This window comes from Halochromatium glycolicum (genome assembly GCF_016584085.1).
GTDB classification, from domain to species: Bacteria; Pseudomonadota; Gammaproteobacteria; order Chromatiales; family Chromatiaceae; genus Lamprobacter; species Lamprobacter glycolicus.
The window spans coordinates 1-81,871 of the sequence record NZ_NRSJ01000017.1; the positions used below are offsets into that span (position 1 = coordinate 1).

Annotated in this window: 76 protein-coding genes and 2 pseudogenes; 41 read left to right on the forward strand and 37 right to left on the reverse strand. The window is 61.4% G+C overall.

Translation table 11 applies throughout. From position 1 onward, the window contains the following. Positions 1 to 339: 339 nt before the first annotated feature. Positions 340 to 1,530 (forward strand): annotated as a pseudogene (locus tag CKO40_RS25340) (diguanylate cyclase domain-containing protein); the annotation flags it as partial. Positions 1,531 to 2,818: 1,288 nt separating this feature from the next. Here CKO40_RS25340 and CKO40_RS10595 read toward each other — a convergent pair. Both CKO40_RS10595 and CKO40_RS10600 read right to left on the reverse strand, forming a co-directional pair. Further along, the gene (locus tag CKO40_RS10595; RefSeq protein ID WP_200346181.1) at positions 2,819 to 4,168 is read right to left on the reverse strand and encodes a KGGVGR-motif variant AAA ATPase; all 1,350 of its coding nucleotides are present in this window, start codon (positions 4,166 to 4,168) and stop codon (positions 2,819 to 2,821) included. A gap of 2 nt (positions 4,169 to 4,170) precedes the next feature. Further along, positions 4,171 to 4,491: a hypothetical protein gene (locus CKO40_RS10600; protein ID WP_200346182.1), complete on the reverse strand. Its 321-nt coding sequence runs from the start codon at positions 4,489 to 4,491 to the stop codon at positions 4,171 to 4,173. A gap of 574 nt (positions 4,492 to 5,065) precedes the next feature. Between CKO40_RS10600 and CKO40_RS10605 the strand changes: the two genes are divergently transcribed. Continuing rightward, positions 5,066 to 8,035, forward strand: coding sequence for an AMP-binding protein (locus CKO40_RS10605; RefSeq protein ID WP_200346183.1), 2,970 nt, complete (start codon positions 5,066 to 5,068; stop codon positions 8,033 to 8,035). A gap of 221 nt (positions 8,036 to 8,256) precedes the next feature. On the opposite strand, the gene CKO40_RS10610 is transcribed toward CKO40_RS10605, so the two are convergent. Next, positions 8,257 to 8,919, reverse strand: a complete 663-nt coding sequence (locus CKO40_RS10610) for a phosphoribosyltransferase (RefSeq protein ID WP_242476963.1) — start codon at positions 8,917 to 8,919, stop codon at positions 8,257 to 8,259. Between the two features lie 424 nt (positions 8,920 to 9,343). Then, positions 9,344 to 9,424, reverse strand: a pseudogene (locus CKO40_RS25345) (hypothetical protein); the annotation flags it as partial. A 562-nt stretch (positions 9,425 to 9,986) separates the two neighbouring features. Between CKO40_RS25345 and CKO40_RS10615 the strand changes: the two are divergent. The 8 genes from CKO40_RS10615 to dinB all read left to right on the forward strand — a co-directional run bounded on the left by CKO40_RS10615 (position 9,987) and on the right by dinB (position 16,633). Further along, entirely contained in the window at positions 9,987 to 10,475 is a 489-nt protein-coding gene (locus CKO40_RS10615) for a BON domain-containing protein (RefSeq protein WP_200346185.1), read from the forward strand. A gap of 61 nt (positions 10,476 to 10,536) precedes the next feature. Continuing rightward, on the forward strand, positions 10,537 to 11,274 hold the full coding sequence (locus tag CKO40_RS10620) for a DUF72 domain-containing protein (protein WP_200346186.1): 738 nt from the start codon (positions 10,537 to 10,539) through the stop codon (positions 11,272 to 11,274). Positions 11,275 to 11,457: 183 nt separating this feature from the next. Further along, positions 11,458 to 11,853, forward strand: coding sequence for a hypothetical protein (locus CKO40_RS10625; RefSeq protein WP_200346187.1), 396 nt, complete (start codon positions 11,458 to 11,460; stop codon positions 11,851 to 11,853). Positions 11,854 to 11,876: 23 nt separating this feature from the next. Further along, positions 11,877 to 13,040 carry an endonuclease gene (locus CKO40_RS10630; RefSeq protein WP_242476964.1) on the forward strand — a complete coding sequence of 388 codons (1,164 nt, stop codon included), beginning with the start codon at positions 11,877 to 11,879 and terminating at the stop codon, positions 13,038 to 13,040. A 251-nt stretch (positions 13,041 to 13,291) separates the two neighbouring features. Beyond that, positions 13,292 to 13,639, forward strand: coding sequence for a hypothetical protein (locus CKO40_RS10635; protein ID WP_200346188.1), 348 nt, complete (start codon positions 13,292 to 13,294; stop codon positions 13,637 to 13,639). A 400-nt stretch (positions 13,640 to 14,039) separates the two neighbouring features. Continuing rightward, complete coding sequence (locus CKO40_RS10640) at positions 14,040 to 14,948, forward strand: alpha/beta hydrolase (protein WP_200346189.1); 909 nt, start codon at positions 14,040 to 14,042, stop codon at positions 14,946 to 14,948. Beyond that, positions 14,941 to 15,324 carry a hypothetical protein gene (locus tag CKO40_RS10645; RefSeq protein ID WP_200346190.1) on the forward strand — a complete coding sequence of 128 codons (384 nt, stop codon included), beginning with the start codon at positions 14,941 to 14,943 and terminating at the stop codon, positions 15,322 to 15,324. Before CKO40_RS10640 ends, CKO40_RS10645 begins: the two co-directional genes overlap by 8 nt. A gap of 43 nt (positions 15,325 to 15,367) precedes the next feature. Then, positions 15,368 to 16,633 carry a DNA polymerase IV gene (dinB, locus tag CKO40_RS10650; RefSeq protein ID WP_200346191.1) on the forward strand — a complete coding sequence of 422 codons (1,266 nt, stop codon included), beginning with the start codon at positions 15,368 to 15,370 and terminating at the stop codon, positions 16,631 to 16,633. 48 nt (positions 16,634 to 16,681) lie between these two features. On the opposite strand, the gene CKO40_RS10655 is transcribed toward dinB, so the two are convergent. From CKO40_RS10655 to CKO40_RS10705, 11 genes are all read right to left on the reverse strand, one after another. Then, complete coding sequence (locus tag CKO40_RS10655) at positions 16,682 to 17,686, reverse strand: aldo/keto reductase (protein WP_200346192.1); 1,005 nt, start codon at positions 17,684 to 17,686, stop codon at positions 16,682 to 16,684. A 313-nt stretch (positions 17,687 to 17,999) separates the two neighbouring features. Beyond that, a complete protein-coding gene (locus CKO40_RS10660; protein ID WP_200346193.1) occupies positions 18,000 to 18,290 on the reverse strand; it encodes a hypothetical protein in 291 nt (96 codons plus the stop codon). A 192-nt stretch (positions 18,291 to 18,482) separates the two neighbouring features. Then, on the reverse strand, positions 18,483 to 19,487 hold the full coding sequence (locus CKO40_RS10665) for a TIGR00266 family protein (protein WP_200346194.1): 1,005 nt from the start codon (positions 19,485 to 19,487) through the stop codon (positions 18,483 to 18,485). Positions 19,488 to 19,674: 187 nt separating this feature from the next. After that, the gene (locus CKO40_RS10670; protein ID WP_200346195.1) at positions 19,675 to 19,902 is read right to left on the reverse strand and encodes an RND transporter; all 228 of its coding nucleotides are present in this window, start codon (positions 19,900 to 19,902) and stop codon (positions 19,675 to 19,677) included. Positions 19,903 to 20,180: 278 nt separating this feature from the next. After that, positions 20,181 to 21,176, reverse strand: coding sequence for a GTP 3',8-cyclase MoaA (gene moaA / locus CKO40_RS10675; RefSeq protein ID WP_200346250.1), 996 nt, complete (start codon positions 21,174 to 21,176; stop codon positions 20,181 to 20,183). Between the two features lie 248 nt (positions 21,177 to 21,424). Next, positions 21,425 to 22,357 carry a sensor histidine kinase gene (locus CKO40_RS10680; RefSeq protein WP_200346196.1) on the reverse strand — a complete coding sequence of 311 codons (933 nt, stop codon included), beginning with the start codon at positions 22,355 to 22,357 and terminating at the stop codon, positions 21,425 to 21,427. Beyond that, the gene (locus tag CKO40_RS10685) at positions 22,329 to 23,750 is read right to left on the reverse strand and encodes a sigma-54-dependent transcriptional regulator (protein ID WP_200346197.1); all 1,422 of its coding nucleotides are present in this window, start codon (positions 23,748 to 23,750) and stop codon (positions 22,329 to 22,331) included. The genes CKO40_RS10680 and CKO40_RS10685 overlap by 29 nt, the downstream gene beginning before the upstream one ends. 565 nt (positions 23,751 to 24,315) lie before the next feature. Next, positions 24,316 to 25,176: an iron-sulfur cluster assembly protein gene (locus tag CKO40_RS10690; protein WP_200346198.1), complete on the reverse strand. Its 861-nt coding sequence runs from the start codon at positions 25,174 to 25,176 to the stop codon at positions 24,316 to 24,318. Positions 25,177 to 25,371: 195 nt separating this feature from the next. Further along, a complete protein-coding gene (locus CKO40_RS10695; RefSeq protein WP_200346199.1) occupies positions 25,372 to 26,091 on the reverse strand; it encodes a phosphoadenylyl-sulfate reductase in 720 nt (239 codons plus the stop codon). Next, positions 26,078 to 27,769, reverse strand: a complete 1,692-nt coding sequence (gene cysI / locus CKO40_RS10700; RefSeq protein WP_200346200.1) for an assimilatory sulfite reductase (NADPH) hemoprotein subunit — start codon at positions 27,767 to 27,769, stop codon at positions 26,078 to 26,080. The genes CKO40_RS10695 and cysI overlap by 14 nt, the downstream gene beginning before the upstream one ends. Then, positions 27,769 to 29,550 (reverse strand): assimilatory sulfite reductase (NADPH) flavoprotein subunit, encoded by a 1,782-nt coding sequence (locus CKO40_RS10705; RefSeq protein WP_200346201.1) that lies wholly within the window; start codon positions 29,548 to 29,550, stop codon positions 27,769 to 27,771. The genes cysI and CKO40_RS10705 overlap by 1 nt, the downstream gene beginning before the upstream one ends. Positions 29,551 to 29,689: 139 nt before the next feature. On the opposite strand from CKO40_RS10705, the gene CKO40_RS10710 reads away from it, so the two are divergent. The 5 genes from CKO40_RS10710 to CKO40_RS10730 all read left to right on the forward strand — a co-directional run bounded on the left by CKO40_RS10710 (position 29,690) and on the right by CKO40_RS10730 (position 34,392). After that, the gene (locus CKO40_RS10710) at positions 29,690 to 30,625 is read left to right on the forward strand and encodes a LysR substrate-binding domain-containing protein (protein ID WP_200346202.1); all 936 of its coding nucleotides are present in this window, start codon (positions 29,690 to 29,692) and stop codon (positions 30,623 to 30,625) included. Positions 30,626 to 31,243: 618 nt separating this feature from the next. Then, positions 31,244 to 31,684 carry a hypothetical protein gene (locus CKO40_RS10715; protein ID WP_200346203.1) on the forward strand — a complete coding sequence of 147 codons (441 nt, stop codon included), beginning with the start codon at positions 31,244 to 31,246 and terminating at the stop codon, positions 31,682 to 31,684. Positions 31,685 to 31,769: 85 nt separating this feature from the next. After that, the gene (locus tag CKO40_RS10720) at positions 31,770 to 33,137 is read left to right on the forward strand and encodes an MFS transporter (RefSeq protein ID WP_200346204.1); all 1,368 of its coding nucleotides are present in this window, start codon (positions 31,770 to 31,772) and stop codon (positions 33,135 to 33,137) included. 56 nt (positions 33,138 to 33,193) lie between these two features. Then, positions 33,194 to 33,682 carry a universal stress protein gene (locus tag CKO40_RS10725; RefSeq protein WP_200346205.1) on the forward strand — a complete coding sequence of 163 codons (489 nt, stop codon included), beginning with the start codon at positions 33,194 to 33,196 and terminating at the stop codon, positions 33,680 to 33,682. An 80-nt stretch (positions 33,683 to 33,762) separates the two neighbouring features. Next, entirely contained in the window at positions 33,763 to 34,392 is a 630-nt protein-coding gene (locus CKO40_RS10730) for a CBS domain-containing protein (RefSeq protein ID WP_242476965.1), read from the forward strand. Positions 34,393 to 34,427: 35 nt separating this feature from the next. On the opposite strand, the gene CKO40_RS10735 is transcribed toward CKO40_RS10730, so the two are convergent. The 11 genes from CKO40_RS10735 to CKO40_RS10785 form a co-directional block, all read right to left on the reverse strand. Next, positions 34,428 to 34,844: a DUF59 domain-containing protein gene (locus CKO40_RS10735; protein WP_200346206.1), complete on the reverse strand. Its 417-nt coding sequence runs from the start codon at positions 34,842 to 34,844 to the stop codon at positions 34,428 to 34,430. 272 nt (positions 34,845 to 35,116) lie between these two features. Then, a complete protein-coding gene (locus tag CKO40_RS10740) occupies positions 35,117 to 35,338 on the reverse strand; it encodes a hypothetical protein (protein WP_200346207.1) in 222 nt (73 codons plus the stop codon). 75 nt (positions 35,339 to 35,413) lie between these two features. After that, a complete protein-coding gene (moaD, locus tag CKO40_RS10745) occupies positions 35,414 to 35,668 on the reverse strand; it encodes a molybdopterin converting factor subunit 1 (RefSeq protein WP_200346252.1) in 255 nt (84 codons plus the stop codon). 111 nt (positions 35,669 to 35,779) lie between these two features. Then, on the reverse strand, positions 35,780 to 36,400 hold the full coding sequence (locus tag CKO40_RS10750) for a hypothetical protein (protein WP_242476966.1): 621 nt from the start codon (positions 36,398 to 36,400) through the stop codon (positions 35,780 to 35,782). Further along, entirely contained in the window at positions 36,388 to 38,763 is a 2,376-nt protein-coding gene (locus CKO40_RS10755) for a molybdopterin-containing oxidoreductase family protein (RefSeq protein ID WP_200346208.1), read from the reverse strand. The genes CKO40_RS10750 and CKO40_RS10755 overlap by 13 nt, the downstream gene beginning before the upstream one ends. Before the next feature lie 78 nt (positions 38,764 to 38,841). Beyond that, the gene (locus CKO40_RS10760) at positions 38,842 to 39,951 is read right to left on the reverse strand and encodes a tellurite resistance/C4-dicarboxylate transporter family protein (RefSeq protein ID WP_207173566.1); all 1,110 of its coding nucleotides are present in this window, start codon (positions 39,949 to 39,951) and stop codon (positions 38,842 to 38,844) included. A 226-nt stretch (positions 39,952 to 40,177) separates the two neighbouring features. Beyond that, a complete protein-coding gene (locus CKO40_RS10765; RefSeq protein ID WP_200346210.1) occupies positions 40,178 to 41,722 on the reverse strand; it encodes a respiratory nitrate reductase subunit gamma in 1,545 nt (514 codons plus the stop codon). Next, the gene (locus CKO40_RS10770) at positions 41,719 to 42,441 is read right to left on the reverse strand and encodes a nitrate reductase molybdenum cofactor assembly chaperone (protein ID WP_200346211.1); all 723 of its coding nucleotides are present in this window, start codon (positions 42,439 to 42,441) and stop codon (positions 41,719 to 41,721) included. Before CKO40_RS10770 ends, CKO40_RS10765 begins: the two co-directional genes overlap by 4 nt. A 2-nt stretch (positions 42,442 to 42,443) precedes the next feature. Then, complete coding sequence (gene narH / locus CKO40_RS10775) at positions 42,444 to 43,994, reverse strand: nitrate reductase subunit beta (protein WP_200346212.1); 1,551 nt, start codon at positions 43,992 to 43,994, stop codon at positions 42,444 to 42,446. Positions 43,995 to 43,997: 3 nt separating this feature from the next. After that, positions 43,998 to 47,789, reverse strand: a complete 3,792-nt coding sequence (locus CKO40_RS10780; protein WP_200346213.1) for a nitrate reductase subunit alpha — start codon at positions 47,787 to 47,789, stop codon at positions 43,998 to 44,000. Next, positions 47,789 to 48,628, reverse strand: a complete 840-nt coding sequence (locus CKO40_RS10785; RefSeq protein ID WP_200346214.1) for a hypothetical protein — start codon at positions 48,626 to 48,628, stop codon at positions 47,789 to 47,791. Before CKO40_RS10785 ends, CKO40_RS10780 begins: the two co-directional genes overlap by 1 nt. Positions 48,629 to 49,202: 574 nt before the next feature. On the opposite strand from CKO40_RS10785, the gene CKO40_RS10790 reads away from it, so the two are divergent. Then, entirely contained in the window at positions 49,203 to 49,739 is a 537-nt protein-coding gene (locus CKO40_RS10790; RefSeq protein WP_242476969.1) for an FKBP-type peptidyl-prolyl cis-trans isomerase, read from the forward strand. A 311-nt stretch (positions 49,740 to 50,050) separates the two neighbouring features. On the opposite strand, the gene CKO40_RS10795 is transcribed toward CKO40_RS10790, so the two are convergent. Next, entirely contained in the window at positions 50,051 to 50,458 is a 408-nt protein-coding gene (locus CKO40_RS10795) for a hypothetical protein (RefSeq protein WP_200346216.1), read from the reverse strand. Between the two features lie 366 nt (positions 50,459 to 50,824). Between CKO40_RS10795 and CKO40_RS10800 the strand changes: the two genes are divergently transcribed. Both CKO40_RS10800 and CKO40_RS10810 read left to right on the forward strand, forming a co-directional pair. Next, positions 50,825 to 51,466 (forward strand): TusE/DsrC/DsvC family sulfur relay protein, encoded by a 642-nt coding sequence (locus CKO40_RS10800; RefSeq protein WP_200346217.1) that lies wholly within the window; start codon positions 50,825 to 50,827, stop codon positions 51,464 to 51,466. Positions 51,467 to 51,807: 341 nt separating this feature from the next. Then, positions 51,808 to 52,215, forward strand: a complete 408-nt coding sequence (locus tag CKO40_RS10810; protein ID WP_207173568.1) for a CBS domain-containing protein — start codon at positions 51,808 to 51,810, stop codon at positions 52,213 to 52,215. A gap of 317 nt (positions 52,216 to 52,532) precedes the next feature. On the opposite strand, the gene CKO40_RS10815 is transcribed toward CKO40_RS10810, so the two are convergent. The 3 genes from CKO40_RS10815 to CKO40_RS10825 all read right to left on the reverse strand — a co-directional run bounded on the left by CKO40_RS10815 (position 52,533) and on the right by CKO40_RS10825 (position 55,346). Beyond that, positions 52,533 to 53,141 (reverse strand): SCO family protein, encoded by a 609-nt coding sequence (locus tag CKO40_RS10815; RefSeq protein ID WP_200346219.1) that lies wholly within the window; start codon positions 53,139 to 53,141, stop codon positions 52,533 to 52,535. Between the two features lie 165 nt (positions 53,142 to 53,306). Beyond that, positions 53,307 to 54,014, reverse strand: a complete 708-nt coding sequence (locus CKO40_RS10820) for an MOSC domain-containing protein (RefSeq protein WP_200346220.1) — start codon at positions 54,012 to 54,014, stop codon at positions 53,307 to 53,309. A gap of 156 nt (positions 54,015 to 54,170) precedes the next feature. After that, entirely contained in the window at positions 54,171 to 55,346 is a 1,176-nt protein-coding gene (locus tag CKO40_RS10825; protein ID WP_200346221.1) for an NnrS family protein, read from the reverse strand. Positions 55,347 to 55,742: 396 nt separating this feature from the next. Here CKO40_RS10825 and CKO40_RS10830 point away from each other — a divergent pair, with 396 nt between their 5' ends. From CKO40_RS10830 to ccmI, 14 genes are all read left to right on the forward strand, one after another. Then, complete coding sequence (locus CKO40_RS10830) at positions 55,743 to 56,264, forward strand: cupredoxin domain-containing protein (protein WP_200346222.1); 522 nt, start codon at positions 55,743 to 55,745, stop codon at positions 56,262 to 56,264. Between the two features lies 1 nt (position 56,265). Next, the gene (locus CKO40_RS10835; protein ID WP_200346223.1) at positions 56,266 to 57,723 is read left to right on the forward strand and encodes a cbb3-type cytochrome c oxidase subunit I; all 1,458 of its coding nucleotides are present in this window, start codon (positions 56,266 to 56,268) and stop codon (positions 57,721 to 57,723) included. Further along, on the forward strand, positions 57,720 to 58,319 hold the full coding sequence (locus tag CKO40_RS10840; RefSeq protein WP_200346224.1) for an SCO family protein: 600 nt from the start codon (positions 57,720 to 57,722) through the stop codon (positions 58,317 to 58,319). Before CKO40_RS10835 ends, CKO40_RS10840 begins: the two co-directional genes overlap by 4 nt. Then, positions 58,309 to 58,902: a hypothetical protein gene (locus CKO40_RS10845; RefSeq protein WP_200346225.1), complete on the forward strand. Its 594-nt coding sequence runs from the start codon at positions 58,309 to 58,311 to the stop codon at positions 58,900 to 58,902. The genes CKO40_RS10840 and CKO40_RS10845 overlap by 11 nt, the downstream gene beginning before the upstream one ends. 6 nt (positions 58,903 to 58,908) lie before the next feature. Continuing rightward, positions 58,909 to 59,319: an Rrf2 family transcriptional regulator gene (locus tag CKO40_RS10850; protein ID WP_200346226.1), complete on the forward strand. Its 411-nt coding sequence runs from the start codon at positions 58,909 to 58,911 to the stop codon at positions 59,317 to 59,319. A gap of 280 nt (positions 59,320 to 59,599) precedes the next feature. Continuing rightward, the gene (locus tag CKO40_RS10855) at positions 59,600 to 60,316 is read left to right on the forward strand and encodes an MIP/aquaporin family protein (RefSeq protein ID WP_200346227.1); all 717 of its coding nucleotides are present in this window, start codon (positions 59,600 to 59,602) and stop codon (positions 60,314 to 60,316) included. Between the two features lie 1,009 nt (positions 60,317 to 61,325). Then, positions 61,326 to 62,369 carry a diiron oxygenase gene (locus tag CKO40_RS10860; protein ID WP_200346228.1) on the forward strand — a complete coding sequence of 348 codons (1,044 nt, stop codon included), beginning with the start codon at positions 61,326 to 61,328 and terminating at the stop codon, positions 62,367 to 62,369. Between the two features lie 185 nt (positions 62,370 to 62,554). Continuing rightward, positions 62,555 to 63,280, forward strand: coding sequence for a glutamine amidotransferase (locus CKO40_RS10865; protein ID WP_200346229.1), 726 nt, complete (start codon positions 62,555 to 62,557; stop codon positions 63,278 to 63,280). Between the two features lie 193 nt (positions 63,281 to 63,473). Continuing rightward, the gene (locus CKO40_RS10870; protein WP_200346230.1) at positions 63,474 to 64,865 is read left to right on the forward strand and encodes an FAD-dependent oxidoreductase; all 1,392 of its coding nucleotides are present in this window, start codon (positions 63,474 to 63,476) and stop codon (positions 64,863 to 64,865) included. Positions 64,866 to 64,946: 81 nt separating this feature from the next. Beyond that, on the forward strand, positions 64,947 to 66,518 hold the full coding sequence (locus tag CKO40_RS10875) for a multiheme c-type cytochrome (protein ID WP_207173569.1): 1,572 nt from the start codon (positions 64,947 to 64,949) through the stop codon (positions 66,516 to 66,518). 128 nt (positions 66,519 to 66,646) lie between these two features. Further along, positions 66,647 to 67,618: a hypothetical protein gene (locus CKO40_RS10880; RefSeq protein ID WP_200346232.1), complete on the forward strand. Its 972-nt coding sequence runs from the start codon at positions 66,647 to 66,649 to the stop codon at positions 67,616 to 67,618. A gap of 34 nt (positions 67,619 to 67,652) precedes the next feature. After that, on the forward strand, positions 67,653 to 69,617 hold the full coding sequence (locus CKO40_RS10885) for a heme lyase CcmF/NrfE family subunit (RefSeq protein ID WP_200346233.1): 1,965 nt from the start codon (positions 67,653 to 67,655) through the stop codon (positions 69,615 to 69,617). Then, positions 69,614 to 70,105, forward strand: coding sequence for a cytochrome c-type biogenesis protein (locus CKO40_RS10890; protein ID WP_200346234.1), 492 nt, complete (start codon positions 69,614 to 69,616; stop codon positions 70,103 to 70,105). Before CKO40_RS10885 ends, CKO40_RS10890 begins: the two co-directional genes overlap by 4 nt. Then, on the forward strand, positions 70,102 to 71,403 hold the full coding sequence (gene ccmI, locus CKO40_RS10895; protein WP_200346235.1) for a c-type cytochrome biogenesis protein CcmI: 1,302 nt from the start codon (positions 70,102 to 70,104) through the stop codon (positions 71,401 to 71,403). Before CKO40_RS10890 ends, ccmI begins: the two co-directional genes overlap by 4 nt. A gap of 205 nt (positions 71,404 to 71,608) precedes the next feature. Here ccmI and CKO40_RS10900 read toward each other — a convergent pair whose 3' ends face one another. Next, the gene (locus CKO40_RS10900; RefSeq protein ID WP_276570806.1) at positions 71,609 to 72,295 is read right to left on the reverse strand and encodes a winged helix-turn-helix transcriptional regulator; all 687 of its coding nucleotides are present in this window, start codon (positions 72,293 to 72,295) and stop codon (positions 71,609 to 71,611) included. 198 nt (positions 72,296 to 72,493) lie between these two features. On the opposite strand from CKO40_RS10900, the gene CKO40_RS10905 reads away from it, so the two are divergent. From CKO40_RS10905 to CKO40_RS10915, 4 genes are all read left to right on the forward strand, one after another. Further along, positions 72,494 to 72,718, forward strand: coding sequence for a tautomerase family protein (locus CKO40_RS10905; protein ID WP_200346237.1), 225 nt, complete (start codon positions 72,494 to 72,496; stop codon positions 72,716 to 72,718). A 222-nt stretch (positions 72,719 to 72,940) separates the two neighbouring features. Further along, positions 72,941 to 74,023, forward strand: coding sequence for a methyl-accepting chemotaxis protein (locus CKO40_RS10910; RefSeq protein ID WP_338074162.1), 1,083 nt, complete (start codon positions 72,941 to 72,943; stop codon positions 74,021 to 74,023). Positions 74,024 to 74,377: 354 nt separating this feature from the next. Then, positions 74,378 to 74,611 (forward strand): FitA-like ribbon-helix-helix domain-containing protein, encoded by a 234-nt coding sequence (locus CKO40_RS25350; protein ID WP_420827376.1) that lies wholly within the window; start codon positions 74,378 to 74,380, stop codon positions 74,609 to 74,611. Continuing rightward, complete coding sequence (locus CKO40_RS10915) at positions 74,524 to 74,745, forward strand: PIN domain-containing protein (RefSeq protein WP_200346239.1); 222 nt, start codon at positions 74,524 to 74,526, stop codon at positions 74,743 to 74,745. The genes CKO40_RS25350 and CKO40_RS10915 overlap by 88 nt, the downstream gene beginning before the upstream one ends. Positions 74,746 to 74,750: 5 nt before the next feature. Here CKO40_RS10915 and CKO40_RS10920 read toward each other — a convergent pair whose 3' ends face one another. The 6 genes from CKO40_RS10920 to phnD form a co-directional block, all read right to left on the reverse strand. Beyond that, positions 74,751 to 75,539 (reverse strand): class I SAM-dependent methyltransferase, encoded by a 789-nt coding sequence (locus CKO40_RS10920; RefSeq protein WP_207173570.1) that lies wholly within the window; start codon positions 75,537 to 75,539, stop codon positions 74,751 to 74,753. Positions 75,540 to 75,715: 176 nt separating this feature from the next. Beyond that, a complete protein-coding gene (locus CKO40_RS10925; protein ID WP_200346241.1) occupies positions 75,716 to 75,931 on the reverse strand; it encodes an antitoxin in 216 nt (71 codons plus the stop codon). Beyond that, positions 75,928 to 76,785: a phosphonate ABC transporter, permease protein PhnE gene (gene phnE, locus CKO40_RS10930; protein WP_200346254.1), complete on the reverse strand. Its 858-nt coding sequence runs from the start codon at positions 76,783 to 76,785 to the stop codon at positions 75,928 to 75,930. The genes CKO40_RS10925 and phnE (CKO40_RS10930) overlap by 4 nt, the downstream gene beginning before the upstream one ends. Positions 76,786 to 76,820: 35 nt before the next feature. Beyond that, positions 76,821 to 77,678, reverse strand: coding sequence for a phosphonate ABC transporter, permease protein PhnE (gene phnE, locus CKO40_RS10935; RefSeq protein WP_242476972.1), 858 nt, complete (start codon positions 77,676 to 77,678; stop codon positions 76,821 to 76,823). Further along, entirely contained in the window at positions 77,678 to 78,646 is a 969-nt protein-coding gene (locus CKO40_RS10940; RefSeq protein ID WP_338074163.1) for a phosphonate ABC transporter ATP-binding protein, read from the reverse strand. Before CKO40_RS10940 ends, phnE (CKO40_RS10935) begins: the two co-directional genes overlap by 1 nt. A gap of 10 nt (positions 78,647 to 78,656) precedes the next feature. Beyond that, positions 78,657 to 79,679 (reverse strand): phosphate/phosphite/phosphonate ABC transporter substrate-binding protein, encoded by a 1,023-nt coding sequence (gene phnD / locus CKO40_RS10945; protein WP_200346243.1) that lies wholly within the window; start codon positions 79,677 to 79,679, stop codon positions 78,657 to 78,659. A gap of 436 nt (positions 79,680 to 80,115) precedes the next feature. Here phnD and CKO40_RS10950 point away from each other — a divergent pair, with 436 nt between their 5' ends. From CKO40_RS10950 to CKO40_RS10970, 5 genes are all read left to right on the forward strand, one after another. Further along, positions 80,116 to 80,499 (forward strand): PH domain-containing protein, encoded by a 384-nt coding sequence (locus tag CKO40_RS10950; protein ID WP_200346244.1) that lies wholly within the window; start codon positions 80,116 to 80,118, stop codon positions 80,497 to 80,499. A 19-nt stretch (positions 80,500 to 80,518) separates the two neighbouring features. After that, positions 80,519 to 80,710: a hypothetical protein gene (locus CKO40_RS10955; protein WP_200346245.1), complete on the forward strand. Its 192-nt coding sequence runs from the start codon at positions 80,519 to 80,521 to the stop codon at positions 80,708 to 80,710. A gap of 208 nt (positions 80,711 to 80,918) precedes the next feature. Beyond that, the gene (locus CKO40_RS10960) at positions 80,919 to 81,185 is read left to right on the forward strand and encodes a type II toxin-antitoxin system Phd/YefM family antitoxin (RefSeq protein ID WP_200346246.1); all 267 of its coding nucleotides are present in this window, start codon (positions 80,919 to 80,921) and stop codon (positions 81,183 to 81,185) included. Continuing rightward, positions 81,182 to 81,616, forward strand: coding sequence for a type II toxin-antitoxin system VapC family toxin (locus CKO40_RS10965; RefSeq protein ID WP_200346247.1), 435 nt, complete (start codon positions 81,182 to 81,184; stop codon positions 81,614 to 81,616). The genes CKO40_RS10960 and CKO40_RS10965 overlap by 4 nt, the downstream gene beginning before the upstream one ends. 15 nt (positions 81,617 to 81,631) lie before the next feature. Then, positions 81,632 to 81,775 carry a hypothetical protein gene (locus CKO40_RS10970; protein ID WP_200346248.1) on the forward strand — a complete coding sequence of 48 codons (144 nt, stop codon included), beginning with the start codon at positions 81,632 to 81,634 and terminating at the stop codon, positions 81,773 to 81,775. Positions 81,776 to 81,871: the final 96 nt, after the last annotated feature.

The following is an 81,871-nucleotide window of genomic DNA, read 5'->3' on the forward strand; positions in this document are numbered from 1 at the left end:
CTCGGTTCCGGTGGATGGCCAGTCCTTTCCGGTTCGGGACTTTCACCCGGCGGGTCACAATAAGAGGTTTCCGATCACTCAAATCATTTCGCGATCATCCCCCTCTTCCAGGCTTTGCCTGGCGCAAGGAAAAGCTCGTACCGAATGGCGCAGGATGTTCGTTTGCCTTCGAGGAGCATCGCCGGGAGCATAGCCGGGCTATGTGACCGGCGGCGCGACGAAGAAGGCGAGCGAAAAGACCAGCAAGGCGGTATGAGCTTTGACAGAAATCGCTTAAGGCTGAGGCACTGCGCGCACTCGCCGAGTACCAGGATCTGTTCGACGTGCAGAACCTGGCCGGTGAGCCGCAGCCACCCGAGACCTGGCCGCTCGCACGCGCCTACCGAGGCGAGGTCTTTGTCCAGCACGAGCTGAAGGTCCACCGGCGCGATACCGGCCAGAGCTTCATCGGCAGCTACAGTGGCGCGGCGGTTCGCGATGCCGACGGTCGCTTGCGGCTCGGCATCATCACGATCCGGGACATTACCGAGCAAAAGCGCGCCGAGGACCAGATCCGTCAGCTCGCCTTCTACGATCCCCTCACCGGCCTGGCCAATCGGCGCCTGCTCGAGGAGCGCCTGGCGGTGGCCTTGGCTCAGGCCAAGCGCCAAGGCTCCCGCCTCGCGGTGCTTGTGCTCGACCTCGATCACTTCAAGGAGATCAACGACGCGCTCGGCCATGCCGTCGGCGACGCCCTGCTGGTCGAGGTAGCGCGGCGGATGCGCAGCACTGTGCGCCTCCGACACCGTCGCCCGTCCTGGCGGCGATGAGTTCATGCTGGTGCTGCCCGGCGTGGAGGCCGACGGTGCGGCCCATTTGGCGGAGAAGCTGGTTGCGCGTCTGGTTGAACCAATGCGACTCGCGGCGCAGACGCTGAGTATCAGCTGCAGCCTCGGCATCAGCCTCTTTCCCGCAGACGGTGACGGCGCCAGCGAGCTGATCGCACACGCCGACACCGCGATGTATCAGGCCAAGCAGGACGGGCGCAATCGCTATCAGTTCTTCACCGAGGCAATGCAGCGCGAAGCGCTGCGGACGATGACCCTGGAACATCAGCTACGACAGGCGCTGGCGGGCGGTGAGCTTTGTCTGCGCTATCAGCCGCAGATCGAACTCGCCAGCGGTCGACCGCTCGGGCTCGAGGCCCTGCTGCGCTGGTCTCATCCCAGTCGCGGTCTGCTCGACGCGGGGGCATTCGTGCCGTTGGCCGAAAACAGCGGCCTGATCCAGGATCTCGGCGTCTGGGTGCTGCGAGCGCTGACCATTTCCCTACGGGATAGGCCGCACGCCACCGCGACGGCCAATGGCCGCCGGCACCCGAAACAGGTCGGGAATATCAATCCTCTCGTCATCGATACGACGGATCACGCCGATGCGCTGCAGTTCCTGAATGAGCGTCTTCTCGGGAACCTCCGACGATGCAAACGCCAACGCGTGCGGCGGCAGATAGAAGCGCTCGTCATCAATTTCCCCATTTCCTTGAGCGTCCGGTGACAAGGTCGTGAGCCGGTCACGCTCGATCGCCTGGAGCGTACCGGCCTCCTGCCAGCGCTGCTCGATCTCTTCGCTCCGGCAGGGCACGGTCTGCCCATTCAACGGGGCCAGTACTGTGCCAATCCAGGGATAGTCCTCGCGAAGCTCCTGAACGCGTACCGCTGAGGCGCTCTGCACGCCGCGCTTGATGCCTTCCCAATGCAGCACTTCCGCATGCCCCTCCGCCCGGGTCTCACGCTGCGCATCGCGCACTGCGATCAGGAAGCTCCTCGGGCTGACCTGCCCCTTGGCGTCGGCCAGGTGGTTCGGCACCCAGGTATAGGTCCGCCCTCGCCGCCGGTTGGTGCCCATGTAGCGGGTCGCCATATCGTGCAGCAGTGCCTGCTGCAGGTCTTCGTCCTGGCGAAGCTTCGTTGGAATCGGATAGACCTGCTCTCCATCCGCTTCGGTTGGCTTGAAAGACAACCGATGCTTTGCGTGGAGCCAATCACGATAGCGCTTAGCTTCCTCGCCGTGATTGCATAGCCAATGCCACAGCAAGCCAAAAAGATCGGTACGGCGCCATTCCAGAACCACCCGGCCGTGGTGCAGCTTCGATGAATCCGGAAACTGCCAGATGGCCCGATCTTCCCACAGGTCCGGGCGCAGGAAGACCTTCGCCTGGATACCCGGCTGCCCCTTCAGGTCCAGGCACAGCTGAAGGAGCCCTCGGGCCAGCTTACGGATGGTCTTCCAGTCCGACCCCGTGCGGTCAATCGCATCGAAGACTACGAGATGGCGTTTCCCTTCGGCTGCCAGACGGCTCGAGATCCGGTTCAGGAGTTGTTCTTCCTGCTCCGGGTTATCCGCGACCAAGGCCACAGCATCGTCCCAGGTCTCGACAGGTAGCTCCTCTGCGTACCGGGCCGCCAGCTGGCGCAGCACCACCGCACGCCAGATATCCTCGGGAGCAAACCGAGCCTGCAAACGTTGCAGGACGCGGCGGGATGGATGATCCTCGTTGCGCGTGGACACCGAGAAGCCCCAGCTCGTCTGCACCCGATCCAGATGCAGCCTTGGCAACTGGGCGTGGATCAACGCCCGAGAGACGGGGCTATTGAGCGCCGCGCTCCAGAAGCTCTTGCCGGTTCCGCGGTCGCCGACGACGAGCGAGCTGTCCGGATCAAGCGCGCGTTCATGACCGAGCACGACATAGAGCTCGCTCGGATTCGGTTCCGCCGTGCTGACCGCCATGGTCTCCGGCAGCTCATCAAGGGATTGCCGGACCTGAGCCGTTGGAAAACCGTCAGCCGCCATCCAATGCTCCTGGTGCATCATCACCCAGTACACGCTCACCCAGCGCGGCCATGAATGGGCCGAAAGTGCTTGAGATCGCGGCTTCGGCGGCCTCGTTCAGATCCTCCAACGGATTGAACTGCTCGAAGACCGGATTCTGTAGAATCACCAGCGGGTCATGCGGCGCCGCATCGTCCGTTTCGGCAAAGTTGAACACATCAGGACCGTCTTCCGGCCGCTGCTCGTCATAGAGCTGTTCCAGCCACAACGAATAGGCCTTGGATCGGAAGCTCTCTAGCGCTACCTTTGTCTTCGCTGCCTTGGCATAGACCATCTTCAGCCGTAACCGCCAATCATCGTCGCCACTGGCTGGAACGATATGGGCCATCTGCGCCAGTTGCGCCAACAGGTAGCGATAGCCCTCCCAGACCGTCGGCTGATCCGTTGCAAACAACAGCACATCCGCATCCAGGTGCAGAATCGCCGCCGCGGCGGTTTCGTGCAGCCCGGCGCGACTATCGATCAGCACGACGTCCGGCTCCAGCGCCTGCTCGAGCCGCTGCAGCAACCGTCGCACCCGCGCGGCAAAACCCTCGCCCTCACCGCGATCGGATTCGAGATAGGCGCGGGCAAGCTTCGCAATGAACCCACCAGGCTGTTGCATTGACCGCGTGCCGGTTGCCGGGGTCACGTAGAGATAGCCGTCCTCGACCAATGGCGAGCGTGCGACCAGCTCGGGCTCGACGAGCATCGCTTCGGCCACCGGACTGGCGACCAGATCCTCCGCGAGCCAGTCCACGACGCCGAACGCAGGCCGGTCGCCGGGCGGCAGCAACTGTGCCCCGAGGCCCGGCGCCTCGAGGTCCAGGTCCAGCAGCAGGACTCGCTTGCCCTCTGCCGCGAGCTCGCGGCCCCAAAGGAGCAAGGCGGTGCTGCGCCCAACACCGCCTTTCAGACTGAAGAACGAGACCCGCGGCGGGTGTGTGGTCGATCGCGGCCCATCCACCCCTGGAGCCTGCGTCCAGTCTTTGCCGACCACGCGCCGCTCAATCAGCTTCACCAGCGTACCGTCGATGGCCTCGACCACGAAAGGCTCCTCGAGGAGCGCTGATCCGGAAAGCGTCTCCGAGAAGCGCATCAGCCCAACATCCAAGCCCGGACTGTAAGCACCAAGGGCATCCGCCAAGGCCGCACGTGCGTCAAGGATCGCGGATTGATCGGTCGCATCCGGCAGCACGACATGGACCCGGCCGTTCATGTCGCGAATGAATCGCAGATCGGCGAAGCCAGCATCCGGAAAGGCCCGCCTGAGTTGCGCAACCGCGCGCGGCAATGCATCATCGAAGGAGCAAGGTGGCATGATCAGACCCCGAGGTTGGCCGCGATCAAGGTGCGTCGGCAATGGTCCCAATGCAGCCTGCAGCGGTCTTCTGAGAATGCAGCGTCCGGCCAATAGCGGCTTTCGATCTTCCAGCCGTCCATGTAGTCGGTCTTGTTCAGTAATTGCTGAATGCCGACATCTTGCCTGCGGCATAAGGTTTTCCGCGCGTGATCGCGCAGCTCGGGCAGATGCGCCTGGCGGACCTCCACCACGCCTGTATGGTCCTGGAGCAGCACCTTCAGCGCGCACTCGGCACCCAGACCGAAAAGATGCGTGGCGTTGGCGAAACGAGCAGCCCGCAACAGCAGCTGACCATCCGAGAAGCAGCGCTTTGCCGCGGCTACGTAATCATCTCTCAGCACTGTCAAGCCTGCGTGCTCTCTGTCATTCGCTCTGCCAAACTGCTTGCCGGTCGCAGCTGTGCCGTCTGCTCCGGGCAGCTTCCCATCAGGCGCTCGCGCGGTGGATCGGGGTCAAGTGTGCCACAGCGACTCCTATGCGTCAGAGAAAGGGCCAACTTCGCTCAACGGTGTCCCCAGCGTTAGCGCTGGTCGCGATGTCCGGGGTGCAGCTGCAGGCGGGGCTCCAGGTGGTTTGCACCGGGTGGATTTGCACCGGGTGGATTTGCACCGGGTGGATTTGCACCGGGCGCTCGGGGAAAGCCCCCGTCTCCTAGTTGCGCTCCGCCGCCTTGTCTTCGGCGGCGGAGCCCGTCCCCAGACATGGCGGACCGGGAAGCCGCTCCTGCGGGCGCCTTGCCGGCCTCACGACCATGCTGGTGGCGCTGTTCTTGCTTATCGCACTCGCTATCCATTCGTGCTCTAGGCGCACGCTCGCCAAGGGCAACCTGTCGCGAACAGGCGGAGGCTGGTCGACGTGAGGCGTAAGATTCAAACCCTCGAAGAGCTTGTCCCGTCACTGCGGGCGCGCGCCGACAGGGTTGCGCTGATCGCGCTCGAGCACAAGCAGCGCCAGGACTGGCGCGCCGCGCCCCTGGCCGAGCAGGCGCTGCGCCTGGCCGCCGCGCTGCGTGGCGAGGGGCTCGCGCCCGGCGCGCGGGTGCTGCTGTACGCCCCGAACTCGCCGCACTGGATCATCGCCTGCCTGGCGATCATCGGCGCACGCGGCGTCCCGGTCCCGGTCGACAACCAAATCGGCGAGCGCGATCTTGCCCATATCGCCGAGAACAGCGGTGCGCGCTGGGCCTTCACCACCAAGCGGCTGGCCAAGACCCTGCAGCAGTCCGCCGCGACGCCGCCGCAGATCCTCGTGCTCGATGGCGATGCGGATGATGACAGGGATGGCGCTGATAGCGGCGATAACGACGCGGCTGCCGCCGCGGCCGACGGCGAGACCACCAGCGCCCAGTCGCTCACCAGACTGCTGCAGCAAGCGCCCGCCGCACCGCCCGAGCAGGACGCGCCGCCGGACCCTGAAGCCGAGGCCGTGCTCTTCTATACCTCGGGCACCTCGGGCGCGCCCAAGGGTGTCCCCTTAAGCCACCGCAATCTGTTGTCCAACCTCGAGGCGATCCTGAGCCAGGGCATCGTGGACGACAACGACCGGCTGCTGCTGCCGCTGCCGCTGCATCACGTCTATCCGTTCTCGCTCGGCCTGCTCGCCCCCCTCGTCCTCGGGATTCCGATCGTTCTTCCCTACTCGCTGACGGGACCGCAGCTGACGCGGGCGCTCAAGGAGGGCGAGGCGACCGTGATCCTGGGGATTCCGCGGCTGTACTCGGCACTCCTTGGGGCAATCCGTCGACGCGTCGCCGCGGGCGGGAGGCTTGTGACAGCGGTGTTCGACGGCCTGCTGAACGCCTCGGTCGCGCTGCGTCGCCACACCGGCCATGGCCTCGGCGGTCGACTGTTTGCCCCGCTGCGCCGCCAGGCCGCGCCGCAGCTGCGCTTGCTCGTCTCCGGCGGGGCCGCGCTGGAGGCCGACATCGCCTGGCGGCTCGACGCGCTCGGCTGGCAGATCGCAACCGGCTATGGGCTCACCGAGACCTCACCGATCCTGACCTTCCTCGCCCCGCCCGAGCGGCGTTTCGACAGCGCCGGCCGGGCGCTGCCCGGGGTCGAGCTGCGTATCCGGCCACAGCAATCCAGCGGTGACGCGGATAGAGGCGGCCCTGCCACCGGCGGCGTCGCAACGCCGAGCCCCAGCCCGGCATTGAGCCAGTCGTCGGGTCAGGCATCGAGTCAGGCATCGGATCACGCATCGAGTCAGGCATCGAGCCAAAGACAGACAAGCGACCAGGCACCGAGCGACACGCCCGATCAGCCAGCCGATCAGGCGTCCGATCAGTCACCGGGCCAAGGCGAGATCCAGGCCAAGGGACCGAATCTCTTCGGCGGTTACCTCGGTCTCCCGGAGAAGAACGCCGAGGTCTTCACCGACGATGGCTGGCTGCGCACCGGCGATCTCGGCCAGCTCGATGCGCAGGGCTGGCTGCAGATCAGTGGGCGCGCCTCGGCGCGGATTGTGCTTGCCGGCGGCGAGAACATCGACCCGGAGCGCATCGAGGCCCGCCTCGAGCGCAGCCCCTCGGTCCGCGAGGCAGGCGTGCTCGGCCATGAAGGCCGGCTGGCGGCGGTGGTGGTGCCGGAGGCCGAGGCCGCTCGCGATCGGGAGCAAGCGCAGCTGCGGCAGCAGATTGGCGACGAGATCGCCGCCGTGTCGCGCGCGCTGGCGAGCACGCAGCAGATCGACAGCCTCCGGCTCGACGCCTCGCCGCTGCCGCGCACCCGTCTCGGCAAGCTGCGCCGGCAGCGTCTCGCGGAGCGGTTCGAGGCCCTGTCCGAAGGTGCCGAGTCGGCCCCCGAGCCTGGGCTGGCGCCGATCGACGACCTCGCCCCAGAGGATCGTCAGCTCCTCGAGGACGCCACCGCCAACCGGGTCTGGAGCTGGCTCGGCGCGCGCTTCCCGGACCGCCGCATCACGCCGGAGAGCGACCTGAACCTGGACCTTGGCGTCGATTCATTGGAATGGGTGGACCTGACCCTGGATCTGCAGCAGCAAGTCGGCCTCGCGCTCGAAGAGGAGGCCATCGGTCGGATCGAGCGCGTGCGCGATCTGCTGCAGGAGGCGGTCGAGGCCGAGCAGACCGCCACCACCGGTGCGAATCTGATCGAACGGCTCCAGGACCCAACAGCGCAGCTTGACGAGGCCGAGCTGCAGCGCCTGTCCCCGCCGCCGGCGCCCTTGCGTGGGTTTGCCGCTCTGCTGCATGCCGTGGTGGGCTGGACCCTGCGCGGGCCGTTGCGGTTGCAGGCCGAGGGCGTCGAGCAGATCCCGACCTCGGGCCCCTGCCTGCTCACGCCCAACCACCTCAGTGCGGTCGATCCGGGCGCGCTCCTTGCCGTACTCGCTGGCCCAAGGCGCCGCACGACCTGCTGGGGCGGCGCCAGCGCGCTCCTCTTCAAACGGCCGTGGATGCGTCTGCTGAGCCGCAGCTTGCGCGTGCTGCCGGTCGATCCCAGCGCAAACCCGCTGACCAGTCTCGTGCTCGGCGCCGCCGCGCTCGAGCGGGACTGCATGCTGATCTGGTTCCCCGAGGGCCGGCGCTCACCGGATGGTCAGCTGCAGCCATTCCGCTCCGGCATCGGTTCATTGGCGCTCGCGCAGGATGTGCCGATCCTCCCGGTGCACATCCAGGGGACCCGGGAGGCGCTGCCGCCCGGCTCCTTGCGATTGCGGCTCCGGCCGGTCGCGCTGCGCGTCGGGGCGCCGGTCCGCGCCGAGACGCTCATGGAGGAAGGCCAGGGGGATAATGATGCGGAGCGGATCGCCAATGCGCTGCAGGCACGAGTCCGCGCGCTCGGCGCCAACTTCGGCGACGCCTAGCGAACGGTCATTAGAGCGATCGATACCAATCGGCTGCCGCTCCGCAGCCGCGAGCAGCTCGGCCAAGGCCTGCGGCGCTTGCGCGCCACCGCCGATCAGCTCGGCACCGCGCCGCCGGAAGCGACGCTCCAGAGCGCTGACGGCGCCGTCTCCGGCCCGACTGCGCTATGAGAGGGATGAGCAGGCATTTCATCGCGGATGCGATGCGGGGGTAGCGTTGCTCAGCCCGCGCTCGGGTTGCGCTGCCATGCCTCTTGGAGCAGCGCTCGCACCTCGTCGTCGGTGGTCTGGGTGAAGACCTCGTACCAGGCCCCGACCCCCATGAACGGCTCCGGCGTTGCGAGCTCGACCACGCGGTCGGCCTGCTCGGCGACCAGACCGACGGCCTCGGTCGAGGCCACCGGCACGGCGACCACGAGCTCGGCCGGTCCCTGGGCCGCTGCCGCGCGCGCGGCGACCCGCATTGTCGCCCCGGTCGCCAAACCGTCATCGACCAGGATCACGCAGCGTCCGGCCAGCTCCGGTGGCTTACGCGTGCCGCGGTAGGTGGTCTCGCGGCGCTCGAGCTCGTGCTGCTCGGATTCGGCCACGCGGTCGATGGTCTCCTGCGAGATCGACAAGGCGCGCACGACATCGGCGTTGAGCACCTGGGCACCGCCGCTGGCGATGGCGCCCATCGCCAGCTCCGGCTGGGTCGGGACACCGAGCTTGCGCACCAGCATCAGGTCGAGCGGCGCCTCCAAGGCGCGCGCCACCTCGGCGGCGACAGGCACGCCGCCGCGCGGCAGCGCCAGCACGAGGAGATCCATGCGTCCACGATAATCCATGAGGGCCTCGCCCAGTAGGCGTCCGGCCTCGGTACGGTTGGCAAAGGGAAGCGGCATCGCGGTCATCATCCGATTGTCTATTGGTTGATTCCAATGGCAATGCAAACCGCGCACCAAGACGGGCTTGGCCGATCCTCGCGTTGGGAGCGGAGCGGGCGCATCGGCGCGCGTCACGGAACCGCTCAGCTTCCAGCGTGACCGTGAAACAACGGCTGCGAGTGTTACATTCGCCGCGGTGGCGCGCCGCCATGATCGTGAGGGACCAGCGTCAGGGTCCAGCGATGGCCGCCTCGATCTCCGGTACCGCGACCGGCTTGACGAGATGGCGGTCGATACCGGCGAGGCGCGGTGAGCTTGCGCCAAGCGATCCGGGAGACATCGGACAGATCGTCGAGCAGACGCTTGATCTGCGCCGACTGCGTCGAGATGGCCTGCAGGCAGCGCCCGGCATGGGGGCTTGCAGATCCAGCGAATGCAGGACCTCGCTGCAGGTCATGATGGCCGCGAGCGGATTGCGCAGCTCGTGACCCAAGGTGACCAGGAACTCATCGCGTTGGGCGATGTGCTCGGCGCGCTCCTTAGGATCAGTGGCTCATTGCTCAAATCACCGCGACCCCCGATGAGTCTGGCGGAAAATACCAGTCCATCCAATTGAAGTCAGCAGGAATACGCGGACGGGCGGCTATTAGACAGCTCGGTTGGTCGATTTGAGCCACTTGCGGTGTTTTTGCGCCGGTTGGCCGTTGTCGCTGCGGCCTTTGTGCGTTGCTCGCGCGACTGTGGACCAAGCGAGCGCGCCGAATCCAGGAAGGCCGCCGGGACGCAACGGCGCGAGCGCTGTGCTCGCGGCGTCGGATAAGGAGCCCATCCGGTGCGAGAACCAGCGGCCGCATCGGCGCGATTGGTCCTCGGTTTGCTTTTCGGTCGGGCAGCCCATCGCCGCCTGAAGCGTCGGCACCGTCCCTCGAGTTCGGAACGAGCGGCGATCACAGCAGTGAGTCCCGGCGTCGCTTCGCACGAACGATCATGGCGGCGCGCCACCCCGGCGCCACCCCGGCGCCACCCCGGCGAATGAAACGCTCACAGCTGTTGTTTGACGGTAACAGCCTTTGCAAGAGGTCAGCATGCCTTGGATGCACCAGAACAGCTTTCACTGGATCATCGGTCCCGCTCCGAAGGCGCTATTGGCGTTCCGACTATTGGCGGTCCTGTTGGTGTGCTCGCTCGCTCCAACGGTTCAAGCGCAGTCGCCCGACGACGAGTCCATTGCGACCGGCGTGCGTCAGGCACTCGCAAACCACCCTGCGCTGAATGACGAGCAGATCACAGTGGTCGTACGCGACGGCATCGTCGAGCTCTCCGGTTATGTCGACAGTCGTTATGAACGCGCTGTCGCAGATACCGTCACGGTCGCCGTCGAGGGGGTGCGCGCGGTCGACAATCTGCTCGAGCAGCGCGAGATGCCGGAGCCTGTCGGCGTCGATGCAGAGGCCGAGCCCGAGCCCGAGCCCGAGGCCGGTGAGGTGAATCAGAATCCGATCGCAGTGCCGGAACCAGGGGCCGGTTATGCCCCCGCCGGCGACCGTCCCAGGCCCCAGCCGAGCCTGCGCTGAGCCAATCAGCCTGCTCCGCCAAGTGCACGGATAACAAGGGTCCAGCGCGAAAGAGCAGTTGATGGCAACGCACCGCATCGGCACCTCAGGCTGGTCTTATGACCACTGGAGCGGACCCGTCTACGCGCCGGATCGGCCGAGCTCAGACCGGCTGCTCGAGTACGCCCGCCTCTTCAACGGCACCGAGATCAACAACAGCTTCTATCATCTGCCAAGCGTGGACACGCTGACCGCCTGGCGCGACAAGGTACCGGACGACTTCTGCTTTGCGGTCAAGGCGAGCCGCTATATCACCCACATGAAGAAGCTCAAGGACCCGCCGCAAGGTCTCGATGAGCTGCTCGAGCGGGTCAGCGTGCTGGGACCCAAGCGCGGTCCCCTGCTCTTTCAGCTCCCACCGAGGTGGCGATTCAATAGGGGCCGGCTCGAGCACTTTCTTGCCGCGCTTGAAGATGCCGGGCGCTGTGCCTTCGAGTTTCGCGATCACAGCTGGATCAACGATGAGGCCCTCGAGCTCCTCGAGCGCTTCAACACCGCCTTCTGCATCTATGACCTCGATGGGTATCAGACCCCGGAACACCTGACGGCCGACTTCATCTATCTACGGCTGCACGGCCCCGATGGTCCCTACCGCGGCCGGTACGACGATCAGGCGCTCGAGCACTGGGCCGAGCGCCTGCGCGACTGGGACGCACGCGGCCTGGATACCTACTGCTGGTTCGACAATGACGAAGCAGGCTATGCCGTCGACAACGCCAAGACGTTGGCGGGGATGACCGGGCTCGGCTGTCAGCTCTAAGAAATCCACCAGCCCCATAGGCTGGACTGGCTTGAACGGCTCATAGATCGTTATGCTTCAACCCTCTTGCTCCCAAGAGGTCGCGTAGCTGATCAACATCGACCGCTGCACCGTCCTTCCATCAACCGGCTCGCTCCCGCAGTCTCCTTGTCAACGCCCTTATCAACCCCCCTTGATCAACATATGAACAGCCAGGCAGTGATCGCGATCGCAACAGTCCTTCTACTCGGCTGGCAGCCAAGCCAGGCCGCCGATCAACAGGGACGATTCAACGTGCTTGGGCTCGGCACGCACAGCTGTGGCGAGTTCGTAGAGGCCGCGAACCCGGATGAGGATGCATCACGGCCTTGGACCGATTACAACCTCTACACCGCTTATACGAGCGGGTACCTGACCGGTTACAACGAGTTCGTCGAAGGCACCCTCGACATCCGCGGTCAGAAGAAGATGCTCGAGATCATGGCGAAGATCCAAACGTTCTGTGCCGAGCATCCAGACCAGGATTTTCACGCCGGGCTCATTGAGGTTGTCGCCGAGTTGGAGCCCTATCGCAAACGTGGTCTCGATGGTGGCCTGTAGCGCGATCTCGTTATGCCTTGCTGATGACCCGCCGTACTGCTGGCCGCTCAGGCCGCGCCAAGACTCGTCGCCGTTCCTCTGCCTCGTCACCGCGTCGCCTCACCCGGCTGCTGCGCCGCAGCGCCGCCATGCTGCGCGGCCTGATCTTCACATTGGCGGCCATCACGCTGATCTCATTGGTGCCGGCCTCGACCACCGCTGAGTGGCCGGACAGTGCGCAGCAGGGCGTCGCGATCGCGCGCGAGGTGCAGACACGGATGACCGATCTCACGCACGCGGCCCTTAGGGCGGGCAGTGCGTGGCTGGCCGACACCGGGAACGACCTGCTCGCCGAGGCTGGAAGACAGGCCGCGGCCTGGATGGACCGGATTGCCGGAGTCGATCTGAGCGCCCTGGTCCCCGATCTCGGGCGGCTGCTGCCGGACCTCGATCTGCTGCTGGACGACCTGCTGGGCGACCTGCTGGGGGACTGGTGGCCACAGCCCAGCCTGCCCGCCGGCGGTGGCGATCTGCCCCGAGTCGCCGGCCGCTTCGACGTGGCCAAGGATCTCCTCTATGACCGCGTCTATCGCGGGCATCGGGTCACGGCCTACTGCGGCTGCCGCTACGACGGCCGCGGCCGCGTGGACCTGGGCGGCTGCGGTCTCGAACGCTACCGCAGCACAGAGCGGGCGCGGCGGGTCGAGGCCGAGCATGTCCTGCCAGCCGCCCAGCTCGGCCAATCCCTGCGCTGCTGGCGCCGGCCGGAGGCCGACCCTGCCTGCCGTGAAGATGATGGCGACCTGCTCTCCGGGCGCGATTGCTGCCTGCGCGTGGACGAGACCTTCGTCGTCGCCCACAACGATCTGCATAACCTGATCCCGGCCGTCGGGCTGATCAACGGCGATCGGCGCGACTATCGCTGGGGGCTCGCCCCGTTCGGGGAGCGCTATGGCCGCTGCCGCATCCGCATCGATTCGGGCCAGCGCACCGTGCAGCCGCCCGATGAGCTGCGGGGCGACATTGCCCGGATCATGCTCTATATGCGCGACACCTACGGCCTCCGGCTAGGCTACTTGGACGAACAGCTCTTCCGGAGCTGGAACAATCTCGATCCCCCGGACGCTTGGGAGATGAAGCGGCAGGAGCGCATCGCGCGGCTGCAGGGGATGGAGAACGGATACGTGGTCGAGTATCGGCAGCGATAGGCTGGGGCGGTGCCGGATCGCCTCGACCTGGCGCGGATCGATCATCCTCGATCGCCTCGTACAGCAGCTTGCCGTTGAAGCCGACGCGCGGGCAAGCAGGCCCGAGCCGAGGTTGGTGATCAGCAGCAAGGCCCGGAATCGCTCCGGTCGATTGTTGACCCTCTTGCTGCGCTGTACCATCGCGATGCTGCACAATCGATCGCCCATGCACTGGCTGGCCGCGACCCCCCGCCTGACGCCTCCGCAATCACATGAACAGAACCAAGCCGCCCTTCCTCCTGACCTTGCCGCTGCTGCTGGCAGGCTGTGTGACCACTGGCCAGCACGTGACCGACTGGGGTGAGATCACCCTCGCTCCTGGCGATACCGGCGTCTGCCATTCCAACCCCTGTCGCGTCTTCTTCGAGATGCCACCTGGGGAGGGAAACCAAGAGGGACGCTTCGCGCTACGCGGGACAGGCTTCCCAATCGGCGAGTACCCGGCCGGCAAGACGGCGATGATCGGCAGCTTCTTCGAGAGCAGCGTGATCGAGGTCGTCGGGGCCGATGTGCCGAAGACCTACCTCTACGTGCCGAATACCTCAGGTGAGGTGGAATGAGATCGAGCGCTCGCCCTTTTGCATCGATTGGCTGGCGCCGCTGGAATGGCGACTAACCGCTGTCTTCGCGCTAGGCATTGCCCTTCGCCTACTGGCCCTGCCGGCTGACGCGGAAGTGATCTCGAACAAGGACGTTCAGCCCATCGAGTCAACCCGCGCCCGATTCTAGCTGTTGCAGCAACTCGGGCGTTGGCCAGGCGTCGGCCGGAAGCCCATGCGCTGCTGCGCGCGACGCACGGCTGCCCGCGTCTTCTCGCCCAGGATGCCGCCGATGGCGCCGACAGCTTGACCAGGCGTTGTTGGAACAGAACAAACGCTCGCAGCCGATGGCTCAGGATACCGCCGGTCTCGCGTCAGCGAGTGCGGTTGCAGAAACCAGCTCGATCGCCGCCTTCAGCCTATGCTCATCAAGACCGCCCTGTTCATCGTCCAGGCCCTTCTCGGTCTCCTTATCATCGGACTGCTCCTCTGGTGGCTGCAGCCGCGGATGATCTTCTTTCCGCTCGCGCCGCTGCACGCGACGCCGGCCGATTGGGGTCTGGACTACGAGGATGTTCGGTTCGTCACCGAGGAGGGTGTCGGATTGCACGGCTGGCTGATCCGGGCACCGACCCGGGCACCGGCCAAGCGTTCGAGTCGGCCCAACACCGTTCAGCCCAACACTGTTCAGCCCAGCACCGTTCGACCCAGCACCGTGCTGTTGCTGCATGGTAACGCAGGAAACATCTCCCACCGTCGCGACTCGGTCACGATCTTGACCGACCTCGGGCTCGACGTGTTCATCATCGATTACCGAGGCTATGGGCAAAGCGAGGGGTCGCCTTCGGAACAGGGGTTGTACGCGGATGCAGCGGCAGCCTGGCGCTGGCTGACCGAAACACGCAATATCGAGCCGCAGCAGATCGTCGTCTTCGGGCGCTCGCTCGGGGGTGCAGTTGCCGTACAGCTCGCGGCCCAAACAGGGCCGGCCGCGCTGATCGTCGAATCCAGCTTCGATCGGCTCCAGAGCTTGGCCGATGTCCATTACCCACTGCTTGCGCGCGTGATCCCGCTGCGCTATCGCTTCCCGGCGGTCGAGCAGATCGCAGCTGTGCGCTGTCCGGTCCTGGTGCTGCACAGCCCGGACGACCGGATCGTGCCCTATGCCCTGGGACAGCGCCTGTACGAGGCCGCGCCAGAGCCTAAGCTGTTCGTCGAGCTCCGTGGCGGCCATAATGAGGGCTTCCTGCAATCGCAGCCCGCCTATCAGCAGTCCTTGGACGCCTTTCTGGATGGGCTTCCCGCAGCGCGCAGGCCACAGGATGATTGACACCGCCGTCAGCCTTCAACGATCGGTCTCGGCCTGGCATGGACCGTCGAACAGCCCAGCGTTTCGCGAAACCCTGATCGACGAACTGGAGATGCTGGGCCCCGATCACCCCGCGCTGCAGCCATTGCTGCAAGCCGGTTTGACCCAGACCAGCGCGGTTGCTGAGTCGCCCTTGACCTTCCACCTATTGAGCCATCGCGAGCAGGATGACCGCATCCTGGCGCATCTCGGGGTCTTCTATGCTGGGATCATCGCCGGCTGCAGCTGCGCTGATGATCCCTCGCCCGTCGACAGCCTCACCGAGCATTGCGAGCTCCGGCTCGAGATCAACGTCGCCACTGGCGAGGCGCGCCTGACCCTATTGGATTCGCCATGATCAAGCGGCTTGCCAACCGGCACTGGCCAGCAAGGAGCAGGTCGTGACCCGCCTGATCCTGCACCTCGATCTGGACGCCTTCTTTGCGGCGCTCGAGCAGCGTGATCATCCCGAGTGGCGCGGCCTGCCGCTGGTGGTCGGCGCAGCGCCGGGCGGGCGCGGGGTGGTCGCGACCTGTTCCTATGAGGCGCGCCGTTATGGCGTCCATTCCGCGATGCCGATCGGCGAGGCCGTCCGACGGCTGCCGCCGGAGACCGTCTATGTGCGCCCGCAGATGGCGCGCTATGCCGAGGCCTCGCGGCAGGTGATGACGGCGCTGGAGCGCCTATCCCCGGTGATCGAGCCCGTCTCGGTCGATGAGGCGTTTCTCGATGTCACCGGGCTCGAGCGTCTGATCGGACCGCCGGAGGCAATCGGCCGCCAGGCGAAGATGCTGGTCCAGGAGACCGTCGGGCTCACGGCCTCGGTGGGCATCGGACCGAACCGGCTGATCGCGAAGCTGGCCTCGGAGCGGGACAAGCCGGATGGGCTGACAGTGGTGCCTTCCGAGACGGTGCAGGCGTTCTTGGACCCGTTGCCGTTGACCGTGCTGCGCGGGCTGGGACGGCGTACGGCACCCAAGCTGCGGGCACTGGGGCTGGAAACGGTCGCCGATGTGCGCGCACTGTCGTTGGAGCACCTGCGTCGGCTGCTGGGCGCCCACCAGGGCACGCGAATCTATCAGCAGGCACGCGGCCTGGCCGAGGATCGGGTCGAGGTCGGCCGGTCGCGCCAATCGATCTCCAAAGAGACCACCTTTCCCGAGGATGTGACCGATCCAGCCCTGCTCCGTGAGACCCTGCGCTGGGCCGCGCAGGAGGTCGCCTATCTGGCCCGCCACGGCGGCTACCAAGGCACCGTGGTCACGCTTAAGATCCGGTTTCGCGGCTTCGAGACCCATACGCGCACCCAGACGCTGCGCATGCCGACGGCTGATGACCGGACCCTGTTCCGGACGGCCTGGGCGCTGCTCGAGGCTGGCCGCTGGGGTGCGCGGCCGGTGCGGCTGATCGGGCTCGGGCTGAGCGCCTGGGCGCAGGGCCTGGACGCCGCTGTTCAGCCCGACCTGTTCTCGGGGGCGAACCGGTCGGGCGCGGATTGGTCGGGCGCGAACTGTTCGGACGTGAACCGATCGGGCGCGACCTGTTCGGACGCGAACAGGGCGCCGGTCACCCCAACCGAAACGCGTCTGAACGAGACATTGGATGCGATCCGCGCGCGCTTTGGTCCGGGCGTGATCCAGCGCGGCGGACAACGACGTCGGCCCTAGCCTGCGCGCCCCTGCGCTGCACCCTCGCTAGCCAGCCCCTCTCACCGACTATCCGTCGTCTTTCCGAACCGGAGGCGCCATGAACTCGGGCCCCACCGGATCGTTGACCTGCTCGGCGATGATGGCGTCGATCGCGCTCATCGCGTCGGCGTCCAGCCCCCAGCCGTCGATGCTGTTCACCGGGTCGAGCTGATCGGGTCGCCGGGCGCCCCAAAGCGCAATGGTGTGACCCGGCTGGTCGAGCAACCAGCGCAGCGCCAACGCCATGACATCCTTGCCGTACCGGTCCCGGGCGAAGCGATCGAGTGCCTCCACGGCGGCGAGGTACTGGTCGAAGCGCGGGGGCTGAAACTTCGGGTCCGCCTGTCGCAGGTCGTCGCCTTCGAACTGACGGTCGCGGGACATCCTGCCGCTCAGCAGGCCCCGGCACAGCGCGCCATAGGTCAGGGTCGCGATGCCATGCTCCGCACAGTACGGCAGGACCTCATCGCCGAGGCCGCGCTCGAACAGGTTGTACGGCGGCTGATTCGCGTGCAGCGGCGCGGCTTCCCGGAACTGGTCCATCTGCTCGGCATTGAAATTGGAGACCCCGATCGCTCGGATCTTGCCGGCCTGGTAGAGATCATCCATCGCACGGGCGGTCTCGTCCATGGGCGTCTTCGGGTCCGGCCAGTGCACCTGGTAGAGATCGATCCGGTCCGTGTGCAGCCGCCGCAGCGAGTCCTCGACCTCGCGTTCGATGCGCGCGCGGGTCGCATCCCGCCATAGCCGTTCATGGTCATCGGACCAAGCAATCCCGCACTTGGTCGCCAGGACCACCTGATCGCGAAGCCCGTGCCGGGTCAGGGCCTCGCCGACGATCGTCTCGGACCGGCCCATGCCGTAGACGGCGGCGGTATCGATGAAGGTGATGCCGCGCTCGACGGCGCTGCGGATCGTCTCGATGGATGCTGCTTCATCGGTGCCGCCCCACATCCAGCCCCCGATGGCCCAGGTACCAAGCCCGATGCGGGAAACGGTGAGATCGGTGTCGGCAAGCGTCGCGTATTCCATTCTGTCCCCTACTCGGTTGAATCACTGATCGCGGCGCGGTTGCTGTGCAGCCGTGCCGGCTGAAATCCCGTGGTGGGAAGCAAGGCCGATGCCAACGCCTGCCATGCCATGCCGGGCCATGCCACGGCGGACAAGTGCTCCACGACGGCCAGTTCGGCATAACGCAGAAGCGGCGTTCTCCCCCAAGCCCCGGTTGTTTCGAACCAAGCAAGGGCGAAGGCCCGGTCTATGGCGGCACCGATGCGGGTCTAGCGGCCCATGCAGAACAGCGCTTCGGGACCGCACAACCCCTCGGGGGTGAAGACGAATAAGGCTAGTCCCCAACCCCCGGATCGGGCTCGAAGTAACAGACCAGCGTGACGGCCTGCTGAGTCAGCGCCTCGTACTCTTCCGCGAGTGACCGAGCGCTGTCGAAGAATTCCCGTTGAAACACTCTGATGGAGATGTCTTCCCAATCACCTTGAAAGAGACTCTCCGTCGCGGACTCGATCTGGAGCGCCTGCGTCCTTTTCCCGCCGACGAGGCCGAGCAATCCGCCGGCGGCAGTATCGACCGTCAGGTATTCACCGTTGAACCGACCGGCCGTGGCAAGGTGCCTCCGCATCAGCGAGCGGAATCGCTCTAGCCGGACGTATCGGGACCCGGGTGCTTCAGCCATCCCCTCGTGCACCGCCTGTCGTCACGCTCGGTCCTGTTCTGTACCGTTCCTGCAGCGGGTCTGCTGCAGCCTGGTGCGAGGTGGCCGCATCAAGCCCCAAGCGCACTGGTCTTCGAGATGCGACCCAGCGCCGCCTCATCAGAATCGGTTGTTGTCGCCGTTGAGCAGGTTGCCAAGGCCGCCGAGCACTGAACCTTCGCCCTGACTCCCACCACGCTGCGGTGCGGCGGCGAGCATGCGCCCGGCCATGCGCGAGAACGGCAAAGACTGCAGCCAGACGCGGCCGGGACCGGTCAGGACGGCGAAGAACACGCCTTCGCCACCGAATAGCGACGATTTGATGCCGCCGACCTGCTCCAGTTCGAAGCCGACCTGCTGCTCGAAGCCGACCACGCAGCCGGTATCGACGTGCAGTACCTCGCCAGGCTCGAGCACCTTCTCAGTCACGCAGCCGCCGGCATGGATGAAGACCAGGCCGTCGCCGTCCAGCCGCTGCATGATGAAGCCCTCCCCGCCGAACAGGCCGGTCAGGATCTTGCGCTGGAAGAAGATCCCCATCGCCACACCCTTGGCGCCGCACAGGAAGCTGTCCTTCTGGCAGATCAGGGTGCCACCGACATCGGTGAGCCTCACCGGGACGATGCTGCCGGGATAAGGCGCCCCGAACGCGACCCTCGCCTTGCCTTGTCCGGTGTGGGTAAAGACCGTCGTGAACAGGCTCTCGCCGGTCACCAGCCGCTTGCCGGCGCCGACGAGCTTGTCCAGCAGGCCGCCACCTTGACCGCTGTGGGAACCGTCGCCGAACACCGTTTCCAACTGGATGGCCGGATGCTTATACATCATCGCCCCGGCCTCGGCGACCGCGCTCTCACCCGGGTCCAGCTCGACCTCGACATACTGCATCTCATGGCCGAAGATCTCGTAGTCGACCTCGTCCGAGCGCGGTCCGCGGCCCGGCGGCGGTGGCGCGCTGGCGGGCATCGACGCTGATGGACCGGTCAGCTCGCTGACCTGGGGAAGCGGCACCCACTCCGCGAACCCTTCTCGCCAAGCGTAACCATTCGGGTCAGCGCTAGCGCGGGCGCGGGCCTGCTGCGGATCGAGCGGCCCGATCTGCTCACCGTTGTAGCTGAGGTACCACATGCGGCTCTCTCCTAGTCGGGTAACGTCAAACCAATGAGCCGACCGGGGCAGCTGTGCCGCCGGTGGCCAGGGTGAAGGCGGCATGGCGCGCAACGGACTCGCACGAGCACGCCAGGGGCTCATCCCTCGAAAAGGCCGTATCGTATCCTATCGGCTACGAGGTCAGCAGAGGCTAGCGTCGGGCCGCTCAGCGCACCTGTATCCAGGCCATGCGCCCGAGCTTAGCGAACAGCAGCAGCCAAGGAATCCCATGCAGTAGCAGATCGAAGATGTCGATCGGCCGCACCAGCGTGCCAGCCGCCAGCATCTTGAGCTTCTCCCAGACGTGGGGCTCAGGGACGAAGGGGGCGAGCCCAAGGGTCAACGCGATAATCAGAAGCAGGCCGAGCGGCAATCGGTCGAGCCAATCAAGCATGGCCGGGTCTCCTCAGGTCTCGGTGTCGTCGCCATGATAGCGTGCTGCGAGTCGCGCGTGCCGTCGGCTGTGTTGTGCAAGCCGTCGCGCACAACAATGAGCTCGCCGCGCTTGAGGATCGCCTATTCACGCTCAGTTTCCCTCCATAGAAAAAAGGCCCGATTCGATGAACGAATCAGGCCATAAACCTCCACCAAGGGGAGCGAGGACACCAAGAGGCGCAACGCACTGCGCAAGAGCCGCACATTGCGCCCGTCAATCAGGTTGAAGCCTGTCCATCAACCACCAGTCGCGTTCATGTGTCGGAAGATCACTGGCTTCGCTTCAAGATCGAAATCATGGCCGGCCGGTTTAAGATCCATTGCTGCCAAAATCACCTGTTTCACACGGTCATCATCCGTCGGGTTCGCGTGCAGTGCTCTGCGCAGGTCGACCGAGTGCTCTTGACCAAGACAAAGCAGAAGCCGTCCTTGTGGCGTCACCCGAACACGATTACAGTCTGAACAGAAATTATGACTATGCGGGGAAATGAAACCCACTCGTGTCGGTGTGCCCGCCACCCGCATATACCTCGATGGACCACCCGTTTTCTCGAGTGTTGGCAGTAGATCGAAATGGTTCTCCAGGTCAGCTCTTATCTCATCACTCGAGTAAAAGGCCTCCGCACGATCATGCTCACTGATGACGCCGAGCGGCATCTCTTCGATAAAGCTGATATCGATCCCTCGGTCGACCGCGAAGTGAACGAGATCGACAACCTCATCGTGGTTGCGATTCTTTAGGATCACGCTATTGAGTTTAATACCGTTGAAACCCGCTGTCTGGGCCGCGTCTAACCCATCAAGCGTGCGCTCGATTCGGCCAACCCGGGTGATCGCCCGAAAACGTTCAGGTCTGAGCGAGTCGAGACTAATATTGATACGCGTCACGCCAGCCTCTCGGAGGGCAGTCGCGTAGCGAGGGAGCTGGGTCGCGTTCGTCGTCAACGTCAGATCTTGTATGCCCGGAAGCGCACCGAGTCGCTCGAACAACGAGACAACGTTCGGTCGCACGAGCGGCTCACCACCTGTGACGCGGAGCTTGGTGACACCGAGCTCGCTAAACAGGCGCCCGACCCGGGCCACCTCTTCTAGGGTCAATAGCTGAGCCCGCGGAAGAAAGGTCATGTTCTCCGACATGCAATACACGCACCGGAGATCACAACGATCCGTAACCGATAGTCGGACATAGGTGATTCGACGACCAAAGCGGTCAGTGAGGCCGCCGCTCCCCACTGTGGCGCCGCCACCTCGGTTGCCGTTGCTAGGTAAATCATTGTGCTGCCGGCTCAAGAGCGACTCCCAGACTAAGAGGTTGCGCGATAAAAAACCTTAGAGCAATCTACATACCAAGCTAACTCGCCCTCCCAACCAATAGCCAATGTCCTGTCATTGTTGATCGCGCAGGTCCGATCGCGGGTTTTCAAGGCCCAGCAATCGGACAATAGAGCCCAGCCTGCGCCTCAGTGTTGGTGCAATTTGTCTCAATCTCGGTCGACCCCGCGCCCAGGCTGATCAGCGCCGTTGTGAGGCACCTCCCCGGACTCGGGCTCAGAATTAGAGAAGAGCATCTGCGAGAGCCAGCTCGATTGCTCGTTGAGCACAGGCTCAGCAAGCACCCAAATCTGAAACTCGGCTCCGCGCCGCGAGCTCGATCGAGGAGCCAGCGTCAGCGCACCTCCATACCGTCTGATCAGCGCTGTGCTAACAGACAGACCGAGCCCCGTACCGGTCCCAAGCTCCTTGGTGGTAAAGAACGGCTCGAAGATCTTGTTTGCCAGGTCGTCACCAATACCAGGACCATTGTCCGCAATAGAAATGATCAAGCCGCGTCCTGGCCAATCTCTAGAACGGATTTCGATACGGCCGTCCGAGGGGTCGACCGCATGCGAGGCATTGGCCACCAGATTCGCAATGATCTGCTGGAGATCCTGGCGGCCGATACGCACTTGCTGAACCGCGCGTAGGTCAAGTGCGATTTCAACTGCCCCTTCCTTCGACTGGTGGAGGACGCCAGCGATGGTGTCGCGGATGAGGCCATTCATCGCCGCTGCGTCTAATACACCCATGTCTCTAACCGGCCCGGCAATACGAAGCAGGTTATTGACAACCTTCTGGATGCGAACGATCTGCTGAACGATCGAGGCGACTTCCGATCGCACAGCCCAGGCGTCGGGGCCAAGCTCTTGGAGCGTCAGCTCGACGTAGCCGAGCATGATCGTCAACGGATTGTTGATCTCATGCGCGACACTCGCGATCAGCTCGCCGGCGGCGGCCAGTTTCTCTTCCTGTACCAGCTGTTTCTGGCGCATCTCGCGCAACAGCTCGAGCAGCTCCTGTGGCGAATGCTCGTCGGCCAGCTGATCGAGCCATTGGGCTGTTTGGTCGTCAGCCTGAGGCATCTGCTTCTTGGCCAAGTGACCACTCCTTGACCTTACGCTCGATCGTCTTTCGAGAAACGCCGAGGATGCGTGCGGCTTCAGATTTATTCCCTTGCGTTTCGCGCAGTGTCTGAAGGATGTGCGCCCGCTGCAGGGCCTCGAGTGTCGAGTCAGCGTGACCGGGAACCGTGCGGTCGGCTGCCTCATCACCCTGCGGTAGAAAATCCGCAACCGACTGACCGAATAACAGCGAGCGCTCGATCACATTACGAAGCTCGCGACAGTTTCCGGGCCAGTCATACGCTAAGAGGCAACGCCGGTCGCGCTCGGTCAGCACCGGCTTGGTCTGAGCGAGGTTACTTGAGAGCATCTCCAAGAAGTAGTCCGCCAAGAGCAAGATATCATGAGGCCTTTCACGCAAAGGCGGCACTCGGATATCAACGACATTCAGTCGGTAGAACAAATCCTTCCGAAAGCGCCCGGCCTCGACTTCAATAGCGAGATCGCGATTGGTTGCGGTAATGACACGGACGCTCGCATCGATCTCGTGGGTACCTCCGACAGGGCGATATCGTCGCTCTTCGAGAACCCGAAGCAGCTTCGCCTGCATGGCCAAGGGCATCTCGCCGACCTCATCCAGGAACAGCGTTCCGCCCTCGGCGTGCCCGAACAACCCGGTGCGTGCTTGGTGCGCACCAGTGAATGCTCCTTTGACGTGCCCAAAGAGCTCACTCTCGATCAGCTCTGCCGAGATGGCCCCGCAGTTGATGGGGACATAAGCACCGGTGCGTCCGCTGAGATCGTGCAGCGCACGGGCCACGACCTCCTTGCCGCTACCGGTCTCACCGGTGATGAGTACGGTTGTCGGTGTAGGCGCGATTCGACGAATCGCGTCCCAGACGCCTTGCATGGCTCCTCGTTCACTCATCATTCGCTGAGCTGCGGCCGCCCCCGCGTCATCTCCGCGCGTCGGTTGCGCGTTGATCGAGTCCTGTCGCCGCTCGACGACACGTTTGATGAGTGCCTGCAACTCATTAATTTGGAAAGGTTTCTTGAGAATCTTGTCGGCCTCGTTCTTGGCTAGCACGACCTCGCTGTGGAGATCCGGGAAACCCGTCATGAGAATCACGTCGATGGCATCGTTATGACGCACACGAAACTCACGAGCCAGCTCCCGGCCATCGAATGCGCCGGGGAGGCGAATATCGGCAATCAGCAGATCAAACTTTGAGCTTTGGGCTCGAGCGCGTGCCTCGTCCGCGCTGCCCGCGGTCTCAACGCGCGTGAATTGCGAGCCGAGCGCCCGTTTGAGGAACCGCCTCATCTCCGGTTCGTCATCGACAATCAGAAGCCCATTATTGTAGGTCGGGCATCGCTGTGGTTGGCCGAAAGCAACCTCGGCGCCCGCGCTAGCTGTAGAAGCATGCATCAGTGGTGTCCTCAGTGGTGTTCTCGTCTATCAATTTATTGTGCCAAGGGTGATGCGGCCTCATGACCCACCTTGCGAGGTTCCACTAGAAGCAATTGCCTCTTTGCTAATGGAACCCTGGTGATCATCGTTCGCCCCTTGTGTTGGCTCATTCGCCGGGATATGCCGCACCTAGCCGGGGGTGACGGTGCATATCACGAGCATGCGGCTTGAGCTCTTCGATCTTTCCATCAAAGAATATACACGATCCCAATGCTAAGCAAACGCAACTTACGTGACATTAGTATCGGCTCTCCCGATATGAAGCCGAACATTAGCCTATTAACGCATTAGAGTTAACTGACATAATGGCGCAATGTCTGCTCAGGGGGACGGGTTTCCAGAGAAGCGCGCCAAGGAGACAGTAGGCGGGCCCTTCGGGCCCGCTCGAGTGCCGCGCGAAGATCGATCCTGCTTCCTTGAGAAGCCTTGACAGATGCCCTTCGTAGCCAGTTAGCTCAGGAGGTTGTGCGAGCCAAGCGGCTGTTTTGGTCGGGCTTCTTAAAACCCGTTCGGAGTCCAATGCTTAGGCATTGCTTGCCTCCTGCGTTGCGGCGTGCTCTGGATCAGTGGCTTGACCGCTGTACGCACGATAGAAGGCATCAACGAACGGACGAAAGTCCTTGACCGTGCCATAGATCGCGACGACCCCCTGGCGATCGCGGTCGTAGACGAGATTCACCCCTTCGGTACGACCTGCCGGGTTTGGTCGCGCCTTGCCGTTGTAGTAGACCCAGTGGCGGGCCTGTATCGAGGCATACAGCAGGTTCTGTTCGCGGTGCACCAGCCAGAGCACCCCATAGTTCCAACTATCGATGCTGAATCGGAATTTGGACGTCTCTGCGTCCGGATCATCCGGATCGACCTGCCACTGAAACACCGGAACCACACCGTCATAGGTCGGGTCCGCGTTGCCCTGGGGTCCATCAACCGCTGGCGGCTCAAAGGCACTGGGCATATCAGCCGGAGGCTCGGTCGCCTGCTTTGGCTTCTCCTGTGCTGGCTCGCCGGCCGCAAGCAGGTCCTTCATCTGCGGCGCGCCGCCATGCCCTGGGTCTGGGATGGGCTCCAAACCGTACTCGTTCATGTCGACTTGCAGCGGATTCATCGAGGCCCCGCCAAGCAGCAACGAGTCGTCGTCGTAAGGCGGCTCGGTATGGATCTGCACGCGGTCGAAGCCGATCTGCCTCAAGAGGCCCTCGACCTCGCGCTCCATCACCGCGACCTTTTCGGCATTGATCGAATCAGGTGTCAGCTCAACCTCGACGCTTGTATCCTCAACGGCGACGCTCTTGACGAATCCGAGCGCGACGAGGTCGCGCGAGCGACCCGGAAACCGCACTTGTCGCAGAGATTCCTTGACTTGCTCTGGCTGCATAGATGGCATCATCGATCTCCTCCGGGGCTGGTGCACCGAACAGCATTGACGTTTCGAAACGCTTGCCGAGACTGAGCAAGCGGGCGGAAGTGCGTATGCAATTCGCGCGCCGGCCTCGCGCCAGCGTGCTCGGGCTCAGATCAGAGCGCGCGCGACGATCTGATCCGCTGCATCAGACCATCGGTTCAAACCCGGGGTAGTCGATTAGCGATGCAAGCCGCACTCGCGCTTTATCCCGAAGAAGCGCGTGTCTTCCTCCCGCATACCAACGAGCAGCGGCATCGTGGTATGGGTATCCCCGATCGAGACATAGCCCTGATCCTTTAGAGGATGCTCTGGAAGGTCATGGCGTCGTAGGTAGCGATGGATGTCGATCGATCGCCAGTCAACGATCGGATGGACCTTCAAGCATTGGTCCTGCCAGCGCAGCACGGGAAGCTCGCGCCGCGTATCCGCCTGCTGACGGCGCAAGCCAACAAACCAGGTCTTGGCCCCGAGCTCACGGAGTGCACGCTGCATGGGCTCGACCTTGTTGAGTCGGTTGTATCGGTCGATACCGTCAAGCCCCTGCTGCCAGAGGCGACCAAAGCGGGCCTCTTGCCAGGCTGCAGACAACTCCGGACGGTAGACCTTGAGGTTGAGCGAGAACCGGTCAGAGAGCTCATCGATCAGTTGGTAGGTCTCCGGGAACAGGTAGCCCGTATCGATGAGAACGACCGGGATGTCGGGTACGACCCGCGTCAGCAGGTGCAGCATCACCGGCGATTGCGTGCCGAAGCTCGATGAGAGCACTTGCGGCCCCGGCAGATGCTCGAGCGCCCAGTGGACCCGTTCAGGAGCCGTCTTGCCCTCGAGGAGCCGATTCGCATGCTCGAGCGCCGCGGCGTCGCCAGCCAATAGCTTGTTCAGATCAGTTTGCAGCATGGAAGTCCTCCGCAGGATTGATGACTGGCGCGACCACGGCATCGCGGATCATAAAGTCGCCGAAGCCCTCCCCGGGACGCCGGCCCGCGGCAAAGCGGCCGAACAGGCGGTCGATCTCGGCCAACAGCGCCGGCTCGTCGAGGTTCTCGCGATAGAGCCGATTGAGGCGCGTGCCGACCCCATCGCCACCGAGCATCAGGTTGTATCGACCCGGTGCCTTGCCGACCAGCGCAAGCTCCGCCAGGTAGGGGCGCGCGCAGCCGTTGGGGCAGCCGGTGATCCGGGTCACGATGTGCTGATCGGCAATACCGTGCTTCTCGGCCAGCCGCTCGACCTGGCTCAAGAAGTCAGGGTAGTAGCGCTCGGCCTCGGCCATCGCCAACGGGCAGGTTGGCAAGGCGACGCAGGACAGGCCGTTTAGCCGCAGCGGCGCGTGTCGCGCGGCGAGAAGGCCGTGCTCGCGTGCGAGCGCATCGATCCGCGCCTGCTGACAGGCGGGCACGCCAGCGATGATCAGGTTCTGATTCGGCGTGATGCGGAAATCGCCCTGGTGGACCCGGGCGATCTCGCGCAGGCCGCGCATCGGTGATGCGCCAGGCCGATCCACCAAGCGGCCATTCTCGATGTAGACGGTCAGATGCCAACGTTCATCGTCACCCTGCACCCATCCGTAGCGGTCCCCCTGATCGGTGAACACGACTTCTCGGGCCGGACCAAGGCGACAGCCGGCGCGTCGCTCGACCTCATTGCGGAAGGCCTCAACCCCCATCCGCTCGATGCTGTACTTGAGTCGGGCGTGCCGGCGATCCCGTCGATCACCGACGTCGCGTTGGATACCGACGACCGCCTCAGCGATCGCAAGGGTCTGCTCGGGCGCTATGAAGCCGAGCGTGTCGGCCAACCGCGGAAAGGTCGATGCATCCCCATGCGTCATACCCATGCCGCCGCCGGCAAGCACATTGAAACCGAGCAACTCGCCGTTCTCGATGATCGCGACGAAGCCGAGGTCATTACTGTAGACGTCGACGTCGTTGTGCGGTGGTACCGCGATTGCGGTCTTGAACTTGCGCGGCAGATAGGTTTCGCCGTAGAGCGGCTCAGCATCGGCGGTACCCGTCACGTGCTCGCCGTCGAGCCATAGCTCGTGATAGGCACGGGTGCGGGGCAGCAGATGCTCGCTGATCCGCTTCGCCCAACCATGCACCTCTCTGTGCACCGGAGACTCGACCGGGTTGGGATTGCAGAGCACGTTGCGGTTGACATCGCCGCAGCCGCCGATCGAGTCGATCATGACCTTATTGATGCCGCGGATCACCGACTCGACATTGCGCTTCAAGATACCGTGATACTGGAAGCTTTGGCGCGTTGTCAGCCGCAGGCTGCCCGCGGTCAGTGCGCGGCCGATCCCGTCGATGGCCAGCCACTGTGTCGTTGTGCAGACACCACCCGGAAGTCGAGCACGCAGCATGAAGCCAAAGGAAGGCTCAAGGTAGTGCTCGCGGCGCGCCTGCCGCTGATCGCGATCATCTTGCTGGTAGAAGCCGTGAAACTTGGTGATCTGGGCATCAGCGTCGGCGAGCGCGCCAGTGAGCTCATCGGCCATGCTCGCCTTGAGCGTGCCACGCAGGTAGTTGCTGAAGCGCTTGATCGCTTCATTCTCGTGCAGGGGTGAGTTCATCAGTAGAGGTCTCGGTGGTAACGCGCCTCACGGCGCAAGGTATCGATGTAGTCAGTTGCTGCGTCCTCCTGCAATCCGCCTTCGCGGCCCACCACGTCGATCAAGGCCTGGTGGACGGCCTCTCCCATTTCGGTTGCGCCACAGACATAGAGATGCGCGCCCTCCTCGAGCCAACGAAACAGCTCGCTGGCCTCGCTCCGTAAGCGATCCTGCACATAGACCTTCTGTGCGCGATCGCGTGAGAACGCCAAGCTGACCCGATCCAGCAAGCCGGCCTTGCGCTGCGCCTGCCAGTCGAGCTGGTAGAGGAAATCGCGCTGGAAGTGGCGGTTGCCGAAGAGCAGCCAGTTGCGCCCGCGATCGTCGGTTGCCGCACGCTCCTGCAAGAAACCGCGATAAGGCGCAATACCGGTGCCGGCGCCGATCATGATGATGTCGACACCGCTTGGCGTCGGCAGATGAAAACTGGAATTGTCGACCGGGTAGACCGCCAGCGAATCATTCGGCCGCAGCCGCTCAGCCAAGAAGCCCGAGGCGCCTCCCAAACGCAGCTCACCCGCTCGGCGGTAACGCACCACCGCAACGGTCAGATGGATCTCGTCATCAACCTCGGCCTGACTCGATGCAATCGAGTAGAGGCGCGGCTGCAGCCGAGGCAATAGCCCGGAGAGCGCGTCGGCGTCGATCGAGGCCGGGAAGTCGCGGATCAGATCGATCAACTGGCGACGGCGGGCGTAGTCGCGCAGTTTGGCTGGGTCGGCAATGATCGCCTGCAGTTGCGAGGCCTGGGCATGCTCTGACCAGCGTCGGACGGTCGTTGGATGAACCTGCGTCAGCTCCAAGCGCTCGGTCAGGACCTGACCCAGCGCCTGAACACTGTCATCTTGGCTGACCGGGCTCGACGCATCGAGGCCAAGATGCTCGAGAATCCGATCGACCAGCGCCGGATCATTGCGGAAACAGACACCCAAGGTATCGCCGGGACGATAACGCACCGACCGCGGGTCGACTCCAAGCGCCAGATGGCGGACGTCGGCCACGGCGTCCAGCGTTGTGATGCGGCGGTTCTCGAGCAGGGTCGCCGCATAGGGGTTTTCCTTAGTGTAAGAGGCCGGTGGCTCGCCACGCTCGAGCGGCCGCGCGGCCACCGTCGCTCGGCGTTTGGCCCCGAGCGCTGCCAGGCGCCCGAGGACATCGGTCTGCCAGCGTTGGGCGTCGGCCTCGTACTCGACATCGCAGCATTGCAGCGGCAGCATCCGGCGCGCGCCGAGCTGCGCCAAGCGGCGGTCAAAATCGACCGCGGTCTGGCAATAGTGCTCGTAGCTTGAGTCGCCGAGCCCGATCACCGCGAACTGCAGCGACTCCATGCGCGGCGCCTCTGGGTCCATCACGAAGGCGTGCAGTGCATAGGCGCTCTCTGGCGGCTCACCTTCGCCGTGCGTGCTCGTCAGCAGGATGACCCGCTGCAGCTTGGCGAGCTTGCGCGGTGCGAGCTCGGCCATCGATAGGAGATGGGTGCCGATGCCGTCAGCCTGGGCGCGAGCATGGAGCCGCTCAGCAAGACCTTTGGTGTTTCCGCCTTGCGAACCGTAGAGGATGGTGACGACCTCGGCCGGCTCGTCCTCGGCGGCGTTGGCAACGGTCTGTTCAGCAAGCTGCGCCAGGTAGCCGCTCAGCCAGGCGATCTGCGTCGCCGATAGAGGCCGCACGAGCTGCTCTAAGGCCCGTTGCGTTGCCGCATCGATCGGACTCGAGAGGGGACTCGGATTGCCGCTGATCATTGCCTGTCTCCTGGCGTGCGCTTTGCATTGCTATTTCGAACGCAATCGCAGGCCCTGTGCCACTGTTGAGAAACAGTCTAGGCAGGCATCAGCAGCGGTTGGAAATGATCATTTCTGCGCCGGTATCACGAGCAACGATATGGAGCTGCGCCAACTCAGGTCCCTCGTCGTCCTGTCTGAAGTGCATTTCAACGTTAGCCGCACGGCCGAGCGGCTGAACCTCGTCCAGTCCGCTGTCACTCAGCACCTCAAACAGCTCGAGGCAGAGGTCGGAACCGCACTCTTCGTGCGTCACGGAAAGCGGCTCATCGGGCTCTCGCCGGTTGGCGAGCAAGTGCTCTGTCACGCCTGCGAGGTGCTGCGGCAGATCGGCAACATCACCGCCGTTGGCCAGGATCACAGCAACGAGCATCAGGGTTTGCTGCGAATTGGTGCCACCCATACACAGGCCCGTTACGTCTTGCCGCCCGTGATCAGGGCCTTCGCACGCGCCTACCCACAGGTTGAGCTGCAGATCCATCAAGGCACGCCCGCACAGCTCGCAGACCTAGCGCTCCGCGATCTGGTCGATCTCGCCGTCTGTACCGAAGCACTGGGCGAAGAGGTCGCGCTTCAGACCGTCCCTTGTTATCGCTGGAACCGGGCGCTGGTCGCGCCCTTGGCACATCCGCTCTTGGAGGTGTGTCCGCTGACCCTGAATGCGCTCGGTCGCTACCCGATCATTACCTACGTGTTCGGCTTCACCGGCCGTAGCGCATTCAGCGACGCCTTCGCAAAGGCCGGGGTCAAGCCACAGATCGTGCTGAGCGCCGCCGATACGGATGTGATCAAGACCTATGTCCGCAGCGAGCTCGGCGTTGGCATCATCGCCTCACTCGCCTATCAGCCAAGCGAAGACCAGGATCTGGGCATGCGCGACCTGAGCCCGCTCTTTCCCTGGGAAGTGACCAAGATCGCGTACTCACGCGATAAATACCTGCGCAAGTACCACCAGCACTTCATCGACATCTTCAAAGCGAGCACACAGGACCTCATCACCGAGCGCGTTCTCGAGCCCGCGCTTGCTCACGCCTAAGGCGATTTCTGTCAAAGTTCATACCGCCTTGCTGGTCTTTTCGCTCGCCTTCTTCGTCGCGCCGCCGGTCACATAGCCCGGCTATGCTCCCGGCGACGCTCCTCGAAGGCAAACGAACATCCTGCGCAATTCGGTACGAGCTCTTCCGGCAATCGCCTAAGAAGCCTTTACAGAATGCCCACGACGGCCTAGCAAATCAGCAGCTTGTGCAGGCTAGCCAGGCATTTTGACAGGGCCTCTAAGGCTCCGCTGCACAGTCTCCCACTGGCATTCGCGCGAGCGATCCCCCGCCGCGACAAGATGTCCCGCTTCGGCTCGGCCATGGCGACATTTTGCTCCGCCCAAGCCCTCTCCCCTGCCCCCGACTCGTGGCCAAGGCGCGACCGACTGCTTCGAATACCGCAGCGATCCATCGATAAACAGCCAACCCTCCGATCGATAGGTCTTATCGAGAGCCCCCACTCCAGATGAGCGCGGCGACGCTGGCATGGATGCTGCGTTGCCCGACTTCTATCAACGCAAGCTCCGGCCAGCGGTCGGAACCGCTTTACGCGGGCACTGATGTGTTCTCAACGACTGTTCTCAACGACTGTTCTCAACGACAACCCGGAGGTAATGATGACCCTTGATGCAGTCGCGACGCATACCGGCCGCGAGCCTTGGCGACCCAACCTGGCGCCGCTCTATAGTCTGATCACATTGAGCTGCCTGTTGTCCGGGTATTTTCTTGTCGACACCTACTTCTTTCGCGAGCCGACACCGAAGTATGCGGACAACGGCACAACCTTCATCCTCCGGCTTCGCACCCCACTCGACAGCTCACTTCCGATCAAGCACGGAGGGGATCGGCTGATACAAGCCATTTCAGCAGTCAAGCAGCAGTCCGAGGAGCTGAAAGCCGACATCGCGGAGCGCCTCAGCGAAGAAAGACGATATCAATCCGCGCTCGCTGCGTTTATGGAGCAGCTCGACGATGCCGAACGCATGATCGCAACCCTAAAGGTCGAGGTCGCATCACTTCAGCACAAGCAGTCCAACGTCCATCGCCTCGCGCAATAACCGAATCACGATTCGCGCTCAACCCCGGAGTCTGTCGAAGCCAACCGCCGGCTTCATCGCTGACAGGATTGAAGAGGATACGTCAATGGCTACTTCGACCGCAGACATGCTGTCGGGCGCAGCGACCCACCCCGATGCGCGGCTAGAGATCAAACCAGGTCGTTGGATCACCAACTGGAACCCCGAGAGCGATGCGCAATGGCAAGGCGTCGGTAAGAAGGTTGCACGCAGGAACCTGGGATGGTCGATGTTCGCCGAATTCCTTGGCTTCGCGATGATGGGCCTCTGGGGCATCGTTGTCCCGCGTTTGCCAGATGCCGGTTTCACCTTTACTGCAGACGAGCGCTTCTGGCTGATCGCCGCTCCGGGCCTGACCGGAGCATTCATGCGTTTTCTCTATACCTTTACCGTGCCAATGGTTGGCGGACGCAACTGGACCATCGCCTCGGCACTGCTGCTGATGATCCCGGCATCTGGTCTGGCGTTTGCCGTCAGCGACCCATCAACCCCGTTCTGGCTATTGATCCTCATTGCGAGTCTCGCCGGTATGGGTGCTGGGAATTTCACCTCCTCGATGGTCAATATCTCATTCTTCTATCCAGAGCGCGTCAAGGGCGCCGCGCTTGGCCTCAATGCGTCGGGCGGCAATCTCGGCGTCGCTTGGGTCCAATTTACAGTCCCGATCGTCATCATCACCGGAGGCGGCCTTGCTCTCGATCGGGCAGGGCTCATCTTTATTCCGCTGTGCATCATCGCGGCAATGGGTGCCTTCTTCTTCATGAACAACCTGACAACCGCGCGCGCCGATATCAAGAGCTTCGGCATGGCGCTTGGCGATCGTAATACCTTTATCATCTCCTGGCTCTACATCGGCACCTTCGGCTCTTACATCGGTTACGCCAACACCTTCGCGACCTTGCTGCGTTCCGAGTTTCCAGAGGTATCAATGAAGATCGTCTTTATCGGTGCGCTCTTAGGTGCCTTGGTGCGCCCGTTTGGCGGCATGCTCGCTGATCGCTTTGGCGGCGCGCGCATGACGATGATCGTCTTCCTGTTTATGTGTGGCGGGAGTCTCGGACTCGTACTGACGCTCGAACAACTCAACTTCCCGCTCTTCCTCGGTCTATTCTTACTCTTGTTCACAGCGGCCGGGATGGGCAACGGCACCGTCTATCGGATGATTCCAGCTGCCTTCCGGGCCAGCGCCTTGGACCCGGAAACCAAGCAGCTCGATCCTGCGCGACTCATCTCCGCGCGCCGTCTCGCTGGCGGCTGCATTGGCATCGCCGGGGCGATCGGGTCGCTTGGTGCCTTCTTTATCCCGCGTGGATTCGCCATGTTTGGCATTGTCGGAGGCTTTACCCTCTTCCTCGCTTGCTATGTCACAATGCTGTTCATGACTTGGTACTTCTATATTCGCCGCGGCTCTGCTTTGTCGATTGCCAATGTCTAACACATCCACAGTTGATGGCTGTCACCTTTCGCCACCGCAACGCTGGGTAACAGACGATGTTCAAGCACCTTTTAGTGCCCACTGATGGGACCGAATTGTCGAGGTCGACGAGCCGTGCCGCTGTTCGCTTTGCGCAAGCCCTTGGCGCGAAGATCACCGCTTACCATGCGAGGCCGCAGTTATCGTCCTCCACTTTTTCCGCCGCCGTCTTCGATGGCGACGTCGTCGATGAAAAAACCCGTGGTCAGTTTGAAAAGGCCGCGGAGATTGGCGTGCAGCGCAGTCTCGATTTCGTGCAGACGCTATGCAATGAAGCCGGAATTGAGTGCAACGCTATCAGCACAACACCAGACAGACCGCACGAGGGGATTATTGCTGCAGCATCGCAATGCGGTGCTGACCTGATCTTTATGGCCTCTCACGGTCGTAAAGGTTTTCAATCCATAATGATCGGCAGTGAGACACAACATGTGTTGACACAGTCAAGTATTCCGGTATTGGTCTTTCGCTGGGGCGACACTGAACAGGACTCCGCACAGGCTTGACGAAGAAGCCCTAAGGCGATTGCCGGAAAAGCTCGTATTTTTCGTCAGCGAATCGCAATGCGCAATCTGGATTCAGAGATATGATGGCTTCGACAACATCCGCATTTTCCGCTCAGAGTGGCGACAGCCATCTGGTGCGCCTGGATCTGACTGAAGAGGACGTGATCGATGCGATGCGACATATCCCTGGATATCTCGACATCAGCACCGAGGATTTTCGCGTCCTCTATCAGTTCGCATCAGAGCACGCGATTGGCCGGCTGTTCAAGAATCTCCGAGCTGGTGACCTGATGCTCAGCGCCATTAGGCCGTTGCAGCCGCAGATGCGTTTAGGCGAGGCTGCGCGGGAGATCACAGGTCAACGGCTGAAGAGCTTGCCGGTGGTTGATGAGCAAGGCCGAGTGATTGGCATTCTGACAGAAACCGATTTTCTCCATTGCATGGGGGCCAATTCCTACCTGCAGCTCCTGCTCAACCTTGCCGAGACTCAGAAGACCGTGAGCCGGCGTTGCAGCAATAATTCGGTCGGGGAGATGATGTCGTCTCCCGTCATTACCGTTGGCGAGAGCGCGTCTGTCAACGAGATCATCACCTCGTTTGCACGGCACGACGGGCGAAGTATGCCGGTTGTTGATTCGACTGGGCAGCTCCGGGGGTTACTGCTGCGGAAGGAGTTCGTGCGCGCCTGCCGCTTGCCTGGTCTCTCGTGAAGGCGGTGGATGAGACGCCTCAACGCCTGTTAGGGTCAGAGGATATTCAGCTCCAGCCGGGCCGCCTCCGACATTCGCTCCGGAAACCACTGCGGCTCCCAGACGAGCGATACGTCAACACAGCCGATCCCGTCGATTCCGGTGACGGCGTTGCGCACCATCACAGGCATGATCCCAGCTACCGGACAGCCCGGTGCGGTCAGCGTCATCACGATGAGGATGTCGCCTTGTGCGTCGACATCCAGACGATAGATGAGTCCCAAATCGTAGATATTGACCGGAAGCTCGGGGTCGTAGACGGTCTTCAGGGCCTCAATGACCTGCCGCCGCAGGTCCTCGACAGCCGGGTCTTCTGTCGCGCCGACACCAACCAGTCGGTCCAGTACCTCGGGCTGTAGACCCTGGATCGCGTTGAAATCGACATCGGAAAGGTGTTCGGGGCGATTCGACATAATTGGTCTTGCGAAGTGCGTGTTCTGTCGTGCATCGCGTCAACAATACCGAGACCCTTTTCATGCCACCGGGTCTCGCCATCGGGTCTCGCGACCTGGGCTCCTACCCCACGGCCCTTGGGGCCGCGATAAACGGTCTCGGCATTTCCGCCGTCTTGCACTAAACCGCGTCCAGAGACAGAAACGCAATTTTTCCGCAGCAGGCGCGATCAACATTGCACATCCCAAACTGGACGCAGTGTAGTTGCGAAGCCGAGCTATCCAGGCTCGGGTCAAATGCCCCATTGGTCTGGAGGCAATGCACTCTTGCCGATGGACGCGAGGTCGGCGCGGCGCTGTTTCGCCAGGAGCCGTACCTGCCCAACGGATGGCTTCAGCTCGGCGGCAGCCGCATAGGCTTCCTCGATGGTCGCCGCCTTCCTCGCCTGTTGCGGCGCCGACGCAAACTGCGGCTTGTGAGGCTCATGCAAGATATCGTTCGTTTTTTCTGTCATCAGTGCTCCTCCTAAGGGGTAAAGAGCCAGTGGCGGTGCTTGGTCATTATGATGTCACCGTTTTCCGGCCCGCGCTCAGCCTCCGGTGACCGGAGGAAAGATTGCCAACTCATCACCATCGACCAGCTGACAGTCAGCTCGTCGAAGCTCATGGTTCACCGCCATCATCCGCCGCTCGCCTTCACCCAGCGCCTCGGCCCAGACGCCTCCGCGGCGGCGTAAGTCGTTGATCACCTCCGCTACGCTGATGGAGCCCTCAGGACAAGGCCATTGTTCCTCGGCGATTCCCAGCCGTTCGCGCAGGCTCGCGAAGTATAGAATGCGAATCATATCCAAAAACCGGTTGCGACGTCTTGGTTTCGCAGCTGAAGCTTCCTAGTGCTGAAGCACAGGCACGGCGGAGGGAGGTGGCAAACGAGGCAACATTCAACCGTGCGCCCCTCACAGAGCGACACCGTGCCCCCCCGCGACCATGAACATGAGCATCGGGATCGAGAGCACGGCGTTGACCCGGGCGACGGTCGCGACCCTGGTCTTGGCCTTGGCAAGCTCCGCCTCGTTGACCCCAGACACAAGCCCCATCAGCTTCTTCTGATTCGGCCAGAGTATGGCCCAGACATTGAATAGAAGGATGGTCCCAAGCCACACACCAACACCCAGAGCGAGCGCATATTCTGTGTCTCCGCTGCTCAACCCCAGGGTAAAGACCGACAGCAGCTGGCCTGTCGTCAGCAAATACAAGGCGCCAGTGCCCCAGGTCGCTAAGGCTGCCCAGCGAAACCACAGCAGAGCCCGCGGCAGGATGTAGCGACCGATGGCCGCCGGCCCCGGTCCATTCTCGTCGGCGGTTGCCGCAGCCATCGCAGGCATCTGGACGAAGTTGAAGTAGTACAGCAATCCCACCCAAATGATCCCGGCGACGATATGAGCCCAGCGAATGAGAGCGAGCGTATTGAACGCAAACAGACCATCTCCGTTGATGAGGTTCACCGAGAGTGCAAGCAGGATCGACAACCCTATACCAGCGATCCACACACCCCTTATCGAGCTCAGCAGGCCCATGATGTCTCTCCTGATAGGCAGGCCGAAGGCGCTGGATCGACCGACTCGCGCTCGACCGAGCAAGGATAGCCGCGCATCGCACTTGAGCCACTCGAGCGGTCGGCATGGGTGCCAGCGATCAGCCGGTTGTAGTTGGATTGATCGATGGCGTAGCCCGGTAGGTCGAGCGCCGGGCAGGATTCCCACCAGCCGTATTGTGCACAGACTGTGTCAGCACTGATCCGCGAGGTCAGCCTCGCGCGGGCACGCATCGAGCCGACAGCCGTTTCGATCCGCACCCAATCGCCGTTTTCAATGCCACGGCGTCTCGCCAACTCCGGATGCAGCTCAACCCCAGGCTCGGTCGATTTTGCGCGCAAGGTCGCTAGTGCATGATGCTGACTATGGCAGAAAAAGGACGATTTTGCGGTGGTCAAGCGCAGCGGAAAGCGCTCACTCAACCGCAGCTCCGCGCCATCGAAGCGTGGCAACGGTGCCTCGCCGGCACGCAGCAAGGACTCGGAATACAAATCGAAACGTCGCTGCGGCGCATCGCTCGGCCGCTTCAATGCGTCTGACTGATCTGGAGAACGGTCGACCCGCAGGCCCTCAGGATGGGCCTCCAAGGTCTCCAGAGCGATCCCGGTCGGGGCGACCAGATGCCGCAGCGCTTTGCGTTGATCGCCGTCGAAGAAGCGATCGCCAAGACCGAGGCGTTTGGCAAGCTCGAAGACGATCGCCGTGTCAGATCGACTCTCGCCCTGCGGCGGTATCACGGCTTGGCGCAGCTGCAGCCAGGCTGAGCCTCGTGCCCCAAGCTGAACACCCGCTGATACGCCTTCTCGCTCCCAAGGGGAGGCGACCGGTAGCACCAAATCCGCATAGGCAGCAGTTGGATTCATGAACAGATCGCAATGCACATAGACATCCAACGCACAGAGCGCCGGCACCAGCTCCGGAATATTGGGCTTGGTCAGCAAGGGATTTGCGCCGAAGCTCAGCAGACCTTTGACCGCATAGGGCTCTTCATGCAAGACGGCATTGGCGAAGTCGTTGCTATTGACCCAGCCCTTTGCCGGCGGTCCAACCGGACGTTCCGACCATCCCAGGGTCTGCTCGAGGCAGCCCGTCGCCAGCAGGTCGAAGCCCATGATGTCGTTGAGCGGTGCGCTCGGGAAATGCCGATTGCCGCCTACCGAACCGAAACAACCGGTGAGCAGATACAGCAGCGAGATCGCTCGCCCCGTCTGCGTGGCGTCGGCTTGCTGGCAAATCCCCGCCCAGTGAAAAAAGCTCACTGGCCCGGCCTGATGCAGGAGTCTTGCCGTCTCCAGGATCTGGTCCGCCGGTACGCCGCAGATCGCGGCTGCTCTTTCGGGTGGATATTGTGCGCAGAGGTCTGCGAACTGCTGGAACGCCGGGGAGCAGCGCACCGGCTGCCCCTGGTGCTGAAGCGTCAGATCAGCAAAAAGGGCGGGTTCCTCTGGCGCCTCTTCAAGATACTCCCCCCCAACCGGATCATAGGCGACGGCCCGCCGCCGCTGCGCGTCCCAAACCATCAAGGCCCGGCGTTGGCCGATCGGTGTCGAGGCTTCGACGCTAATGGCCTCGCCAGCGTTCTCTCGGACCAACATCGGCCCGTTGGTGCGGCGCCGGATGAAGTCTTGGTCGTACCATCCGTGCTCGATCATGCAGCCCGCAATCGCCATCGCCAGGATACCGTCGGTGCCCGCGCGCACCGGAAGCCATTGATCAGCGGAAGCCGCGAGCCCAGCCCGGCGCGGATCGACCACAATCAGACGAGCGCCGCGCCGCCGGGCACGAGTCGCCGCCTTCGCGTAGGCGGGCCAAGACACAGAGGGATTGAATCCCCAGAACAGCATGCAGCCGGTCTCTTCGAAATCGGGGACACCGATGCTCGACCCAAAGGTCAGTGCACTCGCGAAATCCTTGTGCCAGTTGCAATTTTCGGTCGCAAAGAGCACGTTCGGGCTACCGAAAGCATGCGCCAGACGATGGATCCAGCCAAACCCGTCGGCAACCGCTGTACCACTTGGCGTCGTGACACCGAACACGACTGACTCCGCACCATGCTGCTCAGTCGCCGCGCCTAGCCGTGACGCGGTGAAATCAAGGGCTTCGTCCCAAGACACCCGTCGCCAGCCGGGATCAGCGTCTCCTTTTGGGCGCGTGCGCATCAGCGGAACCTGCAATCGCCTGTCGCTATGCACCAGCTCAGGCGCTGCCCGACCCTTCGCGCAGAAACTGCCAGCCGTTGGGTGTGACGGGTCGGGCCTGACCTCTACCAAGCGCCCGCCATCGACTGTCGAAATGGTCCCGCATTTGGAGATGCAGAGCGGACAATAGCTACGAACCTCATGCATCGTGCATTCCTCCTCGTCGCGGCCGCGGCTCGCAGCGCCCTAATGACGCGGCCTGTGCTGACCACCATTTAGCACTCATCATTGAGATGGACGCGGCCCAGAAAGCGTCTGCAAGACGCCATCCAGTTCGCGCAGCAAGCGTCGCAAGAGACCCAAAAAGGTCAAGCTCCAGGCGATCAATGCAACGTAGACGGTGATCGCCGGTATCAGTAACAATTCATTCAGCTCCAAGGCTTGGGCGAGCTGGTAGGTGCTGACCGTGTACATTCCCAGCGGAAAGACGGCCGCCCAGAGCACCGGCGTATAGACCAATGGCCGTCGCCTGCGCCAATGAACCCAAAGCATCAAGCAGACCAGCAGCGGTATCCACCAACTACCAGCTGCCCAAAAAAACAGCGTAAAGCCCTTGACGAAGGGGCTAACCTCTGTCAGCAAGGCCGATTGCGGTCCTAAAATCAGTAGGTTTGCGCCTGCCTGCGTGGCAATCGCCGTCGCGCCCATATTGATCCAGTATGGGGGTGTGATGCTTTCAGGCGTGACCGGAAGAAAGGTGAGGCGATAAAAGATGAGCGCAATCACGTTGAGATAGAGCATGCACCCCATCAAGTGGAAAACAAGGCAGAGCAGCAGCATCGTCGGGTCAGCTTCGCCAACAGCTGAACTGATCGTCGTGCCAAGAACGGCGATCGCCTGCGTCGCCACTGACGCGACCAACCAGATCCCACCAAGCCCATCCGACAGTGATGGTTTCGTCTGACTCACGATCACTGCGGTGAAGAAGCCGTAGGTGATACCAAACCAGAGCATGATCGCGAGCACCCAGAGTATGCCTGCCACACCAGGCGCTTCACCGAGCAAACAGACCTGCACACCGATGACGCAGATGCCCGCGACGATCGTGAAATAACCGGCGCCGTGGCCATGCATCCTCAGATCCCGCATCACAACGGAACTGAACAGCGTAAGGCGCAAGAGCATCATGACGCTGAGCACGGCAAACGCCAGCAGATTGATCACGAACAAAGCGACCGCGAGCCAACTAAACCCAAGCAAATCGGCAGCAATGGACACAATACCCGTCGCCATGACCAGCGCAAACGAGGCAGGCGGCAACTGCTCGGCCCACTCCCTTACGCACACCAATAGGCACTGCGCTCTGGTCATCTCTCGAACGGCATTATACGGCATTCCACGCGTCGTCCCACTTATTGCCAAGGCGAATTGATCGGCGCGAGTCGCGGGTGACGAGAAGAGACAACCTCGTCACCCCGCTTAGCCTCGAAGTTACCGTCGTAATCAGGCTTCCGGCTGCTGTGCAATCGTTCCTGTCGATTGAGCTCGGCGAACACGCCCAATCACTCGCCAGCAATCGGTTGTCGTCGAACGCACGAGAATAGCCACGAGAGATCACGCCTTATCGCGCCGACGTGGCATCCGCAACTAGACCACGCGGTAGCACGCTTGCTTCAAGATAGGAGATCAACGCCCAGATCTTTTCAGGCTTGAGATTCCCATAACTCGGCATTAGCCATTCACCGTCTGCACGCGGGATACCGGCCGCGATCCGATAATACAGCTGTCTCTCGGTCGCGCCGCCTTTGAGCGGATCGCGCGTCAGATCGTGCGGTTTGACGACACGACCGGCCGCATCGGTCCGAAGAGACGTCAATACACCATCGCCGGCTCCGCGTTCGCCGTGGCACACCACGCAGAGGTTCGCATAGAGCGTCTCCCCCTCTGCCACCATCTCACCGGTTGGCTTCGGACGCGGGGGGACCACGACCTTTTCACCGGGCTCGGGACGAGCCTCCCACAATCGGTTTACCGTTGCGACGAGGGAGCTCAGTTGCTGGTCGGAAAGCACCCCGAAGCCGGGCATGCCAGTCCCCGGCAGACCATGCACGATGACTCGCCGCAGATCGTCGTCGGATGCGACCCCATTCGTCGTCGAGATGTAGCGGAAATGACCCGTCGTGAGATCTCGTGGCAAAGCGGTAAACGTCGGCGACCTCGCCCCGGGACCGTCGCCTTGTCCTTCTAGGCCATGGCACCTTGCGCACTGGCTCACGTAGAGCGGATAACCCTCAAGCGTGCTCCGCGGCTTGCTCGCGCCCGCATCCGGGTCGGCATTGCTGGCTGCCTGAACCTCCTCGACCAGTCCCGTCTGGCTCGGTCCCGGGACGACAAAGGCGATCAACAGCAATACAGCGATCACTCCGCCGGCCAGATAGGTCATGTACGACTTATCCGTCACGCCCTTGAATTCCCAGCAACCAAAGATCCAGCCGTTCTGGAATTTCTTGGATGCGGTCCGCAAGACCTGATAAGGCCGAGCCAGGTAGTTGACTGGCAAGGTCCAGGCATGGATGAGTTTGGTAAACGGAAAGTAAGCCGCAAATGCAAAGGCCAGGAAGATATGGATCTTGCTCAACCAGGGCGCGGAAGCCATGAGCTCCGGCTGGGGCGAAAAACGCCATAGACTTGCGAACCAGGGCGCAGCGGTAAAGGCAACCCCCCAAATACGATCAACCAAGGCCTGATAGATCGCGACACCAAGAATCGCAATGAGGAACAGGTGCACGATATAATCGTCCGGCTGGCTCATTGCGCGCATCTCAGGCACCGTCGTTCGCCGGACAAGCGCGATCACCGAGCCGGCGATCGCGGCGAGTCCGCCGAGCGTCGCCATCCAGAAGAAGGCGCCGACCCAGCTTCCCCATCCCAAGAGGCCCCCGATCAACCCTGCCAGATGGCCAAAGAACGCCAGAAAGATCCCCCAATGCAGCAGGTGGGCGGCCAGCCCGAGGACATCCCTGCCGACGAAGATACCGCTGGCTCGCGTGCTCATGCCGAACGGGCGGTACACCATTCGCAGGAAGGGCACAACGAAGAACAGCGTCAACGCAACATAGGGGAAGACACCCCAAATCAGATAGCTTGACGTGAGCGATTCGTTCATGGTCTTTCCCCTGCCATCATCGACGGCGACTGTGCAGGCTGCGCGCCCGCGCTCTGGCCCGGGCCCTGGATCGTTACAGGAATGCTTTCAAGGATCTCGGGCGGTAACCAGATCGGGTCCTCGGACATACGCTCGAGATCCTCGTCGATCGCGATCTCCAATGCCTCCACCAGGAGCTCATAAACGCTCTCATACTTGCGCAGCGATGCTCGCAGTGCCGGCAGCCCGGGGGCCAAGTAATGCTCCACAAACCGACGTCTTAGTCCAATCCCATCCCTCTCGGTGCGTTTCGCGCTCGCGGCCAGGAAGTCAATCATCACCGGCAGAAAATCTGCCAGCTCGCGCGCATCGACCCCGAGTCCGAAATGCTCGTAGATCGCGCCCAGCTCGATCATGTACTGATTACGGTCACAGGCGCCGGCGCCCCGACACGAGTTCGGCTCCTCGTATAGATGTGCGCCGAGATACAATGGACAGGGCGGGGTCAGCTCCAATGTCTGCGTGTACTCATCGATATTATGGGCGGCAGGATTGGCCTTGAATCGCTCGAACAATTCGCGTACAGCCGAGTTGGGCAACCGCTCCAGCGCCCCCTCAACCCACAGCGGGTCCCGTATCTCGGGGTTGAGGAGGAGCTCCGCAATCAACTCGTAGATCAGCCCGAGATCCCAACGCGCCGAACCGACAGCTTGATCTGGTTGCTGTGCAGACATCGTCATCGTTAACTCCCGACACCCATCTTGTTGCCGTGGAACTCGGTCCTGCGGTTGGGACCCGCACCCGGATTCAATAGATCGTAGCCCGTAAAGCCGCGTTCGAGATAAGGGGCGTTCGCCGTATCCTCGGTGCGCGCGGTGGCGATGACAAACCGCTCGTGGAAGTGCGCAAGGGCCAAAAGACGATGCATGTGCCGCGCCTGCTTGATGGTCAAGCCGACGGCCTTGAGGACAGAATCATCGGTCCGCCCTTCGACCCGCTCCAAGCGGCGGAACTCGCGCAGCGCCAATTGCCGCAGCAGCGCCTTCTCGACCTCACTGGTGTTGCCGGCAGCGAGCAGTCGAGCCAGGTATTCGATGGGAATACGGAACTCCTTGAGATCGGGAAGCACCGTGCCGCCATCAACCATATCCAGCGTGCCGCGATCATTCGGCTTCGCGGTTGCGACCGGGCTTTCCGGTGGGATATAGAATAGACTCGGCAGCGTCCGAAATTCCGGATGCAGTGGCAGTGCGATCTCCCATTCTTTAACCATCCGATAGACTGGCGAACGGCGGCACGCCTCCAGCCAGTTGTCCGAGATCCCTTGGCGCTTCGCCTCTGCGATCACCTCTGGATCGAACGGGTCGAGAATGATCTCCCGGTGGCGCGCAACCAACTCCTTCTCGTCCTTGGTGTTGGCCACCTCTGCAACGCGATCGAGGTCGTACAGCAGAGGACCAAGGTAACGGATACGACCGACGCAAGCCTGGAAGCACATCGGCGGCTGACCGGTCTCTAAGCGCGGGAAACAGAGGATGCATTTCTCGGATTTACCGGTCCGCCAGTTGTAATAGGTCTTCTTGTACGGACAACCTGAGACGCAGTAGCGCCAGCCACGGCAGCGATCCTGATCGATCAGTACGACCCCGTCCTCTTCGCGCTTGTAGTTAGCGCCCGATGGACAAGAGCCAACGCAACCCGGATTCAGGCAGTGGTTGCAGATCCGCGGCAGGTACATCATGAACGACTGCTCAAACTTCAACAGTGCCTGGCGCGCCTCCGGCGTCATGTCGCTGAAGTTGTAGTCGAGCCTTCCCGTCCCCTCTTCGTGCGTCCCTGCAGCATTGTCTTCCCAGTTCACGCCATAGGTGAGCTCAATATCCTCCTCACCGGAGATCTGTGATTTCGGCCGTGCGACTGGTTGGGAGTACTTCGTGGGCTGCTCGGAATGCAGATCCTCATAGGTGAAGGTAAAAGGTCCTTTGCCGTAGTACGAATCCATCTGCGGCAGGACCGGGTTATAGAAGAGGCTGATCATCTCCCAGAATTTCGACGCCTGATTGAGTCGGGGCGCATCGGACTCCGCGTCTTGCTTCCAGCCTCCGCGGTACTTGTCCTGATTCTCCCATTCCCTTGGGTAGCCGACACCGGGCTTGGTCTCGACATTGTTCCAGAACATGTACTCTGCGCCTTCGCGGTTCGTCCACACGTTCTTGCACGCAATGGTGCAGGTTTGACAACCTAGGCACTTATCCAGGTTGAAGACGATTCCCATCTGTTTCTTGATACGCATGGCTTATGCCCCGACTCTCAGCTGTGATTCTTGATAGATGACCTTGCGACCTCGCGTCTCCATCGGCTTCTTGCGTATCAGGACGACGCAGTCGCGTTCGGATGGACTCGTGCCCTGATAATTCAGCCAGTAGGTCCAGTTGGCGTAACCTCCGACCATCGTCGCCGGATTCATCATGATCCGCGTCGTGGCGTTATTGTTACCGCCGCGAAGGTCGCTCGCGCCCCGCTCTCGGGCGAGCGACGAAAACGGAACGTTCACATGCCGCTCGGTCTGGTGATAGACGATCGACATATCCCTCGGCACCGTGTGGCTCACCACCGCTCGAGCGACCTGGATGCCGTTCTCGTTAAAGACTTCGACCCAATCGTTATCCTTCACATTGATGTCGCGGGCGTCATCATCATTGATCCAGACCGTTGGTCCGCCACGGAACATGTTCATCATCTGCCAGGAGTCGTGGAACATGCTGTGGATGCCCCATTTCTGGTGTGGCGTGATGAAGCGGAACAGCTTCGCACCCTTCATCTCGATATCCTTTGGCGCGACATCACCGATCGACACCATATCGACCGGAGGCTTATAGACCGGGAAGTCTTCACCCAAGTCGCGGAACATCCGGTGGTCGTAATAGATCTCCTGCCGTCCGGTCAGTGTGTGGAAGGGCTTGAGCGCCTCGATGTTCAATGTCCATGGCGAATAGGTGCGGCCCTTGGTCTCGATGGCCGACCAGTGCGGAGACGTGAGTGCGCGTCGCGGCTGTGAGATCAGGTCCGGATAGTGATACGCAATCTCTCGCTCGTGCTCGACGATATTCGCAAGCGGCACACCGCAGCGCTCCTCGAGCTTCTTGAACATCTGATACGAGAGCTCGCCATCACTCTCCGGAGAGATACGCAGAATGACCTCACAGACCTTCGCGGCGGTTTCCATGTTAGGTCGGTCATCCTTCTCGCCGACGAGATAGCTCTCCTTCATCTGTTCATAGGCTTCGGCGAGGTCGCCCTTGATGCCCTTTGCACCATAACCACTTGGCCGCGTGACCTCGGGACCGAGCGTCGTGTACATGTCGTGAATCTTGGTATAGTCGCGCGTCACGACATTGACGTTAGGAAAGGTCTTGCCTGGAATCGGTTCGCTCTCACCGACCGCCCAATCACGCAGCTCACCCATCGGCTGCGCCATCTCGTCAGGTGTATCGGTGTTCAGTGCCGTCATCACCAGATCTTCTACCGGGTCAGGCAGGTGAACCTTGGCTAGTTGGCTAATCTTCTCTGCAACTAGACCGAATGCCTCCCAGTCATGCTTGGTCTCGTAGGCAGGATCGTGTGCCGGCGTGAACGGATGCAGGAATGAATGGAGGTCCGTGCAGGTCAGATCGAACTTCTCGTACCAGTGCGCCGTTGGCAGGACGATGTCCGAGTAGTTCGCAGACGAGTCCATCCGCAGGTTCACGTTGTAGATCAGGTCCAATTTGCCGAGTGGTGCATCGTCCGTCCAGTTGATCTCATTGACCAGTTCCTTGGCTCTCGTCTCGCCACCGAGCACATTGTTATGGGTGCCGAGCATGTGTTTCAGATTCAGCTCATGCCCGCGCATGCTCGTGCCGATCAGATTGCCACGATAGATCCACAATACCTTCGGATGGTTCTTCGGGGCATCGACGTTCGGCAATGCGAATTTCAGCTTTCCATCTTTGAACTGCTTCGCGACCCAGTTGCGGACATCCCCTATCTCTTTGCAACCGGCCTTGCGCGCCTCTTGAATCACATCCAACGGATTGCGCTCATCGAACTGCGGGAAGAATGGCAGCCAACCGTTACGCACGGCCACCGCATTCATGTCGGCCGCGTGGTTCGCTTTACTCGGCATCTCTTTCGCACGTGGCGCCCATAGCGGGTCGAGACTCATACCATCGTAGCGCCACTGATCCGTGTGGAAATAGAAATAGGAGGTCGAATTCTGTTGGCGCCCGACGTTGCCCCAGTCCACCGCATTGCCAATCGTGCCAATCGCCGCGACGTTACGGATCTTCTCAGTGCCGACATAGTGCGCGAAACCCCCGCCGTTGCGACCCTGACAACCCGTCAGAATGCCCATGACGGCCTCTGAACGATAGGTCAGCGAGCCACCGTGATACCAATGCAGAATCCCCGAGCCAGTGATAAAGAGGCACTTGCCCTTGGTCTTTTCAGCGGTATCCGCCCATTCTCTCGCGACGCGGATGGCGAGATTACGATCGACCCCGGTCTCCTGCTCCTGCCAGGCCGGTGTGTAGGCTTGCGAGGCGTCATCGTAATCCTTTGGATAGCCAGGTCCGGACAGGCCGCGGTTGACACCGAAATGGGACAACAGCAGGTCATAGGCCGTTGCGACGCGCGCTTCACGGCCGTCGGCCAGCTTTAAGACACGAGTTGGTACGCCACGTAGACTGCGTTTCGCCTTTTCGCCGCGGATTGCCGTGGTACCGAATTCAACGTTGAAGGTGTTGGTAAAGTCGGCGTACTCGACGAGCACCTCCTCGTACTCGCCGTCCATTAGCGTCAACAATGGCTCGAACGGCTGCGAGGTGACGGCATCCTCGTTCTTGAGGTTCCACCGCCCGGTCTTTTGCTCTTCCCAGCGGAATCCAAGAGACCCACCCGGGAGCCGGATCTCTCCGGACTTGTCGAAGCACGGCATCTTCCACTCGCCAAGCTCTTCATCCTTGTAGGCGCTCAGATCGCTTGCCCTCAAGAAGCGGCCGCTCGAGTAGTGGTCACCTTCTTTGTCGAGCATGACAAGAAACGGAAGATTCGTGAACTGACCGACGTAATCGTGGAAATATTCAGCCCGTCGGTTGGCGTGAAACTCCTGTAGAATGACATGGATGCACGAGAGGATGAATGCTGTGTCAGTCCCCGGGCGAACTGGGAGCCAAAGGTCGGCAAACTTCGTGACATCCGAGTAGTCGGGCGAGAGATTGACCAGCTTGCCGCCGTTATATTTGTGCTCAGAGGCAAAATGGGCGTCGGCCGTGCGGGTCATGGGCAGATTTGAGCCCATGACGATCCAGTAAGCACTCTGATACCAGTCGGCCGACTCATGGACGTCGGTCTGGTCGCCCCAGATCATTGGCATGATGTGGGGTAGATCGTGGTACCACTCGTAGAAGCTCAGCATCGTTCCGCCGAGCAGATTCGAGAGGCGATGGCCTGACAGGAAGCTGACCATGCTCATCGCCGGGATTGGCGAAAAGGACGCGAGATGGTCCGCGCCGTACTCCTTGATGGTATAGACCTTCGACGCAGCAATGATCTCAGTCGCTTCGTCCCAGCTCGTGCGTCGCCACCCGGCCTTGCCGCGTGCGTTGCGATAGGCTCGCGAACGCTCGGGGTTTTCAACGATCGCAGCCCAGGCGGCAACCGGGTCCTTGCCGGCGCCACGCTCGGTTCGCCAGTAATCGAGCAGCACGCCGCGGACATAGGGATACTTCGGCCGCACCGGACTATAGGGGTACCAGGAGGACGAGATCCCACGTTGGCAACCACGAGGCTCGTAATTGGGTGTCTCATCATTGATCTGCGGCCAGTCCGTTTTTTGCAGCTCCCAGGTGATCATTCCGTTCTTGACGAAGACCTCCCAGGAACAGGAGCCAGAACAGTTGACGCTATGACTGGTCCGGACGGATTTATCGTATTGCCAGCGGCGACGATAAAAATCTTCCCATTGCCGGGGCTCATCAAGCTCACGAAACCAGCGGGTCGCGCCGTTGCCGTCACCCTTGCCGTTGCCTTTACCGTTGCTGTTGCTCATCAGTCTGCTGCCTCTTGGGTTGCCGTATCGTCCGTTGTGTCGCTCCGGCCACGATAAGCGAGAGCAAAGGCCTCAACGAACGGACGGAAGTCTCGGACGGTGCCATAGATCGCGACCACCGCGTCCCGATCTCGATCGAAGACGAGGTTGACCGCCTCGGAACGGCCAATGGGATGCGGAACGGCGTTGTTGTCGTGGTCGACCCAGTCTTCTTTCATCGCTTGCATCGACACATAGAGGAGATTCTCCGCGCGATGGGCTTGCCACCAGACGCGGTAGTCCCAGTCGCCGAGCTTGATCTCCTGCTGAAAGGTCTGCGCGGCTGGGTCATGTGGGTCGATGTCCCATTGCAGGACCGGCATCGCGATCGTGTAGCCGAACTGTTCACGGGGTCCTGATAACGGCTCGGGCCCGCCGGGCCCATAGCCTGCAGCCGAGGCGATATCCGGGCGACCGAGTGCAATGGCGAGGAGATCAGCGTCGGGAACCTGTCCTTCTTCAAGGAACTCCGCCTGCAATGGCGTCATCGGACGATTGGGTATCGCGCTCGAGCTCGCGGCTGCATCGCGCAGTTCGCTTTCAAGCTCTTTGGCGCTGCGAAGCGGAACGTCATGAACGAAGGGGGCGATACGTCGTATCTTGATGTCGGAATAGTTTGCGCGGTGCAGGACATCACGTATCTCGCGCTCCATTACCGCGACCTTATGCTCGTCACGCGAGTCCGGCTTGAAGTCGATCTCGACCGTTTTGCCGAGCGCGATGATGTCGCCGACGAATCCGGATGCGACGATATCTCGCGTAAAGCCCGGATACGACACGTCGCGCAAGAGCTCGCGCACCTGTTGAGCATCCGCATTCTGCATAATCTGCGCCCCCCAATCGTGAGTGTTCGGACGACGCGCGTCGGCGGTTTTGAAACGCGGTTCATCCGGGCTCGGTCGCGATCATCGTCCTTTGTGCGAGGGGCAAAAGATGTGCCAACGGGCTCGACGGCCCCCACTAGCGGGCGCTGTAGGCCACCTCCACCGAATGCTCCGTGGTGGCTAGACTCGGGGGGACGGCGTGCGTCTGTTGGCGAATATCAAGGCAAACGAGGGGCTAGCGTTTGGCGCCGGGGCCGCCGAAGCGCGCGTTGATTGTGCGCGGAGAACGGATTGCCCGCGCCGCGGTGAGGCTCGGTCGACAATGGCACCGGCCGCCGGTTGCGACAGTTTGTCCAAGCGGGCGCGCTGGGGTGGGCTAAGCTGTCGCACTGACTGGGAAGCGGGCGCGTGGGTACTGCGCCTGATTGGAACCGCTTGATTGGAACCGCTTGCGAGCTACCGGCGGGCTGCGCGAACAACAGCCCGCTCGTGCCTGTGCCCAGGGCCGCTTGACGTCGCTCGCCCTTTGCCCTCAACTCTCCCCTTCAAGATGCTGTTGCATCGCCGGCGAGTCGATACAGGCGGTCAGCGCACTGAGCGACAACGACCAAAACAACGACCAAAAAGGCCCAACGACAAAGCGTTGCGAGAGGAGATTGATATGACAGCGAAGATTGGCGACAGGGTGAAGGTGCACTATACCGGCACTCTGGTCGATGGGACCGAGTTCGACACGTCGCGCGAGCGCGAGCCGCTGGAGTTCACCCTGGGCGACGAAACGATGCTGCCCGATTTCGAGGCTGCGGTGATCGGTATGGTCGAGGGAGAGCGAAAGACCATTACCATCCCCTGCGAAGGAGCGTATGGCGAGCAGGACGCCAGTCTTAACCTGGACGTCCCGCGCGACGCATTACCAACGGATGTCGAGTTGTCAGTCGGGACCGTGTTGCAAGCGACCGGACCGGAGGGGCAGTCGGCGAGCTTCAGGGTGGTCAGCGTCGAGGAAGATCAGGTCGCGATGGACGGCAACCACCCGCTCGCCGGTCTCGACTTGACATTTCAGTTGGAGCTGGTCGAGATCGCCTGATCGACCAGGACGACGGTCGATCAAGCACCGCTAACCGTCATGGCACGGCGCCAACCCGAGAATTTCGCGTGATTCACGGTAACCATCGTTCACGTCAAATGCTCAGATTAAGAAGCCCTATCAAAACAGCCGGTTGAGTCGCGCAACCTCCTGATCTATCTGGCTACAGCGGGCGTTCTGTTAGGGCTTATAGGAGGCCCTATCATAATGCCCGGCGAGCCAGCACAAGCTACTGATTTGCTAGGCCGTAGCGGGCATTCTGTTAGGGCATTTTGAATGCTGCATCAGTTGTTTGCATCCAAAAAGTCGCCTCAGATCATCATGACGCCGTCACGCAGTCGCATCGTGACCACCTGCTCTTGTCGATCCAGGATCAGATAACGCGACAGGTCTTGGCCATTCTGCACGTCACTCACCATCTTGTTGAGATGGGCCTGCGCTTGCTCGCTGCTCGGCGCGTGTCCGCGCTCGCCATCCAGGCTGGCGATCAATATCAGATCCCAGTCCTGGGTGATCTCATCTGCTTCCGCGACCAGGGCGGCAAAGCTCTCGATCTCGGAAGGTAGCTTATCGTTGCAGATCACGGGGCTGATCGTACCCGTCCGCTGCGACGACCCATTGGTGCTCTCGGAGTCCGTTTTGGCCAATACCAGAAGCAGCCTTTGCGGTTCATCCTGCATCGCGGCCATATCGAGCAAGTCTTGAAAATTTCTCAGCATCGCAGGTGCACCTCACACTATCGATTTCGCGAATGAACGGCGCGTATGCGGAGAGTCGGGGTTGCTCGTTCCTTTCCAAGCAGTCACCAGACCCGGGGCCGACGAAGGGATACCCCATCTTTTAGAGATCCAGCATGATGCCGCCCCCGCCAAAAACCCTGCCACAAGTGCATGGGTCGCCGCCCTCAGCTGACAAGGCCGCCGACGAGTATATCGGAGATACCGATATCAAAGTCAAATAAATTCCGTTTGCGTGAATTTAATATCAGCACTAGCTTATGCAGAAGAGGCGGCGCGACCGCTCAGATCGACCGAGCAGGCCCCATGCCTACGACAGCATGATGGCTGACACGAGGAGAGCAGAAGATGATCGCAGTGAAGGTTTCGATGAAGGCGACTAATGAGCCATTGAAGCGTACCCCGGTGGTGCTGCAGCTCGATGCCGACGGGAGTCAGACGCCACCGGTGTTGACCGATCGCGCCGGCGTCGCCCGCTTCGACCTGCCGCCGACCAGCGGCCGCATCCTGGTCTCTGGACTGCAGCGCTACGATGGGCGCCTCGATGGCGAGATCCCGATCGAGCTCTGGTCGATCACCCAATCGGAGCTGGACTCCAAAGGTGGCCCCGGTGAGCTGCCCAGCGGCCGCAACGCCTATCCGGGCATGACCACCCACTGGCTGCCGGTTGGCAATCAGCGCGTCGAGGTCGACAGCGAGGGCTATCTGGTCGACCCGCAGGACTGGTCTGAGGACTTCGCACGCGCGCTCGCGGACGCGGAAGGCCTAACGCTCACCGCAGAGCACTGGGAGCTGATTCGGTGGCTGCGCACGCACTACGCCCGCCACGGCGCCCAGGCATCGGTGCGCGACATGATCGCGCATTTCCGGCGCGTCTGGGATCGAGAGCGCGGCAGCAACCGCTACCTGCACCAGTTGTTCCCGCGCGGCGGCCCGCAGAAACAGGGCAATCGCCTCGCCGGATTGCTACGCACAAAGGGGGAGCACTGAGGTAGTTGAGCGAGGAGCTCGAGCTGACCGATGAGGATGTGCTCAATGCCATGCAACACATCCCAGGCTACCTTGATATTAGCACCGGCGGCTTCCGCGCCATCTAATCGCCTCGCCTGCGTACTTCGGGCGATCGTGATCGCTTCCGGTTGTTTTCGGGACTCGCTGGTCACGATGACGGAATGGCTGGTCAGGTTACGCCGGAATACGCGGTCAAGCTCAACCAGAAAAAGTGTTTTCTGGCAGGGGTTGCTGCAGCATGAGCACTCAAGGTGCATCATGACTTTCGCAACGTTACACTAGCGCTGTCGATTCCCAGCACAACGAGAAGAGGCTTTCCTATGCAAGTCAGAGAATATATGTCAAAGCCCGTTTACCAAGTATCCGAGCAGACAAGCCTAAAAGAGGCGGTGCCCCTGCTCGGCAAGCACCACATACGCCATTTGCCGGTCACCAACGGCTCCAGGCTCGTAGGGATGGTGACGGATCGGGACATCCGTCGAGCCCAACCCGGGCTGCTGTTGGGTCTCGGACGGGAGGATTACGAGCAGGTGCTCCTGAGCACCCCGGTCTCCCGCATCATGACCAGAGAGCCGGTGACGGTGACAGAGGACACGCCGCTGATCGATGCGGTGCGTTTGATAGTGGAGAAGAGATTCGGAAGCCTGCCGGTGGTGAAAGGTGATGAGCTGGTCGGGATCTTCACCGAGATCGACGCGCTAAAACTCCTGCTGGAAAAACTGGAATAGCCAGCGGCTCTCCGCGCGCCTAACAGCAATCGCTGCCTTCACCCCCAGTCGCGTCCTCCACCAGCTTGGTGACGTCCTAGTCCGTCCCTCTCGTCTCTCGCTGGTGGCGCACCGCGTCCTTGCTGCTAGCGAAGGCGCCCGCTTCCCCGAGCGGGACCTTGCCGGTCTTTTTCAGCGTCAAGAACACAGCGCTATTCGGCTGGCTTGGAGGGACTAGTGCGGGCGTACGAATCGGACAGCTGAACTCCTGCCGTAGCAGCGCTAGGCACGGTGAGTGCGGCGAGTAGCGTGATCCGTTATTTTCATACCATTCCCCATTAGAGTAATTTACGAATTTCAGCAACCACTTGATTGGGTGGTGTCACGTGCATTAGGGTGTTGCTTAGCTGTCCCTTTTTATTAATTAGATAGATGCGAGATGAGTGGTCCACAGCATAGTCCATTGCAGAATCTTTCATCTCCACTTTACGATAAGACGCGCCATAGCGATTGACCATCAGATCAAGGTCTTTCTTCGCGCCTGTCATGCCGATGATTTTAGGATGAAAGAACTGGCTGTATTCTGCCAGCCGCTCCGGTGTATCACGTTCGGGATCAACGCTGACAAACAATGGCTGTACCTGTTCCAGCTCTTCCGGCGACAGATCCTCGAGTGCCTGAGAAATAATCGCCAGGGATGTCGGGCAGACATCCGGGCAGTGGGTGTAACCGATGTAGAGTAGCGATACTTTGCCTTTGAAATCTGATAAGGAAGTCGGTCCACTGATGCTTTGCAGGGTGAAATCACCGCCTTGCCCCAGCCTGTGCAGTAGCGGCTGGTCTGGATCTGCATGATGTCGCGATAACAGATAGGCTGTGACAATTGCCCCAAACAATGTCAGAGTGAATAACAGTAAATTGCGTCGAGTGATCAGATTAGTTGCCATATCTGAGCTCCTATCGGCGACGGAAGTTGCGGCAGCTTTGTACCAGGCCGGTGCTGGCGATGACGATCAGCCCTAGTTGATGCGATTGCCCTGCCATAGAGGGCGAAACGGAGGGAAATTGAAAACCCAGGTCTCTGATTATCGGATCTGAACAACCTTGGGTGTTCAATGATCGACTTTCCGTTGCGTCGGTGTAAGCAACCGGCGACGCCAATCTTCAGTGCTTTTTGAGCGGATGCGCCGGTCAACGAGACGACGCCAGTTATCTGGCAGCTCCGGGAGCCTCGCAAATTCGGCAAGTGCCTCAGAATCATTGGTGGATTGATAGAGCAGATCCGCGACACGCGTCAGCGGCCAGTCCGGGTTAGGACGGTCGACCAGCTCGGCCGTGCACCCTGCCTGGATGTCGCCCGTGCGCAGGACCCGAAAATACCAGCCGGTACGACCTGTCGACTGCACTCGGCGAGCCATGTCAGGCCGATTGAATCGCAGGTTGAGCTTCCAGCAAGGCTGTCGGCTCTGTGAAAGCTCGACGAGCACCGGGCCGATCTGGAAGCGGTCACCAAGACACAGATCCTGCTCAGTGATCCCATCGACCACGAAGTTTTCTCCGAATCCCCCGGGCACGAATCGATCCGCCTGTTGCGGCAACTCTGCTGCCCAGCTTGGGTAGTGCGTCAATGGGTAGGCGTGCAATGCCTTGTCGCGTCCGCCATGATGGCGTCGATCAGCCTGCTCGTCATCTTCCAAACCCTCCGGTCCCACATGGACCAAGCCGTTGGTCCGCTGCTTGTCGATCGCGGATACATGGCCTTTGTCGCCAAGCGGCCTGGTGCGTCCTGCACGCAGTTCGAGGATGGTAAAAGAGATCATGGACTGAACCCCATTGTCGCAAACCAAAGTTGGAAGACACCTACGGCGGAAGTACTCAACGCGGTTCCATGCCCGTTCGTATCGGCCCCTAACCTGGTGCCTAACCGACAAAATAACGTTTCGTCATAAAAAGTGACAGCGGGGAGCACGACACGATTATCCGTAACGCCCATCCACTCTGGCAGTTAACAGCGGACGAGCAAAGAGCGCCAGCATTGCTAGAAATGCACTTATCCAAAGAAACTGTGAAAGCTGTATCAGCAGGAAATAATACTCCGGTGCAAGTATCGGCAGCAGTACGCGCAGTATCGCGCCAGCCGCGAGTGTCATGAATATCAGCGCGAGCCCTTTAGGTGGCTCGAACACATTACGCCCGGTATGTCCCAGGGACACGCGAGCCATCATCCCAATGGTGACCAGCCCGATGCCGCCGTAGGCCATCGCGTGCAACCCGAGTTCAGGCGGGATATGGAAGATTTCTGCAGTACCTCGTAGTACGAACCCGATCGAAATGAATGCGACAGCTAGGTGCAGCACCCAAACCAGCGGTCGACTCAATATTTCCGAGGTATACCACCCGTACAAGCGTAACGCATTTGCGATAAACAGGACCAAGCCGCTGACGAGCAGTATGGGTTGCCAGGACAACACATCGGCGGCGGCAAAGATCACGAGGCCGATCAAGGACACAACCGGCACATACCGGTAGTCCTGTACCTGGGTCTTGGCAGCGATGGCATTGCGTGTGAATGAGGGCACCACGCGCTGTGCCATCATCAGGATGAGTCCAATGACGGTGTACATCGCGATCAGCAATGACGGGCGACCATAAGAAGGGGTTAGCCAGCCAGTGGTTGAGGCCAGGAACAAGGTATCCAAGGCTAGAAATAGGCACAACTTGCCAATAATCCCCCATTGTGCGTGATTACCTGCCTGAATCAGTGGCTTCAGCAGAACCCACAATAGCAGTAAGTAAAAAAGGACACTGCTGACCAACATGACCGGCACGCCGGCGGCGCTGGGGTAGAGGGCGATCAGTCGTGATACGAGCCAGAGGATGAATAGCGCCAGCAACAGGTTGCCTTGCGCTGTTCTACCTCCGGTCCAGTTTTGTACTGCGGTCAACAGAAAGCCCGAGATGACAGCGATGGCGTAGCCGAAAACCATCTCGTGACCGTGCCAAAGCGCAGGGGGGATCGTATCGAGATCGAATCGGGTTAACTGCATCAGCTGAGCAGTCCAGAGCGTCATCGCCAGAACCGCGTAAACCATCGCGGCAAGGAAGAAAGGACGAAATCCGGTCTGCAAGACAGTGAAACGCCGTGGTTGCATCTTTTCTATTCCTCCACGCCTAGTCGACAAATCCTTGCCAGGGTGAAACACGAATGCGATCCGCGGCCCCGTTCGCCCGCCCGTGCTTCTGCGCATGGTAGGGCCGACAGTTTGCCAACCGCTGCGAAGGATGGTCGTCGTCATGCTCCAGCACCAGCGGAACGGCTCGCTCCCGAACCACTGGCGTGAATCGCTTCGACGCGTTCACAGGCGCCTCCTCTCAAGCGTTGGAGCCTCCGAGATACCCGAGGGGTTCGGCTTGCGCCGACTCGGTGCCATGCGGTGAGGCTCAACGACCTTGCTATCCACGAGAGCTGGACTATAACATGTATACAGGATGCATGTTATCGTCTAGACTCCTTCCCGTGTTCACTGCAGCGACATGAGGGCCTCGTTATGCAAACGGCTGTTCTTCTAATAACGCTCCTGGGCATGGCCCTAGTTGCGGCCGCTTTCTACGTGGTGGTTGCGCGCTCCGGGCCGCGAGACGACGACTACTCGGGCATCACCCAGCAGGGCTACCTGATTCGCCGTTGGTGGTTCCTGTTCTTGTGTGGGTTCGGGGTGCTGGTGAGCGCCTGGTCCCTGATCCCGTTTCCGCTCCAGGCGGGCGGGGTCGGTGCACCGCGGGCCATTGATGTCACGGGGCGGATGTGGTCCTGGGACATCGCGTCACGCACTGCCCAAGTGGGTGAGTCGGTCCGTTTTCGCGTGACCTCGGCGGATGTGAACCATGGCTTCGCCGTCTATAGCCCCGACGACCAAATCGTCGCCCAGACCCAGGCGATGCCAGGCTACGTCAATGAAGTGGATGTGACCTTCGAGCAACCCGGCCAGTATCGGGTGCTTTGTTTGGAATATTGCGGCCTGGCGCATCATGCAATGGCCGCTGAGATCACTGTGAGCGAGGGCTCCTGATATGGCAACGCAGCAAGCCGATTATGCAACCCCCGAGACTGAACGCACGCCGGTGGTCAAACTCTATCTGGCCATCGGGCTGATCGTCTTCGCCGCTTTGATGTTGGTCGGTGTGCTGATGCGGGCGGCGCAGGGTGCCTCCTTGAGCAGTATCGGCCCCGCCCTGTTCTACCAGCTGATGACATTGCATGGCGCCGGTATGGTCGGGACCGCGGGCCTGGCGGCATTGGCGGTCAATTGGTACTTCTTGAGTCGCTATGTACGGCTAAACCCGCGGGTATTCCTGGGAGCGCTGATCCTTTCGTTGGTGGCCGTGGCCATGATCGTGGGTGCGATTCTGATCGGCAAGTTCGCAGCCGGTTGGACCTTCCTCTACCCTTTGCCCGCGAATCCGCTCGGCCAGTGGGGTACAGGTGCCGCGCTGTTCTTCGTTGCCGGCCTGCTGGTGCTCGGGGTCGCCTTTTTGCTGGTCTACCTCGACATGGGCCTGGCCATTGTGCGGCGCTACGGCAGCATCGCCCGGGCACTTGGACTACCGATGCTGTTCGGCCGAGAGCCATTGGACCGGACACATCCACCAACGGTAGTAGCTAGTGCCATGGTGTTGATCGTCAATGTCGCAGGTATCGCGGCGGGTGCGGTCGTGCTGGTGATGACCATGTTGCACCTGGTGTTTCCGGCATTAGCGCCGGATGCCCTGCTGATGAAGAACCTGATCTACTTCTTCGGCCATGTATTCATCAATGCCACCATCTATTCTGCGGTGATCGCGGTCTACGAGATCCTGCCGCTGTATGCTCGGCGCCCATGGAAGGTGTCGCGGCCGTTTCTTGCGGCATGGCTGGCTGTGACCTTGATGGTGTTGGCGGTCTATCCCCACCATCTTTTGATGGACTTCGCATTACCAGCCTGGATGGCAGTGATGGGGCAGATCTTGTCATATACCAGCGGCATTCCGGTGCTGGTGGTCACGGCCTTCGGTGGACTGATGTTGATCTACCGATCAGGCATTCGCTGGGATGCCGCGTCCAGTCTGTTGGTGCTGGGCCTATTCGGTTGGGCAGTGGGCATCGTCCCGGCGGTCATCGACGGTATGATCTCGGTCAACCTGGTCATGCACAATACGCAGTGGGTACCCGGTCATTTCCATTTCTACCTGCTGATCGGGGTGGTGCCGATGGTGCTCGGGTTCGCGAGCTATCTCGGCAGCAACGGCGAGCAGGGCCAAACGGGGCGTCTGGGCGTGGGTGTGTTTGCCGTGGGCGCGGTCCTGCTCTGTTTGACCTTTCTGGTGTCGGGCGCGAACTCTGTGCCGCGCCGCTTCGCGGTGCACGAAGAGGCCTGGCAGTGGCTGGGTAATCTCGGTGCCCTGTCTGGCGGCCTGGTGTTGATCGGCACGCTGATGATTGCATTGCCGATCTTGATGCGCTTACCGCGGGCACGACTCACTACCGCATGAGCCCGCGCACCGCGATTGGCCTCGTCCTGGCCGGAGGTCTGGTGACGGCGCTGCTTTGGCAGCGTACAGCAGGCTTCTCGGCCTTTACCTACGAGACCTGGCGTCGGGTCGAGGTCGCTCGCGAGCCAGTAGCGGTGTCGGACTGGCGGTTGCAAGATGCCCAGGGCGACTTCGTCCGTCTCTCGGATTGGCGCGATGAGACATTGCTGGTCGGGTTCATCTACACCAGTTGCCCTTCGGTCTGCGTGGCGATTGGGTCGCGTTACCAGCAGCTCCAGCGCACGTTGCAGGCCAATCCCTCGACGGACGTGCATCTGCTATCCATCAGCATCGACCCCGCCAGAGATACGCCGGAGCACCTCGCCGAATACCGGCGTCGCCATGCTGGGCTGCAATCGTCCTGGACGGTCGCGCGTCCGGCTGATGCGCAGGTACTGGGCGATATGATTCGAGAGACTGGCCTGCGCGTGATCCCCGATCAGCTCGGTGGCTTCTCGCACAGTGAGTCATTGCACTGGATCCGTGACGGGCAATTGCTGAGGATCAGCGATTGGCGTGATCCCGAGCTCGAGAAGATGATCACAGATGGCGGCTGAGCCGTGGCGGGGCGCAGCGCGCACAATCCTGTTGGCGGTCAGTGTCGCCGGGTTGTTTCCCCCGGTCGCGGCACTATTCGAGGCCAGTATGCGGTCGCACCTCTTGGTGCAGATGCCCCTGCTGGCGTTCTGCGGTGGGTACTGGGTGTACCGGTCCCCTCCCCTGAAGCGCTGGCTGGAACGGGTTGACCCGAGCGGTTATATCGCCTTGGTCGTCGGCAGCGGTTGGTTCATCTACTGGATGCTGCCGATTAGCTTGGACCTCGCGACCTTTGACCCCGGCATAAGACTGCTGAAGATCGTTACTGTGCCGGTATGCGTCGGCGCGGCCCTGACCTGGAGCTGGCTGCGGCTTGGGCCAATCGGACGCGGGGTTATGCTGTTGGAGGGCTGGGCCATTCTCGGACGCTTAGGGTGGGTCTATCTGATCAGCCCAGTGCAGCTATGCAGCAACTATTTGATCGACGATCAACAGCGCACTGGGTCACTGCTGTTGGGTGCAGCACTGATCAGTGCCGTCGGGATAGCGCTATGGGCCGTTTTTGGGCCTTTCCGTAAACCTCACCGGACGGAGCAAGAGTAAGACGCGGTGTATATCACGAAGTACACAGACTATTCGCTGCGCACCCTAATGCTGCTGGCGCAGCAGGCTGGGGATCAACGGCTCAGTATCGTCGAGATCAGCAAGACCCTACGGGTATCGCACAATCACCTGATGAAGGTGGTCAACAATCTCGCGCGTCTTGAGCTGGTCGATTCGCTGCGCGGCCGCGGGGGTGGCATTCGTCTCGTGCCCCGCACCCGGCAGATGACCATCGGCGCGGTGATGCGCGAGCTCGAACCGGTTGAACCGCTCGTCGATTGCGACGCAGGCCCCTGCCCGTTTCGTGGTGGCTGTGAACTGGATTTTGCGCTGCAACGCGCAATGCATGCCTTTCTCGCCGAATTGGACAAGAAGACCTTGTCCGATCTGGTGCGCGACAAGATCGTTGACGTCTGAATCATGCAGTTTCTGAGGCAATCGAGCTAATCTCTTAATTTACTCCGATCGAACTCGAGTAACGAATCGATTGCGGGAGATGTTGATTTCTTCAGCGTTTCCCACGCGGGGCAGGAAACCCCGCCATCATTAGCGGCATAAGCCGCTGAAAATGAAGCGGCTCGGAAACTGCTTTTTCGAATCGCGTGCTGATTCTTGGCCAGGAAGCAAACAATTCAGCACCTCATTGGACCGTTCTCAAGCTTAACCCTTTAACACCTTAGCATACGGGAGAATCCACATGAACAAGAAATACGCTTCCGAGTTTATCGGTACGTTTGCTCTAGTCTTTTTTGGCTGCGGCGCTGTTACAGTTGATCAGCTAAGCGGTGGGGCTCTTGGGTTAATCGGCATAGCGACCGTCTTTGGGCTTGTCGTCATGACGATGGTCTACACCTATGGCCATGTTTCTGGCGCTCATATCAATCCTGCTGTGACGATAGCGCTGGCTTTTTCTAATCGAATTGATAGGAAAGAAGTTCTCCCCTATGTCGGCGCTCAAGTCGCGGGAGCAATCCTTGCAAGCGCGATTGACTTGACGGTTCTTAGGCCCCTATTCATTGACCAGACGATTCTAGTCGAAATGTCCCTTGGAGTGACTCAGCCTGTAAATGGCAGCTTTATGACAGCTCTCATAGTGGAAGCTATTCTTACTTTCTTTCTAATGACCGTCATCCTGGGCACCGTGGTTGACAAGCCAGCAGCTGGGAATTTCGCTGGTGTAGCAATAGGGGCAACCGTGGCATTTCTGATTATGTTCGGCGGTCCGGTCACAGGCGGTTCACTAAACCCCGCAAGAAGTCTTGGTCCCGCGCTCGTTTCAGGCGAGCTTTCTCATATCATCGCTTATCTGGTTGGCCCGACTGCCGGGGCCATTGGTGCTGTAGCTCTTTACGATAGATTGAAATCTTTGGCAAACAAACAGAGCCTAGAGCAAGGTGAAGAGTCAGCGCTGTAACAGTCAAGAATTTCATTGAAATGGATGATTCAGAAAGCTCAAAGTGATGTCTGCTTTGAGCTTTTCATTTTCAGAATAACGATACCAACGACCCGAAATGCGGGTTTTTCATTAGGTCCCGAGGGCTCATAGTCGCGGTTTCGGAAACCGGGTGAAACTGCTTTAGGGCTCGAAGACGACGCGCCACACACTTCCGCAATGCCGCTAACTCGTCCACGGTTCAGCGCGCAGCGACCTGCCACACGCTAAACCGCTCCGGGTTTGTCAGAGGCAGTTTGTTGTGGAGGCCGTTGATGGTGAGCCTCGCGCATTTCACGCTTCCGCCCGGACCGCTCGCCGCGATCGACCCCGTTTTTTCCGATATCGTCCTCTGGTCTGGACTGACGTGGACGCCTCGTGGAGCGACATCACTTGCGGCCTCTGGTCGATTTCGATGCTGAGGCCGATCCCGACCACGAGCGCCCGCAGGCGGTTGCGCCTGTGCGGTCTCCGTGATCAAAGCGAGCGCCGCCATGGCGCCAAGCAGCCTCTCGTCCAGGCCGCCGCCACCGGTGCGACAGATTGACCCAGCCGTTGACCCGGACAGCGACAATGTGTCGCGCGCCGCCGCACCGATACACCTGTCCCGGAGTCCCGACCAGCATGGCTATATGGGCCGGCCGAGGCGTTGCGCGCGCAGTCGCTACAACCGCTTGGATCGGCCTCTGTGGCGCCGCATCCGCCCCCTGAGTGGCCGCGCCGACCCCGCTCCAAGCCCCCGTCAGCGCGAGCGGCCGACGACCTTGGATAGACCGTCGCCATCGCTGGCATAAGCGTTGCTTATAGCCGGGACGCGGCCGAGCCGAGAACAGGCTCACGGCCAACGACTCGTCAAAATCTGCCGATACAGAAGATCGCTCAATCCAACAACAAGAAGACTGCAGTCCTGGATTTGGCTTTCGGGACTGTTCTCAGCATGTCCAAGCGAGCCAAGCTCGCAATTTTTCACTAATGGCGTGGAGGTCCACCTATGCAACCTGAAACCCTTATGCAACCTGAAACCCATGATTCCGACGCCGCCGCAAACGCCGGCAACCATAGTATTGCGGCTCTTGAAAAGATGGGGGAGGTGTGGAAAGAACGTGCACAAGTGAAGAACGAAGAGTTCGAAGTCGAGATGATGTACAGCACGGAGTACGACGACTTCTTGGATCGCTTAATCCCGTTTAACCAGCATCCGCGTTACGGCGAGCTTGATGATGAGATGCGCACCAAGATCTTGTCCTCCGGCTGGATCGCCTATAACGAGAAAACCATCGATATTGAATCCAAGATCATCTCGCCGATCTGCAATGAAATCATCTACGGTACACTGCCGGGTACGCAAGACGAAACCATCAAATGGCTGGCCGCCCAAACTCTGACAGATGAGGCCTACCATGTGTTGATGGTGATCCAGACCGCACGTATGGCTCGGACACAGCGTGGTTTGTTGGACCTGCGTTTGCCCAGCTTCGACCTGGTTAACCAGATTGAGCTTGAAGCGGCGAAGTATTCCGAGAACTGGCAAAAGAAGATCGTTCGTACGGTCGCCTGCATCTGTTCCGAGGTGTTTATCAGCGACTATCTGAGCCTGCTCTCCGACGCCGATGATGTGCAGCCGATCAACAAGATCACCACCGATGCGCACCGTAAGGATGAATTGGCGCACAGCGGCATCTTCCGTCACCTGACTAAGGAAATCGTCCGTCACCTGACTCCGCGTGAGCTCGCGTTCTTCGCGCAGATGCTGCCGCGCCCGATGCGTTGGTTCGCCAGTCAGGAGCTGAACGTATGGGAGACCATCCTGCAACAGCTCGACTATGAGCACACCAAAGAGGTGATCGGTGATACCCGGGCGGAGGCCGAAGTTGCCCTGTTCCGTGTCGATTTCTCAGAGCTCATCGAGCTTGCCGAAGAAACTGGCTTGCTTGACACGCCGGAAGGTCGTGAGTCCTTCGAGGCGGAAGGTTTGCTTGGGAATGCCACGATGACCGAGCGGGAACGGCCCTCCGTCGCCGTGAACATGAAATAGCACCACGACTGGTCCCCGCATTTCGCTACACACAAGGGCACCTTGAACAATTCAAGGTGCCCCGGAAGTTAGCATCGCGTCAGTGATGCAAGCCGGAGCGAAGCCGAAATCGCATGCTCGCTCTGCGTCGTGAAAAATCGCCGGCTTGGTGATTCTTCAAGGTCGCCAAAACAGCAGGAGTAACAATGTTCGCACATGTGGTCCAGCATATTGCTTTTGAGCATTTGGGCAATCTGGAGCCAGTGTTACGCAAACACGGCTACAGCATTAACACCTTTATGGCGGGCGTCGACGAACTTGGCCCAATCAGTGAAGATGATCCGGACTTGCTGATCGTCCTGGGCGGCCCGATCGGTGTCTACGAAACCGATGCCTATCCGTATCTGGAAACCGAACTGCAGCTGATCCGTGATCGCATCGCGCGAAATCGGCCTGTCCTCGGTATCTGCCTGGGCTGTCAGCTGATTGCCAGAGCGCTGGGCGCGGATGTGTATCCCGGTGGCACCAAGGAGATCGGCTGGGCGCCGTTGGAAATTCACAGCGATGTCGAGGGGAACGTCTTGGCGCCGATGCAGCAAGCGACGGATGTTCTGCATTGGCATGGAGATACGTTCGAGCTGCCGGCCGGTGCAACCCTGCTGGCGTCGTCGGCGGTCTATCCAAATCAGGCATTCCGCTATCGAGACACTGTGCTGGCGCTGCAATTCCATCTGGAGGTTGAGCCCGAGGCCTTGGAAAGCTGGTACCTCGGTCATGCACACGAGATTGGCTCGGTAGACGGGCTGACGGTTCCTAAACTACGGGAAGATGGCCAGCGCTATGGGCCGACTCTGCAAGGTCCAGCCCAGCAGGTCTGGGTGAAGTGGCTGGAGTCTCTATCCGCTCAGGATACCGTCGCGGCAGTGGCATGAGCTACTGAGAAGGCTCACGGCGGCTCTACCGGTGATAAGGGCGGATGGCTATCGCTCTTGTATCCTAGTGCCCAATATCGTTCTCGGCTGTCCGGGAACGGTTAAGGGTCATTTCGATCACCGCTGGAGTCACCGTATAATCAGGCTGATTAGCCACTTGCAACATGAATAATTAATACAGAAGGGGGGGAGGATGAGCTTTAAACGCTATCAGTGTTCTACCTGCTCGCACATCTACGACGAGGCTGTGGGAGATCCGATTTTCGGAGTGGCCCCGGGGACTCGATTCGATGACCTGCCAGACGAATGGTTTTGCTCGGTGTGCGGTGACCCTCGTGAAAGTTTTGAGTTTATCGGTTTGTCCGAGCATACGCACGCCCTTGGCGAGCGCAGCAATGACCAGGAAGGCGATCCGATTGTGGTCGTTGGCGCTGGGATCGGCGGTTGGTACATCGCCGAACAACTGCGCCAGATGGGTGCCAAGAACCCGATCACCATCGTCACAAAAGATGACGGTGACTACTACTACAAGCCGCACCTGTCGGTCTCCGTTTCCAGCAAGTCACGTGCTGATCTGATCATTGCCAAAGGGCCGGATCGCGCGCAGCTGCTGAACGTGGACTTGCGCGCCCGTACCCAGGTGCTGGGTCTCGATCGTCAGAAAAAGCGTCTGTTAACCGACAAAGGCAAGGTCGAGTACACCAAGTTGGTGCTCGCGACCGGCGCGGTGCCGCTCCGTCTCTATGAGCGCCGTATCCAGCAGCATATCCATCAGCTGAATGACCTGGACCATTATGAGTCGCTGGGGGAACTGCTGAACAGTGGCAGCAAGCGCGTAATGATCCTGGGCGCCGGCTTGATCGGGTGTGAATTGGGCGATCACCTTGCTCGTGCCGGGCATGAGGTCGCGATCAACGATAGAGCCCCATACTTGCTATCTGCCGTGGTGTCCGAGGGTGTTTCGACCTACGCTCGTGATCGATACGTCCAGAACGGGGTCGCGTTCTTGCTCGGTACCACGATGAACGACGTCACCAAAGAAGACACTGGTTTGCAGATCCAGTTCGAGGATGGGGGCACGCTGGAGCGCGACGTCGTCATCTCAGCGATCGGTCTGAAGCCGAATGTTGAGCTTGCCAGCCGAGCGGGCCTTGATGTTGGCCGCGGTATCAAGGTCGATAACAGCATGCAGACCAGCGACCCGGACATTTACGCTATCGGTGACTGCGCTGAACACAATGGACAGGTGTTTTCATTCGTCGATCCGATCAATCGCCAGGCTGCCGTGATCGTCGATCAGCTTTGCGGCGAAGGCGAGCAGCGCTTCGAGCCGCGTGCGCCGATCGTTCTCGTAAAGTCTCGTTTCTGTCCGATCAAATCAGTACCGCCGGAGCGCTCGCGCCGTGCAGACAGTACGCTACGCCGGGTGCACAGCTCCGACCAGGGTGTGGTCGAGGAATGGTGGAGTGATGATGGACAACTGCTCGGCTACAGCGCCTGTGGCGATTTTGCCGAGAGCTATGAGCCAGCGCCGCACCAGGGTGACCGCGCCAAGCTGACCGCGCCAGTTGGGGCGACAATCTAAAGCCGTCTAATCGTGCCGGATACCTCGCAGATGTGCTCAGCTCGGCATCCGGTTAGGCTTGACCATAACAGAGTAAGTGACATGATAGCTAGAATCGCCACTCTATTGTTCCTGCTCATAGGTGCTTGCAGTTATGCTGGTAATGACAACGAAGCATCAAAAGACGCTAATGAGAATCAGGCAGCAAAAGATGTCAATGGATACGAGGTATCAAAAGGGGCCTATGACTATGAGGCGTTAAAAGAGAAGTATTATGCTGATCATCCCGGAAAAGGGAAATACACTGACCTATGGGAGCCTATCCCGATTCAACAATACTGGAATCCTGTTAGTTTCTATGAGCCGCCGAACACCGTCGAAGGTAGCTTCACGGCCGAAGAATGTATCGCCTGTCACCAAACCACCAGCCCTGGGTGGGTGCATGCCTGGAGCGACAGCAGCCACGCCAATTTGGACGAGATACGCAATCTTGACGAAGGTGACCCGCGATTCTATAAGAAGGCCAAGCTCGAAACGATTGAGAAGGAACTACAATCACGCGGTGTTCTGGCAGCCGATGAACAACTCGAGAGTGTGAGCTGTATCGACTGTCACGCCGGGGTTGGCAAAACCAGCATGGACCATCAAACAGAGCTGAAGCTGCCAGACCGAGCCATGTGTGGTGCCTGTCACGTACAAGAGTTTGCCGAGGCTGAATCGGAGAAAGAGCAGAAATGGCCGCAAGGACAATGGCCGGATGGTCATCCATCCCACGCCATGGACTGGAAGGCCAACGTTGAAACTGCCATCTGGGCCGGCATGCCGCAACGCGAAGTGGCCCAAGGGTGTGATATGTGTCACTACCAACAAAACAAATGCGATGGCTGCCATACTCGCCATACCTTCTCTGCCGCCGAGGCGCGCAAACCCGAGGCCTGTGCCACCTGCCATAACGGTGTCGATCACAACGAATTCGAGAACTACATGTTGTCGAAGCATGGCGTCATCTATGAGACGATGGGTAAAGACAACTGGAACTTTGAGGTGCAATTGAAAGACCACCTCACCGAAGGTGAGTACACGGCACCCACCTGCGCGACCTGTCACTTTGAATACAAAGGTGAATTTTCACACAACTTAGTACGCAAAGTTCGTTGGGGCTTTAATCCGACCCCTGAGATTGCGGACAACCTTGATCACCCTTGGTTCGAGGAACGCAAACAGGCCTGGGTTGCTAGTTGTGCTCAATGTCACTCTCAACGCTTTGCGAAAGCCTGGCTCGATACGGCTGACAAAGGCACTATCCAAGGTCTGGAGGTGGAACAAGAGGCCAAGGAGATCGTACAGAAATTGTATGATGACGGTTTAATGGTTGGACAAAAGACCAATCGTCCTGCACCGCCAGCACCTGCAGAAGATGCCCCCGGCGATTTCTATGGGTTGTTCTGGGCCAAGGGTAATAACCCGTCATTCAGTGGCCGCACCCATGCCGAGATGTGGGAGCATGATCTGATCAAGCATTACAAAGGTCTGTTCCATGTCAATCCTGGCGGATTCACCTACTCGGAAGGTTGGGCTAGGCTGATGCGCCGTTACACCGAGATCCAGGATCGCAATACCCAGGTCCGGGAAATGGCTGAGTTGAAGGAAAAGTTTGAGGAGCTCAGCAAGTAATCTCGCCTTTACTGACCCTATGCCGAAGGAATTAGAGCGGCATAGGGTTTCTCTTCTCCGCCCTTGTCTCTACCTCGTTGATCTGCTATCCGGCGTCTATCAGTTGAAATTCGGCTGGGAGGTACGCGATGTCGCTGCTCAGACTATTTCCTATACTTGTTGCCTTGATTGTCAACTTATCGGCCTGTAGTAGTGAGGATAATAAGCCGCAAAATTTTTCCAAGTCAGCTGTAGATGTATCAAAGTATCAGGACATTAATAGTCACTTGCCCATTGAAGCGCTCGAAAGATTTGTGATCAAGGGCTCAGACGATCAAGAGCTAGAAATGTTTGTGGCAGAATACCTGGATGATAACGAAAAGCATCGGGCCATCGTTTATCCTGTCCCGAGACAGGAGAATGAAGAAAAAATGAATTCAGGGGATATCAGGAAGCAACATCAGTATCGACATGAAAAGTGGCAGTTTCTTTCTGCTGCGGTAAAAAAACACGCCAAAGACTCGGATAGATTTATCACTTATTGGGACAACGCTCAACGTCTGCATCTACTGACCGGGAGAACGGCAATCCCAGAACAACCTAGCGAAAAGGCCTACGCGGACGCAGAGGAGAAGGTCCTTTGGCGAAAGGTGGGGGGTGGGTTTTCTCAGGAAGACCAATTGAGGATCTTCGCGCAATGTTTAATTGGCAAGGCTGCCGATGCAAAGTCATGCTTGAGGCCGTTGTATACGGACGCAGGTGATAACTATATCCTGATGAGTGCTGATGATCTGGCACATATACAAGAGATCAGTCGGTTGACTGGCGAGGGTCTACCCTTAGAGACGCGCTTGTTTTCGACGGATTCGGATCTACACGGGCAAATCCGACAGGTTAGAGAGTGGGCTCGTGAAGGTGAAGGAACCGGGAGTTATATGCTACAGCCTATCGATGAGCACTTCGTTCGTGCCTGGAGAATCATCGATCCGGCTTTTGAGGATTCTTTACTCGCGAGTTTGCTTCCTTTCACTACTGCGGCCGAAAAAGAATTTACTGATTTAAAACTGGTCTTTCAGTCCGATTGGGGTGGCTATTTGAGCCTGTATCAAGTCGTCAACTAAGTCTGGACCAACCCTAGTGTGGAGATAAGACCCTGTGATCCCAGAGCTCGGCCAGATCGCCCTACTGATCGCACTTGCGCTGTCTATTATCCAGGCCATTTTCCCATTGGTCGGCGCACAGCGTGGGATGACGCGCTGGATGATGCTCGCCTTTCCTGCCGCACAATTGCAATTGGTGTTCGTCGCGACCGCATTCGGGCTGCTCACCTACAGCTTCTTGACCCATGACTTCAGCGTCCGCTATGTGGCGCAAAACTCGAACACCCAGCTCCCGACACAGTACTTGTTCTCGGCGGTATGGGGTGGGCACGAGGGCTCATTGCTGTTATGGGCACTGACCTTGTCGCTGTGGACCGGTGCGGTCACGCTGTTCAGTCGCAGCATCCCGCTGGCGATGATCTCGCGCGTCATTGGCGTGATGGGGCTGATCGCGGTCGGATTCCTGTTGTTCATGTTGCTGACATCGAATCCCTTCGACCGGCTTGCCGTACCGCCGGCGGAGGGGCGCGACCTCAACCCCTTGCTCCAGGACTTCGGCCTGATCATTCATCCACCGATGTTGTATATGGGCTATGTCGGCTTCGTTGTGCCCTTCGCGTTCGCGATCGCCGCGATGCTCGGCGGGCGTCTCGATGCCGCCTGGGCGCGGTGGTCACGGCCCTGGACCAATGTCGCCTGGCTGTTCCTGACCATTGGCATCACGCTGGGTAGCTGGTGGGCCTACTACGAGCTTGGCTGGGGTGGCTGGTGGTTCTGGGACCCGGTAGAAAACGCCTCGTTCATGCCTTGGCTGGTCGGCACCGCGCTGATGCATTCGCTGGCGGTCACCGAGAAGCGCGGTGCATTCAAGGCATGGACCGTACTGCTCGCGATCTTGGCCTTCTCACTCAGTCTGTTGGGTACCTTCCTGGTTCGCTCCGGCGTGCTGACCTCGGTGCATGCCTTCGCTTCCGACCCGGAGCGCGGGGTCTTCGTTCTGATGTTCTTGGTGGCCGTGGTCGGTTCCTCGTTGGCGTTGTATGCGATGCGTACGAACCAGATAATGAGCACCGTGCGTTTCGACCTGGTATCGCGCGAGACCGGTCTGCTCCTCAACAACGTGCTGTTGGTGGCCGCCGCCGCCAGTGTGTTGATCGGCACCCTGTACCCACTCGCGGTAGATGCCTTGGGCATCGGAAAGATCTCGACCGGCCCGCCCTATTTCAACAGCGTGTTCGTCCCCCTGATGGCGCCGCTGGTTGTGTTGGTGGGGATCGGCACACTGGCGCGTTGGAGGCGCGATCAACCGGCGAGGTTGTCGAAGAAACTGCGCAACGCCGCGATCCTGGCCCTGATCGTGGGCATCGTCTACCCTGCACTGTTCACCCCGCAGTACCTGTGGCAGGCGGCGTTCGGCATGACCCTGGCCGTTTGGGTGGTCGCCGCGACCCTGGTCGCGATCCGCGAGCGTTTGGGTCCACATAGGAACCTGGCCCACATACCGCGTGGCTTCTGGGGCATGGTGACCGCTCACCTCGGTGTCGCGGTATTTGTCGTTGGCGTCACGCTCACATCGCTTTACTCGACCGAAAAGGATGTCCGCCTGGCGCCTGGCGAAACCTATGAGATGGCTGGATATGCCTTCGCCTTCACCGGCGTCGAACAGGTCAAGGGCCCAAACTACACCGCCTACCGCGGGAACTTGGTGGCCAGCAAGAACGGCCGGCAGGTAGCCGAGATGCATCCGGAAAAGCGGATCTATCTGGTGCAGACCACACCGAGGACCGAGGCCGCGATCGATGCCGGTCTGACCCGTGATTTGTTCGTCGCCCTGGGCGAGGATTTAGGAGACGGCGCCTGGAGCCTGCGTATCCACCATAAGCCCTTCGTGCGCTGGCTATGGCTGGGCGCCCTGATGATGGCGATCGGTGGCGGCTTGGCGGCCACCGATCGGCGCTACCGAGACCTGGCCCGCCGCACCCGCCAAGCCGGGGCCGGTGCCGCGGAGGCCCCGGCATGACCCGAGCCCTGCTGCCGCTGGGCGGCGTCCCGATACTGGTTTGCGCACTGCTGCTCGCCAGCGGCGCGGCGGCCCGGGTCGAGGTCTATGAGTTCGATAATGCGAAGCAGGAGGCGCGCTACCACAAGCTGATCACCGAGCTGCGCTGCCTGGTCTGTCAGAATCAAAACCTGGCCGACTCGAACGCCGAGCTGGCCGTCGACCTACGCCGTAAGACCTACACGATGGTCAAGGCCGACAAGAGCGAGCGCGAGATCGCCGACTTCATGGTCGCGCGCTACGGCGAATTTGTCCTGTATCGGCCGCCGTTCAATCGCCACACGCTCCTGCTGTGGATCGGTCCCTTCGTGATAATGGTGCTCGGCGTTGGGCTGTTAATCGGCACCATCCGCCGGCGACGCGATGCGCAACCGACCGAGATCGACCAGGCCAAGCTCGAGGCCGCCGCCGCCCTGCTCGAGACCGACAGCGACAGAAAACCCCGATGACCTTGTTCTGGATGATTACCGCCGGGATGATCCTGGCAACCCTGGGCCTGCTCGCGCCCACCCTGCTGCGCAAGCTACCGGCCCGCTCTGACACGACAGAGCAGCTCAATGTCGCGATCGCCCGTGAGCGCTTGGCGGAACTGGTCAAGCAACGCGACGCCGGTGAACTCTCTGACGAGGAATTCGCCCAGGCCCGTCGCGACCTGGAGCTGGCGCTCGCCGAAGACCTGGGCGAGACCGCTACCGCTGAACCTGCGCGCACCGGACCCCAGGCCCGATGGGCCTTGCCGGCCAGCGCGCTGTTGATCGTGGCAATCACAGTGCCGGTTTACGTACAGATCGGCAACCCGGGGCTCATTGACCCTTCGAGCAGCGACACTCAAGTCGCCGAAGGACACGGCGGAAGCGGCGAGACGCCGCCGATCGATGAGTTGGTCGAACAACTGCGGGCACGCCTGGAGGCCAAGCCCAGCGACGTCGAAGATTGGTACTTACTCGGCCGCACCTATATGAGCCTGCGTCAGTACGCCGATGCGGTGTACGCCTTCGAGCACGCGGTCGAGTTGGCGCCGAACGAGCTCTCGGCCTTGCTGCCGTTGGTCGACGCGCTGGTGAGACGCGACAACGGCCAGCTCAGCGCGCGCACGGTCGAGTTACTCGAGCGTGTCCGCTCGATCAATCCGGACAGTATCACCGCGCTGTGGTTGCTCGGCAAAGCCGCTGCCGACAACGGCGACCTGTCCCAGGCACTCGCGCACTGGCAGCGCGCCTACCCGTTGTTGGGCGAGCAGCCAGAGATGCAACAAGAGCTCGCTGGCCTGATCCGCCGCGCCGGCGGCGAGCCACCGGAGACGGTCGGCGATCTGCCGTCCATCATGGCGACCGCGCCAGGCGCAGCACGCAGTAAGCCGCCGACCACTGATGCCGCGCCGGCGGCAGCGGCAGAGGACGCGGCGATCGTAGTCGAAGTCGCGCTGACACCGGCGTTGATGGAACAAGTCACAGAAACCGATACCGTGTTCGTGCTGGCCCGCGCCGAGAGCGGTCCATCGATGCCCTTGGCGGTCGCCCGGCATCAGGCCGGCGAACTGCCGCTACGCGTCACCCTCACCGATGCGATGGCGATGATGCCGGCACTCAAACTGTCAGCCTTCGACCGGGTCACGGTCAGTGCCAAAGTCTCGAAGAGCGGCCAGCCCCGGACCCAACCCGGCGATATGCTGGCCGGCGACCGGCTGGTCGAGACGGGTAACCCACCGGGCAGCGTGCAGTTGGTGATCGATCGCGTCGTCGAGTGACGTCGAGCGGCCGTGCTGAAGCCGAGCGCTTGCGATCCACAAGGCGCATCTGGACCACGCCAAGCCACCGCGACGGATTGGGTCGACGAACATCGCATCGAGTCCTTTGGGTGCCCTGGGGGCCGTAGCGCCCTGCACCAGAAGTCATTCTCGGAAAGCCGCGGTTCTTCACCGAGCGCTTCGCTGATGACTGTCCAAAGCGAATTCAGCTTGACCTCTCGCGCGGGATGGTTGCGAAGGGGCTCAGGCGTAGCCAGTGTGGAAACGACCTGCGCAGCTCGCGCGGACCAGTCAGTCTGAAGTCGCCGTCCTGCACCGCCTGACGGAAGCCAAGATCGCCAAGCCAGATCTTGGTGAAGGTTGCCACGTCAGACGTGGCGATCAGGTCCACCTCATAGCCAGGGTCCTTGAGGCATAAGTCCACGTCCTCGGGCTCGAGCATCAGCCAGAACTGCTGGTCGCGCCGCGGCGCATCGACAAAGCGGAACTTGATCACGACCTTGTGATCCGGCAGCGCATCTTGCGCAATCCGGCGTTGGACATCCCACATGACCAGACTTGCGTCCAGGTCCTGCGGTGCGATGCCGGTCCCGACCCAACGCTTGCCCCATTCTCCGAGCGACATGACGATTGGGCGCAGCGCCTCTCCGGCCGCGGTGAGATGGTACTCGAGGTGCCCGCCGGACCCTTCGCTGCGCGCGGCCATCCCTTCGGCCTCCAGCTCACGAAGCCGTTTCACCAGCAGCGCTCGCGACATCTTCGGCACCCCACGGTGAATGTCGTTGAACTGCCGGCTACCGCAGAGAAGCTCTCGGAGCACCAGTAACATCCAACGTTGCCCCAGGACCTCAGTGGCTTTTGCGATCGGGCAAAATTGCGCGTATCCGCTCATGACAAGAGGTATAGGACCACCGGCGCAAGGACTGAAGGTGCTGGTGTCGACGCCCACTCAGTCGACCGCTGATCCGACCGCTGATCCGACCGCTGATCGGGCGGCGACAGGCACGTTCCCGGTTCAGTTTTTGAACTAGACGGACCCGCTTTGCGACGTCTAGGGTGAAGTTGCCACAACCAAAACGGAGGAGACAAGATGCCGATCGTGAATGTAAAGCTGGTTCGAGATGCCTTCAGCCCGGCGCAGAAGCGCGAGTTGGTTCCCGTCCTGACTGATGCCGTTGAGCGGGTCTATCCGGGTCTGCGGGACGTCACCTTCGTGACCGTGCAGGAGACGGAGGAGTGGGGAATTGGCGGGCAGGCTGTCGATGCCGAAAAGGTCGACGCCCACGCCAAGCACAATCTCGATCACGAAGGCTGAGAAGCCCTAACAGAATGCCTCCTGTAGCCAGATAGATCAGGAGGTTGCGCGGGTCAAGCGGCCGTTTTGATAGGACCTCTGAGCGAGGGAACCGCGCGCCTGCGTGAACCGACGGCCGCTGGCCTGCAACGCACTGAGACCCTGGCAAGCGAGATCCGGAAACCAGCGCCAAGGACCGCAGCCGCTGGTCTAATAGCCGCTATGGGCGCGCTCATCGCACTCGTGCAACGCGCATGTGACTGCAACCTCATCGGCGAGACCCGCCCACGCACCAAGGTGGTCTACTACGAACCGCTGCCAGAGTGGGGCAGGCTGCTCGCCGGCGGCGCCTACGATGACGAGCTGCGCCACGACGGCATCGTGCTGCGAAACATCACCCTTGGGGCAGCATTGGCAATGATGGTGATCTTGAGCGCCCTGCTCTATCTGATGACCCGACGCCTGGTGGCGCGGCCATTACAAACCGCGATGCGGGTATTCGGGCGCATCGGCGAGGGCCACTACGACAACCGCATCACGACCGATCGCCGCGATGAGATCGGCGCCCTGTTGCGCGCGCTCGATGCAATGCAGACCAGCCTGGCGACACGCACCGAGGCGGACGCGCGCACGGCGAATGAGGCGCTGCGCATCAAGCGCGCACTCGACAAAGCGTCCACCAACATGATGGTGGCCGACAAGGACGGCACGATTGTCTACATGAACGACGCCGTCACTGCGATGATGCGTAGCGCCGAAGACGCCATGCGCCAGGACCTGCCAGGCTTTCGCGCCGACGGCTTGCTGGGCAGTCACTTCGAAGCCCAGCGCAGCGCCGAGGCCGCCACCGAGATCAAGCGCCTGATCTCGGACTCGGTGGCGCGCGTCGATGGCGGGGTGACGTTGGCCAAGGAGGCCGGGCAGTCGATGCACGAGATCGTCGCCTCCTTCCAGCAGGTCGCCGGCCTGGTCACCGAGATCGCCGATGCCAGCCGCGAGCAGAGCACCGGCATCGCGCAGGTCTCTGAGGCGGTCATGCAGATGGACGATGTCACCCAGCAGAACGCCGCGCTCGTCGCCGAGGCGGCGGCAGCGGCGAAGAGCCTTGAGGAGCAGGCACGCACGCTGGCGGGGACGGTCGCGGTATTCAAGGTCGAGCGCGACCTGGCGCCAGGGCCTGCCTCAGCGCGAACGGTCGCGCGACCTAGCAATGCGGCGTTCGCCCCTGGCGAGGCATCGACGGCCACGCGCGCCAAGCCGGCGATGATGCGGCGGCTACCGGCACCGGCAGTGTCCTCGGTAGAAGACGAGTGGGAACATTTCTAGAGCCCAGCGCCGGCGTCCTTCAGTCATGCGCTTCGTCGCCACGCCCCTTCGCTCATCAGCGCGGCGACACTGTCAGTGAGCAACGCGTCGAGCACCTCACTACCGGTCGTCCGGTAACGACCCGATGTTGTCACTGAGCTTATTGCCGCTGATGACAGCTGAGGATTCGACAACGGACATGCCGTTAGGCTGGGATGCGGCAATAAATGAAGTCGATCACCATGCTCGCCGCCTTGCCGGACGACGTTCTGGGGCGCGATCTTGACATGATGACTGCTAGCGCTCGCTTTTCCGAGAGTGATAGCGTTCGCGCCATCGTGCAATCACGACTGCTCCATCTGGGTACCGAAGACCATGGCATCCGTCACCGTCCGAAACCCGCCCGAAGAAACGCATCGCGCCTTGCGGGCGCGCGCGGCGGCCCATGGTCGCAGCACCGAGGCGGAAATCCGGGCCGTTCTCGAAAGCGCCGTCAGGCCGGAGGAACGGGTTAAGCTCGGGTGTTCACTGGCCGTATCCTGGCCTTCGATGAGCCTGCGTCCCAGTCCTATGCGGACCTACGCGCCCGAGCGCGCGCAGCCGGTCTAGCCATCGCGCCGGCCGACGGCTACATCGCAGCGATCGCCGCTACCCATGGATTCGCTGCGGCGACGCGCGACACACAGCCATTCGAGGCGGCGGGTTTGGTCGTTATCAACCGATGGGCTTGGCAGGCTCATTAGCGTCATCATGCTTCGCGCCCAATCTCGGAACGGCGCGCCGTAATATTAAGGCGGACATAGTCGATCACCGGCTCCCCAAGCTGCTCCATCACGTTGCGCAGGAACGCCGGTTGCTCGGATGGCGCCAACTGTTCCAGGTGCGGGCGCAGACAGACGGTGCGCAGGTAGGTCTCGAATGGCTCCCCGGGTTCCAGCGGCGTTGGCTCGGGCTGCAGCCAGCAGCGGACATCGACGAAACCGGCCGCCTTGAGCCGGCGCTCGGTCTGGTCCGGGGTGGCGAAATACGTCGCCTCGAGATCAACACCTGCGGCCTTGGCCGCCGCATGGACCCGCGCGATGTTGCCCGCCCCGCCGCATTGGGCCACCAGCTGCCCGCCCGGGCGCAGCACGGCCGCAAGATGTGCAAACAGGGCCTCATGGTCGTGAATCCAATGGAAGGTCGCGGTCGAGAAGACCCCATCGACCGAGCGCAGCGGCAGCGGCTTGGTGAGATCAGCGCACAGCACCGTCGTCCTACTCGCGTAGGGGGCAAGCCGACGCTGAGCCTCGGTGACCATGGCCGCGGAGCGATCGAGCGCGATCACCCGTCCCCGAGGAAGCCGTCGGCACAGTTGCTCTGTGACCCGGCCCGACCCGCAACCGGCATCGAGCACGCATTCGTCTCCCATGAGCTGCAGCCGCTCGAGCACCACCCCACCCCAGCGCGTCATCGGCTCGGCGATGCGATCATAGGTCGCCGCGTCCCACTCGACCGGCGCCTTAGTGGCGGTGATGTCGGAATCAGGCTTGGTCATCGTCATGCTGCCCTCAGGTCACACATCGATTCGTCGCGCGTTGCCGGTATCTGAGTCGGGAAGGAAGAATCCCACCAGCCCGCGCCTTGGGGACTCGTCCCCAAGGCGCCAAGCGAGTGATCGCTTAGACGAGTTGCGCAAGCCGCTCCGCGAAGCCCCGGATATTAGAAGAGTGGCTAGAGCGCAACCGGCTCAACGACCAGATCTTGGGTATCCGGGAAGGTTTCGTCGATGGGGTCGAGCGTCGCCAGCACCGCGAGCAGCCTCGGCGGCGGCACTGGCTCGATGGTCAAGCGGTCGCCCTCCTTGCGGATCAGCGCTTCGTTACCGGGCAGCTCGAAGTCTCGCGGGATGCGAATCGCTTGGTTGCTGCTGCGCCGCCTCGTCCTCAAATCAGCCTCTTTCTGGCTTCAGCGCTGATCCATTCGCTGACCAACACCGTTGCCAGGATGACGATAAAGATGAGCGTCACCTGCGGCCAGGCGAGGGTATCGACCGAGGCCTTGAGCTGCAGTCCGATGCCGCCCGCGCCAACCAGCCCGAGTACCGTCGCTTCGCGGATGTTGATATCCCAGCGGAACACGGCGATGCCGGCAAATGCCGGCAGCACCTGAGGCATGATGGCATAATCCAATACCTGCACGGGACCGGCACCGGTCGCGCGAACCGCTTCGACTTGTTGCGGGTCGATCTCCTCGATCGCCTCATAGAGCAGCTTGCCGATGAAGCCGATCGAGCGCAGCGCAATCGCGATCACGCCTGCCAGCAATCCCGGGCCAAGGATCGTGACCAGGAGGAGCGCCCAGATCAACGCATTGACCGAGCGCGATGCAACGATCACGACCAGTGCAAGGGGGCGCAGGAAAGCGACGCTCGGGGTGGTATTGCGCGCCGCGAGAAAGGCCACCGGTAGCGCGATCACAAGCGCGGTGAGCGTCCCGAGCGTCGCGATGTTCAGCGTATCCCAGAGCGGTCGCCACAGTTGGTCCAGGTAAGACCAGCGCGGCGGGACCATGCGCGAGAACAGGTCTCCGGCCTGGCGCGGGGCATCCCAGACGAAGGCCCAGATCTGATCACGGGTCATCAGCTCCCAACAGACCACGAACAGCAGCACCAGGAGCAGCCAGGCCAGCCAGCCGATCAGCTCGCGGCGCGGGGTGTGGCGACGCCAGCGCGCCCTCGCCTGAGGTTGCTGATTGGCTGGCTGATTGGCTGGCTGATTGGCTGGCTGCTGGGCAGGGGACACCGCCTGGCGCGGCGCAGCGCGGGGCTCATCCCTGTTCACTGCAGCCTCCGGCGTATCCAGCTCGAGCTGTACTCGGTCGCCAGCACGATGAGGATGATCAGCAGCAGGATTGCGGCGGCTGAGTCGTACTCATAGCGGTCGAGCGCCGTGTTCAGCGTGGCGCCAATGCCGCCCGCGCCAACGATGCCGATCACCGACGACTCGCGGAAGTTGATGTCGAGCCGATACAGCGACAGGCCGATCAGCCGCGGCATCACTTGCGGCTTGACCCCGTAGTCGAGCACCTGCCACCAAGAGGCGCCCGTCGCGCGCACGGCATCAGCCTGGGCCTTGTCGATCGCCTCGATGTCCTCGCCCAACAGCTTGGCCAAGAACCCGATGGTGGCGAAGGCCAGTGTCAGGAAGCCAGCCAGAGGGCCGAAGCCAACCATCGCGACAAAGAGGATCGCGACGATGATCTCTTGCAGAGAGCGCGAGATGGCGATAATCGCTCGGCAGCCGAGATAGATCGGCAGCGGCGCGAGGTTGCGGGCAGCGCCGATGCCGATGGGCACCGAGAGCAGGATGCCGGCGACGGTCGCCGTGAACGTCATCGTCAAGCTCTCAACCAGTCCCGTGCTGATATCACGCCAGCGGCTGCTGAAGTCCGGACTCGCAAAACCGCCGATAAAGCGAAGCCCCCGCTCCCAACCGTCGGCGGCCCGCGCCCAATTGACGTCGATGCTCGCGGCCGCGACCAGACCATAGCTCAGTGCAGCGAGGATCAAGAGCCACCGGAGCCAGCGGTCGGTGATCAACGGTGGACGCCGCCAGCGGGTTGGCCAATCGGCCGACGCATCCATCGCTGCCCGCGATGCTGGGCTCGGCGCGTCGGACGACCGCTCGGTCTTCATCACAACGCCCCAGCCATCGACTGATCGGTCGGCGGCTCTGGCCCAGGGTGGTGCTGAGTCGCGCCTGCTGGGTGTCGCTCCGGCGCGCCACCTGAGTGTCCGGCATCCTCCGTGGCCGGCCCCCAATCCTCCTCGCCGTAGATCTGGGTCAGCACCTCGGGACTCAGCCCTTCCGGTGGCCCGTCGTAGACGATACGCCCAGCGCGCAGTCCAACGATTCGCATCATGAACTGCTGCGCGAGGGCTACGTCGTGAATGTTGACAATGGCCGCCAGCCCTCGCCCCGAGCCAGGCCCCGAGCCACGCCTGGTGTCATCGGCCCGACCGGCTTCGAGGCAGACCTCGCGCAGCAGCCGCATGATCTGCCGCGAGGTCTTCGGGTCCAGGCTGGCGGTGGGCTCGTCGACCAGCAGCAGATCGGGCTCTTGCGCCAACGCGCGGGCGATGCCGACCCGCTGGCGCTGACCGCCGGATAACGCGTCGGCGCGCTTGTCGGCATGCTCGGCGAGGCCCACGCGATCCAGCAGTCGATACGCGTTCGCAATATCGGCCGGCGGAAACCGCCGCAACCAACTGCGCCAAAACGGCACGTAGCCCAGTCGCCCGGAGAGCACGTTCTCCATGACGGTGAGGCGCTCGACCAGGGCGTATTCCTGAAAGATCATCCCGATTCGCCGCCGCGCGCGCCGTAACCCGCGCCGACCGAGCGCGGTGAGCTCGATCTCGTCCGGCGCAGGGCTGCCCGGTCTCGCCGGCCCCAGAAACACCTGTCCGCTGGTCGGTTCGACCAGCCGGTTGATGCAGCGGATCAGGGTTGACTTGCCGGCCCCGGATGGCCCGATCAGCCCGAGCACCTGCCCCGGCGGGACGCTGAGCGAGACATCGCTGAGTGCCCGATCACCGGCGGGATAGCGCTTGCTGAGTCGGGCCAGCCGCAGGGCTGAGGGCGAACTCGCGTCAGGGCTCACGCGCTTGGCGCTACTTGCAGTCGTAGGACACACCATTGGCTGCGTCGATCTTGCGGATCACATCCCAATGCTCTTTGAAGGTGATCGGGATGAACTGCGCTTCGCCAGACTGCTTGAATTCCTCCTGCAGCTTTGAGCCCTCCCAGGGAAAGCTGAAGAACGCTTCCTTGACCTTGTCCGCAAGCTCCGGCTTGAGGTTGTAGACCACGCCAAAGCCGGTGGTCGGAAAGGTCTGCGACTGATAGAGACTAACGACCTGCTCCGGCTCGATCACCTCGCGCGCCATCATCCTGCGCAGCACCGAGTTGGCGACCGCTGCAGCCGGATAGTCCTGATTAGCGACGCCAAGAATCGAGTTATCGTGCTTGCCGGAGAAGACGGGCTCAAAGTCTCGCTCGGCGACCAGATCGAAGTCGCTCTTGAGGATCGCCGAAGGCGCCTTGAAACCCGAGTTCGAGGTCGGCGAGGTGAAGGCCAGCTTGCCGCCTTTGATATCGGCCACCTCATCGATGCCGCTCCCTGGGTAGGTGATGATCTCCATCTCGTAGCCGAAGCTACCGTCCTCGGAGGCCATCATGGCAAACGGGACGAAGCCAGCGCAGTTCACGGCCAGCGGATTGGAGCCGGTGTTGAAGCCCGAGACATGCAGGCGGCCGGCGCGCATGGCTTCAATCTGGGCAGCGTTGGATTGGACGGGAAAGAATTGCACGCGTTTGCCCGTCACCGCTTCCATGTGTTGCAGAAACCCTTCCCAGACCTCGGCGTAGACGGAGGGGTCCTCGACTGGCGTGTACGCGAAGACAAGTGTCCTCGGGTCAAGCCACTGCTCAGAATCAGTGGGTGCATCCGCCACGAGATCGCCGTCGGCGTCGCTAAAGCGCGCATCGAGTGCGAGCAGTGGCCCGGCGAGAAGGAGCAGCAAGAGGCCCAGCAGGCTGCGGCAAGTCAGGCGGACAATGGTCGGCAGGCTCGCTGACGATGACGGTCGGTGCATCATGGTGCTCTCGAGGATCAAGTAAGGGGTTGGGCGCAACGGTTACTCCCGCGATGCTAGCCGCCAACGATGACCCTTCGATGACAGCTCACGACCTGCAGTCCTGGTATCGCCCGTCGCAGGCCCAGCGCGCCGACCCTGTCGTCCGAGGCCGTTCGCACCGGCGTGGAATGCATCGACGGAACGCGCTCCAGCGCCGGGACCGATGACCGGTGCGCCCGCGCTTCCACTTCGTACTCGAGCATGCCGATGGGCTTGACGTGCCAGCCGGCCCCATCGCTGCGCTGCAAGCCTGCGAGGGCAGGCTCAGTCTGGGTTATCTCGATACCAATGGTAGGCTTGCTGAGACAGCATTCGAGCTCGGTGGCGCAGCGGCCGCGATGAGCTCATCGGAGACGGTTAGTATCAACATGACAGGCACTTGCCTGAGTGAGTGTCAGTTGTGACGCGACAACATGAACAATGGAGAAACCCCATGGGACTCTTGAGTGGCCTACTCGGAAACGCTTCAACCATCGATCCTGCCGAACTCGCCGAGGAGCTCGAGCCGATCCTCGCCGCCGAGGAAACGATCGAGGTCGCCTTCAAGGTGATCCGCGATCAGTTCGTATTCACCAACAGCCGGCTGCTACTAATCGACAAACAGGGGCTGACCGGCAAGAAGGTCGAGTACCTGTCCATCCCCTATAAGTCGATCACCCGCTTCGCGGTCGAGACCGCCGGGCATTTCGATCTGGATGCCGAGCTGAAGGTCTGGGTCTCGGGTGCCGCCGAGCCGATCGAGAAGACCCTGCGTGGCGCCGACAATGTCACCGCGATCCAGAAGGCATTGGCGACCGCGGTGCTCGCGGCGCAGTGAGCCGCCGCACAGCCCGCGCGTGAACCAGCCGCTCGCGCTCGTCTGCCTCGCTGGACTCCCGCTGAGCCTGACGTTGCTGTCGAAGCTGCCCCACTCGCCGGTGAAGCCGGTGAGGCGGCGGGCCTCGGCGTCGCTGACGATGAAGCGGGTCTCGGCTTCGGGGTCGACGTCGGTGGCGTTGTCGTTGATCCAGGTCTGCGGCTGGAAGTGAGATTGCAGGTTGGTCATGGTCATCTCCTGGAGCCGGGGGGCCGCGAATGTGCGGGGCCTTCAGCGGGTCTTGGCGGACAAAGAGAAGCTGGCCGATCGGGCCGACAAGGACAACAGAGGCGATCAATCGTGTTTGGGTGACGTTTCGTGACTACAAATAAGAAAAATTGATCTATAATGTGGTCTCAAACAATCGAGGGTCATCGACCATGCAGGTAGCTGTCCGCGATCTGAAAGCCCAGCTTTCTCGCTTCTTATCCCTGGCCCAGGCCGGGGAATCCATCGAGGTGACCTCCCACAACCGGCTGATTGCCCGAATCGTGGGAGTGCCTACCGAAACCGCTGAAGAGCTTCGTGAGCCGATCGCTCAAGGCGCCTTGAGCTGGAGTAAGCGCAAGCCCGAACTGCAACCGCCACTTGAGCTGGCTGCGAACGGCACGCCGGTCAGCCAGATGGTGTTGGAGAATCGCGATTGAGCCTGTTTTGCGACACCTCGGCGTTGATCAAGCTCTATGTGCGTGAGCCGTTCACCGAGGAGATGCTCGCTGCGGCGACAGCCGCCCCGTCACTGGCGGTGTGTCGGATTGCGTGGGCCGAGGCGATGGCGGCGTTGGCTAGGCGCTCGCGTGAATCGCCGGCAGATGCCGACGTCATTGATGCCGTGCGGCTGCGTCTGCGAGCCGACTGGGGCGATTACGTGGTCGTGGAAGTCACCCAATCGCTGGTGGAGCTTGCTGGCGACTATGCCGATACCTTCGCGCTGCGCGGCTATGACAGTGTCCAACTGGCGGCAGCCAGAACGCTGTCAGAAGCGACTCGAGCGCCGGTGCAGTTCGCCTGTTTCGATCGCCGCCTAGAGAAGGCCGCTCGGGTGTTGGGTTTGGAGCATGCATTCGACGCCAGCTAGCGAGCGCTGCTGCCGATGATCGCGCCGATCCTCATCATTCGTCGCGGGGAGGTCTACTGGATCAACCTTGATCCGACCATCGGGATCGAGATCAAGCCGAAACCTGCCAGGCGCATGGCTGGCACTTCATCGTGTACGCCCGGCATGGGCATGAACTGATGGGGTGAAAGTCCCCTGTAGGAGTACCTGTAGTGTCCTCTTGGACCAATAGAACTACTAGCCGACGGCAAGGGCAAACCCGCGAGGGGATGTCTG

Coding starts and splice junctions, on each gene's coding strand:
- CKO40_RS10595 (WP_200346181.1), bottom strand. CDS start 4,168: ATGCCACCTTGCTCCTTCGATGATGCATTGCCGCGCGCGGTTGCGCAA.
- CKO40_RS10610 (WP_242476963.1), bottom strand. CDS start 8,919: ATGCCGCTTCCCTTTGCCAACCGTACCGAGGCCGGACGCCTACTGGGC.
- CKO40_RS10615 (WP_200346185.1), top strand. CDS start 9,987: ATGCCTTGGATGCACCAGAACAGCTTTCACTGGATCATCGGTCCCGCT.
- CKO40_RS10620 (WP_200346186.1), top strand. CDS start 10,537: ATGGCAACGCACCGCATCGGCACCTCAGGCTGGTCTTATGACCACTGG.
- CKO40_RS10625 (WP_200346187.1), top strand. CDS start 11,458: ATGAACAGCCAGGCAGTGATCGCGATCGCAACAGTCCTTCTACTCGGC.
- CKO40_RS10630 (WP_242476964.1), top strand. CDS start 11,877: ATGACCCGCCGTACTGCTGGCCGCTCAGGCCGCGCCAAGACTCGTCGC.
- CKO40_RS10635 (WP_200346188.1), top strand. CDS start 13,292: ATGAACAGAACCAAGCCGCCCTTCCTCCTGACCTTGCCGCTGCTGCTG.
- CKO40_RS10640 (WP_200346189.1), top strand. CDS start 14,040: ATGCTCATCAAGACCGCCCTGTTCATCGTCCAGGCCCTTCTCGGTCTC.
- CKO40_RS10645 (WP_200346190.1), top strand. CDS start 14,941: ATGATTGACACCGCCGTCAGCCTTCAACGATCGGTCTCGGCCTGGCAT.
- CKO40_RS10655 (WP_200346192.1), bottom strand. CDS start 17,686: ATGGAATACGCGACGCTTGCCGACACCGATCTCACCGTTTCCCGCATC.
- CKO40_RS10660 (WP_200346193.1), bottom strand. CDS start 18,290: ATGCGGAGGCACCTTGCCACGGCCGGTCGGTTCAACGGTGAATACCTG.
- CKO40_RS10665 (WP_200346194.1), bottom strand. CDS start 19,487: ATGTGGTACCTCAGCTACAACGGTGAGCAGATCGGGCCGCTCGATCCG.
- CKO40_RS10670 (WP_200346195.1), bottom strand. CDS start 19,902: ATGCTTGATTGGCTCGACCGATTGCCGCTCGGCCTGCTTCTGATTATC.
- CKO40_RS10685 (WP_200346197.1), bottom strand. CDS start 23,750: ATGCATGCTTCTACAGCTAGCGCGGGCGCCGAGGTTGCTTTCGGCCAA.
- CKO40_RS10690 (WP_200346198.1), bottom strand. CDS start 25,176: ATGCCATCTATGCAGCCAGAGCAAGTCAAGGAATCTCTGCGACAAGTG.
- CKO40_RS10695 (WP_200346199.1), bottom strand. CDS start 26,091: ATGCTGCAAACTGATCTGAACAAGCTATTGGCTGGCGACGCCGCGGCG.
- cysI (WP_200346200.1), bottom strand. CDS start 27,769: ATGAACTCACCCCTGCACGAGAATGAAGCGATCAAGCGCTTCAGCAAC.
- CKO40_RS10705 (WP_200346201.1), bottom strand. CDS start 29,550: ATGATCAGCGGCAATCCGAGTCCCCTCTCGAGTCCGATCGATGCGGCA.
- CKO40_RS10710 (WP_200346202.1), top strand. CDS start 29,690: ATGGAGCTGCGCCAACTCAGGTCCCTCGTCGTCCTGTCTGAAGTGCAT.
- CKO40_RS10715 (WP_200346203.1), top strand. CDS start 31,244: ATGACCCTTGATGCAGTCGCGACGCATACCGGCCGCGAGCCTTGGCGA.
- CKO40_RS10720 (WP_200346204.1), top strand. CDS start 31,770: ATGGCTACTTCGACCGCAGACATGCTGTCGGGCGCAGCGACCCACCCC.
- CKO40_RS10725 (WP_200346205.1), top strand. CDS start 33,194: ATGTTCAAGCACCTTTTAGTGCCCACTGATGGGACCGAATTGTCGAGG.
- CKO40_RS10730 (WP_242476965.1), top strand. CDS start 33,763: ATGATGGCTTCGACAACATCCGCATTTTCCGCTCAGAGTGGCGACAGC.
- CKO40_RS10735 (WP_200346206.1), bottom strand. CDS start 34,844: ATGTCGAATCGCCCCGAACACCTTTCCGATGTCGATTTCAACGCGATC.
- CKO40_RS10740 (WP_200346207.1), bottom strand. CDS start 35,338: ATGACAGAAAAAACGAACGATATCTTGCATGAGCCTCACAAGCCGCAG.
- moaD (WP_200346252.1), bottom strand. CDS start 35,668: ATGATTCGCATTCTATACTTCGCGAGCCTGCGCGAACGGCTGGGAATC.
- CKO40_RS10750 (WP_242476966.1), bottom strand. CDS start 36,400: ATGGGCCTGCTGAGCTCGATAAGGGGTGTGTGGATCGCTGGTATAGGG.
- CKO40_RS10755 (WP_200346208.1), bottom strand. CDS start 38,763: ATGCATGAGGTTCGTAGCTATTGTCCGCTCTGCATCTCCAAATGCGGG.
- CKO40_RS10760 (WP_207173566.1), bottom strand. CDS start 39,951: ATGCCGTATAATGCCGTTCGAGAGATGACCAGAGCGCAGTGCCTATTG.
- CKO40_RS10765 (WP_200346210.1), bottom strand. CDS start 41,722: ATGAACGAATCGCTCACGTCAAGCTATCTGATTTGGGGTGTCTTCCCC.
- CKO40_RS10770 (WP_200346211.1), bottom strand. CDS start 42,441: ATGACGATGTCTGCACAGCAACCAGATCAAGCTGTCGGTTCGGCGCGT.
- narH (WP_200346212.1), bottom strand. CDS start 43,994: ATGCGTATCAAGAAACAGATGGGAATCGTCTTCAACCTGGATAAGTGC.
- CKO40_RS10780 (WP_200346213.1), bottom strand. CDS start 47,789: ATGAGCAACAGCAACGGTAAAGGCAACGGCAAGGGTGACGGCAACGGC.
- CKO40_RS10790 (WP_242476969.1), top strand. CDS start 49,203: ATGCTGTTGCATCGCCGGCGAGTCGATACAGGCGGTCAGCGCACTGAG.
- CKO40_RS10795 (WP_200346216.1), bottom strand. CDS start 50,458: ATGCTGAGAAATTTTCAAGACTTGCTCGATATGGCCGCGATGCAGGAT.
- CKO40_RS10800 (WP_200346217.1), top strand. CDS start 50,825: ATGATCGCAGTGAAGGTTTCGATGAAGGCGACTAATGAGCCATTGAAG.
- CKO40_RS10810 (WP_207173568.1), top strand. CDS start 51,808: ATGCAAGTCAGAGAATATATGTCAAAGCCCGTTTACCAAGTATCCGAG.
- CKO40_RS10815 (WP_200346219.1), bottom strand. CDS start 53,141: ATGGCAACTAATCTGATCACTCGACGCAATTTACTGTTATTCACTCTG.
- CKO40_RS10820 (WP_200346220.1), bottom strand. CDS start 54,014: ATGATCTCTTTTACCATCCTCGAACTGCGTGCAGGACGCACCAGGCCG.
- CKO40_RS10825 (WP_200346221.1), bottom strand. CDS start 55,346: ATGCAACCACGGCGTTTCACTGTCTTGCAGACCGGATTTCGTCCTTTC.
- CKO40_RS10830 (WP_200346222.1), top strand. CDS start 55,743: ATGCAAACGGCTGTTCTTCTAATAACGCTCCTGGGCATGGCCCTAGTT.
- CKO40_RS10835 (WP_200346223.1), top strand. CDS start 56,266: ATGGCAACGCAGCAAGCCGATTATGCAACCCCCGAGACTGAACGCACG.
- CKO40_RS10840 (WP_200346224.1), top strand. CDS start 57,720: ATGAGCCCGCGCACCGCGATTGGCCTCGTCCTGGCCGGAGGTCTGGTG.
- CKO40_RS10845 (WP_200346225.1), top strand. CDS start 58,309: ATGGCGGCTGAGCCGTGGCGGGGCGCAGCGCGCACAATCCTGTTGGCG.
- CKO40_RS10855 (WP_200346227.1), top strand. CDS start 59,600: ATGAACAAGAAATACGCTTCCGAGTTTATCGGTACGTTTGCTCTAGTC.
- CKO40_RS10860 (WP_200346228.1), top strand. CDS start 61,326: ATGCAACCTGAAACCCTTATGCAACCTGAAACCCATGATTCCGACGCC.
- CKO40_RS10865 (WP_200346229.1), top strand. CDS start 62,555: ATGTTCGCACATGTGGTCCAGCATATTGCTTTTGAGCATTTGGGCAAT.
- CKO40_RS10870 (WP_200346230.1), top strand. CDS start 63,474: ATGAGCTTTAAACGCTATCAGTGTTCTACCTGCTCGCACATCTACGAC.
- CKO40_RS10875 (WP_207173569.1), top strand. CDS start 64,947: ATGATAGCTAGAATCGCCACTCTATTGTTCCTGCTCATAGGTGCTTGC.
- CKO40_RS10880 (WP_200346232.1), top strand. CDS start 66,647: ATGTCGCTGCTCAGACTATTTCCTATACTTGTTGCCTTGATTGTCAAC.
- CKO40_RS10890 (WP_200346234.1), top strand. CDS start 69,614: ATGACCCGAGCCCTGCTGCCGCTGGGCGGCGTCCCGATACTGGTTTGC.
- ccmI (WP_200346235.1), top strand. CDS start 70,102: ATGACCTTGTTCTGGATGATTACCGCCGGGATGATCCTGGCAACCCTG.
- CKO40_RS10900 (WP_276570806.1), bottom strand. CDS start 72,295: ATGAGCGGATACGCGCAATTTTGCCCGATCGCAAAAGCCACTGAGGTC.
- CKO40_RS10905 (WP_200346237.1), top strand. CDS start 72,494: ATGCCGATCGTGAATGTAAAGCTGGTTCGAGATGCCTTCAGCCCGGCG.
- CKO40_RS25350 (WP_420827376.1), top strand. CDS start 74,378: ATGGCATCCGTCACCGTCCGAAACCCGCCCGAAGAAACGCATCGCGCC.
- CKO40_RS10920 (WP_207173570.1), bottom strand. CDS start 75,539: ATGACCAAGCCTGATTCCGACATCACCGCCACTAAGGCGCCGGTCGAG.
- phnE (WP_242476972.1), bottom strand. CDS start 77,678: ATGAAGACCGAGCGGTCGTCCGACGCGCCGAGCCCAGCATCGCGGGCA.
- CKO40_RS10950 (WP_200346244.1), top strand. CDS start 80,116: ATGGGACTCTTGAGTGGCCTACTCGGAAACGCTTCAACCATCGATCCT.
- CKO40_RS10960 (WP_200346246.1), top strand. CDS start 80,919: ATGCAGGTAGCTGTCCGCGATCTGAAAGCCCAGCTTTCTCGCTTCTTA.
- CKO40_RS10970 (WP_200346248.1), top strand. CDS start 81,632: ATGATCGCGCCGATCCTCATCATTCGTCGCGGGGAGGTCTACTGGATC.